Annotated in this window: 107 protein-coding genes, 2 other RNA genes and 2 pseudogenes (2 of these 111 only partly in view); 67 read left to right on the forward strand and 44 right to left on the reverse strand. The window is 59.8% G+C overall.

Translation table 11 applies throughout. The features are described from left to right. The 3 genes and pseudogenes from caiB to GGD50_RS09710 form a co-directional block, all read right to left on the reverse strand. Positions 1-152, reverse strand: partial view of a succinate--glutarate CoA-transferase gene (caiB, locus tag GGD50_RS09700; protein WP_107108496.1) — the 5' portion only. The gene continues 1,054 nt to the left of window position 1, outside the view; 152 of the gene's 1,206 nt are visible here — the first part of the coding sequence; its start codon is at positions 150-152; the stop codon falls past the left edge of the window. 102 nt (positions 153-254) lie between these two features. Then, positions 255-402 (reverse strand): annotated as a pseudogene (locus GGD50_RS32730) (EamA/RhaT family transporter); the annotation flags it as partial. Positions 403-421: 19 nt separating this feature from the next. Then, positions 422-1,354, reverse strand: coding sequence for an alpha/beta fold hydrolase (locus GGD50_RS09710; protein WP_107108495.1), 933 nt, complete (start codon positions 1,352-1,354; stop codon positions 422-424). Positions 1,355-1,522: 168 nt separating this feature from the next. Between GGD50_RS09710 and GGD50_RS09715 the strand changes: the two genes are divergently transcribed. The 4 genes from GGD50_RS09715 to metF all read left to right on the forward strand — a co-directional run bounded on the left by GGD50_RS09715 (position 1,523) and on the right by metF (position 6,171). Next, positions 1,523-2,272: a ribonuclease T2 family protein gene (locus tag GGD50_RS09715; RefSeq protein ID WP_107108494.1), complete on the forward strand. Its 750-nt coding sequence runs from the start codon at positions 1,523-1,525 to the stop codon at positions 2,270-2,272. A 126-nt stretch (positions 2,273-2,398) separates the two neighbouring features. Further along, positions 2,399-4,048 carry an energy-dependent translational throttle protein EttA gene (gene ettA, locus GGD50_RS09720; RefSeq protein WP_107108493.1) on the forward strand — a complete coding sequence of 550 codons (1,650 nt, stop codon included), beginning with the start codon at positions 2,399-2,401 and terminating at the stop codon, positions 4,046-4,048. A gap of 193 nt (positions 4,049-4,241) precedes the next feature. Next, the gene (locus tag GGD50_RS09725; protein ID WP_107108492.1) at positions 4,242-5,267 is read left to right on the forward strand and encodes an ArsR/SmtB family transcription factor; all 1,026 of its coding nucleotides are present in this window, start codon (positions 4,242-4,244) and stop codon (positions 5,265-5,267) included. 1 nt (position 5,268) lies between these two features. Further along, positions 5,269-6,171 (forward strand): methylenetetrahydrofolate reductase [NAD(P)H], encoded by a 903-nt coding sequence (gene metF, locus GGD50_RS09730; protein ID WP_107108491.1) that lies wholly within the window; start codon positions 5,269-5,271, stop codon positions 6,169-6,171. A gap of 445 nt (positions 6,172-6,616) precedes the next feature. On the opposite strand, the gene GGD50_RS09735 is transcribed toward metF, so the two are convergent. From GGD50_RS09735 to GGD50_RS09755, 5 genes are all read right to left on the reverse strand, one after another. Then, positions 6,617-7,561 carry a DMT family transporter gene (locus GGD50_RS09735; protein ID WP_107108490.1) on the reverse strand — a complete coding sequence of 315 codons (945 nt, stop codon included), beginning with the start codon at positions 7,559-7,561 and terminating at the stop codon, positions 6,617-6,619. Positions 7,562-7,687: 126 nt separating this feature from the next. After that, positions 7,688-8,932: a lytic murein transglycosylase gene (locus GGD50_RS09740; protein ID WP_107108489.1), complete on the reverse strand. Its 1,245-nt coding sequence runs from the start codon at positions 8,930-8,932 to the stop codon at positions 7,688-7,690. Between the two features lie 79 nt (positions 8,933-9,011). Further along, the gene (locus tag GGD50_RS09745; protein WP_107108488.1) at positions 9,012-9,803 is read right to left on the reverse strand and encodes a glycoside hydrolase family 25 protein; all 792 of its coding nucleotides are present in this window, start codon (positions 9,801-9,803) and stop codon (positions 9,012-9,014) included. A gap of 219 nt (positions 9,804-10,022) precedes the next feature. Then, the gene (locus GGD50_RS09750) at positions 10,023-10,697 is read right to left on the reverse strand and encodes a class I SAM-dependent methyltransferase (protein ID WP_107108487.1); all 675 of its coding nucleotides are present in this window, start codon (positions 10,695-10,697) and stop codon (positions 10,023-10,025) included. Next, the gene (locus GGD50_RS09755; RefSeq protein ID WP_107108486.1) at positions 10,694-11,941 is read right to left on the reverse strand and encodes a BtaA family protein; all 1,248 of its coding nucleotides are present in this window, start codon (positions 11,939-11,941) and stop codon (positions 10,694-10,696) included. The genes GGD50_RS09750 and GGD50_RS09755 overlap by 4 nt, the downstream gene beginning before the upstream one ends. Positions 11,942-12,131: 190 nt before the next feature. Between GGD50_RS09755 and GGD50_RS09760 the strand changes: the two genes are divergently transcribed. After that, positions 12,132-13,544 (forward strand): serine hydrolase domain-containing protein, encoded by a 1,413-nt coding sequence (locus GGD50_RS09760; RefSeq protein ID WP_107108485.1) that lies wholly within the window; start codon positions 12,132-12,134, stop codon positions 13,542-13,544. 10 nt (positions 13,545-13,554) lie between these two features. Here the strand turns inward: GGD50_RS09760 and GGD50_RS09765 are convergent, their stop codons facing one another. The 3 genes from GGD50_RS09765 to GGD50_RS09775 form a co-directional block, all read right to left on the reverse strand. Then, positions 13,555-14,517, reverse strand: coding sequence for a transglycosylase SLT domain-containing protein (locus GGD50_RS09765; protein ID WP_414124058.1), 963 nt, complete (start codon positions 14,515-14,517; stop codon positions 13,555-13,557). A gap of 309 nt (positions 14,518-14,826) precedes the next feature. Beyond that, entirely contained in the window at positions 14,827-15,462 is a 636-nt protein-coding gene (locus GGD50_RS09770) for a LysE family translocator (protein WP_107108483.1), read from the reverse strand. A 59-nt stretch (positions 15,463-15,521) separates the two neighbouring features. Beyond that, the gene (locus GGD50_RS09775) at positions 15,522-16,733 is read right to left on the reverse strand and encodes a pyrophosphate--fructose-6-phosphate 1-phosphotransferase (RefSeq protein ID WP_107108482.1); all 1,212 of its coding nucleotides are present in this window, start codon (positions 16,731-16,733) and stop codon (positions 15,522-15,524) included. A 286-nt stretch (positions 16,734-17,019) separates the two neighbouring features. On the opposite strand from GGD50_RS09775, the gene GGD50_RS09780 reads away from it, so the two are divergent. The 17 genes from GGD50_RS09780 (at position 17,020) to murB (ending at position 35,627) form a co-directional block, all read left to right on the forward strand. Beyond that, positions 17,020-17,727 carry a J domain-containing protein gene (locus tag GGD50_RS09780; protein ID WP_107108481.1) on the forward strand — a complete coding sequence of 236 codons (708 nt, stop codon included), beginning with the start codon at positions 17,020-17,022 and terminating at the stop codon, positions 17,725-17,727. After that, the gene (locus tag GGD50_RS09785; protein WP_107108480.1) at positions 17,724-18,485 is read left to right on the forward strand and encodes an N-acetylmuramoyl-L-alanine amidase; all 762 of its coding nucleotides are present in this window, start codon (positions 17,724-17,726) and stop codon (positions 18,483-18,485) included. Before GGD50_RS09780 ends, GGD50_RS09785 begins: the two co-directional genes overlap by 4 nt. 267 nt (positions 18,486-18,752) lie before the next feature. Then, a complete protein-coding gene (locus GGD50_RS09790) occupies positions 18,753-19,310 on the forward strand; it encodes a lytic transglycosylase domain-containing protein (protein WP_107108479.1) in 558 nt (185 codons plus the stop codon). Between the two features lie 82 nt (positions 19,311-19,392). Beyond that, positions 19,393-20,586: an NAD(P)/FAD-dependent oxidoreductase gene (locus GGD50_RS09795; protein WP_107108478.1), complete on the forward strand. Its 1,194-nt coding sequence runs from the start codon at positions 19,393-19,395 to the stop codon at positions 20,584-20,586. A gap of 67 nt (positions 20,587-20,653) precedes the next feature. After that, positions 20,654-21,053, forward strand: an RNA gene (rnpB, locus tag GGD50_RS09800) — RNase P RNA component class A. 431 nt (positions 21,054-21,484) lie between these two features. Continuing rightward, entirely contained in the window at positions 21,485-21,925 is a 441-nt protein-coding gene (gene mraZ, locus GGD50_RS09805; protein ID WP_107108477.1) for a division/cell wall cluster transcriptional repressor MraZ, read from the forward strand. A gap of 14 nt (positions 21,926-21,939) precedes the next feature. Beyond that, the gene (gene rsmH / locus GGD50_RS09810) at positions 21,940-22,965 is read left to right on the forward strand and encodes a 16S rRNA (cytosine(1402)-N(4))-methyltransferase RsmH (RefSeq protein WP_107108476.1); all 1,026 of its coding nucleotides are present in this window, start codon (positions 21,940-21,942) and stop codon (positions 22,963-22,965) included. Between the two features lies 1 nt (position 22,966). Further along, positions 22,967-23,500, forward strand: a complete 534-nt coding sequence (gene ftsL, locus GGD50_RS09815; RefSeq protein WP_107108475.1) for a cell division protein FtsL — start codon at positions 22,967-22,969, stop codon at positions 23,498-23,500. Further along, positions 23,500-25,251 carry a peptidoglycan D,D-transpeptidase FtsI family protein gene (locus GGD50_RS09820; RefSeq protein WP_107108474.1) on the forward strand — a complete coding sequence of 584 codons (1,752 nt, stop codon included), beginning with the start codon at positions 23,500-23,502 and terminating at the stop codon, positions 25,249-25,251. Before ftsL ends, GGD50_RS09820 begins: the two co-directional genes overlap by 1 nt. A 64-nt stretch (positions 25,252-25,315) precedes the next feature. Beyond that, positions 25,316-26,779, forward strand: coding sequence for a UDP-N-acetylmuramoyl-L-alanyl-D-glutamate--2,6-diaminopimelate ligase (locus GGD50_RS09825; RefSeq protein WP_107108473.1), 1,464 nt, complete (start codon positions 25,316-25,318; stop codon positions 26,777-26,779). Then, positions 26,776-28,236: a UDP-N-acetylmuramoylalanyl-D-glutamyl-2,6-diaminopimelate--D-alanyl-D-alanine ligase gene (locus GGD50_RS09830; protein WP_107108472.1), complete on the forward strand. Its 1,461-nt coding sequence runs from the start codon at positions 26,776-26,778 to the stop codon at positions 28,234-28,236. The genes GGD50_RS09825 and GGD50_RS09830 overlap by 4 nt, the downstream gene beginning before the upstream one ends. 11 nt (positions 28,237-28,247) lie before the next feature. Beyond that, a complete protein-coding gene (gene mraY / locus GGD50_RS09835; protein ID WP_107108471.1) occupies positions 28,248-29,369 on the forward strand; it encodes a phospho-N-acetylmuramoyl-pentapeptide-transferase in 1,122 nt (373 codons plus the stop codon). A gap of 7 nt (positions 29,370-29,376) precedes the next feature. Then, positions 29,377-30,789 carry a UDP-N-acetylmuramoyl-L-alanine--D-glutamate ligase gene (gene murD, locus GGD50_RS09840; RefSeq protein WP_107108470.1) on the forward strand — a complete coding sequence of 471 codons (1,413 nt, stop codon included), beginning with the start codon at positions 29,377-29,379 and terminating at the stop codon, positions 30,787-30,789. Between the two features lies 1 nt (position 30,790). Beyond that, complete coding sequence (gene ftsW / locus GGD50_RS09845) at positions 30,791-31,945, forward strand: putative lipid II flippase FtsW (protein ID WP_107108469.1); 1,155 nt, start codon at positions 30,791-30,793, stop codon at positions 31,943-31,945. Between the two features lie 177 nt (positions 31,946-32,122). Further along, positions 32,123-33,244, forward strand: coding sequence for an undecaprenyldiphospho-muramoylpentapeptide beta-N-acetylglucosaminyltransferase (gene murG, locus GGD50_RS09850; RefSeq protein ID WP_107108468.1), 1,122 nt, complete (start codon positions 32,123-32,125; stop codon positions 33,242-33,244). Then, positions 33,241-34,656: a UDP-N-acetylmuramate--L-alanine ligase gene (gene murC, locus GGD50_RS09855; protein WP_107108467.1), complete on the forward strand. Its 1,416-nt coding sequence runs from the start codon at positions 33,241-33,243 to the stop codon at positions 34,654-34,656. The genes murG and murC overlap by 4 nt, the downstream gene beginning before the upstream one ends. After that, entirely contained in the window at positions 34,653-35,627 is a 975-nt protein-coding gene (murB, locus tag GGD50_RS09860; RefSeq protein ID WP_107108466.1) for a UDP-N-acetylmuramate dehydrogenase, read from the forward strand. The genes murC and murB overlap by 4 nt, the downstream gene beginning before the upstream one ends. 92 nt (positions 35,628-35,719) lie before the next feature. Here murB and GGD50_RS09865 read toward each other — a convergent pair whose 3' ends face one another. Continuing rightward, positions 35,720-37,051: an MFS transporter gene (locus GGD50_RS09865; RefSeq protein ID WP_107108465.1), complete on the reverse strand. Its 1,332-nt coding sequence runs from the start codon at positions 37,049-37,051 to the stop codon at positions 35,720-35,722. A 260-nt stretch (positions 37,052-37,311) separates the two neighbouring features. Here GGD50_RS09865 and aqpZ point away from each other — a divergent pair, with 260 nt between their 5' ends. The 8 genes from aqpZ to recN all read left to right on the forward strand — a co-directional run bounded on the left by aqpZ (position 37,312) and on the right by recN (position 47,465). Beyond that, the gene (gene aqpZ / locus GGD50_RS09870) at positions 37,312-37,998 is read left to right on the forward strand and encodes an aquaporin Z (RefSeq protein WP_107108464.1); all 687 of its coding nucleotides are present in this window, start codon (positions 37,312-37,314) and stop codon (positions 37,996-37,998) included. A 298-nt stretch (positions 37,999-38,296) separates the two neighbouring features. Further along, entirely contained in the window at positions 38,297-39,223 is a 927-nt protein-coding gene (locus GGD50_RS09875; RefSeq protein WP_107108463.1) for a D-alanine--D-alanine ligase, read from the forward strand. Beyond that, positions 39,211-40,143 carry a cell division protein FtsQ/DivIB gene (locus tag GGD50_RS09880; RefSeq protein ID WP_107108462.1) on the forward strand — a complete coding sequence of 311 codons (933 nt, stop codon included), beginning with the start codon at positions 39,211-39,213 and terminating at the stop codon, positions 40,141-40,143. The genes GGD50_RS09875 and GGD50_RS09880 overlap by 13 nt, the downstream gene beginning before the upstream one ends. Continuing rightward, positions 40,140-41,471 carry a cell division protein FtsA gene (gene ftsA, locus GGD50_RS09885; RefSeq protein ID WP_104823556.1) on the forward strand — a complete coding sequence of 444 codons (1,332 nt, stop codon included), beginning with the start codon at positions 40,140-40,142 and terminating at the stop codon, positions 41,469-41,471. The genes GGD50_RS09880 and ftsA overlap by 4 nt, the downstream gene beginning before the upstream one ends. Positions 41,472-41,581: 110 nt before the next feature. Beyond that, a complete protein-coding gene (gene ftsZ, locus GGD50_RS09890; RefSeq protein ID WP_107108461.1) occupies positions 41,582-43,333 on the forward strand; it encodes a cell division protein FtsZ in 1,752 nt (583 codons plus the stop codon). A 330-nt stretch (positions 43,334-43,663) separates the two neighbouring features. Continuing rightward, positions 43,664-44,620 carry a UDP-3-O-acyl-N-acetylglucosamine deacetylase gene (gene lpxC, locus GGD50_RS09895; protein ID WP_107108460.1) on the forward strand — a complete coding sequence of 319 codons (957 nt, stop codon included), beginning with the start codon at positions 43,664-43,666 and terminating at the stop codon, positions 44,618-44,620. Positions 44,621-44,909: 289 nt separating this feature from the next. Further along, positions 44,910-45,779 (forward strand): outer membrane protein assembly factor BamD, encoded by an 870-nt coding sequence (locus tag GGD50_RS09900; RefSeq protein ID WP_181316068.1) that lies wholly within the window; start codon positions 44,910-44,912, stop codon positions 45,777-45,779. Positions 45,780-45,791: 12 nt separating this feature from the next. Continuing rightward, positions 45,792-47,465 carry a DNA repair protein RecN gene (gene recN, locus GGD50_RS09905; RefSeq protein WP_107108458.1) on the forward strand — a complete coding sequence of 558 codons (1,674 nt, stop codon included), beginning with the start codon at positions 45,792-45,794 and terminating at the stop codon, positions 47,463-47,465. Between the two features lie 81 nt (positions 47,466-47,546). On the opposite strand, the gene GGD50_RS09910 is transcribed toward recN, so the two are convergent. Further along, positions 47,547-48,353, reverse strand: a complete 807-nt coding sequence (locus tag GGD50_RS09910) for a class I SAM-dependent methyltransferase (RefSeq protein WP_245407473.1) — start codon at positions 48,351-48,353, stop codon at positions 47,547-47,549. 223 nt (positions 48,354-48,576) lie between these two features. Between GGD50_RS09910 and ligA the strand changes: the two genes are divergently transcribed. The 3 genes from ligA to GGD50_RS09925 are packed head-to-tail and all read left to right on the forward strand — an operon-like array spanning position 48,577 to position 51,458. Beyond that, entirely contained in the window at positions 48,577-50,730 is a 2,154-nt protein-coding gene (gene ligA / locus GGD50_RS09915) for an NAD-dependent DNA ligase LigA (protein WP_107108456.1), read from the forward strand. 54 nt (positions 50,731-50,784) lie between these two features. Next, positions 50,785-51,081, forward strand: coding sequence for a type II toxin-antitoxin system HigB family toxin (locus GGD50_RS09920; protein WP_107108455.1), 297 nt, complete (start codon positions 50,785-50,787; stop codon positions 51,079-51,081). Continuing rightward, positions 51,081-51,458 carry a helix-turn-helix domain-containing protein gene (locus GGD50_RS09925; RefSeq protein WP_107108454.1) on the forward strand — a complete coding sequence of 126 codons (378 nt, stop codon included), beginning with the start codon at positions 51,081-51,083 and terminating at the stop codon, positions 51,456-51,458. Before GGD50_RS09920 ends, GGD50_RS09925 begins: the two co-directional genes overlap by 1 nt. Before the next feature lie 9 nt (positions 51,459-51,467). Here GGD50_RS09925 and GGD50_RS09930 read toward each other — a convergent pair whose 3' ends face one another. Continuing rightward, the gene (locus GGD50_RS09930) at positions 51,468-52,004 is read right to left on the reverse strand and encodes a GNAT family N-acetyltransferase (RefSeq protein WP_107108453.1); all 537 of its coding nucleotides are present in this window, start codon (positions 52,002-52,004) and stop codon (positions 51,468-51,470) included. 383 nt (positions 52,005-52,387) lie between these two features. Between GGD50_RS09930 and GGD50_RS09935 the strand changes: the two genes are divergently transcribed. The 5 genes from GGD50_RS09935 (at position 52,388) to GGD50_RS09955 (ending at position 56,149) form a co-directional block, all read left to right on the forward strand. Then, entirely contained in the window at positions 52,388-53,599 is a 1,212-nt protein-coding gene (locus tag GGD50_RS09935) for a glycosyltransferase family 4 protein (protein ID WP_107108452.1), read from the forward strand. A 15-nt stretch (positions 53,600-53,614) separates the two neighbouring features. Beyond that, the gene (locus GGD50_RS09940; protein WP_107108451.1) at positions 53,615-54,604 is read left to right on the forward strand and encodes an NAD-dependent epimerase/dehydratase family protein; all 990 of its coding nucleotides are present in this window, start codon (positions 53,615-53,617) and stop codon (positions 54,602-54,604) included. Between the two features lie 118 nt (positions 54,605-54,722). Next, complete coding sequence (locus GGD50_RS09945; protein ID WP_107108450.1) at positions 54,723-55,046, forward strand: ArsR/SmtB family transcription factor; 324 nt, start codon at positions 54,723-54,725, stop codon at positions 55,044-55,046. Positions 55,047-55,097: 51 nt separating this feature from the next. After that, the gene (locus GGD50_RS09950; protein WP_107108449.1) at positions 55,098-55,544 is read left to right on the forward strand and encodes an SRPBCC family protein; all 447 of its coding nucleotides are present in this window, start codon (positions 55,098-55,100) and stop codon (positions 55,542-55,544) included. Between the two features lie 110 nt (positions 55,545-55,654). Then, positions 55,655-56,149, forward strand: a complete 495-nt coding sequence (locus GGD50_RS09955; protein ID WP_107108448.1) for a CreA family protein — start codon at positions 55,655-55,657, stop codon at positions 56,147-56,149. 265 nt (positions 56,150-56,414) lie between these two features. Here the strand turns inward: GGD50_RS09955 and GGD50_RS09960 are convergent, their stop codons facing one another. After that, positions 56,415-56,879 (reverse strand): chemotaxis protein CheW, encoded by a 465-nt coding sequence (locus GGD50_RS09960; protein ID WP_028752375.1) that lies wholly within the window; start codon positions 56,877-56,879, stop codon positions 56,415-56,417. Between GGD50_RS09960 and GGD50_RS09965 the strand changes: the two genes are divergently transcribed. The 4 genes from GGD50_RS09965 (at position 56,859) to GGD50_RS09980 (ending at position 59,956) form a co-directional block, all read left to right on the forward strand. Continuing rightward, entirely contained in the window at positions 56,859-57,122 is a 264-nt protein-coding gene (locus GGD50_RS09965) for a hypothetical protein (RefSeq protein WP_146143995.1), read from the forward strand. The two genes, GGD50_RS09960 and GGD50_RS09965, sit on opposite strands and share 21 nt — an antisense overlap. 174 nt (positions 57,123-57,296) lie before the next feature. Next, positions 57,297-57,899: an SCO family protein gene (locus tag GGD50_RS09970; protein WP_107108447.1), complete on the forward strand. Its 603-nt coding sequence runs from the start codon at positions 57,297-57,299 to the stop codon at positions 57,897-57,899. A 9-nt stretch (positions 57,900-57,908) separates the two neighbouring features. Continuing rightward, positions 57,909-59,057 (forward strand): FAD-dependent oxidoreductase, encoded by a 1,149-nt coding sequence (locus tag GGD50_RS09975; protein WP_107108446.1) that lies wholly within the window; start codon positions 57,909-57,911, stop codon positions 59,055-59,057. A 20-nt stretch (positions 59,058-59,077) separates the two neighbouring features. Beyond that, entirely contained in the window at positions 59,078-59,956 is an 879-nt protein-coding gene (locus GGD50_RS09980; protein ID WP_107108445.1) for a 50S ribosomal protein L11 methyltransferase, read from the forward strand. Positions 59,957-60,195: 239 nt separating this feature from the next. Here GGD50_RS09980 and GGD50_RS09985 read toward each other — a convergent pair whose 3' ends face one another. Next, positions 60,196-60,336 (reverse strand): hypothetical protein, encoded by a 141-nt coding sequence (locus GGD50_RS09985; RefSeq protein ID WP_181316075.1) that lies wholly within the window; start codon positions 60,334-60,336, stop codon positions 60,196-60,198. A 338-nt stretch (positions 60,337-60,674) separates the two neighbouring features. On the opposite strand from GGD50_RS09985, the gene GGD50_RS09990 reads away from it, so the two are divergent. Beyond that, a complete protein-coding gene (locus GGD50_RS09990) occupies positions 60,675-62,510 on the forward strand; it encodes an aminopeptidase P family protein (RefSeq protein WP_107108444.1) in 1,836 nt (611 codons plus the stop codon). 53 nt (positions 62,511-62,563) lie between these two features. Here the strand turns inward: GGD50_RS09990 and GGD50_RS09995 are convergent, their stop codons facing one another. Next, positions 62,564-62,875, reverse strand: coding sequence for an AzlD family protein (locus tag GGD50_RS09995; RefSeq protein ID WP_107108443.1), 312 nt, complete (start codon positions 62,873-62,875; stop codon positions 62,564-62,566). A 2-nt stretch (positions 62,876-62,877) separates the two neighbouring features. Beyond that, on the reverse strand, positions 62,878-63,600 hold the full coding sequence (locus GGD50_RS10000; protein ID WP_107108442.1) for an AzlC family ABC transporter permease: 723 nt from the start codon (positions 63,598-63,600) through the stop codon (positions 62,878-62,880). Between the two features lie 140 nt (positions 63,601-63,740). Here GGD50_RS10000 and GGD50_RS10005 point away from each other — a divergent pair, with 140 nt between their 5' ends. Further along, entirely contained in the window at positions 63,741-64,010 is a 270-nt protein-coding gene (locus GGD50_RS10005; protein WP_107108441.1) for a DUF2164 domain-containing protein, read from the forward strand. Position 64,011: 1 nt separating this feature from the next. On the opposite strand, the gene GGD50_RS10010 is transcribed toward GGD50_RS10005, so the two are convergent. The 3 genes from GGD50_RS10010 to panC all read right to left on the reverse strand — a co-directional run bounded on the left by GGD50_RS10010 (position 64,012) and on the right by panC (position 66,549). After that, entirely contained in the window at positions 64,012-64,767 is a 756-nt protein-coding gene (locus GGD50_RS10010; protein WP_107108440.1) for an aminoglycoside phosphotransferase family protein, read from the reverse strand. An 83-nt stretch (positions 64,768-64,850) separates the two neighbouring features. Continuing rightward, entirely contained in the window at positions 64,851-65,672 is an 822-nt protein-coding gene (panB, locus tag GGD50_RS10015; protein ID WP_107108439.1) for a 3-methyl-2-oxobutanoate hydroxymethyltransferase, read from the reverse strand. A gap of 1 nt (position 65,673) precedes the next feature. Then, positions 65,674-66,549: a pantoate--beta-alanine ligase gene (gene panC / locus GGD50_RS10020; protein WP_107108438.1), complete on the reverse strand. Its 876-nt coding sequence runs from the start codon at positions 66,547-66,549 to the stop codon at positions 65,674-65,676. Between the two features lie 183 nt (positions 66,550-66,732). Here panC and GGD50_RS10025 point away from each other — a divergent pair, with 183 nt between their 5' ends. After that, the gene (locus tag GGD50_RS10025; protein WP_107108437.1) at positions 66,733-68,130 is read left to right on the forward strand and encodes a polysaccharide biosynthesis protein; all 1,398 of its coding nucleotides are present in this window, start codon (positions 66,733-66,735) and stop codon (positions 68,128-68,130) included. Here GGD50_RS10025 and GGD50_RS10030 read toward each other — a convergent pair whose 3' ends face one another. Together GGD50_RS10030 and pncA are read right to left on the reverse strand one after the other, a co-directional pair. After that, positions 68,131-69,216 carry a glycosyltransferase family 4 protein gene (locus GGD50_RS10030; RefSeq protein ID WP_107108436.1) on the reverse strand — a complete coding sequence of 362 codons (1,086 nt, stop codon included), beginning with the start codon at positions 69,214-69,216 and terminating at the stop codon, positions 68,131-68,133. Positions 69,217-69,297: 81 nt separating this feature from the next. Further along, positions 69,298-69,921 (reverse strand): bifunctional nicotinamidase/pyrazinamidase, encoded by a 624-nt coding sequence (gene pncA, locus GGD50_RS10035; RefSeq protein WP_107108435.1) that lies wholly within the window; start codon positions 69,919-69,921, stop codon positions 69,298-69,300. 376 nt (positions 69,922-70,297) lie between these two features. Between pncA and GGD50_RS10040 the strand changes: the two genes are divergently transcribed. Further along, positions 70,298-71,209: an amino acid ABC transporter substrate-binding protein gene (locus GGD50_RS10040; protein ID WP_245407472.1), complete on the forward strand. Its 912-nt coding sequence runs from the start codon at positions 70,298-70,300 to the stop codon at positions 71,207-71,209. 68 nt (positions 71,210-71,277) lie between these two features. On the opposite strand, the gene GGD50_RS10045 is transcribed toward GGD50_RS10040, so the two are convergent. Then, positions 71,278-73,740 carry an ATP-dependent helicase gene (locus tag GGD50_RS10045; RefSeq protein ID WP_107108434.1) on the reverse strand — a complete coding sequence of 821 codons (2,463 nt, stop codon included), beginning with the start codon at positions 73,738-73,740 and terminating at the stop codon, positions 71,278-71,280. Positions 73,741-74,196: 456 nt separating this feature from the next. Here GGD50_RS10045 and GGD50_RS10050 point away from each other — a divergent pair, with 456 nt between their 5' ends. After that, on the forward strand, positions 74,197-75,210 hold the full coding sequence (locus GGD50_RS10050) for a flagellin N-terminal helical domain-containing protein (protein ID WP_107108433.1): 1,014 nt from the start codon (positions 74,197-74,199) through the stop codon (positions 75,208-75,210). 203 nt (positions 75,211-75,413) lie between these two features. Then, positions 75,414-76,082, forward strand: a complete 669-nt coding sequence (locus GGD50_RS10055) for a YiaD family glycine zipper/OmpA-like lipoprotein (protein WP_107108432.1) — start codon at positions 75,414-75,416, stop codon at positions 76,080-76,082. 71 nt (positions 76,083-76,153) lie between these two features. Here the strand turns inward: GGD50_RS10055 and GGD50_RS10060 are convergent, their stop codons facing one another. Further along, on the reverse strand, positions 76,154-76,561 hold the full coding sequence (locus GGD50_RS10060; RefSeq protein WP_107108431.1) for a DUF2000 family protein: 408 nt from the start codon (positions 76,559-76,561) through the stop codon (positions 76,154-76,156). 14 nt (positions 76,562-76,575) lie between these two features. On the opposite strand from GGD50_RS10060, the gene GGD50_RS10065 reads away from it, so the two are divergent. Next, positions 76,576-77,478, forward strand: a complete 903-nt coding sequence (locus tag GGD50_RS10065; RefSeq protein WP_414124046.1) for an AraC family transcriptional regulator — start codon at positions 76,576-76,578, stop codon at positions 77,476-77,478. A gap of 20 nt (positions 77,479-77,498) precedes the next feature. Here GGD50_RS10065 and GGD50_RS10070 read toward each other — a convergent pair whose 3' ends face one another. From GGD50_RS10070 to GGD50_RS10085, 4 genes are all read right to left on the reverse strand, one after another. Then, the gene (locus tag GGD50_RS10070; protein WP_107108429.1) at positions 77,499-78,224 is read right to left on the reverse strand and encodes an amino acid ABC transporter ATP-binding protein; all 726 of its coding nucleotides are present in this window, start codon (positions 78,222-78,224) and stop codon (positions 77,499-77,501) included. After that, positions 78,202-78,861, reverse strand: a complete 660-nt coding sequence (locus GGD50_RS10075; protein ID WP_107108428.1) for an amino acid ABC transporter permease — start codon at positions 78,859-78,861, stop codon at positions 78,202-78,204. Before GGD50_RS10075 ends, GGD50_RS10070 begins: the two co-directional genes overlap by 23 nt. Further along, complete coding sequence (locus GGD50_RS10080) at positions 78,858-79,529, reverse strand: amino acid ABC transporter permease (protein WP_107108427.1); 672 nt, start codon at positions 79,527-79,529, stop codon at positions 78,858-78,860. The genes GGD50_RS10075 and GGD50_RS10080 overlap by 4 nt, the downstream gene beginning before the upstream one ends. A gap of 62 nt (positions 79,530-79,591) precedes the next feature. Continuing rightward, a complete protein-coding gene (locus tag GGD50_RS10085; protein WP_245407479.1) occupies positions 79,592-80,365 on the reverse strand; it encodes a transporter substrate-binding domain-containing protein in 774 nt (257 codons plus the stop codon). 306 nt (positions 80,366-80,671) lie between these two features. Here GGD50_RS10085 and GGD50_RS10090 point away from each other — a divergent pair, with 306 nt between their 5' ends. The 3 genes from GGD50_RS10090 to GGD50_RS10100 all read left to right on the forward strand — a co-directional run bounded on the left by GGD50_RS10090 (position 80,672) and on the right by GGD50_RS10100 (position 86,967). Continuing rightward, positions 80,672-81,451, forward strand: a complete 780-nt coding sequence (locus GGD50_RS10090) for a hypothetical protein (protein ID WP_107108425.1) — start codon at positions 80,672-80,674, stop codon at positions 81,449-81,451. 143 nt (positions 81,452-81,594) lie between these two features. Beyond that, positions 81,595-83,007, forward strand: a complete 1,413-nt coding sequence (locus GGD50_RS10095; RefSeq protein ID WP_107108424.1) for an FAD-binding oxidoreductase — start codon at positions 81,595-81,597, stop codon at positions 83,005-83,007. Between the two features lie 252 nt (positions 83,008-83,259). Beyond that, on the forward strand, positions 83,260-86,967 hold the full coding sequence (locus GGD50_RS10100; protein WP_107108423.1) for an AsmA family protein: 3,708 nt from the start codon (positions 83,260-83,262) through the stop codon (positions 86,965-86,967). Positions 86,968-87,075: 108 nt separating this feature from the next. Here the strand turns inward: GGD50_RS10100 and GGD50_RS10105 are convergent, their stop codons facing one another. The 4 genes from GGD50_RS10105 to ssrA all read right to left on the reverse strand — a co-directional run bounded on the left by GGD50_RS10105 (position 87,076) and on the right by ssrA (position 88,644). Then, complete coding sequence (locus GGD50_RS10105) at positions 87,076-87,288, reverse strand: ribbon-helix-helix domain-containing protein (protein ID WP_107108563.1); 213 nt, start codon at positions 87,286-87,288, stop codon at positions 87,076-87,078. Positions 87,289-87,398: 110 nt separating this feature from the next. Then, a complete protein-coding gene (locus GGD50_RS10110) occupies positions 87,399-87,593 on the reverse strand; it encodes a DUF4169 family protein (RefSeq protein WP_107108422.1) in 195 nt (64 codons plus the stop codon). 52 nt (positions 87,594-87,645) lie between these two features. Next, positions 87,646-88,152 (reverse strand): SspB family protein, encoded by a 507-nt coding sequence (locus tag GGD50_RS10115; protein WP_107108421.1) that lies wholly within the window; start codon positions 88,150-88,152, stop codon positions 87,646-87,648. A 120-nt stretch (positions 88,153-88,272) separates the two neighbouring features. After that, positions 88,273-88,644: a transfer-messenger RNA gene (gene ssrA / locus GGD50_RS10120) on the reverse strand. 147 nt (positions 88,645-88,791) lie between these two features. On the opposite strand from ssrA, the gene GGD50_RS10125 reads away from it, so the two are divergent. The 5 genes from GGD50_RS10125 (at position 88,792) to GGD50_RS10145 (ending at position 94,489) form a co-directional block, all read left to right on the forward strand. Continuing rightward, the gene (locus GGD50_RS10125; protein ID WP_107108562.1) at positions 88,792-89,586 is read left to right on the forward strand and encodes a thymidylate synthase; all 795 of its coding nucleotides are present in this window, start codon (positions 88,792-88,794) and stop codon (positions 89,584-89,586) included. 14 nt (positions 89,587-89,600) lie between these two features. Beyond that, entirely contained in the window at positions 89,601-90,119 is a 519-nt protein-coding gene (locus GGD50_RS10130; RefSeq protein ID WP_107108420.1) for a dihydrofolate reductase, read from the forward strand. A 161-nt stretch (positions 90,120-90,280) separates the two neighbouring features. Next, a complete protein-coding gene (gene hflK, locus GGD50_RS10135; RefSeq protein WP_107108419.1) occupies positions 90,281-91,405 on the forward strand; it encodes an FtsH protease activity modulator HflK in 1,125 nt (374 codons plus the stop codon). Beyond that, positions 91,405-92,340, forward strand: coding sequence for a protease modulator HflC (gene hflC, locus GGD50_RS10140; protein ID WP_107108418.1), 936 nt, complete (start codon positions 91,405-91,407; stop codon positions 92,338-92,340). The genes hflK and hflC overlap by 1 nt, the downstream gene beginning before the upstream one ends. Positions 92,341-92,536: 196 nt before the next feature. Beyond that, entirely contained in the window at positions 92,537-94,489 is a 1,953-nt protein-coding gene (locus GGD50_RS10145) for a Do family serine endopeptidase (RefSeq protein WP_107108416.1), read from the forward strand. 6 nt (positions 94,490-94,495) lie between these two features. Here GGD50_RS10145 and GGD50_RS10150 read toward each other — a convergent pair whose 3' ends face one another. From GGD50_RS10150 to serB, 3 genes are read right to left on the reverse strand one after another with little or no spacing between them, the layout of a single operon-like run. After that, positions 94,496-95,074 (reverse strand): GNAT family N-acetyltransferase, encoded by a 579-nt coding sequence (locus tag GGD50_RS10150; RefSeq protein WP_107108415.1) that lies wholly within the window; start codon positions 95,072-95,074, stop codon positions 94,496-94,498. Further along, complete coding sequence (locus GGD50_RS10155) at positions 95,071-95,634, reverse strand: GNAT family N-acetyltransferase (protein ID WP_107108414.1); 564 nt, start codon at positions 95,632-95,634, stop codon at positions 95,071-95,073. The genes GGD50_RS10150 and GGD50_RS10155 overlap by 4 nt, the downstream gene beginning before the upstream one ends. A gap of 30 nt (positions 95,635-95,664) precedes the next feature. Further along, positions 95,665-96,555 carry a phosphoserine phosphatase SerB gene (serB, locus tag GGD50_RS10160; RefSeq protein WP_107108413.1) on the reverse strand — a complete coding sequence of 297 codons (891 nt, stop codon included), beginning with the start codon at positions 96,553-96,555 and terminating at the stop codon, positions 95,665-95,667. On the opposite strand from serB, the gene miaA reads away from it, so the two are divergent. Beyond that, positions 96,554-97,450, forward strand: a complete 897-nt coding sequence (gene miaA / locus GGD50_RS10165) for a tRNA (adenosine(37)-N6)-dimethylallyltransferase MiaA (protein ID WP_107108561.1) — start codon at positions 96,554-96,556, stop codon at positions 97,448-97,450. The two genes, serB and miaA, sit on opposite strands and share 2 nt — an antisense overlap. Before the next feature lie 6 nt (positions 97,451-97,456). Here miaA and GGD50_RS10170 read toward each other — a convergent pair whose 3' ends face one another. Then, the gene (locus GGD50_RS10170; protein WP_107108412.1) at positions 97,457-99,505 is read right to left on the reverse strand and encodes an ATP-binding protein; all 2,049 of its coding nucleotides are present in this window, start codon (positions 99,503-99,505) and stop codon (positions 97,457-97,459) included. A 327-nt stretch (positions 99,506-99,832) separates the two neighbouring features. On the opposite strand from GGD50_RS10170, the gene GGD50_RS10175 reads away from it, so the two are divergent. The 3 genes from GGD50_RS10175 to GGD50_RS10185 all read left to right on the forward strand — a co-directional run bounded on the left by GGD50_RS10175 (position 99,833) and on the right by GGD50_RS10185 (position 103,446). After that, positions 99,833-101,626: an acetolactate synthase 3 large subunit gene (locus GGD50_RS10175; protein WP_107108411.1), complete on the forward strand. Its 1,794-nt coding sequence runs from the start codon at positions 99,833-99,835 to the stop codon at positions 101,624-101,626. Positions 101,627-101,743: 117 nt separating this feature from the next. Then, a complete protein-coding gene (gene ilvN, locus GGD50_RS10180; RefSeq protein ID WP_107108410.1) occupies positions 101,744-102,316 on the forward strand; it encodes an acetolactate synthase small subunit in 573 nt (190 codons plus the stop codon). Positions 102,317-102,471: 155 nt separating this feature from the next. Beyond that, positions 102,472-103,446, forward strand: coding sequence for a capsular polysaccharide export protein, LipB/KpsS family (locus tag GGD50_RS10185; protein WP_107108560.1), 975 nt, complete (start codon positions 102,472-102,474; stop codon positions 103,444-103,446). On the opposite strand, the gene GGD50_RS10190 is transcribed toward GGD50_RS10185, so the two are convergent. After that, positions 103,443-104,288 (reverse strand): aldo/keto reductase, encoded by an 846-nt coding sequence (locus tag GGD50_RS10190; protein WP_107108409.1) that lies wholly within the window; start codon positions 104,286-104,288, stop codon positions 103,443-103,445. The two genes, GGD50_RS10185 and GGD50_RS10190, sit on opposite strands and share 4 nt — an antisense overlap. 204 nt (positions 104,289-104,492) lie before the next feature. On the opposite strand from GGD50_RS10190, the gene GGD50_RS10195 reads away from it, so the two are divergent. Continuing rightward, complete coding sequence (locus GGD50_RS10195) at positions 104,493-105,086, forward strand: LysE family translocator (protein ID WP_107108408.1); 594 nt, start codon at positions 104,493-104,495, stop codon at positions 105,084-105,086. On the opposite strand, the gene GGD50_RS10200 is transcribed toward GGD50_RS10195, so the two are convergent. Together GGD50_RS10200 and GGD50_RS10205 are read right to left on the reverse strand one after the other, a co-directional pair. Continuing rightward, the gene (locus tag GGD50_RS10200; protein WP_107108559.1) at positions 105,078-105,554 is read right to left on the reverse strand and encodes a DUF2269 family protein; all 477 of its coding nucleotides are present in this window, start codon (positions 105,552-105,554) and stop codon (positions 105,078-105,080) included. The two genes, GGD50_RS10195 and GGD50_RS10200, sit on opposite strands and share 9 nt — an antisense overlap. A gap of 2 nt (positions 105,555-105,556) precedes the next feature. Then, positions 105,557-106,846, reverse strand: coding sequence for an SDR family oxidoreductase (locus tag GGD50_RS10205; protein ID WP_107108407.1), 1,290 nt, complete (start codon positions 106,844-106,846; stop codon positions 105,557-105,559). Positions 106,847-106,983: 137 nt separating this feature from the next. On the opposite strand from GGD50_RS10205, the gene nthA reads away from it, so the two are divergent. Genes nthA through GGD50_RS10220 form a run of 3 tightly spaced genes read left to right on the forward strand, consistent with a single transcriptional unit; the run spans position 106,984 to position 108,627 of the window. Further along, positions 106,984-107,613 carry a nitrile hydratase subunit alpha gene (gene nthA / locus GGD50_RS10210; protein ID WP_107108406.1) on the forward strand — a complete coding sequence of 210 codons (630 nt, stop codon included), beginning with the start codon at positions 106,984-106,986 and terminating at the stop codon, positions 107,611-107,613. Beyond that, on the forward strand, positions 107,610-108,269 hold the full coding sequence (nthB, locus tag GGD50_RS10215; RefSeq protein WP_107108405.1) for a nitrile hydratase subunit beta: 660 nt from the start codon (positions 107,610-107,612) through the stop codon (positions 108,267-108,269). The genes nthA and nthB overlap by 4 nt, the downstream gene beginning before the upstream one ends. Further along, on the forward strand, positions 108,256-108,627 hold the full coding sequence (locus tag GGD50_RS10220) for a nitrile hydratase accessory protein (protein WP_107108404.1): 372 nt from the start codon (positions 108,256-108,258) through the stop codon (positions 108,625-108,627). The genes nthB and GGD50_RS10220 overlap by 14 nt, the downstream gene beginning before the upstream one ends. 106 nt (positions 108,628-108,733) lie before the next feature. On the opposite strand, the gene GGD50_RS10225 is transcribed toward GGD50_RS10220, so the two are convergent. The 3 genes from GGD50_RS10225 to GGD50_RS10235 are packed head-to-tail and all read right to left on the reverse strand — an operon-like array spanning position 108,734 to position 110,446. Further along, positions 108,734-109,531, reverse strand: coding sequence for an anti-sigma factor family protein (locus GGD50_RS10225; RefSeq protein WP_107108403.1), 798 nt, complete (start codon positions 109,529-109,531; stop codon positions 108,734-108,736). Beyond that, the gene (locus GGD50_RS10230) at positions 109,528-110,082 is read right to left on the reverse strand and encodes an RNA polymerase sigma factor (protein ID WP_107108402.1); all 555 of its coding nucleotides are present in this window, start codon (positions 110,080-110,082) and stop codon (positions 109,528-109,530) included. Before GGD50_RS10230 ends, GGD50_RS10225 begins: the two co-directional genes overlap by 4 nt. Then, positions 110,066-110,446 (reverse strand): COG4315 family predicted lipoprotein, encoded by a 381-nt coding sequence (locus GGD50_RS10235; protein WP_104823502.1) that lies wholly within the window; start codon positions 110,444-110,446, stop codon positions 110,066-110,068. The genes GGD50_RS10230 and GGD50_RS10235 overlap by 17 nt, the downstream gene beginning before the upstream one ends. A 149-nt stretch (positions 110,447-110,595) precedes the next feature. Here GGD50_RS10235 and GGD50_RS10240 point away from each other — a divergent pair, with 149 nt between their 5' ends. Beyond that, a complete protein-coding gene (locus GGD50_RS10240) occupies positions 110,596-111,723 on the forward strand; it encodes an ATP-dependent DNA helicase (protein ID WP_107108401.1) in 1,128 nt (375 codons plus the stop codon). A gap of 87 nt (positions 111,724-111,810) precedes the next feature. On the opposite strand, the pseudogene GGD50_RS10245 reads toward GGD50_RS10240, so the two are convergent. Beyond that, positions 111,811-112,275: pseudogene (locus GGD50_RS10245) on the reverse strand (MerR family transcriptional regulator); the annotation flags it as partial. Positions 112,276-112,699: 424 nt separating this feature from the next. Between GGD50_RS10245 and GGD50_RS10250 the strand changes: the two are divergent. Beyond that, positions 112,700-113,263, forward strand: partial view of a pyridoxine 5'-phosphate synthase gene (locus tag GGD50_RS10250; protein ID WP_107108558.1) — the 5' portion only. It continues 189 nt past the right edge of the window; the window shows 564 of its 753 coding nt (coding positions 1-564); its start codon is at positions 112,700-112,702; its stop codon lies beyond the right edge, outside the window.

Here is a 113,263-nt window from a genome sequence, read left to right on the forward strand (position 1 = left end):
GTATCGTCGCCTCCCTCCGGGTTCTCGACCTTGATGACGTCGGCGCCGAGATCGGCCAGCATCTGCCCCGCCCAGGGGCCGGCGAGAACGCGGGCCAGCTCGATGACGCGAATGCCGGAAAGGGGCGGTTTCTTGGTCCTATGATCGGTCATGTCGGTCCAGATAGGCGGCTAGAGCGCGAAAGTGCTCTCAGATGTATCGGATACGGGCTTGGAATCAAAGCGCGCTCGCGCCAGAGAATATAAAAGCGGCGGGACCTCCGCTGGCGGAATGGTGATTGCGGCAAGCTTCGAGAAGATGTCGATGATCGGTGACAGGACGACCGACAGGAACATCATCAACAGGCCGAATGTCAGCTCCGATTGATGCAAACGGGGCAGGGGAACTGTCGGTGGCACTCATTCGAACATTCCTATGGGAATCAGGCTTTTGCGGTCACCTGTTGACACCAGTTCGCAAAATCCGAAATGGCGGCGGCTGCGCCGATTTCGTTCAGAGTCTCATGCCGCATGTCCTGATAGATAGTCGTGGTGATATGCGAGAATCCGGCTCTTTTCAAATGGTTTGACAGCCATGAAATCGCCTTTCCATTGTTCGTCGCGGGGTCATGCCCGCCGCCGATGAGATGGATCGGCATGTCGCGCCGAAGCCGATCGAGGTGGTCCTTTTGCGGTGCACGGAAGGTCAGTTCGAAAATATCCAGCCATAGCGAGACCGAGGCATCGAAGCCGCAGAGCGGGTCGGCAATGTACTTATCCACCTCTTCCGGAATACGTGACAGCCAGTCGAATTCGGTACGGCGATTGGCGACAGATTGGCCCCAGGCGCCGAAGGTCAACTTCGGCAACAGTCCACTAGGGACATCGGAACCTTTTAGCATGCGTTCCGCCTTCAGGATGACCTGGGCCGCGCGCCCGGCAAGCCCGGCATTGAAATTCGAGTTCCAAACGGTGACGGCGTCGAATTTATCGGGATGCGTCACCGCCGCGTTGAGGCTGATCAACCCACCCATGGAGTGGCCGAAGAGGATGACTGGCAGGCCGGGATGGGCGGCGGCGGCAAGCTCGCGCATCGCCAGCACATCGGCAATGACTGCATCGACGCCGTTGCGCCTTGCGAAGCGGCCGAGTGGCGCGTCGGCAGCCGTTGTCTCGCCGTGTCCGCGATGATCGTGAGCGTAGACGTGAAAGCGGTGCGCCGCCATTGCTCCAGCGAAGCGTTCATAGCGACGGGAATGTTCGGCAAGGCCGTGGCTGATGAGAAGCACGCCACGCGCGCTGCCCTCGGCCGGCACATGATGATAGGCGAGCGTCGCACTCGTCGGACTATTCAGACGCCTCTTTTCGGCAAACATGATGCGCGTTTCCTCCCCATGCGGACGAAAGGTCATAGCTACCACGATTGCAATGCGCGGCGAGTGAAGCTCACAGAAATAAATCTTCGTGGCTTTGCGATTCAGGGTTGCGTGCCGCCGATCAAACTGCTTATTTGTTCTCATATTGTTCTGTTTTGGAGGTATGAAATGAGGCCTTGGCTTCAAGGGTTTGCAGTTGCTGTTCTGACGGCGGTGGTGATGGCGACGAGTGCCGTGGCCGAGGAAAATAGCCATGGGCGGACGCGATTTATTCTGGCGGCAAGTTGGGAACCTGCGTTCTGTGCGACGAACCAAAAGAAGGCAGAATGCCGAAATCAATCATCGAATAATTTCGACGCCAAGAACTTTTCGCTCCACGGTCTCTGGCCGATGCGGCAGGAATATTGCGATGTTTCCGATGATCTGAAGCAGTCCGATCGCAGCAGCGATTGGAAAGACCTGCCGGCTGTTCAACTTTCGGCAGAAACCAAGGCATCGCTGGATAAAGTCATGCCCGGCACGCAATCCGGTCTGGAGCGGCATGAGTGGATCAAGCACGGCAGTTGCACCAAGCTCAGCGCCGATGATTATTTCGGGACTGCGGTGGGCCTAATCAACGAACTCAATGCTTCCGCCGTGCGCGATCTTTTCGCGCAGAATATCGGCAAGACGCTCAGTGCAGACGCCATCAAGGCGGCTTTCGACAAGAGCTTTGGCGCGGGTGCCAGCGATCGTGTGAAGATGAGCTGCCGCCAGGTCGGCAAGGTGCGCGTGATCTCGGAACTGACGATCGGCCTCTCGGAAGACGCCATCCAGCCATCGCCAGACGGCGAGCCGCGGCTTGAGCAACTGATCCAGAGCGCCGGCAGAACATCGTTCGGCTGCGATCAAGGCGTGGTGGACGCGGCAGGTTTCTGACATCCAGCAAGTGGCTCGACGCGGATAAATGCCCTCGGACAAGGTTTCGCCGTTGCCCGAGGGCGGGGTTTCGCCTACATAGCGGCACAATTCGCAATGTTATCCGCCCGTGGAGTAACCCAAGCTATGGCACGTCAGTTCATCTATCATATGGCCGGTCTGAATAAGGCCTATGGCGCCAAGAAGATTCTCGAAAATATTCATCTCTCTTTTTATCCCGACGCCAAGATCGGTATTCTCGGCCCGAACGGTGCCGGTAAGTCGACCGTGCTGCGCATCATGGCCGGCCTCGACAAGGAATATACCGGCGAAGCCTGGTTGGCCGAAGGCGCCACCATCGGCTACCTGGCGCAGGAGCCTCAGCTCGATCCCAACAAGACGGTGTTCGAAAACGTCATGGAAGGCGTTGCCAAGAAAACCGAAATCCTCAATCGCTACAACGAATTGATGATGAACTATTCCGACGAGACGGCGGACGAGGGCGCCAGGCTCCAGGACATCATCGACAGCCAGAATCTCTGGGATCTGGAAAGCCAGGTCGAGATGGCGATGGAAGCATTGTGCTGCCCGCCGCGCGATGCCGAAGTCACCAGCCTTTCCGGCGGTGAGCGCCGCCGTATCGCGCTTTGCCGCCTGCTTCTCTCGCAGCCGGACCTGCTGCTGCTCGACGAACCGACCAACCATCTCGACGCCGAGACCATCGCCTGGCTGGAAAAGCACCTGCGCGACTATCCGGGTGCCGTGATGATGATCACCCACGACCGCTACTTCCTCGACAATGTTACCGGCTGGATTCTCGAACTCGACCGCGGCCGTGGCATTCCTTACGAAGGCAACTACTCCGCCTATCTGCAGGCCAAGGCCAAGCGCATGCTGCAGGAAGCCCGCGAAGAAGCCGGCCGCCAGAAGGCGATCAGCCGCGAACAGGAATGGATTGCCTCCAGCCCCAAGGCCCGTCAGGCCAAGTCCAAGGCGCGTATCAACGCTTACGAACAACTGGTCGATGCTGCTGAAAATCAGCGTCCCGGTGATGCGCAGATCATCATTCCGGTCAGCGAGCGTCTTGGCCAGGTGGTGATCGAGATGGAGGGCATCACCAAGGGCTTCGAAGGCCGCACGCTGGTCAACGATCTGTCGATCAAGCTGCCGCCGGGCGGCATCGTCGGCATCATCGGCCCGAACGGCGCCGGCAAGACCACCCTGTTCAAGATGATCACCGGGCGGGAAAAGCCGGATTCCGGCTCGATCCGCATCGGCGAGACGGTGCATCTCAGCTATGTCGACCAGAGCCGCGACGCGCTTGACGGCAACAAGACCGTATGGGAGGAAATCTCCGGCGGCGCCGAAATCATCAAGCTCGGCAAGTTCGACATGAACTCGCGCGCCTATTGCGGCGCCTTCAACTTCAAGGGCGGCGACCAGCAGCAGAAGGTCGGCAATCTCTCCGGCGGTCAGCGCAACCGCGTTCACCTGGCCAAGATGCTGAAGGCTGGCGGCAACGTGCTTCTGCTCGACGAACCGACCAACGACCTCGATACGGAAACGCTGGGGGCGCTGGAAAGCGCGCTCGAAAACTTCGCCGGCTGCGCCATCATCATCAGCCATGATCGCATGTTCCTCGACCGTCTGGCCACGCATATCCTGGCCTTTGAAGGCGAAGGCCATGTCGAATGGTTCGAAGGCAATTTCGAAGATTACGAGCAGGACAAGATCCGCCGCCTCGGCCCCGATGCTCTCAATCCGGGCAGCCAGGCGCACAAGCGCCTGACACGATAAGTTTGCTGTCTTTCCGTCATGGAAAACCCCGGCATGTCCGGGGTTTTTCTTTGCCGTAGGGCAGGAGGCACATATTCCCTAGCCGACAAAAACTAACAGATTTCCGACGTCGAGTTCGCTTAATCCGCAATTGGGTCTTGCGGAGCGCATCCAAATCACATAAAGATATCTTTATATCTTGATTGGGTGTCGAATGACGGATTTCGTAAAATTCGGTTTGGATGATCTGGTGGACGTGCTGAAGGCGGCAGGCGAGCCGACGCGGTTGCGTCTGCTGGCGCTTCTTGCTGCTGGCGATCTCACCGTCACCGATCTTACCGAAATTCTCGGCCAATCGCAGCCGCGTATTTCGCGCCACCTGAAGTTGCTCGGCGAGGCCGGCCTCATCGACCGCTATCAGGAGGGCGCCTGGGCCTATTTCCGCTTGAAGCAGGAGGGCAAGGCGGTCGTTCTCGTGCGCACGCTTCTCCGGCATGCGGCTGAAAGCGATCCGGTGTTGCTGCGTGATGGCGAGCGGCTTTCTGCCGTCAAGCGTATCCGCGCGGAACGGGCACAGGCCTATTTCAGCCGCAATGCCGCGGAGTGGGATGAACTGCGCCGCCTGCATGTGGCCGATGAGGATGTCGACAAGGCCTTGATGGAGTTGATCGGTCCGCAGCAGATCGACTCTTTCCTGGATCTCGGCACTGGTACGGGCCGGATGCTGCAATTGCTGGCGGGTCACTATCGCCGCGCGGTCGGCATCGATGCGAGCCGCGACATGCTGGCCGTCGCGCGCGCCAATCTCGATCGATCGAACATTACTGCCGCTTCGGTGCGGCATGGCGACATTTTCAACCTGCCGCTCGAAGCGCAGGATTTCGATCTGATCACCATCCATCAGGTACTGCATTTTCTGGATCAGCCGGAGATTGCCATCAACGAGGCGGCGCGAATGCTGAGGCCCGGCGGCAGGCTGGTGATCATCGATCTCGCCCCGCACGGGCTGGAATATCTACGCGACGAACATGCGCATCTGAGACTCGGTTTCTCGCATCAGGCCATATCGGAATGGTTGAAATTGGCGGGACTTGATGTCGAGCAGGTGCTGGACCTTCATTCGGGGAGGGAAGGCGGTCAAGCGCTCACGGTCACGATCTGGCTGGCGCGCGACCCGCGGCTGCTGATCGCCGCCGGGCAGGATCGTCAATCCTCCCCCATTCTCGCCGGGAGAGCTTGATATGTCTTCAAAGACTGAAAACGGCCAGCGTGGCATCCGTATTTCCTTCGAATTCTTCCCGCCGAAATCGGAGGAAGCCGAGACGCAACTTTGGAATACGGTGGCCGACCTGAGCGAGTGGGAGCCGGATTTCGTCTCGGTCACCTATGGCGCCGGCGGTTCGACCAAAGCTCCGACATTGTCTGCCGTGCGCCGGATGATCCACGAGACGCCGTTCACGACCGCTTCGCATCTGACATGCGTAGGCGCAACGCGCGAGGATACGCACCGGGTTATCGACGATTTGCTCTCGACCGGCGTCCGCCGTTTCGTAGCGCTGCGCGGTGATCCGCCGGGCGGCGTCGGCGCCGCTTACCAGCCGCATCCCGGCGGCTATGCCAATGCGGCCGAACTGGTGTCGGCTTTGCGCGAGCGTGGCGATTTCGATATTTCCGTTTCCGCCTATCCGGAAAAACATCCGGAGAGCCGCGATACCGCAGCCGATATCGATATGCTGAAGCGCAAAGCGGACAATGGCGCTAACAGGGCGCTCACCCAGTTCTTCTTCGATAATGACGCCTTTGAACGCTATCATGACCGTGTGCGTGCTGCCGGCATCAAGATTCCGGTCGTCCCGGGTATCATGCCGATCCAGAATCTGACGCAGTTGAAGCGGTTTGCCGGCGCCTGCGGCACCCTCATCCCTTCCTGGTTGGACGAACGTTTCGACGGCCTCGACGAGGATGCCGATAAACGCGCCGATGTCGCTGCAGATGTCGCCGCGGAGCAGATCGAAGACCTGGTTCGTCGCGGCATCCATGAGTTTCATCTCTATACGATGAACCGCTCTCCGCTCGTCAGCGCCGTTCTCGACCGATTGGGCATTCCGCGCAAGACGGATGCGCGCGCCGGCGCCGCTGCCTGACGGGATTTGGCCGGGTGATATCTGGGAAGCGGGCATGAAAAAGCGCATGTCGGTCGCGACATGCGCTTTTTAAATGGACTAAGTGTTTTGTTAGCTTTCAGGAGTTCGGTTTCCTGCACTGTTCGCTATGTCGTCAGATGAAAAGCATCGTCACAACGAATAGGAATGCTGCACTGACCACTAGGACGTTGATGGATCGCGTCAATCCCATGTCTTCCTCCTTAGTCAACCGTTAGAGCCTATGTCAAAAATGTGTCGTTTGGAAAGCAAATTCGATGCTGCGACGCGGTAGGTTGTGCAGGTTTCGAATCGCAATCTCGCTGCAAGCTATTGTTTTTGATAATTAAAATGAAACGATGCGCCGTTCACGAAATTTAATGCATCGTTAATTTAGCTGTGAATAAGGTTAAGGCGGATGTCTTCTACCGAGCCATGAATCGGGTCGCTATAGACCGCTCGTTCCCGCACTCGGTCGCATGCGTGCGTAGAGACGTCCGTCCAAAATAAGCAGGCCTGTGCCGATCAGCAGCATGCCGGCAATTTCCGTAAATCCCAGTCGTTCACCGAGGAAGAGAAAGCCGAGCAGGATGGCGCTCGGCGGCACGAGCAGGGTGACCAGCGAGGCGTTGGTGGCGCCGGCGAGTGCCATGATGCGGAAATAGAGGATATAGGCGAAGGCGGTCGACACCAGCGCCATGCCGAGAATGGCGACGAGGGCGCTGATAGGCGGCGTTGCTAGGGTCCAGGGTTGATCAAGCAAAAGGGCGACCGGCAGTATGAGGGCCGCGGAGCAGGTCAATTGACCCGCTGCAATAACGGGCGACGCCATGCCTTTGAACCGTTTGGCATAGATTGCAGCGAAGCCATAGGAGACTGCAGCAAGGATCGGCAACAGCAGCGCCCAGAGCGGAACTTCAGCGCCGCTTGTCACGCTTGGGCCAAGCAGCACGATCGTGCCGACAAGGCCCGTCAGACAGCCGGCAAGTTTGGCGGATGTCAGCCGCTCGTCGGTGGTGAAGTGGTTGCCGATCAACACGGTCCAGATCGGAGTTGTTGCGTTCAGAATGGAGGCGAGCCCGGCACCCATCTGGGTTTGGCCGATGAAGATCAGCGCGTGCGGCACGGCGTTGTTGATCAGACCCAGCAACAGGAACTGCCGCCAATGTGCTCGCAGCACATCATAGATCCTGAAGCGACCGGCGATGTAGACATGCAGCGCTATCGCCGCCAGCGATAGGCGTAGGAAGACCAGCGTAAATGGTGGTACATAGTGCACGGCGATGCGCGCAAAGAAAAAGGAGCCGCCCCAGATCAACCCGAGCAACAGCAGCAGGCTCCAGGTGAGTGCGTTCATGCGATTGGTAGTGTTCACCGGGTGCGCCTCCGCCATTTGGGATCTATCTTGGCGAAAGGAGAGGCGCTTTCCACCCGTTTCTTGCCGAGCCTTGATCGGATGCCCGGAAGAACAGACGAAAAAGGCGGCCAACGGCCGCCTTTTATAGCAGGCAAGTAGCGCTTAAAGCGCGTTCAGCAATGATTGCGTCGCCCAACCGTCGGCAGGAAGGCCGAGGCGGAACTGTTCCTTTTGGACAGCGACGCGCGTGCCTGAGCCGAGAATGCCGTCGATCTTGCCGACATCGTAGCCGCGTGCCGTGAGCTTGGTCTGAAGCGCTTTCATATCGACATCGTTCAGGCCCGCTTCCGGCGTGCCCTTGTTATAGGTCGGGGCGCCAGCAAAACGGGTGGCGAAATACGCCGCGGACGTCGTGTAAATAAACGACTGGTTCCATTGGAGATAGGCGTTGTAGTTCGGATAGGTCAGGAAAGCCGGGCCTTTACGACCCTGCGGCAGGATGAGAGCGGCCGGCAGCGAACCGAAATTTGTATTACCGTCGCGCGGCTTGACGCCGAGCTGGAACCAGTCGGCGGCCGTGAGCGTGCCCCCAATGCCGGATTTCTCCCAGGGCAGATTATCCGGCAGTGTGACCTCCTGCAGCCAGGGCTGGCCTCGCTGGAAGCCCAGGCTTTGGATGTATCGTGCCGTCGTGAGAATGACATCTGGTGCGCTTGTCTTCAAATTGACGTGGCCGTCGCCATCGCCATCGACACCGTAAGAGATGATCGAGGGCGGCAGCATCTGCGTCTGGCCAATTTCGCCAGCCCAAGCGCCTGTCGTTGTATCTGGGTCGGCATCACCGTGCTGTACCATCTCAATGTATGAGATCAGGCGCGGGCGGAAAAACTCGGGGCGCCGGCAGTCGTGCGAGAGCGTCACAAGCGCATTGCGGGTGTTGAAATTGCCCTGGACGGCGCCGAAATCAGTTTCCATTGCCCAATAGGCAGTGATGACGCCGGGCGGCACGCCGTAGTCCTGCTCGGCCTTGGCGAAGACGTCCGCATATTGCTTGATCTTCTGGCGGCCAATGTCGAGGCGGGCCTGGCTGACGGTGCGCTGCGAGAATTCGAGGAAGGTCTGGCGGAAAACGCCCTGACCGCGGTCCATGGAGAGGACCTTTTGGTCGATCTGAGCACCGGCGAGCGTCTTGTCCGCGGCCGCAGCGTCGGCGCCAGCGGCGATCGCCTCGGCCTTGACGCCGGCTAGAAAGGACGAGAGGTCCCCGCCGCAAGGTGCCTGTGGAGCGCTGGTTCCACCTGCATTCGGCGCCGCGGCTGGAGTCGCGTTCTGCGCCATTGCCACACTTGCCATGGCTGAAGCGAAGACCAACGCGAGTGCGCTACGTCGAATGGTGTAGGGGTCCATAGGCGATCCTCTTTTTTGATAGAATAGGGTCGCTTTCACAGAAGATTGTGACAGAAGCAAGAGAGAAGTTCAGGCAATCTCAAGAATTTCCTTCCTTCTCTACTGCCGCCACCCAGTTGTGCCAATTCTGTTCGGAACCGGCAAAAACATTGATGTCCGTTGGACCCTTGATGCCCGGGATCAGACCCGTCGAGGTGTATTGCCAAAAGGCCCAGGGGCGGTCGGCATAGGTCACCATCGGATGCTTGGCGACCGAGCGGACCCAGAAGTGATAGTCCTTGAAATAACCGGCAAGATTATCGCGGTGGAAGTCGACCGACGTGTAGATGATCGGGCGCTTGCCGTAATAGGCTTCCAGACGGTCCATGAAGCGCTTGATCTCGGTGCGCACCGTCTGCGGATCGGGCCGTGTGCGGCAGGTCTTGGATTCGGCGTTCCATTCGACGTCGAGCACCGGCGGCAGCATCATCGCATTCTTCGGGACATTGTGAATGAACCAGTCGGCCTGGTCGTCCGCCGTCGAGCAGAAATAGTAGAAGTGATAGGGCGCGTAGGGAATGCCGGCCGTATTGGCTTCCCGCCAATATTCGTTGAAGCGGTCATCGATCCTATCCTTGCCTTCGGTCGCCTTGATGAAGACGAAGGCAATGCCTGAGCCCTTCACCGACTGCCAGTTGATATCGCCCTGCCATTTCGAGATGTCGATGCCATGGATGGGATGGCGCTCCGGATGGTCGCGGCCGAAATCCTGCGGCTTGGTATCCTTGAAACGTGTCTTCGGTATCGATGCGGTCTGAAAGCTGTCATAACCCATGGTGCAGCTATTCAGAAAAAGGGCGAGCGGCAGTAAGCATGACAGAAGCCTGCGCATGGATATCCTGTTATGGCGCGAGTAATCTTGCTGCCCCAAGACTTGGCTTCCGTGATATGTGGTCCCCAAAAATCCCAAAAGAGGCAAAGGACCAAGCTGTTGTCAGCCGGCCTTGCCACTTTTTAACCATATCAACGTAAAAAATGCGTTATCTTCAAGTAAATTCTTATACTTGGAATGCCGTATGAACGGATTTCATGTCGAATTCCGCTCTTTTGGCTAGGCGGCCGGCTTAATAACGACGGCTCTCCAGGCGTAACCCCGCCCGATTTCTTCGAATACCAGCTTCGCGCCACGCGCCTGAACCCGCTCTTCCATCGCTGTGCGGAGGTCGGCTCGCGGCGTGACGTGGAACTTTTTCAGCCAGCCCTTCAGCATGGTGCGGAACCAACCTGGCAGGCGCTCTTGCTGGCCAAAATCGACGATGTGCAGTTCGCCGCCGGGAATGACCGCATCCAGCGAGGCATCGATCGCGCTCTTCCAGTCCGGGATCATCGACAGCGCGTAGGAAATCATCACGCGGTCGAAACCGTCGGCACCGAAATCCGCAGCCGAGAAGGCGGTGGCATCGGCGACGCGGAAGTCCGGCACCTGTTTCAAGCCCCGAAAATTATTGCGAGCCGAGATCAGCATCTCCTGGGAGATGTCGAGGCCATAGAGCTTGGCCGACGGAAAGCGGCGATGGGCCAGCAACATGTTGCGGCCAGTGCCACAGCCGACTTCGAGAAGCGAGCCGCCAAAAGGCACGTTGAGGTGCATGATGGTGCGGTCGCGGCCGAAGAGATAATATTTGCGGGTCAGGTCGTAGATGTGCCGCTGGTAGCGGTACATGCCGTCCATCAGTCCGGCATGGTTCTTCGAGCTTGTCTGGAGACCTGTATCCGCCTGGCTCACGCTTTTTTCCCGTAGATGTGGAAGCCGCCGTAGATCGCCGAGCGGTCACGGACGTTAAGCTCGTGCGAGCGCTCTTCAAAGTAGACCCACTGCTCGCGAATGGCGGGGGAGAGGCGGCCTTCGATGATGCTCTTTTCTGCAGCGGTGCGGAAAATAACGCGAGCGCCTTCGCGAGCCGTGCGGGTGATTTCCGCCCAGAGGTCGTTGAGCTGTTCGTCGGTCATCCAATCCTGCGCATCGAGCAGGATATAGCGGTCACGCGAAGCGGCGGGCTTGGAGGCCAGAAGTTCGGTGAAGTTGGCATGATGCACGTCGACGCGGTCGGCATTGGCGCGAATGGCGGCGTAGTGCTCGGGGCGCAGATAGGTTGGCAGCGGACCCTGATGCGGGCCAGCATAACGCCGCGCGAAGGCCTGCCAGGCGAAATAGTTCTCGCGCATCGGGAAGTGGCATGCCAGCTTTTCCAGGCGATGCTTCAGGACGCCCGATATGGAATCGTCACCGGCGAGGCTTGCAAGCTCATCATATTGCTGCGGCGGAATGCCGAGGCCGAAAAGCGAGCTCTTGCGGCCGAGCAGCCAGCGCACCATCGGCTTGTCGAAGATCGGCGCAATCTCGTCGTCGAAAAACTGCCGCTGTTCGCGAACCGTGCGTGCTTCCGTCATCTTGGCGAGGCGGACGCCGTGCAGGCGGGCCAGCACATGGGCGGCGCCAATGAAGCGGCCGAGCAGGCCGGTCTTGTAGATGTTGCGATTGAAGACGGTCACGCGGCGGCGACCATACATGTCGCGGCCATCCCAGTAAGCGGCGGTCGCCGGATCCAGGCGCGGCGCGATGAACTGGTCGTATGCCTGGCTGTTGGCGCCGACGTTGGGCGTGCCGAAGAAGCGCACCAGATCGGTATGGCCTGGCAGCAGCCGGAAGGCGGCGAGCTTGAGCTTGTTCAGCGCGATGTGGTGACGATTGAGGTCGACGACATCGATGGAAGCCGGGTTCTGCGAAAGATAGGCGAGCATGTTGCAGCCGCCCGAGCCGATGGTGACGATGCGGTGGTGCGGCTGAAGCTCCATCGCCTCCATGTCGATATCCGGATCTTCCCAGATCTGCGGATAGACGAGGCCGGAAAACAGCATGCCGAACAGACGCTCGGAAAAGCCGGCTTTCGACAGAGCCTTGTGTTGCAGCAGAGCGTCTTTGAGTTTCCGATTCTTGTGGAGACCGGCCTCCGGGGCAAATTCCGTCATCTGAGTCTTGTCACCGATTTGTCAGGTTCAGCGCGTGTAACCCGGCAATGCTACAGTCTGATGACGTGGGCTGTTGGCAGATCAGGCCATAGAACCGTCACGCTGATATTTGCAAAGCTATGATGACGATAGGTCTTTCATATTGCTGCATTTCCTGATTGTCTCCGCAAACCTTCGGAGGGTGTGTGACATGCGTTTGATATCGAGCGTGATCGGGGCTCTTGTTCTTTTGCTGCTGATCATTGTCGCGGGCAGTGCCGCTTGGCTTTGGGTCTGGCCGCCGGAATTGCTTAGAGTCGGCGACGGTTACGCGGCCAAGATCGTCTGCTCGAATACCTTTATCGCCAAGCGCGATCCAGAACGCATAATGACGGATGACGTGCAGGCGCCCGGTAATCCGGCGCTGAAGCTTGTCCAGGTTTCGGTCAATCGTGAGGAAGGCGTGGTCACCGCCCGCTTCCTGGGCATGTTTGCGCCAAACTATGCGCTCTACCGTGGCGCGCTCGGTTGTACGACCGTGCCGGACGGTGATCTGCCGGCGGCGCGCAGCGCGGTATTCCTCAATAAGGTGAGGGCGCCCAAAAACGATTCTCTTTGGCCTGATGGCGATAAGGTCGCGCAGGGCCAGGATGAAGCCGGGCTCGCGCTTTCGAAGCTCCTTGCCAATCAGGATTTTGCCGGTCCCGCCATGCGCGCCATCGTCGTCGTCAAGAACGGTCGTATCGTTGCGGAGGCCTATGGCGACGGGTTCGACAAGGGCACGCCATTGGTCGGCTGGTCGATGACCAAAACGGTCAATGCGGCCATCATCGGCCGTCTGATGCTTTCAGGCCGCATGTCCTTCGACGATCAGAACCTTTTCCCGCAATGGAGCAATGATGCGCGCAAGAACATCAAGCTCAGCGATCTCCTCGGCATGGAGAGCGGCCTGGCCTTCAACGAAGGATATGGTGCCGTCTCCGACGTGACGCGCATGCTCTACCTCGAGCCTGACTCGACGAGGGTTGCCGCCAACGCACCTCAAGAGGCTCCAGTCGGCGAAAGATTCAACTATTCCAGCGGCACGGCGACGCTGCTCTCAAGGCTTTGGATGAACAAGCTTCCGAATGAGACCACCGCGATCTCCTATCCGCGTGAAGCGCTGTTCGGGCCGCTCGGCATGTCCAGCGCCGTATTGGAAGCCGATGAGCGTGGCACTTTTGTCGGCAGCTCTTATCTTTATGCGACGGCGCGCGACTGGGCGCGCTTCGGGCAATTCCTGCTACAGGATGGTGTCTGGAAGGGCCAGCGCCTGCTGCCGGAAGGTTTTGTCGGCGCAATGCGCACCCCGACGAAGTCATCGGAAGGCATCTATACGCAGGTTCAAGCCTGGCTTGCCGGTCCGGGTGGCTCGAATGCGCAGTTCGGCCTGCCGGCGGATACATTCTGGATGCTTGGACACGACGGCCAGAGCGTTGCCATCGTGCCCTCAGCCAATGTCGTGCTGGTGCGCATGGGGCTGACGCCAGGTTGGCTGGACTACAAGCCGCAAATTCTGCTGAAGAAGATTCTGGACATAACCAGCACCGGTCAGGAGATGGCCCAACCGGCGCTAGCGGACTGATCTGGGATAATCAGTAATTGCCTTGGGCGACGTCCGACAGGCCCTTGCGCTTGGCATCATAATAATAGCCGCGCGCATAGAGCTGAACGGCGTTGACTTCTTTGTTCTCGGCCTTGTTGTCAGCCACCATCCAGGCGCCGCGCAGATATTTTGCGGCATATTTGATGTTGGTCTCGGCATCGAGCAGGCCTGTCGGCGGGCCGTCGTAACCCATCGACTTGGCCGTGTTATATCTGATCTGCATCAGCCCGAAATAACCGGCCCGGTTATAGGCCTTCGGATTGTAACGGCTTTCGCGATGAACGACGCGATGGATCAGAGATTCCGGAATTTGGTAAAGCTTGGCATATTTCTCGATGAGCTTCGAAACGTAGCTCTTCTCGGCTGCCGGCACATCGGAATCGTAATTCTGAGGCGTCAGCACCGCCGAAACGACCGTCGGGCCGCTGGAATCGAAGTTGAAATCGTAATGCATGCGGTTGTCCGCATAAGTCATACCGGCGATCGGCATGGGCGCAGCATAAGCGACTTCGGCCGGCGCCATGATCGGCGCGTCTTCGCCGGGACGAGGTGTCGGAACGACGGACTGAATGGCCGCCACGTCCGATGTCATCGGAATGATCGCTTGACCCTGGGCCACGGAGCCTGACACCGGCAGTAGCGCGGTATCGCCCGGACGGGCCGGGTTCGGGATCGGGATGGCGACGACAGCGGGGACCACGGGTTCGTCGGAGGCTGCGTAGGCGGCGGCCGCAGTTGTGTTCGGCGCGGGCGCACCGGTCACGGCCGCAATGGCGACCGTACCCTGGTTCGCCGCGTTCGGCGCAGTCGCCACCGGAGCGCCCATACGGTTCTGGGCTGCCTGGATCTGATTCTGATCGACCGAACCGGCGACAACCCGGTCCGATTTCATCAGTACTGCCTGCTGCTGCGGCTGAGCCTGCTGGCCTGTTGCCGGTGTGGTGGAAGCCACAGCTACGCCGCCTGCGGACGACGCAACACCGACCGTAGCCGGGTTTGTATTCGGATGCGGCACGTTGGTTTGTGCCGACGGGAGTTCTGCCTGGGACGTTTGTTGCTGAGTGCTTGCGCACCCTGCAAGGACGCCGCACATCATTGCCGAAAAGGCAACGCTGCGCTTTAGGCTGGGAAATCCGATCGCTACCATTCTGTCACTTTCGAAAAAACCAAACCGCCCTGCGGCGCAAATCAGCCACAGGGTTGATAAATTTATGAATCCCCCATTAACCTATCCGTGATCGCCCCGCAACCCTGGACAGCATCAAGCGGCCATTCGGCGATACCCGGCGGTCACGGCGCCGGCGGCTATCAACAGGGTTCCGCCCGTCCGGTTGACAGCGCGTTGCACGCTTGCCTTGCGGATAAAGCCGCGCGCCATGTCGGCAATGAAAACGTAGAGCAGTGAGTTCAGCGCCGCCAGAGTGAGGAAAGTCGCCTCCAGAATAAGGGTTTGCTGAAGGAAGGGCTTCGACAGGTCGAGAAACTGCGGCACAAAGGCAATGAAGAAGACGATGCTTTTCGGGTTCAAGGCGGTAACAACGTAAGCGTGCAGCAAAATCTTCAGCGGTTTTTCCTCGGGAAGATTGTCATTATCGCCCATCGGACCGGTCACGATCGGAGCGCGCCAGAGTTTGATTCCCAGAAACATCAGGTAGGCTGCGCCGATCAGCTTCAGAATCGTGAATAGAGTCGCCGAGGCGGCGAGAAGAGCGCCGAGACCGGCGAGCGAGGCAGTCATCGCCGTGAAATCGCCAAGCGTTACGCCGGTTACCGTCGCCAGCGCCGTCTTACGACCATGTCCAAGTGCATATGAGATCACAAGGAGAATGGTCGGACCGGGGATTGCCAGCATGATGCAGGATGCGGCGGCGAAAGCGAGCCAGGTTTCGATGGACATGGAATCCTCCTCTATTCCTATTCGCCGCCAGCAAAGACATTGGATTTGCAATCCGTCAATTAGGATTGCGTGTATTTTTGCCCGATGTGATCCATGACCTCGGCGAACCACGGCAACGACATATCGAAGGGCTTGCCGCCCTTGATGCGCGGGAATTCGATGGTGCGCAGCTTGCCGCCCTGGCCTTCGTCGTGACCGGTGACACCGGAGACCTTATTCAAGGCGCTTTCGACCGCGAGATCGACCATGCCTTGGATGAGGCGCAGGTCATCGCCGTTGGCGGCGGCCGAACGGGCAAAGTAGCCCGACTTCTGCACCAGCGAGCGTTCAGCGCCGAGGAGGGTCGCGAATTGCTTCTGGAACCAGTTGCCGACATTGATAGTGTCGATCTTCACATGACCGAAGGCATCGCGCTTGATGGTTTCGCCGGCAGCTTCGCGCTCGGCGACGATGGCCTCGAGAGCAGCACCTTCCGAAACGAACAGCGTCACCTGGCCGGTCTTGTCCATGATGGCCTTCAGGCGGTCAGCTTCCGCTTCAATGTCGAACGCCATTTCCGGCAGATAGAGGCCGTCGATGCTCTTCATGGCGGCATTCATCATGAAGCCGTCGACATATTCATTGGCACTGGTCTTCTGAATATAGGCGCGGGCCGTCGCAGCCGTCAGCCAGCCGCAGCTTCTGCCCATGACTTCATGGATGACGAGGGTGCGCGGAGCGGCGGTCTGTTCGTTACTGACATTGTCGAAGAAATGTGCGCCGACTTCGGCGGCCGTCCAGGCGCCGAGAGACTGGCGGATCGGCACGACGTCATTGTCGACGGTCTTCGGCAGGCCGACCACGGTCAGGTTGTAGCCGTTGGCGCCGAGATAGGCGGCAAGATCGGCCGCTGTCGTGTTGGTGTCGTCGCCGCCGATCGTGTGGAGAATGGTGACGCCGTCCGAGGCGAGGCGCTCGGCGGCGACGCGCAGCGGATTTTCACCTTCCTTGACGAGGCCGCGCTTGACGCAGTCGGCGGCGTTGGTGAGTTTGACGCGGCTGTTGCCGATCGGTGAGCCGCCGTAGCGGTGCAATAGGTGCGCGCGCTCACGCATGTTGGGGGTCACCTCGATGCGGTCGGCCAATAGAACGCCCTGATAGCCGGAACGATAGGCTATAATGTCGAGATCGGGCGCCACGTCGCTGTAGCGCTGGATCAGGCCGCCGACAGCAGAAGAGAGACAGGGCGCCAATCCGCCGGCGGTGAGCATTGCGACTTTCTGTTTGGCCATGGGGATCCTCCTTGCAGCAGGGCTGCTTCATTTCGGTGATTGCCGTCGGAATGGATGCGACAGGCGGGCATGGCTGTAAAGTAAAGAATTTAAGAAATGCGCGCTTGTCTTTTCATCCGGGCAGCGAGCGGCGTGATTGTGCGGCATCGCAAATGGCGGTTTCAAACACGCCATCATTACCAAAATGTGAAAAGTGTTTTCGGCTGTGCGACCAATGGACTCCTTGCAATCGCAACCATTATTTGATCAACGTGTTTCCTATTCAGAAGGGGTAGTTGAGACCGTCATGTCGTTTTGGGAAAAATTGCTGAATGCTGTTGGTGGCACCGCTGGCAATGCCCTGTCGGCGGTGGTCGAAGCCATCCGGACGCTTTTCGAAGGCGATCCGGAGACCCGTCGCAAGGTGGCCTTTTCCGTCGCCATCATCGCGCTTTCCGCCAAGATGGCGAAGGCCGATGGCATCGTGACAGAGAACGAGGTCAATGCCTTCCGCGAGATCTTCGAATTTCCGCCGGATCAGGCAAAGAACGTTGCACGTCTTTATAATCTGGCACGCCAGGACGTTGCCGGCTACGAGGCCTATGCGGAGAAGCTGTCGTCGCTCTGTGTCACTTGTTCAAAGAATTGCCCGGTGCTGGAAGACGTGCTTGACGGTCTCTTCCATATCGCCAAGGCAGACGGCCTGATCCACGAGAAGGAAATGGCCTTCCTGCAGCACATTGCGCAGATATTCCATATGAGCGAGCAGCGGTTCGAGCAGATCATGGCTCGGCATGTCAGCGCCGGCCGTGATCCTTACAAGGTGCTCGGCGTCTCGCCTCAGGATGATTTCACGACCATCCGCCGGCGCTATCATGGCCTGGTCTATGAGAATCACCCCGACCGTCTCGTTTCGCGCGGCGTGCCGGAGGAATTCCATCTTATCGCCAATGAGCGCATGGCAGCGCTCAACGCGGCCTACGCCGAAATCGAGAAAGAACGCCGCGCCGCATGAGTTCCTTCGCGGCAGATTTTTCCGGCGCCATCGTGCAGCCGTCGCCGAACCATGGCGAGCGGCGGGATGGGCGCAAGCCGGACATGATCCTTCTGCACTATACTGGCATGGGCACGGCCGAAGGCGCGCTTGATTGGCTCTGTCGCGACGAGAGCCAGGTGTCGAGCCATTACTTCGTCTTTGAGGACGGGCGCGTGATGCAGCTCGTGCCGGAAGAACGTCGTGCCTGGCATGCCGGCAAGAGCGTCTGGCACAACGAGGCAGACATCAACTCGCAGTCGATCGGCATCGAAATCGCCAATGCCGGCCATCCCGGCGGATTGCCGGATTTTCCCGATGCACAGATCGAGGCGGTCATCGAACTGTGTCGTGATTGCGGCCAACGCTGGGCAGTTTCACCTGAGCGTGTGCTTGCACACTCCGATGTCGCCCCTGTTCGCAAGGTCGATCCAGGCGAGAAATTCCCATGGGCACGACTGGCCGCTGCGGGCGTCGGACACTGGGTCGAACCGGCACCGATCACCGGCGGGCGGTTCTTTCAAAGGGGCGATGTCGGTCAGCCGATCGAGGCTTTGCAATCCATGCTGTCGCTCTACGGTTATGGAACGGAAATTACAGGTGAATTCTCCACGAAACTGGAGGGAGACGTCGAGGCTTTCCAGCGTCATTTCCGTCAGGAGCGGGTGGACGGAATCGCCGATTTTTCGACCATCGACACGCTGCATCGTTTGCTCTCCGCACTGCCTCGCTTTTCCTAAGGGGAGGCGGACCTTCATTTTGCGGCCGCCGAGACACCGTTACGCGCAAAATGCGTAACGTGCTGCAACGCCACATCATTTCCCTATTATCTCCGCATTGCGCTGGTCTAACCACGCTCGCTGAACGGCGGTCGCGCAAATTAGTTTGTGTGTCGCGCGGCCGTAAAGACTAAACGGGGACCGTGCACTCCGGCGGCTCTTTTTGCCTCCCGCCGGACTGATGGCTTAGTGCTGTCCGCGATCCCGCGCCCGGAGACAAAAGACTACATGAAAAATCTGATTGTTGCGGCGGCAACATGCGCGAGCGTGTTGCTGACAGGATATGATTGCGCCTTTGCCGACCCGCATGGCGGGAAAACTCAGACCATTCCTCTACATACCATCACACGTACGACCGGCTATCCGCTGCCGGGTGTCCCTACCGCATTGCATGATGCGGAAAATTCTTCCACGACACAAAATCCCTATTCGGCCTTGATTGCAAAATATGCCAAGCAGAACGGCGTGCCGGTCGAGTTGGCGACTGCGGTCGTTCAGATCGAAAGCAATTTCAATCCAAAACGGCGCGGTAGCGCCGGCGAGATCGGCCTGATGCAGATCAAGCCCACGACAGCGAAGTTGATGGGCTATTCCGGCAGTGCCAAGGGCCTTTACGATCCCGAGACGAACATCAAGTTCGGCATGAAGTACCTCGCCATGGCGCAGCAGCTTGGCGGTGGGCCGACCTGCAACACCATCCTCAAATACAATGCCGGTCATGCGGCGACGCGCATGAATCCGGTATCGCAGCAATATTGCGGTAAGGTGCTGGCCCTGCTTGATTAATCGCCGCCTTCATAAGGATTGCGGGTAGGGCGGAGCCGCTTTCCATGTTATCGAGTTTGCGATCATTTGCGAGGGACATAACATGGCAGCGGATTTCCGGTTCATCGTCGTCGGTCGGGGAATGATGGGGGCGGCTGCCGCCCGTCATCTCGCCAAACAGGTGGACGGCATAGCCGTCATTGGCCCGGACGAGCCGGGGGATCGTGCGAAGCATCAGGGCGTTTTCGGCAGTCATTACGACGAAGGCCGGATCACCCGCACCATCGATCCCGATGCTGACTGGGCACGGCTCGCCAACCGCTCGATCGCCCGCTATGCCGAGATCGAGCGCGACAGCGGCATTCAGTTCTATGCTCCAGTCGGTTGCTTGGTGGTCGGGCCGAAACGGGGTGGCGCTGATGCCTATGTCGGCGATGTCGCCGATGCGGCAGCTCGGCTCGGTGTGCGGACCGAGCTTCTGGACGATGCTGGGTTGAAGGCGAAATTTCCCTTCTTCTCTTTCGCCGAAGGCAGCGAGGGCGTTTACGAGCCGCATGGGGCCGGACATATTAGCCCGCGGCGGCTGGTGAAGGCGCAGTCGTTGCTGGCGGAGAAAGCCGGGGCTCGGATCATCAAACAGACGGTTGTCTCGATCCGAGACGAGGGTGGTCTGGCGGTCGTCAAGACGGCGGAAGGCGAGACGTTCCGGGCGGAGAAAGTCCTGCTCGCCGCAGGCGGTTTCTCCATTGCCGAGAGTCTCTTGCCGCAGCCGGTTGAGATGAAGGTTTATGGTCGCACGGTGACTTTCTTCGAGGTGGGCGAGGCGGAAGCCGAGGTGCTTTCATCCATGCCGTCGCTGATATCCTCGAGGCCTGATCATACCGACAGCATCTATCTGCTGCCGCCGATCCGCTATCCGGACGGAAAATATTACATCAAGATCGGCGGCGATCCGGACGATCTCCAATTCGAAAGCGAGCCGGATCTGCGTCGGTGGTTTCAAACCGCCGGCCGCGACAAGGCACGCGATCATCTGACTCGGGTCTTCCACGAACTGGTTCCGGGCGTCACAGGATCGTCGGCCTTCACCAATTCCTGTGCTGTTTCCTACTCGCCGACCAAATATCCCATGATCGGCTACACGTCGTCGCCGCGCGTAGCGGTGCTGACTGGCGGCTGCGGCACGGCGGCGAAGAGTTCGGACGAGATCGGCAGGCTCGGCGCTGAGCTGCTGCTCGAAGGCCGAATCAAGGACGACGGCTACCGCACGGATTTCTCTGCACATTTCCGTGCTTAGGCCCGAACGGGAATAAAGCCGCATATTTCGATGGCAATTGCCGACGCTCTCGGCTAATGGAGCCCTGCCAGTTGGCCGGGCAGCCGCGCCTCACCAATGCCGAAAGGCGGTGGGGTGAGGAAAGTCCGGGCTCCACGGAAACACGGTGCCGGATAACGTCCGGCGGGGGTAACCTCAGGGAAAGTGCCACAGAAAGCAAACCGCCGGGTCTTCGGATCGGGTAAGGGTGAAAGGGTGGGGTAAGAGCCCACCGCGCCTCTGGCAACAGCGGCGGCACGGTAAACCCCACCGGGAGCAAAACCGAATAGGGATGACGCGGATCGCGAAAGCGGTCCAGCCCGTTTCCGGGCCTGTCATCCGGGTGGGTTGCACGAGGCGGCGCGCAAGCGTCGTCCCAGATGAATGGCTGCCACGTTCCGGCCTCGGCCGGAGCCATACAGAACCCGGCTTACAGGCCAACTGGCAAATTATCCCTCGCTAATCCCAGTGCTCCTCTTTCGGCCCTGTGGAAACAATTTATCGGGCGGTCAAAAGCCTTGGTTTCCAGCCTTCCAAGCGTGCCGGATAGAGGCGTTTTCGTCTGCGAAAACAATCCGCTTTGGCGCCTCGGTTCACGGTGATCATAACCTTTCGTTAAACTTAACGGGATATGAATATTCAGGCTGTGGCCACGTCTCGGTGGCCTCATCCCATTGACGCCCATATGGTCCCATGGTATCCCAAAAGCACACTGCACAAGGGCAAATCAGAGCCCGTTCATCGCAAAGCCATGATCTCTCCTTTTCTAGGGGTGTCGGAAGAGTATTCTCTCTTTCGGCTTGCGAAGCTGTGTCCGATTTTGGCTATGTCTGCGGGCGAATGATCGCCCGTATGTCATGGGAAACGGGTGTTTCGCGTCATGAACCGCTTCCTATCGAATGCGACCAACAGGATCGATGCCAAGGGCCGGGTATCCGTGCCGGCGGCGTTTCGTTCCGTGCTCGCGGAGCGCAATATCCAGGAGCTTTATTGTTTCCAGGATTTTGTGTTTCCGGCGATCAGCGTCGGCGGTCTCGATCTGCTCGATCGGTTCGAGCGGCAGATTGCGGCGGACGATCCTTTTTCGCCGGCGGCGAACCAGATGTCGCTCCTGATTCACGGGGGCGGGGTCTTCATGAAGCTCGATGCGGAAGGGCGGCTGATGGTCACGGATTTCATCCGCGGCTTCACCGGTATCGCCAACGAGGTGACCTTCGTCGGGCGAGCGGATCATTTTCAATTGTGGCAGCCGGAGGCTTTTCAAGCCTTGCAGGCGCGGGCACGAGAGGAGCGCAAGCTGGCGGGCCGGCGCTCGGAATAGAACGGGGAAACGGAATGGCGGCGAATCCTGGCGGAGGCTCGACTGATGCCGGTGGCGGACCGGTTCGTCACATTCCGGTTCTTCTTGCGGAGGTGCTCGAAGCATTGGCGCCGGCCCCCGGCAAACTCATTCTGGATGGCACGTTCGGTGCGGGCGGCTATACTTCGGCTATTCTGGCTGCTGGCGCGGATGTGATTGCGCTCGACCGCGATCCGACGGCGATCGCGGCAGGGCAAGCGATGGTTGCCGCTCATACGGGTCATCTTTCTCTTATTCATTCGCAGTTTTCGCAGCTTGCCGATCACGCGCCGCAAGGTGGGCTCGATGGTGTCGTGCTCGATATTGGCGTCTCGTCCATGCAGCTCGATGAGGCCGAGCGTGGCTTCTCGTTCAACAAGAACGGTCCGCTCGACATGCGCATGTCGGCAAGCGGCGTGTCTGCGGCCGATGTCGTCAATCGCGCCAAGCTGGCCGATCTCATTCGCATCTTCGCCTTCCTCGGTGAGGAGAAGCAGGCGCCGCGCATTGCGCATGCGATCGAAAAGCGCCGGGCGGAAACGCCATTCGTCACGACCCGCGATCTCGCCGGACTGATCGAAATCGTCACGCCGCGGAAGGCCAAGGACAAGATCCATCCGGCGACCCGTGTTTTCCAGGCGCTGCGCATCTTTGTCAACGACGAGCTCGGCGAGTTGGCGCAGGCGCTGTTTGCTGCCGAGCGGGCGCTGAAGCCGGGCGGGCGCCTGGTTGTCGTTACCTTTCATTCGCTGGAAGACCGGATCGTCAAGAAGTTCTTCGCCGATCGCTCCGGCCGCGCCGCCGGTTCCCGCCATATGCCGATGGTTCATGAGCGGCTGGCGACCTTCGATCCGATTGGTAAGTCGATGATTTCCGCTGGCGATGCGGAGGCGGAAGCCAATCCGCGGGCGCGTTCGGCCAAGCTGCGTGCGGGTCTTCGTACCGCAGTGCCGGCCGAGGCTGCCGATCTCTCGATCTTCGATCTGCCCAATCTCGCCAGTCTCGGAAAGCTCGGAGGTTGATATGCTGAAGACTTTTGACATCATTCTGATTGGCGTCATGACAGCGATGGCCACCGTCACCTACACGATCAAGCATCGGGCCGAGCTGAAGCTCGAGGAGGTTCGTCGCCTCGAATCGGAAATCAAGCTGGAAACGGACACGATCGAACTTCTGAAGGCGGACTGGGCGCTGGTGGTGCAGCCAAACCGCTTGGAGCGATTGGTCAACAACTACAGCAATGAACTCAAGCTGCAGCCGACGCTATCTACTGCGATCGTGCAGCCGAGCGAATTGCCGATGCTCCGCTCGCAGGTTCCGGAAACCGTCGCCGATGCCAAGGATGTCACCAAGCCCGGTAACGCAAAGACTGGCGGCGGGAAGTCTAGCGCCAGCGTGGCATCTAAGAGCGGCGACACGACGGACGCGCAAATCCGAAAGGCGATTGCCGATGTCGCCGCCGCTCCTGCGCCGCGTCCGGTCGCCAAGGCGCCGTCGCTGGTGAAGCACAAAAAACAAGAAGTCGACAATATCGCAACGGGATCGGTGGACGAGTGATGTCTTTTCTTTCGCGCATCATGGTCTTGAAAAGCAAGGCGCATTTCTCCACCGACGGCAATAACCGCCCGAACGACGGTTTCGGCGGCTCGACTTTCGAGGGTGCCCGCAAGCGCAAGTCCAATCAAGCCAAGAGCCGCGTTGTTCTGTTGGTCGCGAGCTTTACCGTCGTCTACTGCATCATCGGTGGCCGTCTTGCCCAGTTCGCCATGACGCCCCCGGATACGACGTCGAGCATCCTGCCGCCGGACCGGCTGATGGCATCGCGCCCCGATATCGTCGACCGCAACGGCGCCCTGCTGGCAACCGATATCCGCACCGTGTCGCTGTTCGCCGAGCCGAACAAGATCATCGATCCCGATGAAGCGGTCGAGCAATTGCGCACTGTGCTGCCCGATCTCGACACCAAGGGCACTTATAAGAAGCTTGCCGTCAAAACCTCGCATTTCGCCTGGCTTCGCCGCCAGTTGACGCCGAAACAGCAGAGCCAGATCCTGGCGCTCGGCATTCCCGGCATCGGTTTCCGTCCGGAAAAGCGCCGCTTCTATCCCGGCGGCTCGACCGCCGCCCATATTCTCGGCTACGTCAACATCGACAACCGCGGCGTCACCGGCATGGAGAAATACATCGACGACCAGGGGCTCGCCGATCTCGCGGCTGCCGGCATGACCACGGACCAGCCGCTGCAGCCGGTGAAGCTGTCGATCGATCTGCGCGTGCAGGACATCGTTCATGACGCGGTCGTCAATGCCGTCAATAATTTCCAGGCAAAGGGTGCAGGTGCCGCTGTGCTCGACGCCCGTACCGGCGAAGTGCTGGCCATGGCGTCGGCACCCGACTTCGATCCGAACTATCCGAACGAAGGCGCTGCGGAAGGCTGGCTCAACCGCATGACGAACGGCACGTTCGAAATGGGATCAACCTTCAAGACTTTCACGATGGCGATGGCGCTCGATGCTGGCAAGGTGACGCTGCGCGACGCCTTCGACGCCACCAATCCGATCCGCATCGGCGGCTTCACCATTCACGACTTCCACGGCCAGCATCGCGTGCTGACCGTTCCGGAAATCTTCCAATATTCGTCCAACATCGGCACGGCGAAGATCGCCGACATAGTCGGTATCGACGCGCACAAGGAATTCCTGACGCGGATGGGGCTGCTCAGCAAGTTGAACACCGAGCTGCCGGAAGTGAAGATGCCGACGCAGCCGCGTGTGTGGAAGAAGATCAATTCGATCACCATCTCCTTCGGCCACGGTGTCTCCACCACGCCGCTACAGACGGCAGTCGCCGGCGCGGCTCTCGTCAATGGCGGCAAGCTGATCGAGCCGACCTTCCTGCCGCGCACCCGCGAGCAGGCCGATGCGATCGCCAAGATTGTCGTCAAGAAGAGCACCAGCGACGATATCCGCTTCCTGCTCGATTTCAACGGCTCCAAGGGATCGGGCCGTGCCGCTCGCGTCCCCGGCTACGACGTCGGCAGTAAAACCGGCACGGCCGACAAGGTCGTCAATGGTCACTATTCGCACACGCTGAACTTCAACACCTTCCTGGCTGCCTTCCCGATCGACAATCCGCAATATGTCATCATGACCTTCTGCGACGAGCCGAAGACCGGTGAACATGGCGGTACGATCTCCGCATACACCGCGGCGCCGATCGCTCGCGATATCATCGCGCGGGCAGCGCCGATCCTTGGAATACAACCCAGTTTCGGAAACGGTAACTCCGCCTTGCTGGTGTCTTATTAAGCGTGAAAGAATACACGGGTCGATTCGCGAGGGGCGGACTGATCAAGAACGAAAAGTATATTCGATGAACTTGCGGGATATTGCCGGAAATGCGTTTCCGGAACTCAACGAACAAATCGGCGGGGCACTTGGCGATCTTAAGATAACAGGCCTTTCCGCTGATAGCCGTAAGGTTGCGCCCGGTATGGCTTTCGTAGCTGTTGCCGGCACCAAGGCTGACGGCGCAAGTTTCATTGCCGATGCCGTTTCGCGTGGTGCGTCTGTCGTTGTCGCAGGCCAAGGCGCTGTCGCAACCGGCGTGCCGCTGCTGACCGTAACGGCGCCGCGCCGTTTCCTCGCCGTCGCTGCTTCGCGCTTTTATGGCAAGCAGCCTCAGACGATGGTCGCCGTCACCGGCACCGCCGGCAAAACCTCGGTCGCTTCCTTTACCCGTCAGATTTGGGCGCATGCCGGCCATCCGGCGGCGATGATCGGAACGACCGGCGTCATGTCGCCGACGCGCAACGACTACGGTTCGCTGACGACGCCCGATCCGGTGTCGCTGCACCAGTTGCTTGCCGAGCTTGCGGACGAGGGCGTCACCCATGCGGCAATGGAAGCCTCCAGCCATGGCCTCGATCAATTCCGCCTCGATGGTGTCAGGCTTGCCGCTGCTGCCTTCACCAATCTTGGCCGCGACCATATGGACTATCATCCGACGGTCGAGGATTACATGGCCGCCAAGATGCGGCTGTTCAGGGACCTGCTGCCGAAAGGCTCGCCGGCGGTGATCTTTGCCGACGATCCTTGGTCGGAACAGGCGATCGCGGCTGCGCGCGACGCCGGTCATGACATACGCACCGTAGGCCGCAAGGGCGATTTCCTCGCGCTGAAGCGTGTCGAGCATTTCCGTCACAAGCAGATCGCGGAAGTGCATGTGGATGACGATATTTTCGAAATCCATATTCCGCTCGCCGGCGACTTTCAGGTCGCCAATGCGCTCGTTTCCGCAGGGCTTGCCATTTCTACCGGCGTTGCCGCGCCGGTTGCCATGGCGGCGTTAGAGAAGCTCGCTGGCGCTTCCGGGCGATTGGAGCTTGTCGGTCATACCCACGACGGCGCACTTGCCTATGTGGACTATGCGCATAAGCCGGATGCCTTGGAAAATGTGCTGAATTCGGTGCGGCCGTTCACCACTGGCCGCGTCATCGTCGTCTTCGGTTGCGGCGGCGACCGCGATCGCGGCAAGCGGCCGATCATGGGCGAAATCGCCTGCCGCCTGGCCGATGTTGTTGTCGTCACCGACGACAATCCGCGCTCCGAAGAACCGGCGGCGATCCGCGCCGAGATCATGGCCGCAGCACCCTGCGCCACCGAGATCGGCGATCGTGCCAAGGCGATCTGTGAGGCGGTCGGCATGCTGAAATCCGGCGATACGCTGATCGTCGCGGGCAAGGGGCATGAGGAAGGTCAGACGATCGGCAGCGTCACGCTGCCCTTCTCCGACCATGCTGAACTGCGCAAAGCACTGGAGGAGGTAAAGTCTTGAGCTGGCTATGGACAACTGAAGACATGATCGCCGCCATTGCGGGCCGCTCCTTCGGAGCGCTGCCTGAGGGCGTTACGGGGATTTCTATCGACAGCCGTTCGATCAAGCCGGGCGAAGCTTTCTTCGCCATCAAGGGCGATCGCGTCGACGGCCATGATTATGCCAACCTGGCGATGGCGAACGGTGCGGCGCTGATCGTGATCAGCGAGGCGCGGCTGCCGGCTATGGGCCGGCTGACCGTGCCGAAGATCGTCGTCGATGACGTTTTGGCCGGGCTCGCCAGGCTCGGCGTTGCCGCCCGCGAGCGCACGCAGGCGCGCATCATCGCCGTCACAGGTTCGGTTGGCAAAACCACCACAAAAGAGATGCTGCGCCGGACGCTTTCGCCGTCCGGTACGGTGCATGCTTCCGTCGCCTCGTTCAACAATCATTGGGGCGTGCCGCTGAGTTTGGCGCGCATGCCTCAGGATACGGATTTCGGCGTTTTCGAGATTGGCATGAACCATCCGGAGGAGATCCGTCCGCTGACCAAGATGGTGCAGCCGCATGTGGCGATCATCACCACGATTGCGCCCGCGCATCTCGGCAATTTCAAGAACATCACCGAGATCGCCGCTGCCAAGGCGGAGATTTTCGACGGCGTCGTGCCGGGCGGTCATGTCATCCTCAACCGCGACAACGATCAGTTCGATTTGCTGGAGCGCGCCGCACTGGCCGCCGGCGTCGAGCATGTGCATAGTTTCGGCCAGCATGCCAAGGCGGATGTACGGCTCGCGGAATTCAATGCGTCGGAAGAGAATTCGACGCTCTGGCTGACGATCGGCGGCGAGACGATGGAAGTGGCGATTGGTGCGCCCGGGCGGCATATCGCGGAAAACGCGCTGGCGGTCCTCGGTGCGGTGATGCTGGTCGAGGCCGATCTCGACAAGGCGGTCGATGCGCTGGCGACCCTGCAGGCGGAAAAGGGCAGGGGGCAGCGCCACAAGCGCGCGATCGCTAATGGCTACTTCACGCTGATCGACGAAAGTTACAACGCCAACCCCGCATCGATGCGCGCGGCCATTGCGCTGCTGGCGACATCTTCGCCGGATGCCAATGTCGGCGCGAGAGCGGGCAGGCGGGTCGCCATTCTCGGTGACATGTTGGAAATGGGGGATTATGCCCAGAGAGTGCATGCCAATCTTGCTGGTCCGCTACTGGCCGCCGGCATCGAGCATGTCTGGCTGGCAGGTCCGGAGATGGCGGCGTTGAGGGATGCGCTGCCGGAAAGTGTCCATGTCGAATACCGTGAGAATACGGAGGAGCTCTCGGAATTCGTGCTCAACTCGGTCGCCCCTGGCGACGTTTTGATGGTGAAATCGTCGTTGGGGATAGGATTCGGGAAGATCGTGGCAGCTTTGCTTGACAAGTTTCCAGCATTTTCCGACACGGAGCCCCACTCCCATCAGGGGCTTTAGAAAGGGCTCTTATGCTGATCTGGCTTGCCGAACTGTCGGACCACGTTCATTTTTTCAGTACTCATTTCAGATTTCTCAATCTGTTCAGATACATCACGTTCCGCACCGGCGGCGCTTTGTTCACTTCGGCGTTGATCGTCTTCCTCTTCGGGCCGCGAATCATCTCCTCCCTGCGTGTACGTCAGGGCAAGGGGCAGCCGATTCGTGCCGATGGTCCGCAGACCCATTTCAAGAAGGCAGGCACGCCGACCATGGGCGGCCTGATGATTTTGGCCGGCATCGTTGTGTCGTCAATGCTGTGGGCCGATCTTGCCAATGTCTACGTGGTCGCGACGCTGCTGGTTACATTGGGCTTCGGCGCCATCGGCTTCTATGATGACTATCTCAAGGTCACCAAGCAGAGCGACAAAGGCTTTTCCGGTCGCGCGCGCCTCGGTATCGAATTCGTCATCGCCGCCATTGCCGTCTACTTCATGATGAGCACGGCGCTCTCCTCGGGTACCGCCGGGTCGACCTTCGGTTCATCGATCGCGTTCCCTTTCTTCAAGAGTTTCATGCTCAATCTCGGCATGTTTTTCGTCCTCTTCGGCGCTTTCGTTATCGTCGCCGCGGGTAATGCCGTAAACCTGACCGACGGTCTTGATGGGCTTGCCATCGTGCCGGTCATGATTGCGGCCGCCTCTTTCGGCGTCATCGCCTATCTCGCCGGCAACTTTGTCTTCGCCGATTACCTGGCGATCAACTTCGTGCCCGGCACCGGTGAATTGGCTGTGGTGCTCGGTGCTGTCATCGGTGCCGGTCTCGGCTTCCTCTGGTTCAATGCACCTCCGGCGGCTATTTTCATGGGTGACACCGGCTCTCTGGCACTTGGCGGCATGATCGGTTCGGTGGCAGTTGCCACCAAGCATGAGATCGTCATGGCGATCATCGGCGGCCTGTTCGTGCTGGAGGCGCTTTCGGTCATCATCCAGGTCGGCTTCTTCAAGATGACCGGCCGCCGCGTCTTTCTGATGGCGCCGATTCACCATCACTTCGAGAAGAAGGGCTGGACGGAGAGCCAAGTCGTGGTCCGTTTCTGGATCGTTGCGGTCATCCTGGCGATGATCGGCCTCTCCACTCTCAAGCTCCGGTGAGGCGGCGATGATCCCTGTCACCACGCTCAAGGGGAAGAAGGTCGCATTGTTCGGCCTCGGCGGCTCGGGTTTTGCCACCGCGCGGGCGCTTGTCGCCGGTGGTGCCGAGGTGACCGCCTGGGACGACAATCCCGATAGCGTGGTGAAGGCTGCGGCCGAAGGTATCCCGGTCGCCGATCTCAGAACGATCGATTGGAATGGGCTCTCGGCATTCGTGCTGTCGCCCGGCGTACCACTGACGCATCCGAGGCCGCATTGGACCGTCGATCTCGCTCACGCAGCCGGCGTCGAAGTCATCGGCGACGTCGAGCTCTTCGTCCGAGAGCGGCGGGCACATGCACCGGATTGCCCTTTCATTGCCATCACCGGCACCAACGGCAAATCGACGACGACGGCATTGATTGCCCATATCCTGCAATCGAGCGGTCGCGATACGCAGCTTGGCGGCAATATTGGAACAGCCATCCTGACGCTGGAGCCGCCGAAGGCGGAGCGCTACTACGTCGTCGAATGCTCTTCCTACCAGATCGATCTTGCCCCGACCCTCAATCCTTCCGCCGGCATTCTGCTCAATCTGACGCCCGATCATCTCGATCGGCACGGTACGATGCAGCATTATGCCGATATCAAGGAACGGCTGGTGGCCGGCAGCGGCGTTGCCGTCATCGGCGTCGACGACAGCTATTCTTCGCTGATTGCCGATCGCGTCGAACGGGCGGGTGGCAAGGTTACCCGCATCTCGCGCCGGCATGTGCTGGCTGACGGGCTTTATGCCGAAGGCAGCCGCATCATCCAGGCATCGACCGGCGCGACCTCGGAGATCGCCGATCTCGACGGCATCCAGACGCTGCGCGGCGGCCACAATGCACAAAACGCAGCGGCCGCGATTGCCGCATGTCTGGCCGTCGGCATTTCCGCTGACGATATTCGCGCCGGGCTCAAATCCTTTCCCGGCCTCAAGCATCGCATGCAGCCGGTCGGCCGGCGCGGCCGTGTCGTGTTCGTCAACGATTCAAAGGCCACCAATGCGGATGCCGCCGCACCGGCGCTTTCGAGCTACGATCATATCTATTGGATCGCCGGCGGCTTGCCGAAAGAGGGCGGTATCACGACGCTGGCGCCGCTCTTCCCGCGCATCGCGAAGGCCTATCTCATCGGCGAAGCGGCACCCGCCTTCGCAGCGACGCTCGGCGAGCAGGTGCCCTACGAAATATCGGGCACTTTGGAGCGCGCGGTCGCACATGCGGCAGCCGATGCCGACAAGGGCGAACATGAGACGGCGGCGGTGATGTTGTCACCGGCTTGCGCAAGCTTCGATCAGTACAAGAATTTCGAGGTCAGGGGTGATGCCTTCGTCAGCCACGTGGCTGCGGTCGAAGGCGTCACCATGTTGGTCAGTTCAGCAACAGGAGGCGATTGATATGGTAAGCCGCGTTGAGCGTGGGGCCTTGGCCGAATGGTTCTGGACCATCGACCGTGTATTTCTCTCTCTTTTCATCCTGTTGATTGGCATTGGCTTCATGCTTTCTTTTGCGGCTTCGCCCGCAGTGGCGGAACGCATTGGGCTCGAGCCTTTCCACTTCGTCAAGCGCCACGCCCTTTTCCTTGTTCCGGCGATCGCAGCGATGATCGGCATTTCCTTTATGACACCGAGGCAGGTGCGGCGCACTGCGGTCATCCTGCTGATCGTTTCGCTGGCGATGATGCTGTTCGCATTGTTCTTCGGTGTCGAGGTCAAGGGGTCGCGGCGTTGGGTCAACATCGCAGCGCTCTCCATCCAGCCGTCGGAATTCATGAAGCCGGCCTTCGTCGTCGTCTGCGCCTGGCTGTTTGCCGAGCATGCGCGCCAGCCGGAAATTCCGGGCAATCTCTTCGCTATCATCCTCTTCGGCATCGTCGCCGCACTCCTCGTTGCTCAGCCCGACCTTGGGCAGACGATCCTTACCACCGCCGTCTGGGGTGGCATGTTCTTCATGGCCGGCATGCCCTGGCTGTGGATCGGGGTGCTCGGCGGCCTCGGCGTCGGCGGCTTCGTGACGGCCTATTACGTCTTTCCCCACGTAGCACTTCGCGTCGACAAGTTCTTGACCGGCGAAGGCGACACGTTCCAGGTCGATACCGCCAAGGAAGCGATCATTCACGGCAATTGGTTCGGTGTGGGGCCGGGTGAAGGCATCGTCAAGCGCATCATTCCGGACGCCCATACCGACTTCATCTTCTCGGTGGCAGCCGAGGAATTTGGTGTCGTCTTCTGCATGGTGCTCGTCTGCATCTTCGCCTTTCTGGTGCTGCGCGGCCTGTCGCATGCCTATAAGGAAAAGAACGATTTCAACCGTTTTGCCGTTGCCGGCCTGGTGCTGCAGATCGGTATTCAGTCGATCATCAATGTCGGCGTGAACCTGCAATTGCTGCCGGCCAAGGGCATGACCCTGCCGCTGATCTCCTATGGCGGCTCGTCGATGACCGCCATCTGTGTGACGGCGGGCTTTATTCTGGCCCTGACGCGTCATCGGCCGGAAAAGAGAGCGCAGGACCGCAGCCTCTTTCGCGTGACGCATGGATTGCCGGCGGAGTGATCGTTTTGGACCTATCTGCGCTTCGTTCCCATCTCCCGGATTACGCTTATTCTTCGTTCGCTTTCGCGAAGACGGGGGTCTATGAAGGAAGCTTGACGCGCTTCAGTGACGCGGGCATGGCGGCTTCCTATATTAGGGAGATGCCCCGCGCAGGGGCTGTTCGCGGGAGCGAAGATCATGAGTAAAGGTATTATTCTGCTTGCCGCCGGCGGAACCGGCGGCCACGTATTTCCGGCCGAAGCGCTGGCCTATAAGCTCAGGGAGCGCGGTTATTCCGTGCACCTCGTCACCGACAGCCGCGCGGAACGTTATGCCGGCAAGTTTCCGGCGGATGAGATTCATGTGGTGCCGTCGGCAACGATCGGTTCGAAGAATCCGATCAAGGTCGCAAAGTCGCTTTGGACGCTGTGGATGGGCATGCGCGCCGCTCGCAAGCTGATCCGCAATATCAAGCCGCTTTGCGTCGTTGGCTTCGGTGGTTATCCGACCGTGCCGCCGCTGCTTGCCGCCACTCGTATGGGCGTGCCGGCGATGCTCCATGAGCAGAACGCCGTGATGGGACGCGCGAACAAGGCGCTTGCCGCCCGCGTTCAGGCGATCGCCGGTGGTTTTCTGGAGAAGGGTGGCGCGTTTCCGGAGAAGACGGTGACGACCGGCAACCCCGTGCGTCCGGCCGTGATCGAAGCGGCCAAGCGGCCCTATGTGCCATCTGGCCCGGATGATCCTTTCAATCTGGTCGTCTTCGGCGGCAGCCAGGGTGCTCAATATTTCTCCAAGGCAGTGCCGACAGCGATCAGCCTGTTGGAGGAGCCGCTGCGCAAGCGCCTGCGGATTACGCAACAGGTGCGCCCCGAGGATATGGAGACGGTCAATAGCTGCGCCAGGAGGCTGGAGATGGGCGCCGATGTCGCGCCGTTCTTCACCGACATGGCCGAGCGCATAGGTGCCGCTCATCTCGTCCTCTGCCGCTCCGGCGCGTCAACTGTATCGGAACTCGCCGTCATCGGTCGCCCGGCGATCCTGGTGCCCTATCCCTATGCCCTGGACCACGACCAGGCTGCCAATGCGGCGGCCCTTGCGGCAACGGGTGGCGTCAAGGTCATCGCGCAAGCCGAACTTACGCCGGAAAAGCTCTCGACGATCCTGCGCGGCGCGATGACGATGCCGGAGAAACTGGCGAAGATGGCGGCTGCGGCCAAACAGGCCGGCAAACCGGATGCCGCGAGCTTGCTCGCCGATATGGTTGAGGCTATTGCCGCGAAACGTTCAATTCAGGAATTCAAGGGGGCGGGCGTATGAAGCTGCCGAAGGCTATCGGCCTCGTACATTTTATCGGTATCGGCGGTATCGGGATGAGCGGCATCGCTGAAGTGCTGCACAATCTCGGCCATCGCGTGCAGGGGTCGGACCAGTCGGAGAGCGCCAACGTGCAGCGGCTGCGCGAAAAGGGCATCGCGGTCCATATCGGTCACAAGGCAGAGAATCTCGGCGACGCGGAAGTCGTAGTGGTTTCCACCGCCATCAAGAAGAGCAATCCGGAACTCGCCGCCGCCCGCGAAAAGCTGCTGCCGGTTGTGCGTCGCGCCGAAATGCTGGCCGAGCTGATGCGCTTCCGCAATGCTATCGCTATTGGCGGCACGCATGGCAAGACGACGACCACCTCGCTGGTCGCAACCCTGCTCGAAGCCGGCGGACTTGACCCGACCGTCATCAACGGCGGCATCATCAACGCCTACGGCACGAATGCCCGCATGGGCGAGGGCGAGTGGATGGTGGTGGAGGCCGATGAATCGGATGGCACCTTCCTGAAGCTGCCCGCCGACGTTGCCGTCGTTACCAATATCGATCCGGAGCATCTGGATCACTACGGCAATTTCGACGCGGTACGTGCCGCCTTCCGGCAGTTCGTCGAGAATGTGCCGTTCTACGGTTTCGGTGTCATGTGCCTCGATCATCCGGAAGTGCAGTCGCTGGTCGGCCGCATCGAAGACCGCAAGGTCATCACCTACGGCGAAAATCCGCAGGCGGATGTGCGCTTCATGAATGTGCGCATCGACGGTACGCGCTCGCTGTTCGATATCCAAATTCGCAGGCGCCGAACGGGGAAGGTTTTCGAGATCAAGGATCTCGTCATGCCGATGCCCGGCCGGCACAATATTTCCAATGCGACTGCGGCGATCGCCGTCGCCAACCGGCTTGGCATCTCCAATGAGGCGATCGCCAGGGGGCTCGCCTCCTTCGGTGGCGTCAAGCGTCGCTTCACGCTCACGGGCGAATGGAACGGCGTGAAGGTCTTCGACGATTACGGCCATCATCCGGTGGAGATCAAGGCCGTGCTTAGGGCGGCGCGCGAGGCCTGCCAGGGCCGCATCATCGCCGTTCACCAGCCACATCGTTACACGCGTCTGTCGAGTCTGTTTGAGGAATTCGCTGCCTGCTTCAACGATGCCGACAGCATTTTCCTGGCGCCGGTCTATGCAGCCGGTGAGGACCCGATCGAAGGCGCGGATTCGCAGGCTCTGGTGTCGCGCATCAAGGCGGGCGGCCATCGCGATGCGCGCTATCTGCCGTCGCAAGAGGAGCTTGCGCAAATGGTCGCGGAGATTGCGCGGCCAGGTGATTTTGTGGTTCTCTTGGGGGCTGGGAGCATCACGTATTGGGCAGCTTCATTGCCAAAGGAATTGGAAGGCCTCTCGGGTAAGTCCGCATGAAACAGGTGAATGGGGAAAAGCTTCTGGCGTCGCTCGGCGACAGCGTAAAGGATATTCGTGGCCGGTTAACGCCGGACGCGCCGATGGATCGCGTCACATGGTTTCGCGCCGGCGGGCTGGCGGAGCTGATGTTCCAGCCGCATGATACGGACGATCTGATCGCTTTCCTGAAGGTCCTGCCGGCCGAAGTGCCGTTGACGGTGGTGGGCGTCGGTTCGAACATCCTGGTGCGCGACGGCGGCATTCCCGGCGTCGTTCTGCGCCTGTCGGCGAAGGGCTTCGGCTCGGTCGAGCTTGCCGGTGAGAATCGCATCATGGCAGGCGCCATTTGCCCGGATAAGCATGTTGCCGCGATGGCTATGGACAACGGTATCGGCGGTTTTCATTTTTACTACGGCATTCCCGGCGGCATCGGTGGCGCGGCGCGTATGAATGCCGGCGCCAACGGCTCCGAGACGCGTGATCGCGTCGTCGAGGTGCATGCGGTCGACCGCAAGGGCAAGAAACATGTGCTGACCAATGCCGAGATGGGCTACACCTATCGCCATTCGACGGCATCGGACGACCTGATCTTCACGCATGTTCTTTTCGAGGGATATCCCGAGGATAAGGCTCAGATCCGGGCCGAGATGGATGCCGTGCGGGCGCATCGCGAGACTGTGCAGCCCATTCGCGAAAAGACCGGTGGTTCGACATTCAAGAACCCAGAAGGGCATTCCGCCTGGAAGCTGATCGATGAAGCCGGCTGCCGCGGCCTGGTTATCGGCGGCGCCCAGATGTCGTCGCTGCATTGCAATTTCATGATCAATATGGGGCAGGCGACCGGCTACGATCTTGAATATCTTGGCGAGCAGGTGCGCCGCGAGGTTTTCGAGAAGTCCGGCATCAAGCTGGAATGGGAAATCAAGCGCCTCGGTTGCTTCATGCCCGGCCGGGAAGTTCGCCCCTTCCAGGGTGTCACCACAGAGTAGGTTTACGCTGCAATCGGCTCAAACTTCATAAAATGATTCAACAAAAAGGCCGGTTTTTTGCCCGGCCTTTTCAATTGGTTATCGTGAAGTCTTCAGACTTCGTCATTGCCCGAAAGCAAGATGCCGATCAGCGAGAGCAGTGCTGCGCCCGCCAGATAGTAGCCGACATAAACCAGGCCGTAGGTCGTCGCGAGCGATGTGGCGATGTAGGGAGCCAGGGACGCACCGACAATGCCAGCAAGATTGAAGGTCATCGATGCGCCGGTGTAGCGCACGGTGGTCGGGAAAGGTGCTGCCAGCGCGGCACCGATCGGGCCGTAGGTGAAGCCCATCAGGGCGAGACCAATGATCGAGCAGGCGAAGGCACCGGCAAGGCCGGCCGTCAGCAGCGATGCATAGAACAGGCCGAAAATGAAAATGCCGATCGTCGTCAGTATCAGAACCAGCTTGCGCGAATAACGATCCGACAACAGGCCGGAGACCGGTATCATCAGGCCGAAGAACACGACGCCGACGAGCTGGACGACGAGGAACTGGCCCTGCGAGTAGCCGAGACCTGCCGGCAGCGGTCCGGTACCCGGAGGCCTGGTGCCCCAGCTCAGGGTGAAGGCCGTCATCAGATAGAACAGCACGAAAGTCGCAACAGCGATAATGGTGCCGAGAATCAGGCTGCGGAGATGCGAGCGGAAGATGACCGCGATCGGAACCGAAACGCGTTCCTCCTTCTCGATTGCGCGCTGGAATTCCGGGGTTTCCGTGATCTTCAGGCGGACATAGAGGCCGACGGCAACGAGCACGATGCTGATCAGGAAGGGAACGCGCCAACCATAGTTTAGGAAGTCCGCATCAGCCATGCTTTCGCGCAGAATCAGGAAAAGGCCGGCGGAGAAGATAAAGCCGATCGGAGCGCCGAGTTGCGGGAACATCGCATACCAGCTTCGCTTGCCTTCTGGAGCGTTTTCCGTCGCCAGCAATACCGCGCCACCCCATTCGCCGCCGAGACCAAGACCCTGACCGAGGCGGCAAAGCGCCAGCAGTATCGGCGCGAGAACGCCGATCGACTCATAGGTCGGCAACATGCCGATCACGACCGTCGAGAGACCCATGGTCATCAGAGCCGCAACAAGCGTTGCCTTGCGGCCGACCCGGTCTCCGAAGTGACCGAAGATCATTGCGCCGATCGGGCGTGCGAAGAAGGCGATCGAGAAGGTTGCAAAGGACTGCAGCGTTGCCGAGGTCGGATCGCTGGCAGGGAAAAACAGCTTCGGGAAGACGATAACAGCCGCCGTCGCATAAACGTAAAAGTCGAAAAACTCGATCGTTGTACCGATAAGGCTCGCGATCAGAACGCGTGCCGGGGAATTCGCAACAACGCTGTTTGATGACGAGGGTGTCGGCGATAAAGGAGATATCGCGTCAGTCATGGTCCCACCAATTTTGATGATGTTAAAGTTGTCTTAACAGACAATCTCTGTCCTTAGCGCAATTTTCGTTCGGCGCAAGCGTTTAAGAAGCAAGAAACCGACACCTATACGCCAATCCTTTGCTGCAATCGCCGCTTTGAGAACGGAATGACAGCACGTTTCCCGTTCTGATAGATGTTTACCCGGCAAAGTCTTGACCAGAATCTCTTTCTCGTAAATGTCCTACTTTCGCTCTGGTTGAGAGCGGTGGAGATAAATTTATGCAGAAAAAATTGATTGCGGAATTTTTGGGAACGTTTTGGCTAGTATTTGGCGGCTGCGGAAGTGCAATCTTTGCGGCAGCTTTCCCGAGCCTCGGTATTGGCTTTCTAGGTGTTGCTTTCGCGTTTGGGTTGACCGTACTCACCATGGCCTTTGCGGTTAGCGGTGTGTCGGGTGGCCATTTCAATCCGGCAGTTTCGGTCGGGCTCACGGTTGCCGGTCGCTTCCCCGGCTCGCAACTCATTCCTTACATCATCGCTCAGGTCGTCGGCGCGATCGTCGCTGCTGCCGTTCTTTACCTGATCGCAAGCGGCAAGGCTGATTTCCAGCTCGGCGGCTTTGCGGCCAATGGTTATGGCGAGCATTCACCGGGCGGCTATTCGCTGGTATCGGCGCTCATTGCTGAAAGCGTGTTGACCCTGTTCTTCCTGATCGTGATTCTCGGTTCGACCAGCAGCCGGGTGCCGGCCGGGTTCGCGCCGATCGCCATTGGTCTCGCACTGACGCTGATCCACCTGATCTCGATCCCGATCACCAATACCTCGGTCAATCCGGCCCGTTCCACCGGCCAGGCTTTGTTCGTCGGCGGCTGGGCGCTGCAGCAGCTTTGGCTGTTCTGGGTGGCCCCGATCGTTGGTGGCGCGCTTGGTGGTATCGTCTGGAAACTGCTCGGCGATCGCGACTGATTCAGGGACCCAATAAGCCTTGCGATGGCCCGCGCCGGAGACCCCGGTGCGGGCCTATTTGTTTAAAATTTTCTAAAGGTGGATATTCAAATGTAGCAACTCTCTGATTCCAATGGCAGAATTCTTCAAGTCGATTTGATTCGTGAAAATTGACCGCCATGAGAGCGGTCGAAAGTTAACGAAAGTAAACGCTTCATTAACCTTAATGTTGTTCTAATGGAGCCTACAAGATGTGGCGAGAATCGCTGCTCAGCGTATCGAGCAAATGTCGATTGCAGATGGTGAATTGGGGGTATTGATGGGTGGCAAGCATGTGGCTGTCCTTTTGGGCGGATTTTCCTCGGAGAGGCCGGTTAGCCTGTCTTCGGGGAAGGCATGCGCTGACGCCCTCGAAGCCGAAGGCTTCCAAGTCACACGTATCGATGTGGAGCGCGATGTGTCTGCGCGCCTTGCCGATTTGAAGCCCGATGTCGTTTTCAATGCGCTGCATGGTCCGTTCGGCGAAGACGGCACCATTCAGGGCATTCTTGAATATCTGCAGATCCCTTATACGCATTCCGGCGTGCTGGCCTCGGCGCTTGCTATGGATAAGTCACGCGCCAAGAAGGTGGCTGATGGCGCCGGCATTCCGGTGGCTGATTCGCGTGTGATGAACCGCTTCGCCATTACTGGCGAGCATCCGATGCGGCCGCCTTATGTCGTGAAGCCGGTGCGTGAAGGTTCGAGCTTCGGTGTCGTGATCGTCAAGGAAGATCAAACGCATCCGCCGCAGGTCATTACCTCTTCCGAGTGGCGCTACGGCGATGAGGTGATGGTCGAGCGTTACATCTACGGTCGGGAGCTGACGTGTGGCGTCATGGGCGATACGGCGCTCGGCGTAACCGAGATTGTCCCGCAGGGGCATAGCTTCTACGACTACGATTCCAAATACGCGGATGGTGGATCAAAACACGTCATCCCTGCCAGAATTTCACCGAATCTTTACCAAAAGATACAAACATTAGCGCTAAGGGCGCATCAAGCTATCGGCTGCCGTGGCGTCAGTCGATCTGACTTCCGTTATGACGATCGCTTTTCCGAAGAGGGTGAGCTTGTCTGGTTGGAAATCAATACCCAACCGGGCATGACGCCTACCTCGCTGGTGCCCGAAATGGCCGCTCACGCCGGCTACTCTTTTGGCGAATTTCTCCGGTGGATGGTGGAGGACGCGTCTTGTTTGCGCTGACGGTCAAAAATATGAGGCGGTCCCGCCACCGCGTTCCGCTCGCGATCGACGATGTCGAAGATGCGTTCGTGCTGCCGCGTCCGCTGCGCCGCGTTGTGCGTTTCCTCGTGAGCCTCAGCTCCGGGCGTGTCAATATTCCGGCCCATACGGGTACGGTTTCCGCTCTCGCTCTTTTTGCTGCGACAGGCCTTTACGGCATGTCGATTGGTGGTCACACGCAGGATGTCGCCCAGGCGACGACATCGGCTGCCGGCTTCGCCATCGAAGATGTGAAGGTCTCCGGCAACGATCAGACTTCGGAAATCGAGATCCTGCAGCTTCTTGGTCTCGACGGCACGACGTCGCTGGTGGCGCTCGACGCCGACGCGGCTCGCCAGAAGATCGCAAGCCTGCCTTGGGTGCAGAGCGTCGAAGTCCGCAAGGTCTATCCGAAGGCGATCGAAGTGAAGCTCACGGAGCGCAAGGCTTATGCCATCTGGCAGCACGGCTCCGAACTTTCGCTGATCCAGAAGGACGGCAGCGTGATTGCGCCGCTGCGCGACAACAAATTCGCCAAGCTGCCGCTTTTCGTCGGTCGTGATGCGGAAACGGCCGCAGCGTCCATCGATGACGAGTTTGCCAACTGGCCTGACGTTCGTGGTCATGTGAAGGCATTCGTGCGCGTCGCCGGTCGTCGTTGGGATCTCTACCTCGACAATGGCGTGATCATCAAATTGCCGGAAGACAATATCGATGGTGCGCTCGCGCGGCTCACCAAGCTCGACAAGGACCAGAACCTTCTGCAGCGCGATATTGCTGCCGTCGACCTTCGTCTTGACGATCGTACCGCCATTGAATTGACCCCGGACGCAGCGCTTCGCCGCCAGGCGGCGTTGGATGCCAGAACCAAGGCTTTGAAGAAAGCAGGGCAGGATACATGAGCTTATTCAGTTCGTCCCATTTCGGTCTGCCGCGCCTGAAGCCGCTGTCCTCCAAGCGGTCGCACATCGTATCCGTCCTCGATATCGGCTCGACGAAGGTCGTCTGCATGATCGGCCGGCTGACGCCGCGCGAGGAAAGCCAGGTTCTCCCGAACCGCACGCATAATATCGAGATCATCGGCATCGGCCATCAGCGTTCGCGCGGCATCAAGACCGGTGTGATCGCCGATCTCGACGCACTGGAAAATGTCGTCCGTCTCTCCGTCGACGCCGCCGAACGCATGGCCGGCCTTACCGTCGACAGCCTGATCGTCAATGTTTCCGCCGGTCGTCTCGGCAGCGACATCTACACGGCCACCATCGATTTGGGCGGCCAGGAAGTCGAAGCAAACGATCTGAAGAAAGTGCTTGCCGCCGCTTGCCAGCAGTCGCTCCGTCAGGAACGCGCCGTGCTGCATTCGCTGGCTACGGGCTACTCGCTGGACGGCGAACGCGGCATCCGCGATCCTCTGGCGATGTTCGGCGATGCACTGGGCGTCGATATGCATGTGGTCACGGCGGAACGCGCGGCCCTTCGCAACCTCGAACTCTGCATCAACCGCGCGCATCTTTCGGTCGAGGGCATGGTGGCAACGCCTTATGCCAGCGGTCTCGCCGCTCTCGTCGACGACGAAGTCGAACTCGGCTGCGCCGCAATCGATATGGGTGGCGGCACGACGACGATCTCGGTCTTTGCCGAAGGCAAGCTGGTGCACACCGACGCCGTCAGTCTCGGCGGCCATCATGTCACCACCGACCTTGCACGCGGTCTTTCGACCCGCATCGAGGATGCCGAGCGGCTGAAGGTGGTTCATGCTTCGGCGCTCGCGAATTCTTCGGAAGAGCGCGAACTGATTTCCATCCCGCCGATCGGCGAGGATGAACGCGACCAGCCGACGCAGGTGCCGAAGGCGCTGGTGTCGCGCATCGTCAAGGCACGCATCGAAGAGACGCTGGAGCTGATCCGCGATCGCATTCAGCGCTCCGGCTTCAGCCCGATCGTCGGCAAGCGTGTCGTACTCACCGGCGGAGCCAGCCAGTTGACCGGTCTGCCGGATGTGGCGCGGCGCATTCTTGCCCGCAACGTCCGCATCGGCCGCCCGATGGGCGTATCCGGCTTGCCGACCGCGGCCAAGGGGCCCGCCTTTTCGACGGCGGTGGGACTGATGATCTATCCGCAGGTTGCGGACATGGAGACACATGCGGCGGGCAGCGGTCTGCTCTCGTCGCTTGGGGGTAACAACAGCCGTATCGGCCGCGTTGGCCAATGGCTGAAGGAGAGTTTTTGAGTGCCTGATCCCGGATCGCGGCAAGCGCTTTCCGGGCAGGGGTCAGGCAAGTGAAATATAGTGAATTGGCCGGCGTGGCGATGCGGCCATAAAGAGAAGGAACGGGTACCATGACTATCAAGCTGCATAAGCCAGATATCACCGAGCTGAAGCCGCGGATTACCGTGTTCGGTGTCGGTGGTGGTGGCGGCAATGCCGTCAACAACATGATCACGGCAGGCTTGCAGGGCGTCGATTTCGTCGTCGCCAATACGGATGCACAGGCTTTGACGATGACGAAGGCAGAGCGGATCATCCAGCTCGGCGTTAACGTGACCGAAGGCCTCGGCGCAGGTTCGCAGCCGGAAGTCGGCCGCGCGGCTGCTGAAGAGTGCATTGACGAGATCATCGATCACCTGAACGGTACCCACATGTGCTTCGTCACCGCCGGCATGGGCGGCGGCACCGGCACGGGTGCTGCGCCGGTCGTTGCACAGGCCGCCCGCAACAAGGGCATCCTGACCGTCGGCGTCGTCACCAAGCCGTTCCATTTCGAAGGCGGCCGCCGCATGCGGCTTGCCGAAATGGGCATCCAGGAACTGCAGAAGTCGGTCGACACGCTGATCGTCATTCCGAACCAGAACCTGTTCCGTATCGCCAACGACAAGACGACCTTTGCGGACGCGTTCTCGATGGCCGACCAGGTTCTCTATTCGGGCGTTGCCTGCATCACCGATCTGATGGTGAAGGAAGGTCTCATCAACCTCGACTTCGCCGACGTCCGTTCGGTCATGCGCGAAATGGGCCGCGCCATGATGGGCACCGGCGAGGCTTCGGGTCAGGGCCGCGCAATGCAGGCTGCTGAGGCCGCCATTGCCAACCCGCTGCTCGACGAAACCTCGATGAAGGGCGCGCAGGGCCTGCTGATCTCGATCACCGGCGGTCGTGACCTCACCCTGTTCGAAGTCGACGAAGCTGCGACCCGCATCCGCGAAGAAGTCGATCCGGACGCCAACATCATCTTGGGCGCCACCTTCGACGAATCGCTCGAAGGCATCATCCGCGTTTCCGTCGTCGCAACAGGCATCGATCGTGCGATGAACGAAGCGGCCGACAAGGCCATGGAATTCCGTCCGGTCGCAAAGCCGGCTGTCCGTCCCTCCGCGGCCGTTGCTCCGGCAGCGGCCGCAGCTCAGCCTGCCCATGTCGCGCAGGCACCTAAGGCCGTTGTCGATCCAATCGCGCAGACCATCCGTATGGCGGAAGCCGAAATGGAGCGCGAATTGGAAATCCATTCTGTCCGCCAGCAGCAGCCGGTCATGCAACAGCAGCCGGTCGCTCAGGAGGAAAGCTTCCGTCCCCAGAGCCGCATCTTCGCAGCACCTGAGGCACAGCCGGTACGTCAGGCTCCGGTTCAGCAGCAGCCGGCCCCGGTCATGCATCAGCAGCCTGTGATGCAGCAGCCGGCTCCCATGCAGATGCAGCAGCCGGTGCGCCAGGAGCCCATCATCCGTCAGGCTCCGGAGCAGGTCCGTATGCCGAAGGTCGAGGATTTCCCTCCGGTCGTTAAGGCCGAGATGGAACATCGTGCTCAGCCGGTCGCCGCTCAGGCTACTGAAGAGCGCGGTCCGATGGGCTTGCTGAAGCGAATCACCAACTCGCTCGGCCGCCGCGAAGAGGACGCAGCTTTCAACGACATGACGGCTTCGGCTCCGAATGCCGCTTCGCAGCAGCGCCGGCCGCTGTCGCCGGAAGCAAGCCTCTACGCACCGCGTCGTGGCCAGCTCGACGATCAGGGCCGTCAGGTTCCGCAGGCGCGCATGGCAAGCCAGGAAGACGACCAGCTTGAAATTCCGGCTTTCCTACGCCGGCAATCGAACTGATCCGGTATTAGGCATCCTTTTAATAGGATACTAACCATGTTTATCGAATCCGGGGCTTAACGGTCCCGGATTTCTTTATTTTCGGCCTCTCTTTAATTCTAAAATTACCTAGCAAATTCAATCGTCTGGTTTCGTAACAAAGCGAAAGAAACAGTGATTTGGAATGCGGTGCCCGCGCGCGTATTTAGGTAGCAAGCGAGTCAGCGGAATCGCATCCAGCAATCATTGCATGTGGATTTCGCAGAGTAGGTAACAGACTGAACCAGCGATGAGGGCAGGATCCAAAGATGACCGCCCGGTCTGGAACAGATAGACGAAGGCAGATTTTATATGGCAATCGGATTGCTAGGTTTTCAGACCACCATTGCAAGCCCTGTGACACTCTCGGGTATCGGCGTTCATTCTGGCGCCAATGTGTCGATTACGCTTTATCCAGCCGAGGCTGATACGGGTGTCATCTTCCAGCGCATGCATGACAATGGCGATGTGACGGAGCTGCGTGCCGTTTCTTCGCAGGTTGGCAATACCGATCTTTGCACAGTTCTCGGTTTCTCTCCGGCGCGTTCCGTCGCGACGGTCGAGCATGTCATGGCAGCGATCTATGCGATCGGCCTGGACAATGTCATCGTCGAAGCCTCCGGTGCGGAAATGCCGATCATGGACGGCAGCGCCTATCCTTTCATCGAAGCGATCGAGCAGGTCGGTATCGTCTCGCTCGGCGTCAAGCGCCGCTATATCCGCGTCACCAAGCCGGTGCGAATCGAGGCAGGCGGTTCCTGGTGCGAGTTCCGGCCCTATGACGGCACGCGCTTCGAAGTCGAGATCGATTTCGAATGCCCGCTGATCGGCCGACAGAAGTGGGAAGGCGATCTGACTGCCAAGACCTTCAAGTCCGAACTGTCGCGGGCGCGCACCTTCGGCTTCATGCGTGATGTCGAGCGTCTCTGGGCTTCGGGTCATGCTCTCGGCTCTTCTCTCGAAAATTCCGTCGTCATCTCCGACGACAACACGGTGATCAACGTCGAAGGCCTGCGCTACGCCAAGGACGAATTCGTCCGTCACAAGGCGTTGGATGCCGTTGGCGATCTGGCGCTGGCCGGTGCTCAGTTCATCGGCTGCTACCGCTCCTATCGCGGCGGCCATCGCATGAACGCCAATGCATTGAAGGCGCTGCTGAGCGATCCTTCGGCCTACGATGTCGTAGAGACTTCCGCACCGCGTCAGCGCGCACATAGCCGCGAATTCGTTGCCGTGAATGCTCCCGAATTCGCCCCCTGGTCTGCGTGACCTCCAGAAACCCAGGTGGCATAGTCGCCGCTCCCGAAAGGGGGCGGCTCTTTTTTTGACGGGAGATTCGTCAGTGGCGCTTTCAAAGCCGGCCAGAGGGTCGCGTTCGGGTAGCCAGGAAGCGAAATCTCTTGTCAATACAGCGGTTAAAGCCTGCCGTTGCGCAGTCTTTGCCACAAAAATGCGTTAATGCATCATCATTGCGTTGCCCTCATGGTGCTTTTGCGGCTAGAAACGCCAGCGAGAGAACGCCGTTTCCGCAACGACGGCTATTGGGACAAGTCATCCGATGGGTTTTGCAGGGTCTGAAAGCATGAAGATTACAGCACGGGCTTTGCTCGTATCGCTTCTCCTGGCCGGTACCGGTGCGGTGGTAACGGGTTGTAATACCGACAAGGATATCGACATCACCAAGCTTGGTGTCGAGAGCGATCCTCCGGAAACCCTCTACAATCAGGGTCTGGCCAATATCAAGGCCGGCAATATGACGGAAGCCGGCAAGAAGTTCGATGCCATCAACAAGCAGCAGCCCTTCTCCGAATGGGCGCGCAAAGCACTGGTGATGAGCACCTTCGTCAAATATCGCACCGGCCAATATGACGACGCCGTCCAGACGGGCAATAGCTACCTCAAGCAGTATCCCGGCTCCGAAGATGCTGACTACGTTCAGTATCTCGTCGGTTCGTCCTATGCCAAGCAGATCGTCGACGTGACGCAGGATCAGCGCGCCGCGCAGCAGACGATCGAAGCGATGAACAAGCTCGTCAGCAACTATCCGAACTCGCAATATGTCAGCGACGGGCAGGCGAAGATCCGCTTTGCCCGCGACCAGCTCGCCGGCAAGGAAATGCAGGTCGGCCGCTATTATCTTGAGCGCAAGGATTACCTTGCAGCCATCGCCCGCTTCCGTATCGTCGTTGAGCAATATCCGACGACGAACCAGATTGAAGAGGCGCTGGCACGCTTGGTCGAAGCCTATTACGCCATGGGCATCGTTCAGGAAGCGCAGACGGCAGCCGCCGTTCTCGGCCACAACTATCCGGACAGCCGCTGGTACGCAGATTCCTATAAGCTTCTGAGGACCAGTGGTGTCGAGCCCCGTGAAAACGAAGGCTCCTGGATTTCGAGAGCGGGTAAGAAACTTCTTCTTGGGACGTGAGATTGAGCGCACATGCTGGTCCAGCTTTCGATCCGCGATATCGTTCTGATCGAGCGGCTGGATCTTGCCTTCGAAACTGGGCTTTCGGTGCTAACCGGCGAGACGGGTGCGGGCAAATCCATTCTGCTTGACAGTCTCTCGCTGGCCCTCGGTGGGCGCGGCGATGGCGATCTCGTGCGTCATGGAGAGGATCGCGGTCAGGTGACGGCGGTCTTCGACGTCGGCATGCAGCATGCCGCCCGCAAGCTTTTACGCGAAAATGGCATCGACGATGACGGCGACCTGATTTTCCGCCGTATTCAGTCCGCGGACGGCCGTACCAAGGCTTTCGTCAACGACCAGCCACTCAGCGTCCAGTTGATGCGCCAGGCGGGGCAGCTTCTTGTTGAAATCCATGGACAGCACGACGACCGCGCCCTGGTCGATACCGACGCGCACCGCATGCTTCTCGACGCCTTCGCGGGCATTGCAGAGGAAACACAGGCTGTCGGGCGGCTCTATAAGATCTGGCGCGATACCGAGCGGACGCTGAAGAAGCAGCGGGAGCAGGTGGAAAAAGCTGCGCGCGAGGCCGATTATCTCCGGGCTTCGGTCGAGGAGCTGGAAAAGCTGTCGCCGCAGGACGGCGAAGAGGACGAGCTGGCGGATCGCCGCTCGCGGATGATGAAGGCGGAGCGCATCGCCGGCGACATCTCTGAAGCGTCCGAGTTCCTCAATGGCAATGCTTCGCCGGTGCCACACATCGCCTCGCTGGTACGGCGGTTGGAGCGCAAGAGCCATGAGGCGCCGGGCCTATTAGAAGACACCGTGGCGCTGCTCGACGCGGCGCTGGATCAGCTCTCCAATGCGCAGATGGAAGTGGAGGCGGCGCTCCGCAAGACTGAATATGATCCGAGGGAGCTGGAGCGCGTCGAGGAGCGGCTGTTTGCGCTGCGCGCTGCCTCGCGCAAATATTCCGTGCCGGTGACCGGCCTGCCGGCGCTGGCCGAAAAGATGGTCGCCGAACTCGCCGATCTGGATGCTGGCGAAGAGAGGCTGACACGGCTGGATGCCGAGCTGGCCGTTGCCAAGGCGGACTATGATGCTGCCGCGCGCAGCCTTTCCGACAAGCGTCATAACGCCGGCGAGGCGCTTGCCGACGCTGTCATGGCCGAGCTGCCGGCGCTCAAGCTGGAGCGGGCGCGCTTCATGGTGGAGATCACCACTAATGCCGACGAGGCGACAGCCGAAGGTATCGATGTCATTGAATTCCATGTGCAGACCAATCCGGGCACGCGGCCGGGACCGATCATGAAGGTGGCCTCGGGTGGCGAGCTTTCTCGTTTTCTGCTGGCGCTGAAGGTGGCGCTTGCCGATCGCGGTTCGGCGCCGACCTTGGTTTTCGACGAAATCGACACCGGTGTCGGCGGCGCGGTCGCCGATGCCATCGGTCAGCGGCTGAAGCGCCTTTCCGAGCGTGTGCAGGTGCTTTCCGTCACCCATGCTCCGCAGGTCGCGGCGCGCGCCGCAACGCATCTGCTGATCTCCAAGGGCCCGGTCTCGGACGGTTCCGAGAAGATCTCCACCCGCGTCGCCACCATGGCCCACAAAGACCGCACCGAGGAAATCGCCCGCATGCTCGCCGGCGCTTCGGTCACGGAGGAGGCGAGGGCGGCCGCCAAGCGGCTGTTGGCGGGCAATGGCTGATTGCTGCACAGATACCAGCGATGGCTATTTTCGGCCCGAAGCGGCCATCGTGAGATAGTCGGCTGGAGATTCCTTAGCCGATTAGGCCACCGCCGACACTATCCATACCGAGGCGACCAACGCTACGCTCGTCCCATTGCCAAGGCTACGGAGTCCTTCTCGTAACTTTGGCTCGGCCGCCGACTTTACGGCGGGATTTTCGCGGGCGATCTTTCCCAGCGGGCCAACGCTTAGAAGGACGCGCGTCATTGCATCCACGTCACCGCTTGTCACCGCTTCGTCGTAGGATGCGATCTCGATATTCTTGAATCCGGCAGAAGCAAGGACGTTGCGGACGTACGCAGCGTCGGAAAAACTGAACGGCGTTTCATCCGATGGCGATCGAAATCCCGCTGCAAGTAATGGAAACCTATCCAATTCGTTATCGCAGAAAGCGCGCCAACAGCAGAATGCGATCCTTCCATTGGGTTTCAGTAAGCGATGAAAATTCGAGAAGGCAAGGATTGGATCATCAAATGCCATCACGCCGAAACGAGAGAAAATCGCATCCGCACTGTTGGAGGGAAGCTCTAAAGCTTGGGCATCAGCGTTGATAAGCTGAACACACTTGAGGTGGCTCGTGCGTTGATTGGCGACACTCAGAAGCTCTTCCGCAATATCAACGCCGTAGATCAATCCTTCGTCACCGACCCGGTCCGCCAACTGTAAGATCGTCTGCCCTGTCCCGCAGCCAACATCGATCACCGTACTGGCTGGAGCGAGATGCAACTCTTTCATGGCTCTTAAACCGAGCGGAGAGAGCTGCCGATCAATAAGTTCGTATTCGCCAGCCCAGGCCTTGGCATGTAATTGCCGTGGGCTCAAACTATCGATGCTTGCCTCTGCCATGGACTGGTCCACCCAGTAATTCCGTTCGCGCCGAACCATAGACCAATCGATACGATGACAGCAATTGCCGCAAAGTTGCCTTAGACGCCACCGTCACGGTTGTTCACCTCTGCCGCCGAATTCCGGATTTTTCTCTTTGTATTTACGCGCCGCGGATGGAAAAACCGCTTCGCACTTTTCTTGGAAGTGCTCTAAAACATCTCCGAAATCGGGGAGTAGATTCATGAGCACCGAACAGACGCCCGTCGAGGATTTGACCGAAGAAGAAGCGGCCGCGGCGCTCGCCTATCTGGCAGCGGAGATTGCGCGCAATGACGCGCTCTATCATGGCCAGGACGCGCCTCGGATTTCAGATGCGGAATATGATGCGCTGAAGCGGCGCAATGATGCCATCGAGGCACGCTTCCCAGCGTTGGTTCGCGCCGACAGCCCGTCACGGCGGGTGGGTGCCGCGCCGTCGGAAACCTTTGCGCCTGTCGTGCATGCAAGGCCGATGCTCTCGCTCGACAACACCTTCTCGCAGGAAGACGTGCAGGATTTCGTCGCCGGCGTCTATCGTTTCCTTGGCCGGCTGCCCGATCAATCGATTGCCTTTACTGCCGAGCCGAAGATCGACGGGCTTTCCATGTCGATCCGCTATGAGAACGGCCGGATGGTGAGCGCGGCAACCCGCGGCGACGGCACGACCGGCGAAAACGTCACCGCCAATATCCGCACCATCAAGGAAATCCCGCAGACCTTGCCCGCCGGCGCGCCTGCGGTCGTGGAAGTGCGCGGCGAGGTCTATATGGCCAAGAGCGATTTCCTGGCGCTGAACGCGCAAATGGAAGCGGAGGGCAAGCAGACATATGTCAACCCGCGCAATACGGCGGCCGGCTCGCTGCGCCAGCTCGATGCGAAGGTGACGGCCAGCCGCAAGCTGAAATTCTTCGCCTATGCTTGGGGCGAGATGTCAGACATGCCGGCCGACACGCAGTTCGGTATGGTGCAGACATTCGGGAAATGGGGTTTTCCGGTCAATCCGCTGATGAAGCGGCTGAATTCGGTCGCCGACATCCTCGCGCATTATGATGAGATCGGCCTTCAGCGTCCGGATCTCGATTATGATATCGACGGCGTCGTCTATAAGGTCGACAGTCTGGAGTTGCAGGCTCGACTCGGTTTCCGGTCGCGCTCGCCGCGCTGGGCGACGGCACATAAGTTTCCGGCGGAGCAGGCATTCACCCGGCTGATGGGCATCGACATACAGGTGGGCCGCACGGGGGCACTGACGCCGGTCGCGCGGCTGGAGCCGATCACAGTCGGCGGCGTCGTGGTGACCAATGCGACGCTGCACAATGCCGATTACATCAAGGGCATCGGCAACAAGGGTGAGCCGATCCGCGATAGCCGCGACATCCGGGTTGGCGACATGGTGATCGTGCAGCGCGCCGGCGATGTCATTCCGCAGATCGTCGATGTCGTGCTGGAGAAGCGGGAAACGTCAAGCCTTCCTTACGAATTTCCCAAGGTGTGCCCGGTCTGCGGCAGCCATGCGGTGCGTGACATCAACGAGAAGACCGGTAAGGTCGATGCAGTAACGCGCTGCACAGGCGGCTTCATTTGCCGGGCGCAGGCAACGGAGCATTTGAAGCATTTCGTGTCACGCAATGCTTTCGATATCGAGGGCCTGGGTTCGAAGCAGATCGATTTCTTCTTTGAGAACGAGGATGCGGCGCTGCAGGTGCGCACCGCGCCTGACATCTTCACGCTGGAAAAGCGTCAGCAGTCTTCGCTTGCCAAGCTGGAGAATATCGATGGCTTCGGTAAGGTCAGCGTTTCCAAGCTCTATGCGGCGATCAACGAGCGGCGCGATATCGCTCTGCACCGCTTCATCTTCGCGCTCGGTATCCGCCATGTCGGCGAGACGACGGCGAAGCTCCTGGCGCGCTCCTATGGCAGCTATGAAGCCTTCGAGGTGGCAATGAAGGAGGCGGCGCCTCTTTCGGGAGACGCATGGAACGACCTCAACAATATCGAGGGCATCGGTGAGGTCGTGGCGCGCGCTATCGTCGAATTCTACAAGGAGCCGCGCAACATCGCCGTGATCTCGAAGCTGCTCGAAGAGGTGCGGCCGCAAGAGGCGGAACAACCGACCACATCGGGCAGCCCTGTTGTCGGCAAGACGGTGGTTTTCACCGGTTCACTCGAGAAATTTACCCGCGATGAAGCCAAGGCCAAGGCCGAGAGCCTCGGTGCCAAGGTTTCCGGCTCAGTTTCGAAAAAGACCGACATTGTCGTCGCCGGACCCGGTGCGGGATCGAAGCTCGACAAGGCACGGGAATTCAATGTGCAGGTCATGACCGAGGATGAGTGGCTGGCGCTGATTGGGGGCTAACGTGGTTTTGATTGCGAGGTTGATTTGTTCCCGTTTTGGGAATAATTGTTGTCAATGAATATCGTTGCAAAAACGACGCTTCGTAGATTTTGGGAGCGCCACCCGCAAGCGAGAGTTCCCCTTGCAACATGGTATTCGGTCGTCAGCAAAACCGAATGGAGCGGGCCGGCTGACATCAAAAAGATGTTTGGTGCTAACGTGGATTTTATCGGTGACAACCGCGTGATCTTCGATATTGCCGGCAACAAATACCGATTGGTTGTTCATATCGTCTACAAGCATAGGCGCGTGCTGATCAAATTTGTCGGCACTCATGCGGACTATGACAGAATTGATCCGGAGACAGTGTGATGAGGGATATCAAACCGATCAAGACAGATGCGGATCTTGAATGGGCTCTTGCGGAGATCGCTCCTTATTTCGACAATCCACCGGAGGATGGAACAGCGGAAGCGGATCGTTTCGACGTGCTGACGGATTTAATCGAAGCCTATGAAAACCGGCATTTCACGGTCGAAGATCCAGAACCGGTTGAGCTTCTGCGGGCATTCATGGAAATGACGGGTCGGAGTCAGTCTGATCTAGCTGAGCTTCTGGGCTCCCGCTCCCGTGCCTCGGAAATCCTTGGCCGGAAGCGGGCATTGACGCTTGATATGATTTTCAAACTTAAGGAAGAGTGGGGCATTCCCGCCGATTGCCTCGTGCGGCCCTATGCCTTGGTTGCATGAGTGTGAGGGCTACATCCTCACGCGCGCCATCGTGAATGCATCCACATATTCACCGTTGCGAAACGCAAAGGCTTTGAGCCGTCCCTCGGTTTCGAAACCGAATTTCTCGTAAAGCCGGATCGCCCGTCCATTGTCGACATAGACCGTCAGTTCCAAGCGTTTGATCGCCAGCCAATTGTCGGCGGCGTCGATGAGGGCGGTGAGCAACGCCGAGCCGATGCCCCGGCCGGTGAAATCGTCGTGGACGCCCATGCCGAGGTGGCCGGTGTGGATCTGCCGGCCGGAATGGCGGCGCAGGCCGGCATTGCCGACGACTTGCCCGTCGAGCACGGCGACGAGATTGATCGAGCCGGGTAGGGTTTTTTCCATCCACTGCCGGGTTTCTTCGATGCTCTGGAAGGGTAGGCGTAGTGTGCCGGCGCGATATCCGGGCAGATTGGCAATAAAGGCTACCGCTTCGGCATCGGACAGCCGTGCGGCGCGGATTTCCACTGTGCCCGGTTTTCGGGATCGTCGTTCGTCTGAATCTTGTTGTTCGGAATTCATGTGCTCTCCTTAAGGTTCAAGAGGAGAGCAGAGCCTTCAAACCCTGCTCGCCTCGGCAGGGTTGAAAGGGACCGCAATCAGCTCAACGCGACGCCGCTCCCGCTCGCCCTGCAAGGGGTGAGGTGGTGAGAGTATGCATCACGGTGGTGCGGTTTGCGATCATGGCAACAACTTCCGGTGCTTTGCGCGGAAGTCAATGGGTTGCCTTTAACAACCGATTTGCATGGTATTTCCCGCATACCGTGTCGACCACTCGCCTTAATGCGAAAGGATGAATTGAATTGGCGTCGCGCAGGCCGCTGAATACCATCAGGGGCATGATGTAAAAGGCGAATCCCTTTCGTCCGGTCCCGCGCAATATGGGTTAGTGGGCGCCGGGTTCAATGCGTTTGATACTTGTCAACGACGTCTCAATCATTCGCGGCGGTGCGACAAAGGTGGCGTTGCAATGCATTGATGCGAGCAGGCAAGCAGGGCTGAATTGCGCCATCCTGGTCGGCGATGACGGCGAAGGACTGAAGCCGCGCTTTGCCGGCATCCGCACGGTCGCGCTCGGCGAACGACCCCTTCGCGACGGGCCTACTTTCACCGATGTCTTCGAGAAGAATTACAACAAGCGTGCCTACGAGGCGCTGGACGGTCTGCTGAAGGAAACGGACGAGGAGACTGTCGTGCATGTGCACGGCTGGTCGCAAATTCTCTCGCCGTCGATCTTCTACGCACTCGCCAAACACAAGGCCAAGGTCATCATCACGGCGCATGATTTCTTCCTGACTTGTCCGAACGGAGGGCTGATCAATTTCCAGAGCGGAACGGTCTGCGATGTCCGCCCGCTGTCGGCAGGATGTCTGACGACCAATTGCGACAAGCGAAATTATCTCCACAAACTCTGGCGCTTCCGCCGCACGCTGACCCAACGCGGCGTCGGCGAGGAGTTCTGGAGCCGCGTCGGCATCGTGTTGGCGCATGAGAGCATGGAACCCTATTTGAATTCCGGCCCGTTGCAGCATTTTCTGACCTTGCGCACACCGACGGAGCCATTGACGCCAACGCCCGTGGAGGCTTGGCGCAATCACCGCACCGTCTTCTTGGGGCGTATGTGCTGGGAAAAGGGTGTTCGCACGCTCGCCGACGCATTGAACAAGACCGGGCGAACGGCGACGCTGATCGGCCGTGGACCGCTGCTCGACGAGATGCAGCGGGCGTTGCCGCATTGTTGGGTGCCGGGTTGGCTGGCCGACGAGGAGGTGACGACGCTGGCCGGGGAAGCGCGCGTCTTCATCATGCCGTCCCGCATGCCCGAACCCTACGGACTGGTGGCCGCCGAGGCGCTGATGTCCGGCATTCCCGTCATCGTCAGCAGCAATGCGCTGATAGCCGCCGAAGTAGAGCGGCACGGCGCGGGACTGGTCTTTAAAAGCGGCGATGCCGGCTCGCTGGCGGAACGCCTCGCGAGCACGGATGACGACAGACTGATGCAGAAATTATGCGAAGGCGCGTTAGCACTTGGCCAGCGGATTGCACCCAGCAAAGCAGAATGGGGTCGGCGCATGGTCGATATCTATACAGGCAGGAGCGGCTTCTTCGCTCATTGAAAAGGGGGCAATGACATGGCGCGGGCGTTGGTAACGGGGGGCTGTGGTTTTGTGGGGAGGCATCTGATCAAGCGGCTTTTGACCGAGGGGTTGGATGTTGTGTGCGTCGATCAATTGGTGGAAGGGACGGGGGCACGGCATCCCGATCTCTGGCAGCGCTTTCCTGGATCGCGCTTTACGTTTTTCGAGGAGGATTGTCGCACTTTCTTTCTCCGCCCTGCGGAACGTTTCGACTATGTTTTCCACCTTGCCGCGCTGGTCGGAGGCCGCGTGACGCTGGAGGCGCGCACGCTGGACGTTGCCGAGGATCTGGCGGTGGATACGGAATTGTGGAAATGGGCGGCACGCGCCAAGCCTGGCTGCGTCGTGTTCTTCAGCTCCAGTGCGGCCTATCCCGTCTCGCTGCAGACGGTCGCTAACCACCGGCTGCTTTCGGAAGATATGATTTCTTTCGAGGCCGCCATTGGCGTGCCGGATCTCAGCTATGGCTGGGCGAAACTGACCGGCGAATATCTGATGAAGCTCTATGTCGAACGCTACGGCCATCGGGCGGTCGCATATCGGCCGTTCAGCGGCTATGGCGAAGATCAGGATCTGGCCTATCCATTCCCGGCCATTTGTCGCCGCTTGCTTAACGAAAGAGGCGCGCCGGAAGTTTTCGTCTGGGGGTCGGGCCGGCAATGCCGGGACTTCATCCATATTGATGATTGCGTCGATTTCATCTGGCAAACCAAGGAACTATTGCCGGATGGCGCAAGCCTCAACCTTTCGACCGGCCTGGCTACCTCCTTTATGGAGCTGGCGGAGACCATTGCTCGGCAAATTGGCTGGAATCCTGTCGTGAACGGCCTCTGCGATCGCCCTGAAGGCGTCTTCTATCGCTGCGGCGATACGGCTCTGCAGCGTTCCTATGGGCTCGCGCCGCGCGTCAGCCTGGAGGAGGGAATTGCGCGAATGCTCAATCATCTGCGTATGGAGCAGGAGCAGTACGACATCGCTATCTGACGCGCGACCTCTCCTCTCACGCAGGTTTTCGCCGCGACATCAGTTCATGTCACTTGACATGCAACCAAATAGTTGCCTATAAGATCACCAATAGGCAACTAAATGGTTCCGTGTTTGCATGAACGACGATGCGGTTTTTCGAGCTTTGGCGGATGCAAGCCGGCGGCAATTGCTGGACCGACTGTATGAGCAGAATGGCCAGACGCTCGGCGAACTCTGCCAGGGCTTGGAGATGACGCGCCAAGCCGTGGCGAAACATCTTGCCATATTGGCAGAGGCGAACCTGGTATCCGCGCAGCGGCAGGGCCGGGAGAAGCTGCATTTTATCAATCCCGTTCCGATCAACCACATCGCCGAACGCTGGATCAACAAATTCGAGCGCCGCCAATTAAGCGCTCTTTCCGCCCTCAAGAAAGCGCTGGAGGGTGATAGCGGCGAGTAGCGGCCGCCAGATACCGTCACTAGGAAATCACCTTACAAGAGGAGAAATATCATGACCGGTAGCAGCTTTGTTTATGTGACCTTCATCCGCACCACACCCGACAAGCTTTGGTCAGCGCTGACGACGCCGGAGTTCATCAAGAAATACTGGTTCAACATCCAGCATGAGACCGATTGGAAGGTCGGTTCGCCATGGAAGATGGTCTATCCGGACGGTCGTATCACGGACACCGGCGAGATCGCGGAGTTCGATCCGCCGAAGCGGCTCGCCATCAAATGGCGCAACGAATTCATGCCTGAACTGAAGGCGGAAGGCTGGTCGCGTTGCGTCATGGATATCGAGCAGGTGGAGGATGTGGTGAAGCTCACCGTCACCCACACGATGGAGCTGGAAAATGCGAAGTTCATCGGTGCCGTATCCGGCGGCTGGCCGAAAATCCTCTCCAACCTCAAATCGCTCCTGGAGACAGGCGAGGTCGTGTTGAAGGAAATCAGATGAGCGACAGCAGGGGCGCTTACGGAGCGCCCCGGCCTCCCTTGCATCCCCCGATCGCCACCTTACCTTAGCGGGGCCGCGGCTCGATCGGCGGCGATGTTGGAGGGTGCTCGATGACGTCACTGAAATTGCATGCCGCTATTGCCGCGTCGTTCCTGGCGCTGGCGCCTGTTTCCGCTTCGGCTGAGATTGTCGGCAAGGTTGGGGTGGATTGGACCGGCAACGACATTCTGGTCGATGCCGTACCGGATCCGGAAGTATCCGGCGTAACCTGCCACGTCACCTATTTCGACCGGAGCGTCATCGACCGGCTGAGGAACGGCAATTGGTTCGAAGACCCTTCCAACAACTCCATTGCCTGCCGTCAGACGGGGCCGATCGAGATCGGCAATATCAGCCTGTCGGAGGGTGGCGAAGAGGTGTTTCGCGCCGGCTTGTCGCTGATTTGGAAGAAGCTGGTGGTCGACCGAATCTACGACAAGAAGAACGACACGCTGGTCTATCTCATCCATTCACGCGAATTGACCGATGGTTCGGCGAAAATGGCAATTTCGACCATTCCGTTGTTCGGCCAGAATGTTACCTGGAAGAATGGCAAACCCAAATAAGATTACCGGGATACCGCATTGAGAACCGTCAAGGGGTTTGTACCAAAAAAAGTCCTGCTCTTTGGTTACTGAATGCCTCTCGGTCGCTTTCGGATTGCGCCATTTTGGTGCAGTTCTAGGGCGAACGTGGAAGTGCCACTTCCATCTGTTCACGGCCTGCGCGACCGGCGCACCGGCAACACCCCTGCCGACGACGGTCCTTCAAACACAATCGCCCTGGAGCGCTTGCTCCAGGGCGATTTTCGTTTGCGATGCTGTCTGGAAATCAAGCCGCTTGCGCGAGCTCGTCCGCAATCACCGTGTCGAGGTTCAGGAAGCAGACCATGGTCTTCTCCAGCGCGACGATGCCGCGGCAGAAGGCGCGCTGCGCTTCCGGAATGATTTCCGGCGGCGGCTGCAGATCTTCGCTCTTGATGCTCATCATATCGGAGACCTGTTCGACCAGCAGGCCGACGAGCTTGCCGGCGATATCGGTGACGATGATGGCGGAGCGTTCGGACGGCTCGGTCATCTTCATGCCGAGGCGGCAGGCCATATCGATGACCGGGATCACCGCGCCACGCAAATTGATGAGGCCAAGCACGTAGGGCGGCGTGTGCGGCATCGGCGTCACCGGCGCCCAGCCGCGGATTTCGCGGATGGCCATGATGTCAATGCAGAATTCCTGATCGCCGAGGTGGAAGGAGACGATCTCCAGATAGGCGCCCGATTGTTTGATAGCATTCGTCATGGTCAAGGACTTCCCGTTTGGCGCCGGCGGCAGGCGGCGGTAGCGATTGAAAAAGGATCGGCTGGAGCGGCTGATGGCTGCGACAGCATCCGGTGGCTTTGGCGCTTAAAACGCGCTTCGCTCTCCGGCGGGCGTCATGCCCTTCTGGAAGAAAATCGATTTGCCGCATATTCGGCGGCCGGCGAGTCGGACTTCGCCCCTTTGTATTTTGATGTTCGCGCGGAGTGGTTAGAATTGCTTTAACGCGACGATGGATTCCGCATCTTTGCGCCCGGACCGGGGCATTCACCTTACTCAGCAGCCCCCAAAAACATCTTCTTGAATTGCGTCCTCCACTTCAACCCGCTAAACCCTTGAAATAATCGCCTGCGCGGCCCGCTTATCGAGCCTCGGCCGGCGTGGTGAGGAAAAGCAGCGATGAAGAGCGTGCGGATTGTTGTCTGGATAGCCGTGGTGATCGTGGCCGGGCTGTTGGGTTGGTTGAGCTTCGGCGTTACCAAGTCGCCAGAAGCTGCCAGCGAGGGACCATACGGCGTGCCGTTCACGCTGGTTGCGCAGAATGGCCAGCCGGTCAGCGAGCAGGCGTTTCGTGGAAAGCCGACGGCGCTTTTCTTCGGCTATACGCATTGTCCCGATGTCTGCCCGACGACCTTGTTCGAGCTGAACGGCTGGATGCAGAAGGTCGATCCCGACGGGACGAAGCTCAACGCCTATTTCGTGACCGTCGATCCGGCACGCGATACGCCCGCGATCATAAAGGAATATGTCTCCAACGTTTCCAGCCGTATCACCGGCATTTCGGGTGACCCCGACAAGGTGATGGATATGGTCAAGGGCTTCAGGGTCTATGCCAAGAAGGTGCCGCTCGACGAAAAAGATCCGAACGGCGACTACACCATGGATCATACCGCCTCGGTCTTCCTGCTCGATTCCGCCGGCCGCTTTGCCGGCACAATCGCCTATCAGGAAGACCCGGATGTAGCGGTCAAGAAGTTGCAAAACCTGATCAAGAAGGGCTAGGGAGTACCGATGGCGGACGGAGCCGGAGGAGAGAGGAAATCCAGATCCGTCCTGATCGCGGGTGCCGGTCCGGCTGGCTTGACTGCAGCCCTGGAGCTTGCCCGCCGTGGTTTCATTCCGCGTATCGTCGATGACGGCCAAGGGCCTGCGCCTTTGGAAGAGAGCCGGGCTCTCGGCATCAATGCCCGCACATTGACGCTGCTCTCGCCTTCCGGCGTTACCGAGCGCATCCTTGCGGCCGCTCAACCCATTGCACATTTCCGTATCCGCTCTGGAACCAAGGTCCTTGCCGATGTCGACACGCGACGGATGCCGGGACGCTTCGGCGCGATTCATGGCCTGGCGCAAGGCGTGACCGAGCGGTTGCTGATCGAGGCGCTCGCGGCCCACGGCATTGCACCGGAGTGGCAGACCGCGATCCTGGTGGAAACCATCGCCGATGTTAACAGGCCGGAGGTGATGCTGCGGCGCGCGGACGGGGCCACGGAGACGGTTCGTCCCGATATACTGATCGGCGCCGATGGCGCCCACTCGGCCGTTCGCAAAGCGCTTGGCGCCGGTTTTCCCGGTGAGGCGCTGGAGGCTTATTTCTATCTCGCCGATTTTCGGTATGCGAGACCGGTGGACACGCATTTCGCCGAGATCACGCTTTGCGATCCCGGCATGGTCGGGCGTTTGCCCGTGTCCTCCGATGTACTGCGCTACATCTCGACATTGGAGGATTTCGAAAGCCGCATTGTTCATCCCGATGCGGTTGTCGAAAAGACCTGGGTCTCGCAGTTCCGTATCAATTTCCGCCATGTCGAGCCGATGGCCAGGGGTAACGTGTTTCTGGCGGGCGATGCGGCGCATATTCATTCCCCGGCTGGTGCGCGCGGCATGAATCTCGGCATAGAGGATGCCTGCTGGCTTGCCTGGCTCATTGCGGAAGGCCGCGAAGAGGAGTATTCGGCGCTCAGAATTCCAGCCGTGAAACGGGTGCTGAAGCAGACCTATGGCCTGACCCGCCTAATCACCATGAAAAATCCGCTGGCGATTGCTGCACGCAATCTGTTCGCGCCGCTGCTTCTGCGTTTCGGACCGGTGCGGCACGAGCTGCTTCACAATATCGCTGGCTATGGCACGCCGAAGCCGCCCTGGATCGACTGGGCCGAATAAGAGCAAGAGAGAACGAAGACTTGAGTGAAATCCGCCTGTACGTAACGACGACCGAGAAAAAGGCCGAACAGATTCTCGATCTGATGACGCCGATGTTCGAAGACGAAGAATTGCCGATCGCCACCACCGAGATCGATGAGAAGAAGGATATCTGGGAAGCTTCGATCTATCTCTATGCAGACGACGAAGAGGACGTGCACGCCCGATTTGCAGGCGTGTTGAAGCCAGCTTTTCCGGAACTCGTCATCCAAAGGGAAGTCATTCCCGATGTCGATTGGATCGCAAAGTCGCTGGAGGGGCTTAAGCCGGTTCGGGCAGGGCGCTTCCTGGTGCATGGCTCGCATGATCGCGACAAGGTGAAGCCCAGCGATATCGCCATCGAGATCGATGCCGGCCAAGCCTTCGGCACGGGCCATCACGGTACGACGGCGGGTTGCCTGGAGACGATCGAAAAAGTGCTCGCCAGCCGCCGGGTGCGCAACGCGCTCGATCTCGGCACGGGTAGCGGCGTCCTGGCGATCGGCGTGCGCAAGTTGCGCAATATTCCGGTTCTCGCCACCGATATCGATCCGGTTGCGGTTCGTGTTGCCCGTGAAAATGTTCGCGGCAACGGCATAGCCTCCGGTATCGCGCTGGAGACGGCGCCCGGCTTTCATTCCACGGCCTTTTCCCGCCACGGGCCTTTCGACCTGATCATCGCCAATATTCTTGCTCGGCCGCTGATCAAAATGGCGCCGCAACTGGTTGCCCATCTCGCGCCCGGCGGTTCGGTGATTCTTTCCGGCATCCTCGCCCAGCAGCGTTGGAAGGTGCTGGCCGCCTATAACGGTGTAAGGATGCGCCATGTGCGCACCATCTGGCGCAATGGCTGGGTCACCATCCATCTCGACCGGCCTTAAAATCCTTCGCCGCTTACCCTAACCCTCTCCCCGCACGCGGGGAGAGCAGACCTTATTGTGGGAGACCTAAAACGCAAAAGGCGGTGCCGAAGCACCGCCCTGCAGACCGGTATCTGACCGATCCTGCCCGCGAGCGTGTGGAGGAGTGCTCAAGCGGGCTCTACCGTTCAGGTCGCAATCCGGGGAGGGAGGAGGAGTTCCGGACCGCGATCCAATACGAACGCGTAGTCTTGTAACTGTTAGTGGCGACCGCCACGGTTTGCGCCGATTGCCTTCGACGTTTCGACTTCGAGCTGACGAAGCGCGCCGATGGAGTGACGTACGGTGCGACGCTCGCCTGCCAGCGCCGGGCTAACATATACGGAGCGAGAGATAGGCATTTTCATAGTCCTTTTTGAGTGGGTTCGTCGTGAACCCCGTTTGATGCGCTCCATATAGCGACTCGCCTTTTTGCGTGGCAGGGGGCATGCTTCATGGGAGCTATGCAGTTGATGCATAATTCGCGTCGTGATGATGTCACAATTCAACCTGCCTGCTCACGAAATGGGCGAATTCGTTAACGTCCGATTCTCTTACCTTGAGGGCGTCGGTCGGAGTTCTCTTCGGATCAATAGTGCGCAATCGGGCCTGAAAATCGTTTCACACTTCTCGGGCTCATGCTCTAACATGCTGTCGCCGCTCAGTTTCGCGGATTCTCGGGTCATATTCGGATTAAGCCATGTTCCAGTCTTTCGACGTCACTTCCACCCCGCAATTCGGCCGCGAGCGCGTCACCGGTCTGCGGGCCGCCTTCAGCGATCTCGGCATTGACGGCTTCCTCGTACCCCGTGCCGATGAGTATCAGGGCGAGTATGTGCCCAAGTGCTCGGAGCGTCTGGCCTGGTTGACCGGATTCACTGGCTCTGCGGGTGTTGCGCTTGTGACACAGTCGCAGGCCGTGGTTTTCGTCGATGGCCGCTATGTGACGCAGCTTGCCGAGCAGGTGGACGGATCGGTCTTTACCGGTGGCGATCTGGTCGACGAGCCGCCGCATGTCTGGCTGCCGCGCCATGCGCCCAAGGGCTTCAGGCTCGGCATCGATCCGTGGCTGCACACCGGCGCGGAGGTGCGGCGGCTGGAAAAGGCACTGGCGGAAATCGGAGGCAAGCTTGTCTTCCTGCCGCATAATCCGCTCGACAAGCTCTGGAGCGACCGGCCGGCCGAACCGCTGGGCGCCGTCATCATTCAGGATATTGCGCAGGCTGGTGTTCTCGCCAAGGACAAGCTGGCAGCCATCGCGGCCGATCTGAAGGCCAAGAAGCTCAAGGCCGCGCTGATCACCGATCCGTCTTCGGTCGCCTGGATCTTCAATATTCGCGGCAACGATGTGCCGCACACGCCGCATCCTCTGGCCCGCGCCATCATCTATGCCGAGGGCGAAGCGGAGCTCGTCCTTGACAAGCGCAAGACCAAGGTCGAGGCGGAGGCCTATCTAGCGCAGATCTGCAGACAATTGCCGCCTTCCGATCTCGCCAAGCAACTGGCTACCGCCTCCGCAAATGGCGGGCGCATTCTCGTCGATCCCGATCTCGCTTCCTATGCGCTGACCGACCTCATCCGTCGCGAGGGCGGAGAGGTGGTGGAGGGCACCGATCCGGCCCGGCTGCCGCGGGCGCGCAAGAATGCCGCCGAAATCAACGGCTCGGCCGCTGCCCATCTGCAGGACGGCGCAGCTATGGTCGAATTCCTCTATTGGCTGGAGACCAGTAAGCCAGGCACGATCACGGAAATCGCCGCTGCCGAACGGCTGGAGGCAAGCCGCGTGCGCGTCGGTCAGAGCATGCAGAACCCGCTCAAGGATATCTCCTTCGATACCATCGCTGGCGCAGGTGAACATGCGGCGATCATGCACTATCGCGTCACGACGGCGAGCGATCGGCTGATCCAGGCCGGCGAGCTGTTTTTGATCGATTCCGGTGCTCAATATATCAACGGCACGACCGACATTACCCGCACCGTGGGCATCGGTGCTGTTTCCGAGGAGCAGAAGCGCCTGTTCACGCTGGTGTTGAAGGGCATGATCGCCATCAGCACGGCGCGCTTCCCCAAGGGCTCGCGCGGTTGCGATCTCGATCCGCTGGCACGTATCGCGCTCTGGAAATCCGGTGTGGATTTTGCCCATGGCACCGGCCATGGCGTCGGCTCGTATCTTTCGGTACATGAGGGCCCGCAGCGCATCTCGCGGCTATCGACGCAGGAGCTGCTGCCCGGCATGATCCTGTCGAACGAGCCGGGCTATTACCGCCCAGGCCATTTCGGCATCCGCATCGAGAATCTGATCTACATTCGCGATGCGGAGGAGATTGAAGGTGGCGACATGCCGATGCTCGGCTTTGAAACGCTGACTTTCTGCCCGATCGACCGTAGCCTCGTCCTGCCGGAACTGCTGACCCGCGACGAATTACAATGGCTGAACGATTATCACGTCAGAACCCGCGAAGCGCTGATGCCGCTGATCCACGACAAGGAGATCCGTGCTTGGCTGGAAAATGCGACCCTGGAACTCAGTCGCTGAGGAGTGGCCTATTCTGCCCGTAAAGGGCAGGATAGGCATCGCTTTCCTTCGGGCTAGATGCCGAGGAAATGTCTCCAGACCATCACGACCACCCAGCCGGCGATGAGCATGAATGTCGGCGAGAAGCGCAAGCCCACCAATAGCGCCACGGCCATCGCCACCTTCGTATCCCAGCCGCCGATGAAAAAGGCGGGTGCGACGAGCGTGGTGAGGACGGCGGCCGGTACCGCGTTCAGCGCGGCCTCGACGCGGGGAGGGATGCGGGTCATCTTGGTAATGAGGATGTAGCCGCCGATGCGCGTGAGGAAGGTGACGACAGCGGCAGCGAAAATCAGCAGGACCATGTGCGGATTGAAATCGGTCATGGTCAGACCTCGTGATTTTCGGTGGCGAGGTCGGGCTTGCGGTTCGATCTGAGCGGCGGCAGCATGGCGGCGAGGGCAACGCCTGCAAAGGCGCCGATGCTGACATGCCAGGGCGAACCGACATAGCGATAGGCAATGGCCGAGGCGGCGGTGCTGGCGATAACCACGGGCAGGAAATTGTCGCGTTTGCGGAAGCCGATGACGATGCCGAGGAAATAGATTGGCAGTAAAATATCGAGGCCGATCGTCTTGGGATCGCCGACCAGGCTGCCAAGCATGCCGCCGACGAGGCTGATCACCACCCAGGGAACGTAGATCATCGCTGCGAAACCGAAGTACCAGGCAAAGGTGACCGGCTTGCCGCTTTCGGCGCGCTTGATGGTTTCGGCAAATTGCGGATCGACCAGCAGGAAGAAAGTGAAGAATTTTTCGACGGGCGAGAAGCGCCTGATGTAACGGGCGATCGCGGCCGAATAGAGCACATGACGGAAATTGACCGCCAGGATCGACAGAACGATCAGCCACGCCTGGACATTATGGCCGAATAGCTCAATGCCCACCATCTGGCTGGCGCCGGCATAGACGGTGCCGCTCATCAGGGTGAGTTCGCCGAGCGACATGCCCTGGTCGCTCGCCAGAGCACCGAACAATGCGCCGAAGGGCGCCGCCGCGAGGCCGATGGGGATGCCCGCTTTCAAGCCTTCAAAAAAATCCCCGCGACTCATGGCCCGCTCTGTCCTTTATGGAAAACTGATGGAGCTGTAAGCTGCGGGCGGAGTGTCGGCAATTCAATTTCCTTGATAGGACAATTGATTTCGTTGATCTAGCCGATTGGATTTGCTCGTAAAACACCGGGGTATCATAGATGAAAGAGATTGCCTTTCCGAAAGAGGAAAAAGCCGCGATCGTCGCCCGCCTTCAGCAATATTTCTCCGATGAACTCGACCAGACGCTCGGCGCGCTGCCGGCGGAATTCCTGCTCGATTTCTTCACGACCGAAATCGGGCCGCATTTCTACAATCAGGGCCTGCGCGACGCCCATGCGGCGCTGATGACGAAGATGGAGGATTTTGGCGAGGCGATCTATTTGCTGGAAAGAGAAGCAGTAAGCCATTCGCAACCGGGGAGGCGGTGACTTAGCGCAGTGCGCTGCCCTCGACCATCCTCATCAAACTCTCGACCTCATCGGGAACGCCCTCGGACAATCGGGCTGCTGCAACATAAGGAAGCCAGATGAGAATGGCCGCACGGCTCCCGCCGCTTATACCCGCATAGGCATCGACATAAGCTGCGGCCAGGTCGCGATCATAGTGATGTATGAGAACGTAGCTTCGGCAGACATCTGCAAATGGGTCTCCGCTGCAGGCGTCAAGCCAATCGACCGTACCTGCGCGCTCAAGAGATCCAAGCACATTCCAAGGGTGAAAGTCTCCGTGACAAAGCCTGTCGCCATCTGGCATGCGACGAAGCCCGGACAAGAGATGCTGCCGTTGGATCTCCTGCAACTGCGCCGCTCGCTCAATATTGTGAGACAAGCGCGATTTCAGACTTGGAAGTCTGACGCCGCTATGCTCGTGGATTTTGCAATGTATGGCCGCCAGAGCATCCAGATAGGCTGGCGTCTTCAGCGGCCGCAGGGTGATTGCTTCGCCGAATGTCCCGCCTTCGGCTCGTGTCATGGTCAGGCCCCAGCGGCCTTCAATTTCGCCGACTTCCTGCACCCTCGGAGCGTTGACGCCCAGATCTTCGAGGATTGCGAGGATTGCCGCCTCTCGAAATGCTGACGCCTTGGATGAGGGCGTCTTGTATAGCTTTAGAACCAGCGTGCCGCTCTCATAGACTTCCGCCTCTTTGCCAGCACCAAGGAGGTTTCCACGTTCCACACCGATCATTGAACTGGCCTCGTTTCGATTGTCGCCTCGTAGGCGTTCTATCGGAAGAGCTGGGAACAATGGACGACAAGTAGCGTGTCCCGCTACTTTTTCACCTGGAACGTATGTTCCGGACCCGGAAACGTCCTTGCCTTCACTTCCTCTGCATAGGCTTCTGCCGCCTTGGAAATGGTCGGCGCCAGCTCGGCAAAATGCTTCACGAAGCGCGGCTTGAAATCGCTGAAAAGGCCGAACATATCGTCCGATACTAGAATCTGGCCATCGCAGGCCGGCGACGCGCCGATGCCGACGGTCGGGATATCGATCGAGGCGGTGATTTCACGGGCGAGGGGCTCCACAGTGCCCTCGACGAGAAGCGCAAAGGCGCCGGCTTGCGCAATCACCTTGGCATCGCGCCGGATTTTGTCAGCTTCTTCGTCGGAGCGGCCGAGCGAGCGATAGCCGCCGCTCGTATTGACCTTTTGCGGCATTAGGCCGACATGGCCGAAGACCGGAACGCCGCGGCTGGTCAGGAATGCGACCGTCTCGGCCATCTCCTCGCCACCCTCCAGCTTGACGCCGTTGCAGCCTGTTTCTTTCAAAATGCGTGCCGAATTGCGAAAAGCCTGTTCCTTCGATTCCTGATAAGAGCCGAAAGGCAGGTCGACGATAACACAGGCCTTTTGAGCGCCGCGCATGACGCCTTGGCCATGGGCGATCATCATCTCCAGCGTAACCCCGACCGTCGTTTCCATGCCGTAAAGGACCATGCCGAGGGAATCGCCGACCAGAAGCAGGTCGCAATGCGGGTCGAGAAGCCGGGCGATCGGTGTCGTGTAGGCCGTGAGGCTGACGATCGGGCGCGTGCCCTTCATCGCCTCGATCTGGGTGGGTGTGGTACGCTTTGTCTGTCCGATCGTGCTCATCTCAGGCGGCCTTGTCGCTGACGGCCTGCTTGAGGCCAATGACGCGGTTGTCGAGCAGGCGGGTAGCGCCGATGCGGACGAAGAGGGCAACGAGGATAGGCTGTCCCTGCAGTCTCGTCAGCGGCTCCAGGGTTTCGGGATGGCAAACAGCAGCGACTTCGGGTGTCGCCAGCGGCTCGTTGGCGATGAAGGCGCGCAGTGCCGCCTCGAAAGCGGCTGGATCGTCGGCACCTTCTGCGTAGAGCCGCTCGGCCTCGGCCAATGCTTTCGGCACGATGACCGCGGCGGCGCGTTCTTTCTTCGAGAGATAGACGTTGCGCGAAGACAGCGCCAAGCCATCGGCATCGCGCACGGTCGGTACCGGCACGACGCGGACCGGCTGGGCCAGATCGTCCACCATGCGGCGGATGATCACCACCTGCTGATAGTCTTTCTCGCCGAAGTAAGCGCTATCGGGTTGGACGATGTTGAAAAGCTTGGTGACGACCGTGGCAACGCCGGAGAAATGGCCCGGGCGAACCGCGCCCTCCAATTCCATCCCGAGCTTCGGCACATCGACCAGCGTTTCCATCCGTCGCGGATACATATCAGCCACGGTTGGAGCGAAGAGGAAATGGACCTTGCCATCGCGCAGCATGGTGCTGTCGCGCTCAAGATCGCGCGGATATTTTGTAAGATCCTCGTTGGCGCCGAATTGCAGCGGATTGACGAAGATCGACACGACAACAATGTCGTTTTCGGCCCTGGCGCGGGCAACCAGTTCCATGTGGCCGGCGTGCAGATAGCCCATGGTCGGCACCAGGCCGATGCTTTTTCCGGCTTTGCGATAAGCGGAAAGGCGCTCGCGCAATGCGGCTATTGTGCTGATGGTTTCCATGCTGACACTCCTCCACGGACCGGCGCCGCCCAACGCCCTTCCGTCTCCCCTTTGATTTCGCGGGTTCTTCTAACGTGTGCGGTGCAAAAAGGCAATTCACGGGAGGCCCCTGCGGCCCAAGTCCATTATATGTTGCGCATATAGCTTAGCGCTTTTCTCAGCTTTTTGCTGTTAGCTGCCGGCATGGCAAAGATCATAGCATTGGCGGCATATTTTTATCAGGCGGCGGTGGCTTTCGGGCTGCTGATCGCGGTCGCGCATTTGCTGTCGCCGGCGGATTATGCCGCCTATTCGTTGTTCATTTCCATCAGCCAGTTCGCGGCGATCTTCTGTTTCGAATGGGTGCGTTTCGCCTGCAGCCGTTTCTATCCGGGCCAGGCGCCGGGTAGCGAGGCAGCGGAGCGTACGGCTTTAACCGTCGAATTTGCCGCTTGCTCCGTGATCTGCATCCTGGCTGCCCTTGCATCGACCTTCTTCGCAGTACCGAAGGAGATCGCGGTGCTTGGCGGTCTGGTGGCGATCTTTCAGGGTGGCAGCGACCTGCATCTGACTATGCTGCGTTTCCGCCAGGAGTTTCGCGCTTTTTCGCGGCTGCAGGGTTCGCGGGCCACCATTCTGGCGGTTGGCACGCTGGCTGGCGCGGCGATCATGCCGAGTTTTGCCTATGCGGTCGCCGGCCTGCTCGCAGGTTACGTCGCCTATAGCGGACTAGCAATGTTCCTGACCCGCAACAGCCTGAGAGAGGCAGCGGATCTCCAACTGCCGCTGATGCGAAAGCATTTTGTCTATGGCAGCGTTGCGGCCGGTGCCTCGGTTATCGGGCTTTTGGCGCCGCTTGGGTTGAAATCGATCCTGACGGCGGCTTTGGGCGCGGGCGGTGCGGCGGGGGCGCTGCTGGCGCTTGACTTGCTGCAGCGGCCTTTCGTGCTCATCGTCTCGGCTCTGCAGGCCATCCAATATCCCGATGTGGTCGCAACCTACGACCGCGAGGGCGCAACAGTGGCGTTCCGGCGGCAGCTCGGCGGCTACTATTCGCTGCTCACGGGTTTCACCTTGATGACGGCGGCGGGGATCTTTGCCCTGCTGCAGCCGGTCGGTCATTTCGTCATCGCTCTGAGCCTGCGCGATGGCTTTCTTCACGCGGCGCCATTGGTCACCGGCCTGTCAGTCTGCCGGGCTTTGACGCTCAACATGCTGCCAACGCCGGCGCATCTGCGCCATCGGCTGCTGGCGATCTTTCTGCTGGCCGTGGTGGATTGCGTGTTGCTCAACGTCGGCGCACTCGCGGGCGGTTATCTCGTTTCCTTCAGTGACGGCGCGCTGATGGCCGGAGCGATGATCGGGGCTCTGATCGCGATGGTGATCGGCGTGAAAGTGCTGATGGCGCTGCCCTTCGATTTTGTTTGGCAGCCGGTCGTGCTTTCAGCAGTCGGGCTCGCCGTGCCGGTGCTGGCAACAGCCGGCTTCGACTATTCGCTGTGGATTTCAGTCGGCGCCGGAATGGCCGGCGGGGCGGCCTTTTGTCTGCTTGGCCTTTACAGCTATTTCGTCAAGATGTTCCGCCGGCAGGCCGTGTCGTAACTAAAGATCTTCCAGCATGGACAGCACGCGGTCGGCGCTGCGGTCCCAGGAGAAACGGGCGACATTCTCGCGGCCCCTTTGCCGCAGGTCTTCACGCAATGCTTCGTCGCCAGCGATCCGGCGCATGGCCGCAACCAGCTCATCCTGTTGCGTTGGATCGAAATAGAGTGCGGCGGTGCCGGAGGCTTCGCGTACTGCGGGGATATCGGCGGCGAGCACCGGGCAGCCCTGCGTCATCGCCTCCAGTGGCGGAATGCCGAAACCTTCATAGAGGCTTGGGAAGACGAAAGCGGTGGCATGGCGTTCGAGAGCGGCGACTTCCGCATCGCTCAGGCGGCCGGGAAAGAGCATGTGATCGTTCGATTCGGGGCCATCCGATTTGAACACGGTCGGCGCGGTGCCGCCGACGACCACCAGCTTCTGATCGGGATCGCGCAGAGCTTCGAAGGCGCGGATGGCGAAATCGAGGTTCTTGTTCGGCTTCATCGTCCCGACCAGCAGGAAGAAGCCGTTCGTTTTAAGGCCCAGGCGCCGGATGATCGACTCGTCCGGCTCGATGGCGGCGAAATGATCGACGGCATTGTAGACGACATCGATGCCGTCGGTAGGAACATGGAAGACGGAGGCCAATTCCTTGCGCGAGAATTCCGACACGGTGCCGATCTTTGCGGTGCGGGTTAGAACCGAGCCGAGCGCGCCGTGCAGCAGGCGATAGCTGCGCTTGAAGGATTGGGGATGACGGAAGATCGTGACGTCATGGATGACCACGGCCTGGCGGCGATGCAACAGCGGGCCGCTGCCGCCGAAGCCGATCAGCCGGCCGCCGCGGGAACGGGCGAGCAGCGCCGTCTGCTCCCAGACATGGCCGGGACCGGAGCTGAAGGCGTCGACCGAGATGGCCGAGAGCCCGATATCGACGGGCGTATCGCGCGGCACGGCGAGCCGCCAGTTGATGCCCTTCAGCGCCGCCGGAACGGCGCCGGAGGCGATCTTGCGATCCAGCGCCAGTGTCAGCTCGCGGGCGAAACGTTGCACGCCCGACAAAGGCTGGCTGAGGAAACGACCGTTGATGGTGATCGACTGCACGCGAAATGTCCCAATATCTTCAATACCGGGAATAGTTTGCGCTATTTTCTTTAGGGAAGGTTTAGCTCGATAGGAGGAATTTTAGGCAAGCGCTTCTTTGCTGTCGATGATGGCAACGCCGCGTGTCCGCATTTCGTCGATCGCAGCCTCAACGCCGGCAGGATCGATGCCACGGCTAGCATCCTCGATGAAGCGGACCTTTACACCCGGCAGCATTTCAACGGCGTCCAGAGCCGAGAATTTCACGCAGTAATCGGTCGCGAGCCCGCAGAGGTCGAGCTGGGTAACGCCCTCGGCGAGCAGATGCGTGGCAAGACCGGTGAAAGCCGTGTGATCATTGTCGCGGAAGGCGGAATAGCTATCGACAGCAGGATTCTGACCCTTCTGTTGGATGAAGTCGATTCCGTCGGCATTCAGTTCGGGATGAAGCATGGCGTCTTCGGTATTTTGGACGCAATGATCCGGCCACATCATTTGCCGCTTGCCGGAGAGTATGCCCATTTCGAAGGGCTTCTTGCCGGGATGGGCGGAGGCAAAGCTGCCGTGGCCGGCGGGATGCCAGTCTTGCGAAGCGAGGACCATATCGTATTTGTCGCTGTCGATCAGCCTGTTGGCGACGGGCACCACCCGATTCCCATCGGGCACCGGCAGATTGCCGCCGGGGCAGAAACCGTTCTGGATGTCGATCAGCAGCAGTGCTTTCATGGCCAGTCTTTCCATCTTTGTTGCATTGCAACGATGCCAAGCGTTGCGCTGGGGATCAAGCTTTTTATGCTCACACTGAATATAAGGTGGGGCGCGATGGTTTTCGAGGGGCTATGCGGGCTTGTGGCTTGGGCGGTCCCCGGGAATGCTTGAAGTGCGCCGGACAATCGGGGCGGTATGTGGCGACGCGCCAGATGTCGAGGCTGCTGACGGTCCGCGGCGACATGCCGGACATCGAAGACATCTGGTGAATCTCGGGAAACAGAGGTGTTTTTCCCACCAACGTCGCTGAGGTGTCCGCGATTGACAAATGAACGCGAAGCCATAATCTGCTTTTTCAGCTCTTGCGATCATCCGTTTTTCGGAGACGAGGATAATGCTGGTGCCGTTGCCCCCGCATACAGGTCTGGCCAAGCGCATGAGAAGGTTGCTGCTGACGGGCCTTGCCGTTTTCTTTTCGGTCTGCGGAGCCAGCGCCGGGACGCTCGACACGCTTCACCAGCATACAACCCTGCGCATCGGCTACATCGCCGACGAGGCACCGTTTTCCTCCAGCAAGCCGAATGAAAAGCCGACGGGATATGCCATCGACCTCTGCGGCAAGGTCGCCGACGAAATCGAGCATGCGGTTCCGCAGTTAAAGCGCGAATATGTAGAAATGACGCTGGCCAATGGTTTCGACGCTGTCAAGAACGGTCAGATCGACCTGCTTTGTGGGGCTATCACCGTCAATCTGGAGAGGCGGAAACTCGTTGATTTCTCACAGCCAATCTTCCTGACCGGGGCGAGCGCCCTGTTGCGCAAGGACTCGCCCGACTATCTGCACGCGCTATTTCTCGACACGCCCGCCGTTCGTTCCGTCAGCCAGCGTGCCGCATCCACCAGCGTCATTGGTGTGCGCGCAAACACCACGACGGATGCAATATTGCGCGAGGCGCGCAGCATCGAGACGTCGAAAACTCGGATCGCCGATTTCGACACGCACGAAGACGGACTTAAGGCGCTGGAGGAACATAAGATCGACGCCTATTTTGCCGATCGGGTGCTGTTGATGAGCTTGGCCCAGCGCGCGCACGATCCGTCCTTGCTCGAAGTCGGCGATCGCCTGTTCACGCACGAACCATATGCAATCGCTCTGAGGCGCGACGATGCCGACTTCCGCCTAGTGGTCGACCGTGCGCTCACGGATTTTTATCTATCAGACGATTTTCTGCCGCTACTGAAGACTTACTTTGGAAGCGAAGCGCCGATGTTGCACACGCAAATCATGATGGAGCATGTACCCTAGGTCGGCGGGGCAAAGTGTATTGCGTTGACGAAGCAGATGATTGATGCGGCAGATGCCTGCAACAACCCTCAAACCCGCTCCACAAAACCATCCAACACTCGTTTCTGCCCGGCGCGATCGAAATCGATCGTCAGCTTGTTGCCTTCGATCTCCGAGACATTGCCGTTGCCGAACTTGATGTGGAAGACGCGGTCGCCGATGGAAAAACGGGAGGGTTCGGCGGAGGTGGATTTGGCGACGAGTTCGCCGTCGATGGTGCGGGTTTTGGGGCCGCTTTCGCCGTAGCCGATGCGTTCGACGGCGTGGCCGGAGCGGGAGCCCCAGTTGTCGCGGGTGGCGTCGGTCTTGTTGGCCTGGGCGCGTTTCCAGCCGGGGGTAGAATAGGAGTTGGCGAAGGGATCGGCCTTGTCGAAACGGGACTGGCCGTAGCCGCCGCGGCCGTAACCGCCATAGGATTGCTCCACTTCCGCGACTTCGACATGGGTTTCCGGCAGTTCGTCGAGAAAGCGCGAAGGGATGGTCGATTGCCAGAGGCCGTGGATGCGGCGGTTGGAGACGAACCATATGTGGCAGCGGCGCTTGGCGCGGGTGAGGCCGACATAGGCGAGGCGGCGTTCTTCCTCCAGACCGGCGCGGCCGCTTTCGTCAAGCGAGCGCTGGTGCGGGAAAAGGCCTTCCTCCCAGCCGGGCAGGAAAACGGTGTCGAATTCCAGACCCTTGGCGGAGTGCAGCGTCATGATCGAGACTGCGTCTAGATTCTCGTTCTGTTCAGTGTCCATGACGAGGGCGACGTGTTCGAGGAAGCCGCGCATGGATTCGAAACTATCCATCGAGCGGATGAGTTCCTTCAGGTTTTCCAACCGTCCGGGTGCTTCCGCCGATTTGTCGTTCTTCCACATGTCGGTGTAGCCGGATTCTTCGAGAATCTGCTCGGCAAGCTCCGTATGCGGTGTGTTTTCAAGCAGGCCCTGCCAGCGACGGAAGGACTGCACGACGTCGAACAGCGCCTTGCGCGCCTTCGGCTTCATCTCGTCCGTCTCGATGATATCGGCCGCTGCCGCCAGCATCGGAATGTCGCGCTCACGGGCATAATCGTGCAAAGCACGAACGGTGGTGTCGCCGAGGCCGCGCTTGGGCGTATTGATGATGCGCTCGAAGGCAAGATCGTCGGCCGGCTGGCAGACGAGGCGGAAATAGGCCATGGCGTCGCGGATTTCGAGGCGCTCGTAGAAGCGAGGGCCGCCGACGACACGATAGTTCAGGCCCAGCGTGACGAAACGATCTTCGAATTCGCGCATCTGGAAAGAGGCGCGCACGAGGATCGCCATATCATTGAGATTATGCTTGTTGCGCTGAAGCTGCTCGATCTCTTCACCGATCGCACGCGCTTCTTCCTCCGAATCCCAGGAGGCGTGCACTTGCACTTTGATATCGTCGGGGTCGGAGCGGTCGGTGAACAGCGTCTTGCCGAGGCGACCCTCGTTATGGGCGATGAGATGCGCGGCAGCCCCGAGAATATGTTCGGTGGAGCGATAGTTGCGCTCAAGCTTGATCACCTTGGCGCCGGGAAAATCCTTTTCGAAGCGCAGGATATTGTCCACCTCAGCGCCGCGCCAGCCGTAGATCGACTGGTCGTCGTCGCCGACGCAGCAGACGTTTTGCAGTTCGCCCTTCGGCCGCTGCGCCAGCAGACGCAGCCACATATATTGCGCCGTGTTGGTGTCCTGATATTCGTCGACGAGGATGTAGCGGAAGCGCTGGTGATAATCCTTCAATATATCAGGATTCTGCCGGAACATGTTGATCGGATGCAGCAAAAGGTCGCCGAAGTCGCAGGCGTTCAGCGTCTTCAGGCGGGCCTGATAGGCGGCATAGAGTTCGCGGCCCTTGCCGTTGGCAAAGGCGCGTGCATCGCCTTCCGGAATGTCGGCCGGGCTGAGGCCCTTGTTCTTCCAAGTGTCGATCATCCCCGCAAATTGCTTAGCCGGCCAACGTTTGTCGTCTAGGCCCTCGGCTTGGATCAATTGCTTGAGCAAACGCACGACATCGTCGGTGTCGAGAATGGTGAAGCTCGAGGAGAGGCCGACCAGCTCGGAGTGACGGCGCAGCAGCTTGACGCCGATCGAATGGAACGTGCCGAGCCACGGCATGCCCTCGACAGCGCCGCCGACGAGCAGGGCGATACGCTCCTTCATCTCGCGGGCGGCCTTGTTGGTGAAGGTGACGGCGAGGATCTGCGAGGGGAAGGCGCGGTTGGTGGACAGGATATGAGCGATGCGGGTCGTCAGCACCCGCGTTTTGCCAGTGCCGGCGCCCGCGAGCACCAGCACAGGCCCATCCAGCGTCTCGACCGCTTCCGCCTGCTCCGGGTTGAGGCCAGCGAGATAGTCGGGCCGGCGGCCGCTATCGCGCGCAGCCATGGCGCGGGCCGCAATACCGCCACCGGCGCTGGGGGCAGGGGCAGGCCGACGCGGGGCCAGGTGCTCCGGCTCCTCGTCAAAGAAGGGAATGTCGTCATGTCCGATAGTCATGCGGCTCAATGTAATGATTCTGCCCTGAAAGGCAAAAGAAACGGCCGGTAAATAGAACAAAAAGTGCACATTTCTGAGTGTTCCGGCCGTTCAATAACCGTTTGGCAGCCCGAAATCGCCGTCGCAGGAGGGGCGGCGGTTGCGCGAAGAGATGTTGGCCTCCGCATTGCGCGCGAAGGGCGGCCAAGCTCAGGGCGGTGGAATGATCGCAACCTGAACGAGATAACCATTTTCGGGTCGAGGGGCGATTTATGGTAAATTGTCTGTTTCAATTATCGCTTTATTAAGCGTGATTGCTAATCATAGGCACCTGTAACCGCTCGAGTTTCAGGCGCTGTTTTTTGCCGGGCTCAACCTTCGCCGACCTTGGTCGGCCCGCGCGCATGAGCGCCCGCGGCATGGTTCCAATGTCTCCTTGTACTTGTTGCGTATCGTTGCGTCCGGAGTTCATGTGTCGTGAGTATTTTTTCGACCTTCATAAGGGTGAGTTCCCCTGTCAATACAGCCCTTGAAGTCCTTCGAAACACACAGGCGAATCTGAATGTCGCACAGCGCCAGATGTCGTCCGGTCTGCGTGTGCAGACTGCTAAGGACAACGCCACCTATTGGACGATCTCGACACTGACGCGCACAGATATCGGCGCCGTCTCAGCCGTGCAGGACGCACTTGGGCTTGCCACGGCCACTGTCAGTACCGCTTCCACGGGCGTCAACAGCGCCATCGACATCGTCACTCAGATCAGGTCGAAATTGGTGACGGCCTACGAGGGCAGCGTCGATAAGACCAAACTCAACGACGAGATCAGCGAACTCAAGGACCAGCTTCGCAGCGTCGGCCAGTCCACGAGCTTCAACGGAGTCAACTGGGTCGTGCTCCAGGACGGTGAGGATCCGACCGAGCCGCATGAGATCCCGGGCTCCCTCATCCATCATACCGATGGCACGGTTTCGATCGGCATGCTGAATTATGAGGGTGTCAGCTCCACCAGCGGCACCATCGTATCGGCGGATGCACGATACTTGATCGACGATCAGTCAAGTGGCACCGGCGGCTATGGCGTGCTTACCTCCACCGCTTTTGCGACGGAAGCGGGAGCGGCCCAAAACTATGTGCTGATCAGCAGCCAAAACGGCGACACTAGCGGGCAGGTGCAAATCTCGCTCGACGCCAATACGACGCAGGGCGCTTTGACCGACATGGTCAACACGGTCACCGCCATGCTGAATCAACTGAACACTATTGGATCGGCTTTCGGCTCGTTGGAATCGCGTGTCAGTCTGCAAAGCCAATTTGCCAGCAATCTCAGTGATTCGCTCACCAGCGGCGTCGGCAAGCTGGTCGATGCCGATATGGAGAAGCAATCAAGCAGGGTATTGGCGCTGCAGACGCAGCAGCAATTGGGGCTGCAATCGTTGTCGATTGCCAATGCGAGCTTCGATACGTTGAGACAGCTCTTCCAGAACCTCTAATCACGTAACGCTTTGGATTTCAACGGGAATAGAGAGGGATCGGCGAAGCGAATCCTGTTCCCTGCAAGCCATAAATTGGGGAGAAAACGCTCCGGAACAAGGTGCCGGCAGATCGGCAGTGGGTAGGCGAAGATTCCGCTTCATCATATTGCCGCAATGCTTCATATCTCCTGCGGACCATCGAACCGGAGAGCGACGATTCTATGATCAAGAAATTTGCCATCCTTGCCGTCTCGGCAGCCTTTCTCAATGCATGTACGACAACTGACCCCTATACGGGCGAGCAGAAAGTATCCAACACGGCGGGCGGTGCCGCGATCGGCGCTGGCGTCGGTGCGGTTGCCGGCCTCCTCATCGGCCACTCGCCGGCATCGCGCCGCAATGCGGCGCTGATCGGCGCCGGCGTAGGCGCGCTCGCAGGTGCCGGCATCGGCAACTATATGGACCAGCAGGAATCTGAGCTGCGTGCGCAGTTGCAGGGCACGGGCGTCTCGGTGACGCGCGTCGGCGACCGCATCATCCTCAACATGCCGTCGGCCATTACCTTCGACATCGACCAGGATGCGATCAAGCCGGAATTCTTCTCGACGCTGAATTCGGTCGCGATCGTGCTTCGCAAGTTCAACCGGACGCTGATCGACGTCAACGGCCATACGGATTCGACCGGCAGCCTGCAGCATAACCAGGATCTGTCCGAACGCCGCGCCGATTCGGTTGCGAGCTACCTCGGCAGCCAGGGCATCGACCAGCGCCGCATGTCCGCCGTCGGCTTCGGCCCGAGCCAGCCGGTCGCCACCAACGCCAGCGAGGCCGGTCGTTCGCAGAACCGCCGCGTCGAAATCCAGATCGCGCCGATCACCCAGAACGGCTGATCTGACATTGGCTATTCCAACAAAACGGCCGGGTTTTGCGACCCGGCCGTTTTGTTTTCACTGCAACCCATTCACGAATGCATCGTCGCGCCCTTGGTGATCTTGTCGACGATCTTCTTGTCCGCGCGCAATGCTATGCCGACCACTTTGGCGTCCTCGGGCGCAAATTCGGAGAAGACGGCGCGATTGGCGACATCATGACCGGTCGAAAACATTTCCTCGATGAAGATCGAGGAGGTGACATTTCGCTCCAGCGACCGGCGATGAATCGTGCTCATCATCTCTTCGTCGGCGGATAGGACGATCATCGGCTGGATCGATAGCGCGTTGTAGAGGTTGCCGGCGCGGTCTCGATAGGGCTCGCCGATGACGTCAGGAAACTGACCGACAATGCCGCTCGATAGGAAGGCGGTCACGTTCAGTTTTTGCCAGGATGCAAGATTGCTTCGCAGAATGATCGCGATTTTGGTATTGAACATTGGTGATCTCTCTTATGCAGTCTGGGAATGAGCTTTTGCGCGAGGATGTTGCCGGCCATATCTTCGAAGGTCTTGAACGTTCGTGCACGATGCCGGAAGCAAACCGCATCGTATCCGCACCCGCTTATCCCGGTATCGAGCGCATTCAGGCGCAATTTCGTGGCGACGCGTTCGAGCCGCACCGGCACGATACCTATGCGCTCGGCGTCACCATCCGCGGCGTGCAGGCCTTCAGCTATCGCGGCGAGCGGCGCTACAGCCTGCCGGGCCGGGTGATCGTCCTGCATCCGGACGAGCTGCATGATGGCGGTGCCGCGACCGACGACGGATTGCTCTACCGCATGCTCTATCTCGAACCGTCGATGCTGATGCAATGTCTCGAAGCGGCGCGCATCGGCCTGCCCTTTGTCGATGATCCCGTGGTCGAGGATGATCGTCTCGCCGGCCTGCTGCTGGCAGCACTTGGCGAACTCGACCGCGAGCTGGATGAACTCTTCGTCGATGATTTCGTCTCACGGGTTGCTGCAGGGCTCGCCTCACATGCGCGCCTGCCGCAAAAGCCGTTGGGAAGCGTTGCCTGGAGCCAAGTGAAGACAGCGCGCGATTATCTGGAAGCGCATGCCATGCGTGGCGTCCGCTCGGAGGAACTGGAGCGCATCACCGGCCTCGACCGCTTTGCGCTCTCACGTCATTTCCGTGCTGCTTTCGCCACCAGCCCGCATCGCTTCCTGCTGATGCGGCGGCTGCAGCGGGCCAAGGCGATGATCGCCGATGGCGAACCGATCGCCGAAGTCGCAGCCGCCACCGGGTTCGCGGACCAAAGCCATCTGACCCGGCATTTCAAGAAGGCATTCGGCATGGCGCCGGGCGCTTGGGTTGGCATGCTGGAGACCGCAGGGGTGCCGCCGCGAGGCTAGCCGGAACCCTCCGGCAATTCTCAATGCATGCCGAGGAATTGTTTGAGCTCCGGTGTTTGCGGATTGGCGAAGACATCGCCCGGCGGGCCGATTTCATGGACGCGGCCCTGGTGCATGAAGACGACGCGCGAGCAGACGTCGCGAGCGAACTTCATTTCGTGTGTCACCATCAACAGCGTCATCCCTTCACCGGCAAGTTCGCGGACAACCGCGAGAACTTCAGCCACCAGTTCGGGATCGAGCGCCGAGGTGATCTCATCGCAAAGGAGCGCGATCGGCTGCATGGCGAGCGCCCTGGCAATGGCGACGCGTTGCTGCTGACCGCCCGAGAGTTCGTCGGGATAGGCGTCGAACTTGTGTCCGAGTCCGACACGATCGAGCATGCGCCGGGCCATCGCCTCGGCATCGTTCTTGGTGGCCTTCTTCACGACCATTTGCGACAGCATGACGTTGCGACCGGCACTCAGATGCGGAAAGAGATTGAACTGTTGGAAGATCATGCCGACCTTCAGCCGCAATGCCTTCAGATGCACATCATCGGGCAGGAGCTGCGCGCCGGCCACCGAGATTGCGCCGTCGTCGATCGTTTCCAGCCCATTGATGCAGCGCAGCAGCGTCGATTTGCCCGAGCCGCTTTTGCCGATGATGGCGATCACTTCGCCGGGCTCGACATCGAGGTTGATGCCTTTCAGTACCTCGTTCGCCCCAAAGCTCTTGCGGACTTCAGTGACCTCGATGAGCGACATTGAGTTTCCTTTCCAGGATTTGGCTGCTCTTCGACAGCGGCCAGCATAGGGCGAAATAGATGAGGGCGACGAAGCCGTAGACGGTAAACGGCTGGAACGTCGCGTTGGTGATGACCGTGCCGGCCTTCGAAAGTTCGACGAAGCCGATGATCGAGGTCAGAGCGGTGCCTTTGACCACCTGCACGGAGAAACCGACCGTCGGCGGCACGGCAATGCGAAGCGCTTGCGGCAGGATGACGTAGCGCATCTGCTGGATGTAGCCCATGCCGAGGCTGGCGGAGGCTTCCCATTGGCCTTTCGCCACGGCCTCGACGCAGCCACGCCATATCTCGGTGAGAAAGGCTGCAGACCAGAGGATCAGGGCAACGCCGGCGGCCAGCCACGCCGGCACATCGATGCCGAAGAGGCCGAGGCCGAAGAAGGCCAGAAAGAGCTGCATCAGCAGGGGCGTGCCTTGAAAGAGTTCGACGAAATACTTGACCGCGATACGCGCTGCTCGGTTTTTGCCGATGCGCAGGAATAGCAGGATTGCGCCGACGGCACCGCCGCCGATGAAGGAAACGAGCGAGAGCAGAATGGTCCAGCGTGTGGCGAGAAGCAGGCCGCGCAGAACGTCCCAGGTGGTGAATTGGATCATTGGCGAACCCTGCGCGGGAAGATCAGCCTGCCGGCGGCAGCAAGCAACTGCCGTAGGATGACTGCGAGAACCAGATAGATTGCCGTGGAAACGAAATAGGCTTCGAAGGCGCGGAAGGAGCGCGACTGGATGAAATTTGCGGCAAACGTCAGGTCTTCGGCGGCAATCTGCGAGACGACGGAGGAGCCGAGCATGACGATGACGACCTGTGACGACAGCGCCGGCCAGATGCGCTGGAGCGAGGGGACGAGGATAACGTGACGGAAGGTCTCGAATGGCGTCATAGCGAGGCTGGCTCCCGCCTCGAACTGACCGCGTGGCGTCGCCTGAATGCCGGCACGAATGATCTCGCAACTATAGGCGCCGAGATTGACGACCATCGCGAGGTTGGCGGCGGCGATCTCGTTCATGTGAATGCCGGCGGCGGGCAGGCCGAAGAAGATGAAAAAAAGCTGGATCAGGAACGGCGTATTGCGGATCAGCTCGACATAGGCCGCGACGAAGGGCTTGAGCCAGCGCGGACCCAGCGCACGCGCCCAGGCACAAGCGATGCCAACGGCGATACCAACGACCGCACCGACGATAGTCAGCTCTATGGTGATGAGAATTCCCTTGATCAGAACGGGATAGTATTCGGCAAGCCAGCCGAAATCGAAGTGATAGCGCATAAGAGAGTGCCTCGCTCGGCCGGCCTTGCCATATGGAGATGGCAAGGCCGGTACTTCGTGGATCAGAAGCCGGCGGGGAGGTCGGCGCCCAGCCACTTCTGCGATATCTTGGTCAATGTTCCATCGGCCTTGGCGGCGGCGATAATGTCGTTGACCTTTTTCTGCAGGGCGGGCTCGTTTTTGTTCAAGCCGATGAAGCAGGGCGAGTTCGTGATGAGGAATTTCATCTCCGGCTTCTTTGGCGGGTTCTTGGCGAGAATGGCCGCGGCGACAACATTGCCGGTAGCGATCAGGTCAACCTGGCCCGAGAGGAAGGCGGAGATGGTGCCGTTGTTGTCTTCGTAGCGCTTGATCGTCGCGTCCTGCGGCGCGACTTTCGTCAGCGCCAGATCCTCGATGGCGCCACGAGTAACTCCGATCGTCTTGCCGGAAAGATCTTCCGGCTTGGCAGCCGTCACGTCGGCGGGACCGAAGACGCCGTTGAAGAAGGGTGCGTAGGCATCGGTGAAGTCGATCACGGCCTGGCGCTCGGCATTCTTGCCGAGGCTCGAAATGACGAGGTCGACCTTGTTCGTCTGAAGGTAGGGGATGCGATTGGCGCTGGTGACCGGCACAAGTTCGATTTTCACGCCGAGCTTTTCGCCGATCAGGTTTGCCATGTCGATATCGTAGCCCATGGGCGCCATATCCGCCCCGACGCTGCCGAAAGGAGGAAAATCCTGAGGAACGGCGACACGGAGCGTGCCCCGCGAAGTAATGTCGCTCAAGGCGTCTGCCCGGGCTGCGTGCGGGCTCGAAAGTGACCCCATCGTCAGCATCGCCATACCGAGTGCCATGAGCAATTGTCTGCGCTTCATCGAATGTCCTTCCAATCGTGGCTATGTCAAAGCTGCCGGGCAAAACGCAAGTCATGTGCCAGTCGCGGGAGAGCATAATTTCTCGTCAAGCGCGCAGTTTTTGCGGGCGCTTTGTGCTGCGTAAATCGAATTATGCTCAAAAAAATTGCAGATCTTACACTTCGCCTAATCTGCCATCGCCTATCGATGACAACGCCTGGCCGTATTTCGTTTCCTTCGATATCCCTCGCTGGACAGGCCGGCTGTTGCCCCATACAACCCATGCAGGCGAGGGAGATCGATGCGATGGCTTTGATGGGCATGATGGCGGGCAGGGGTCGCGAGGCCGGTATCGCACTGGCGAATTTTCGTGCTGGTTTTAGGCCGCGCCATGCGCTCGCCGTCGCTGCATCGTCAGCCGCTCTTCTTGCAAGCAGTCCCGCCTTTTCCCTGCAAGTCGAAGGACATGAAGCCTTTATCGTCGACCGCTGTGGGGGCGATTATGACTGCAAGGATGTGAAGCTGGTGGTGCTCAACGATAAGCACGACAAGGCGGATATCTATAGCGGCAATGAGGTCAACGGCCATGAGGCGGACGGTTCGCCGAGCCATGTTTCCGGCTATGCGTTCAAATACAATGGCGGCAATCTCAGCATATCCCAGGACGGCACTCCGTCGCAGCTCAACGGCAAGGCCAGCGACGTGAAGTTCAACAATGGCGTCGCGTTCGAATCGGACAAAAACTACGTCTATATCTACAGCGCCTGCAATGCAGACGGCGCGAGCAGTGTTGCGGGCATCACGACTTCTTGCGACCTGAACTATATCGGCGTCGACAAGAAGACATCGAACGCCATCCAGATCGGCGGCCACTATGCGCCCTTGGCTGCAGCGCCGGCGGGAGGTGCCGATCTCTGCAAGGCCGGCGTGATGGCCGGACAGTTTTCGTTTCTCAACAACGGCTACGAATATCGTCTTGCGAGCGACCTCTGCCAGCAGGGAAAAAGCACGCTCGCGATCGTTTCCAACAATGTGGTGAAGTCGAGTTTCGATCTACAGATGCGGCCGCTCGCTGGGAGCAATTGAAGCGGATCGATTTGACGTCGCTGATATAGCCGCTTTGCGGAAACGCGGGTTGTTTTCGTGACTGGACAGCGCCGCCCTGATGTCCCATAGAACCGCGAAAAGGGTTAACATCCCTTTAGGACTTGCGAAGGGAGATCGGAAAGATGGCTCTGGCTGATGCGAAGGCGGGGATACGCAACGAGGCGGGCATTGCTGCCGTGCTCGGCATCCTGAAGCAGGCCTTCGGCGAGCGTTTCCAGACCGGCGAGAGCTTTCGAGCCCAGCATGCCCACACGACCACCTATATCCCGGCCCAGCTACCCGACGCCGTGGTTTTCGCTGAGACGAGTGAGGATGTGCAAGCGGTCGTCAAGGCTTGCGCCGCACACAAGGTGCCGGTGATCGCCTTCGGCACGGGGTCTTCGCTGGAGGGGCAGGTGAACGCGCCGCAGGGCGGAATTTCGATCGATTTCAGCCGGATGAATCGTGTGCTTGAAGTGAATGCCGAAGATCTCGATTGCACGGTCGAGCCTGGCGTGACCCGCGAGCAGCTCAACAATTATCTGCGCGATACCGGCCTGTTTTTCCCGATCGATCCCGGCGCCAATGCCTCGATCGGCGGCATGGCCTCGACGCGTGCCTCGGGCACGAATGCGGTGCGCTACGGGACAATGAAGGACAATGTGCTTGCCGTAACCGCGGTCACCGCCAATGGCGAGGAGATCCGCACCGCCCGCCGCGCCAGAAAATCCTCCGCCGGCTATGACCTGACCAGACTCTTCGTCGGTGCCGAGGGAACGCTGGGGGTCCTGACCTCGGTGACGTTGCGCCTGCAAGGCATTCCGCAGAAGATCGCCGGCGGTGCCTGCGCCTTTCCGAGCGTGAAGGCAGCATGCGATGCGGTCATCATGACCATCCAGATGGGCGTTCCTGTCGCTCGCATCGAACTCCTGGACGCTGTCCAGATGCGGGCCTGCAATCGTTATTCCGGCTTGACCTATGACGAGCAGCCGACCTTGTTCCTGGAGTTTCACGGTACGGACGAGACGGTCGCGCTGCAGTCAGCGCAATTCGCCGAGATCGCAGCCGAATGCGGTGGCGGTGAATTCGCCTGGACCAGCAATCTCGAAGAGCGCAACAAGCTATGGAAAGCGCGTCATGACGCCTATTGGGCGTCGCGGGCTCTGGCGCCGGAACTGGCGGCATTGTCGACGGATGTCTGCGTGCCGATCTCGAAACTTGCCGAATGCGTGGCGGCAACTCAGGCTGATATCGAGGAGCATGGGTTGCTGGCGCCGATCGTCGGTCATGCCGGCGATGGCAATTTCCACGTCCTGGTGCTCTTCGATGACAAGACGCCGGAAGGTATCGCTGTCGTCGAGGCCTTCGTTGCGCGCCTGAACGCACGGGCGCTTGCGATGGAGGGCACCTGCACCGGCGAGCATGGGGTCGGGCAGGGCAAGATGTCGTTTCTCGAGCAGGAGCTTGGCGGCGCCGTCGATCTGATGCGCCAGGTCAAACAGGCGCTCGATCCCGACGCGATTTTCAACCCCGGCAAGATATTCCATGTTCATTGAAAAATGGAATATTGCCAAGATCTTGGCTTGCCCCCGGCGTGAATGGCGTTAGGCTAGACCATCCCGTTTTCATATGGCGTCATGGAAAGCGGTGAAGATGCCCTAGATTTGCAGCATGGTCCAAAAATTGCGAAGCAGTTTTCGGATAAGGAAGCAGGCTTAGGCTGAAGATCTGGAATGTCTTTTGCGTGTCCGCCTCGCTATGTGGCGCCTTGATATCGTAATTGGAATGCTGAATGGAGACGGTGTGCATTGTTAGGTAGGGTCCTGGTTTTTCTGGGGGGAGTGCTCGTAGTAGTGCTGTTCGTGGCGCTGCTTGCTCCGCTCTTCATAGACTGGACCGATTTTCGCAAGAATTTCGAGGATCAGGCGAGTCGGATCATCGGCAAGAAGGTGACCGTTCATGGCACCGTCGACGCTCGCCTTCTGCCTTTTCCTTCCGTGACATTGCATGATGTCCGCGTCGGCCAGGAAGCCGACGGAACACCGCTGGTGCAGATCGCCCAATTCTCCATGGATGCCGAGCTGGCGCCATTTCTCTCCGGCGAAGCTCTGATTTTCGATATGCGCATTTCCGAGCCGAAAGTGCGTCTGCGACTGCTGAAGGATGGGACGCTCGACTGGATGCGTGGCAGCCAGCCGGAAATCCCCGCCAAGTCGGTGGTGCTCGAAGGCGTGCATGTCGATGGTGGCGATATCCAGTTCATCGATGAGCAATCCGGCCGCACCCGGCACATTACCGGCCTCAACGCGCAAATGTCCGCCCGGTCGCTAGCAGGCCCCTGGCGAATCGATGGCGATGCGGCGCTCGACGGCGAGCATGGCAATTTCAGCATCTCCAGCAGCCAGCCTGACGATTACGGCGTCTTGCGCGTCCGCACCAGATTGCTGCCGGACCGCCATCCCATCAACGTCGATCTCGACGGCGAGTTGAAGCTGGTCCGCAGCAAGCCGGACTATATCGGCATGTTCACGGCGGGGATTGAGGACAAGCAGACACATAAGCCCGCCGACGAGCAGGTTCAGCCTCGCGTCAAGGGTCGCTTCGAGCTTACCAATGAGCGCATACGGATTCCGGAATATCGCCTCGAGGTGGGGGCGGCGGACGATCCCTATGTGGTGACCGGGGAGGCGACGCTGGACACCGGCACCAAGCCGGAGTTCCTGCTGACGGCCGACGGCCAGCAGATCGATGTCAACCGCCTCGGCAATACTCAAGGCACCAACGGCAAGACCAACCGCAATCCCACCATTTCGGCGCGCCAGCGATTGAACAGCCTGATTGCCATTGCCGCCGAAATCCCTGTGCCGCAGGTGCCTGGCAAGGCGACTTTCCGCCTGCCGGCAATTGTTGCCGGCGACACGACCATCCGCGACGTGCAGCTTGACCTGGAGCCGGCCGGAACCGGCTGGAAGATCGATCATGCGATCGGCATGCTGCCGGGTCGCACCCAGGTCGAGGCCAGGGGCAATTTGATGCTGCAGGGCGATCCAAATTTCAGCGGCAATATCGTCGTCGCTTCCAACCAGCCATCCGGCCTGGCATCCTGGCTGGTGGGTTCGGTCGATCCGGCGATCCGGCAGTTGCGTCAGGCCGGTTTTTCCGCCGATGTCAGCCTGCGCCACGAGGAGCAGCGTTTCGAAAATCTTGAAATCGCCGTCGGCTCTGCAACGCTTAAGGGCCAGCTCGACCGGCAGGCGCCGACCGATAATCAAGCGCCGAGGCTCGCCGTCGATCTTAGTGGCGATGCGCTTGATCTCGATGCGCTAAGGGCACTCACAAGCCTGTTTACCGGCCAGGATGCCGGCGAAACATTGCTCGATCACCGGATTACGGCGCATCTGAAAGCGGATCAATTTGCGGCTTTCGGCGTGCAGGCCGATAATGTCGAGACGTCGTTTTCGATCGCCGATGGCGCGCTGACGCTCGACAAGCTTGCCGTGCGCAATGTCGCCGGGGCCGAGATTACCGCAACCGGCCGTGCCAACGGTTCGCTACTGGACTACAAGGGTTCTGGCGAAATCACCTTCAAGGCGGCCGATCCCGGTCCCTTCTTCGATATGCTGAGCCAGCATCTGCCGCATCATCCGGCGATGGACCGGCTTGTGCGAAACGCTGCCTGGTATGGGAATACGGCCCTTCGCGGCGCGCTGACGCTTGGCGGGGACCAGGCCGATGGACTGGCGGTAACGCTTGCCGGCGTCTCCAACGGCAGCCGCGTCAATCTCGACTACCGCATGTCCGACCTGTTGGCGCTGACCGGAAAAGGGACGACGACGCTGGAGGCGACGCTCGAGAATTCCGTGACCTCGATTCTGTTCGGACAGGCGGGCCTCGATCCGTTGCCCGTCGAAGCCGATGCCAATGGCCGCCTGACGCTGAAGGTGACGGCAAACGGCGCCGATCCGGCGGATGCGGCGCTGACCTTTGCCACCGACAAGACGTCGTTTACCGCGAATGGCAAGGTCGACGTGCGTCCAGCCACCTTCCTTAACGGCAAGATCGCGCTATCGCTCGAGAGTGCGGATATCGATCCCTATTTCGTCATGAACGGCATCGGCATACCGCAAATGGGCACGGGCTTGCCGGTCAAATTCCAGGCAAACGCTGCGCTCGATGCCGACAAGGTCGTTTTTTCCGATATGAAGGGCCAGCTTGCCGACAACAATGTTTCGGGCGCGCTCACCTTCGACCGCAAGGCACCGAATATCAAGGCGACCGGCGAGCTGACGCTCGACAAGGCCGATCTTGGCTGGCTCGGCGAGGCGATCTATGGGCCGATCACGGATGCGACGACAGGCAACCTCACCAAAGCCAAGCTTGGGCTGCCGATGTTCAGCGGGCTTGATCTCAACGTCAAGCTTTCGGCCAAGCAGTTGTGGCCGGGTATCTTCGGCCCGATCTCGGGTTTCAGCACGAATGCCGCCTATAAGGGCGAGGAGCTGCGGCTGAACGACATTGCCGGTGCCTGGAACGGCGGCACGCTTGGCGGCAATTTGATGTTTGCGAATTCCGACGGTACGGGGCTGATGCAGACGAAGCTCAACCTGACCAACGCCGACCTTGCCGCCGTCGCCTGGCAACGCGATGGCGCGCCGCTTGCCAATGGCCGCTTTGGCTTGGGGCTGAGCATGGAAGCCAGCGGCAAGAGCCTGGGGGAACTGGCCGCCAACGCCAGCGGCTCGGGTGAGATCAAGCTTGGCGATACGCATGTCCGCGGGCTCAATCTCTCCGTCTTACCGCCGTTGTTGTCGGCGACGGACCAGATCCAGGGTGATATCACGGCCGACAAAGTGCTGCCGATCGTGCAGACATTGCTCAACAATGGCGAGGCGGCGCTGCCGGCCATGAGCATACCGTTCAATATTTCGACTGGTGTCATTCGCGCTGCCAATATCAGCACCGGCAATGAGCTGGCGAAGCTTTCGGGTAATGCCGAGATCAGCCTGGCGGACGAACGCATCCGCGGCTCGCTCGGCATTGATTTCAATGCCGGCAACGAGGCGCTGAGCGGCGCCGAACCGGCACTGCGTCTCAATTTCGCCGGTCCGTTGGCGACGCCGGGGCGGACGATGGATGTGACGGATATCACCAGCTTCTTGTCGCTGCGCGCATTCGAGCGCGAGCGTCAGCGTGTCGAGCGGCTTCAGGCAAGCGTGTTGGAAAAGCAGCGGTTGCGGCGTGAGGTGGCGCTTTACAAATATACTGCCACTGCGCGCGAAGCCCAGCGTCAGCGCGATGCGGCAATCGATCAGCAGCGTCGCGCCGAAGAGCAGCGTTTGAGGGGGCTGGCGCGTCAGGCGGCCGCGGAAAAGCAGGCTGAAGATGCAGCCAAGGCGAAGGCCAATGCGGAAGCCCGCGCGAAGGCGGAAGCGCAGCAAGTGCCCGTTCTCAATGGACAGGTGCCGCAGACTGGTGGGCCGCTGAACTTCAACAATCTTCCCGGCATCGCCCGGTAGCATCCGTCGCCATCGACCATACGAAATCCGCTTGCCTTCGTCGTAGGGAGCGGGGAGGCTGTCGAGTGGAGAATGAGGTGATTAAGCGCCTCGTTTAACGCACGCGCTTCAGCGGCGATCCTTCAGCCATTTCAAAACATAGAGCCGAAGCGCCGAAGAAAGGTTGCTCTCGGGATCGCGCCCATCGTCGATTTCGGAGATCAGCGCTGCAAGAGACGTTTCGCGCGCATTGGCGATCGCCTTCAGCTCGGTCCAGAAGGCGTCTTCAAGGGAAAAGCTGGTGCGATGGCCATGCAGGGTGGCGGAATGTTTGCGGATCATCGGCGGATCGATCAAAAAGTTCGGAAACGGAAGAGGTAATTCTAAAAATGATTCAAAATGCTGGGGTAAGCGAATGATTTCGGAAGGAATTCGACTTTCAGCTCGGCACTTCAATCATCTGTCTTGGACGGCTCGATATGGCCGGCCTCATGCGCTTTTGCCGCTTTGTCGTTGAGAGCCTTGGTCAGGTTCTTCTCCGCCTTGGTGCGGCCGAAGGTAACGCGATTTTGCTCCGCCTGCTTTTCTTTCTCGAAGCGTGTCTGCTTCTTGCGGAACTGACGTAGATTGACGATTTCGGCACTCATCGATGTCCCCCACGGTCGATGCAAAAAGGGGAAGCGCCTGCTTCCCCGGATGCTATTGCTTCTTGCGGAACGCGTCGAGGGAGACGACCGATCCTGGCTTCTTCTCCTCGCCGTCCTTGGCGGCCGCAGGCTCCTCGCTGCCCTCGGCCGGTACCGGATAGGCGGTGATCTCGCCGGAAGTCACTTCCTCGTCTTCGGCGAGCGGCACGTCGAATTCCAGCTCGAAATTCACGGATGGATCGTAGAAGCCCCGGATCGCGTTGAACGGGATGACCAGCTTTTCCGGAACGTCGGAGAAGGAGAGGCCGATCTCGAACTGGCTCTCGGTAACCTTCAGGTCCCAGAACTGGTGCTGGATGACGATGGTCATCTGCTCCGGATATTTCGACTTCAGGTGCTGCGAAATGCGCACGCCGGCCGCGCCGGTCAGAAAGGTGATAAAGAAATGATGGTCACCGGGCAGACGGCCGGTGGTGCCGACCTCGGTCAACACCTTGCGGATGACTCCACGCAGGGCGTCCTGTGCCAAAATGTCGTAGCGGATATGATCCTGCCCCATACTTTCCTGTCTTTCGTTGGCCATGTTTTTTCTAAGGCTTATGCCACGCCCAGCGCTGACGGGAAACCCCCGTGCGCGAGTCATCAGCCTGATCATACATAATATCGAAGAGAGGGAGAAGGTGAAGGCTTCTGTTGCCAGGTGCCTTCGAACCCCGCCTAAGAGTGCGACCCCTTAGGACTTTATTTGAAGTGTCACACCGCGATTAAGCAGCGAGACGAGCTTCCGCATAGTTGTCGTTTGCAACTACAATTTTAGCCCGATAACGGTGGTACAATGCCGAGCGAAAAGTCGATCTTTACACCCTTGTCGATCCTGTTTCGCCCCCATCAAAAGCCGGTCTGAAGCCAATTTGGCCTGGCCGGTTTTTGGTGGAGGCGCCGGGTACCGCCCCCGGGTCCAATAGGTTTATTACACCGCTCATTTATCGCCATAGCCGGCCCGAAGACCGGCACGGCTGATATAGTGTTTTCCTTGGGCGAAGGGAAGGGGATTTGTCATAAATGCGTCGCCGAAACACAGGTTTGCCGCGATAAACGTCCGCCAGACACGAGAAATGCAGGGATTAAGTCGGCCCGCAGTTGGTTTCGCGCCGACTTGCCATTAAATTCAAGAGAAATGGAATCGGCGGCGGGTGCGATGAAGCAATATCTCGATCTCTTGAAGCATGTGATAGACACCGGCATCGACCGTGGCGACCGCACCGGCAAGGGCACGCGCTCGGTCTTCGGCTACCAGATGCGCTTTGACCTTTCCGAGGGTTTTCCGGTGCTCACCACCAAGAAGCTGCATCTGCGCTCGATCATCTATGAGCTGCTGTGGTTCCTGAAGGGCGAGACGAATATCCGTTATCTCAAGGAGAACGGCGTTTCGATCTGGGATGAGTGGGCCGACGAAAACGGCGATCTCGGACCGGTTTATGGCCATCAATGGCGTTCCTGGCCGGCTCCAGACGGAGGCCACATCGACCAGATCGCCAACCTGATCGAAGGGCTGAAGACCAACCCGAACTCCCGCCGCCATATTGTTTCGGCCTGGAACCCGGCCGAGGTGGACGAAATGGCGCTGCCGCCGTGCCATTGCCTCTTCCAGTTCTACGTCGCCGACGGCAAGCTGTCCTGCCAGCTTTACCAGCGCTCGGGCGACACCTTCCTCGGCGTGCCTTTCAACATCGCCTCCTATGCGCTGCTGACGTTGATGGTGGCGCAGGTGACGGGGCTGAAGCCTGGCGACTTCGTGCATACGCTCGGTGATACGCACATCTATTCCGACCATTTCGAGCAAGCCAGGCTGCAACTGACCCGCACCCCGAAAAAACTGCCGACCATGCGCCTTAATCCGGCGGTGAAGAATATCTTCGATTTCAATTTCGAGGATTTCACGTTGGAAGGCTATGAGGCCGACGCCAATATCAAGGCGCCGATTGCCGTCTGACTGGGGAGGGAAGGATGGCTGAACCGGTAAAAACCATTCTTGTTGCCGTATCACGCAACGGCATCATCGGCCGTGACGGGGACATGCCGTGGCGGCTGTCGTCCGATCTTAAGCGGTTCAAGGCGATGACGCTTGGTAAACCGGTCATCATGGGGCGCAAGACGTTCCAGTCGATCGGCAAGCCGCTGCCCGGCCGGCCGAACGTGGTGATCAGCCGCGATCCCGGCTTTGCTGTGGAGGATGTGACGGTGGTGCATTCGCTTGGCGAGGCCATCGATGTCGCGAGCCGCCTCGCTGCGGAGATGGGTGTCGGTGAGATCTGCATCCTTGGCGGTGGTGAAATCTATCGACAGGCGATTGGTTTGGCCGACCGCCTGCTGATCACCCATGTGGAGGCCGAGGTGGACGGCGACACATCCTTTCCGGCGGTCGATCCGGCTCTCTGGCAGGTTGAAAGCGAGCTTGCCGTACCGGCCGGCGAGAAGGACAATTATCCGACGCGCTTTGTCAGCTATTTCAGGCGCAAAGCATAAAAGCTGTCCACAAAAATCAACTATTTTCCAATAAATCCGACGAACTTCCTGAAGTTGCGTTGAAAGCAGATGCGCCGATACCTATAACGGGAGACAATCGCCGCTGCCTGCGAATTTCAAAGTCTGCGCGATACTGGGAGTCCATAAACAAAGAGGTTTTGATGCCCTGGAGCAATCAGAATGGCGGCGGCGGCCCGTGGGGCGGCGGTGGCGGCGGTGGAAATAATCAGGGGCCTTGGGGGCAGGGACCGAACCGGCCGCGGGGAAGCGGCAGCGGTGGACCGCCCGATCTTGAAGACATCATTCGCCGTGGTCAGGATCGCTTGAAGGGGCTTGTTCCCGGCGGCTTCAATGGCGGCGCCTTTGTCATCGTCGCGGCGATCATCGTCATTTTCTGGCTCATCCAGTGCGTCTATACGGTTCAGCCGGATGAGCGCGGCGTCGAGCTGCGCTTCGGCCAGCCGCGCGCCGAAGTATCCATGCCGGGCCTGCATTTCCATTTCTGGCCGATGGATCGCGTTGAGATCGTCAAGGTTACCGAACAGCAGCGCAATATCGGTGGCCGTTCGAGCTCGGGTTCGAACGCCGGCCTGATGCTGACGGGCGATCAGAATATCGTTAACGTGCAGTTCTCGGTGCTCTACACCGTCACCAATCCGCAAGCCTATCTCTTCAACCTCGAAACTCCTGACGAGACGCTGCAGCAAGTTGCGGAAAGCGCCATGCGTGAGGTTGTCGGCCGCCGTCCGGCCCAGGATATCTATCGCGACAACCGCCAGGAAATCGCGATCGAGGTGAGAAACATCATTCAAGACACGATGGACCGTTACGGCTCGGGTATTTCCATCAATGCCGTGCCGATCGAAGATGCATCGCCGCCGCGTGAAGTGGCCGACGCGTTCGACGAGGTGCAGCGCGCCGAGCAGAACGAAGACCAGCAGGTGCAAGAGGCCAATCAATACGCCAACCAGCAGCTTGGCGCGGCGCGCGGCCGTGCGGCCCAGATTCGTGAAGAGGCGGCTGCCTATAAGAGCCGTGTCGTCAAAGAAGCTCAGGGTGAGGCGCAGCGCTTCATCTCCATCTACGACGAATACGTCAAGGCGCCGGAAGTGACCCGCAAGCGGCTGTTCCTCGAAACCATGGAGTCCGTTATCGGCAATTCGAACAGCATTATCATCGACGACAAGCAGGGCGTCGTGCCCTACCTGCCGCTGAACGACCTCGGCAAGCAGTCCACGACCCAGTCGGCCAAGCCCGCGGCCGCACCTCAGCCGGAGGCCAAATAATGACGTCCAGCCGTTTGCCAACCATTCTCATCGCGCTCGCGGTGGTGCTGCTGATCGTTTATTCCTCCATTTTCGTGGTCAATGCCCGCGAACAGGCGATCGTTCTGCGCTTCGGCCAGATCCGTGCCGTGAAGACAGAGCCGGGTCTCTATTTCAAGCTGCCCTTTGCCTTCATGGATGCCGATCGGGTGCAATATATCCAGGATCAGGAGCTGCGTTTCGATCTGGACAATATCCGTGTCCAGGTTTCGGGCGGCAAGTTCTATGAGGTCGATGCTTTTGTCGTCTACCGGATCACCGATGCGCGAAAATTCCGCGAGACGGTGTCGGGCGATCGCGATGCAGCGGAATCGCGTCTCAGGACCCGCCTCGACGCGTCGCTGCGTCGTGTCTACGGTCTGCGTGGTTTCGAAGCTGCTCTGTCCAACGAGCGTGCTTCGATGATGACGGAAGTGCGTGACGACCTGCACCGCGATGCCGAGTCCCTCGGCCTGAACATCGAAGATGTTCGTATCCGCCGCACCGACCTGACCCAGGAAGTGTCGCAGCAGACCTACGACCGCATGAAGGCTGAACGTCTGGCGGAAGCCGAGCTGATCCGTGCCCGGGGTAATGAAGAAGGTCAGCGCCGTCGAGCCATCGCCGATCGTCAGGTCGTCGAGATCGTGGCGGATGCACAGAAGGATTCTGAAGTCCTACGCGGTCAGGGCGAGGCCGAGCGTAACGGCATCTTCGCTGATGCCTCCTCGCGCGATCCGAGCTTCTACGAATTCTATCGCTCGTTGGCTGCCTATCGCACGGCGCTCGCTTCGGGCGGCAAGACGCTGGTCCTGCCGCCGAACCAGTCGGAATTCTTCAAGTATTTCGACAGCTCGGTCGGTTCTGCTCCTGCGGCAGGTGCGCCGGCGCTGGCTGCGCCGTCACCCGCGAAATAGTGCGCGACAACTCGCTGAAATCCGAGGGGCTGCCTTCTGGCGGCCCCTTGTCTTATGTCGGATGGCATCAATTTTACCATGAATCGCAAGGCCGGATGGACGCGCGGGGATATCGCAAAAAGGTGATTTCACGCTTCATCATTCCGCCTTATGTTGATGCTTATACAAGACTTCCCTTTCTCGATGAGGATGCCTGATGGCCTCGACCAATCGCCTGCCTTTCAGACGTTCGTTCGCGCTCTTGGCCAGTGTGGCGCTGATTGCCGGTCCCACCCTAGCAGGCGTCGAGCGGGCGTATGCGCAGACGACGCAGACGCCTTCAACCGATACGATGACGCCCAATAGCGGCGCTGCTGCAGGCGCACTGGCTCCGGGCAATTCCGCGACAACCGCACCGGCACCCACCGGAGAAACGGGCCAGGCTCCCGCCACGGGCTCCGCCGGCGCAACCACCGGCAACACCGCGTCGGGCACGCAGGCGCCCGCGACCTCCAATAGTCAGACCCCGGCTACGGCGACCAACCCGGCGCAGGCTCCCTTGAGCGGCTCGACTGTAACGACGACCGAGAACCCGACCGTGACGCCTAACAGCGCGACGTTGCCGGTCACGGGCAATCCGGCAATGAATGCCGGCCCCGCCTCGGTTGCCGATCTGGCATCCGGTCTGCTGGATGCGGTGGTCAACATTTCGACCTCCCAAAAGGTCAAGGATGAGGGCGATGGCCCGGCGACCCCCAAGGTGCCGGACAATTCGCCGTTCCAGGAGTTCTTCAACGACTTCTTCAAGAACCGGAACAACGAAAACAGCAACCGCAAGGTCAGCTCGCTCGGTTCCGGTTTCGTCATCGATCCATCCGGCTACATCGTCACCAACAATCACGTCATCGAAGGTGCCGACGATATCGAGGCGATCTTCCCGAACGGCACCAAGCTGAAGGCGCGGCTGATCGGCACCGACACGAAGACCGATCTTTCCGTGCTCAAGGTGGAACCGAAGCATCCGCTGATCGCGGTCAAATTCGGCGATTCCGGCAAGATGCGGATCGGCGACTGGGTGATGGCGATCGGCAATCCTTTCGGTCTGGGCGGCTCTGTGACTGTGGGTATCGTCTCTGCCCGTGGCCGCAATATCAATGCCGGTCCCTATGACAATTTCATCCAGACGGATGCGGCGATCAACAAGGGCAATTCCGGCGGCCCGCTCTTCAACATGAAGGGCGAAGTGATCGGCATCAACACGGCGATCATCTCGCCGAGCGGCGGCTCCATCGGTATTGGCTTCGCCGTGCCCTCCGAACTGGCCGAGGGTGTCGTCAAGCAGCTCATGGATTTCGGCGAGACCCGTCGCGGCTGGCTCGGCGTGCGCATCCAGCCGGTCACCGACGATGTTGCCAACAGCCTCGGCCTCGAAAGCGCCAAGGGCGCGCTGGTGGCAGGCGTCATCAAGGGCGGGCCGGTCGATAACGGTTCGATCAAGGCCGGCGATGTCATCCTGAAATTCGATGGCAAGGACGTTGACGAGATGCGCGATCTGCCGCGTGTGGTCGCTGAAAGCCCCGTCGGCAAGGAAGTCGACGTTGTCATCATGCGCGACGGCAAACAGCAGACTGTGAAGGTCACGCTCGGCCGGCTCGAAGACAGCGACCAGGCGGCCGCAGCTAGCAGCGGCGACAGCAATCAGGGCGATAAGGGCGGCGGCGACAAGGCGCCCCGGCTTGCGCCCAACGACAAGGGCGGCGGCAACGACGGCGTCATCAATCCCGACGAGGGAGATGAAGGCGATGACGACGGAGCGGATGGGCAGGACCAGGACAACGGTCAGCAGCAGCAAGCGCCGCAGCCGCAGGCTACCCAGGAGGTGCTCGGCATGAAACTCGCGACGCTGAACGCCGAAAACCGCAAGAGCTTTGGCATTGCCGACAGTGTCGACGGCGTGGTGATCACGGAGGTTGCACCGGGTTCGGCCGCAGCGGAGAAGGGGCTGAAGCCGGGAGAAGTTGTCGTCGAAGTGGCTCAGGAATTCGTGCAGACGCCGACCGCTGCTTCGGAAAAGGTTGCATCGCTGAAGCGGGAAGGTCGCCGCAATGCGCAGATGATGATCGCCTCTCCGAATGGCGATCTGCGCTTCATTGCTGTGGCGCTGGAGTAGGCCGCATCAATTCGGGGCGGCCTGCTCCTGTTGGCGGCGCCATTCCATAGCGCTCAAGCGATAGAGCACATGCTGCTTTAGCTGCGGATGAGTGGCGGGAATATCCGGATGATCGAAATCTCCGGCCGGATCGCGATGCATGCCGATCCGTTGCATCACCGCCAACGCGCGATGATTGTTGTGCACGGCAATGGACACGATTTCGTCGAGTTTGAGCGTCTCGAAACCGTAGCGCAACAAGGCGGTTCCGGCCTCGCTGGCATAGCCCTGACGCCAGTGCTGGGCTGAAAGTCGCCAGCCGATCTCGACGGCATTTTCAGGTAAGAATGGTTCAAGCTTTGGCTTCGACAATCCGGAGAAGCCGATCGGCTCGCCGCTCTGTTTCAATGTCAGTACGAGAAGATCGAAACCGGCTTCCGGTATCAGTGTGCCGATGATGTCGAAGACGGCATCGGCGTCTTCCCGGCTGCGGCGGAAGGGAAAGAATTCGAGGACATCGGGATCGGAACTCAGTTCATAAAAGAGGTCGCGATCACTCTCCTGGCATGGGCGCAGGATGAGCCGCGGCGTCTCGATGATCGTCATTGCCGGGCGCGCCACTCGGCTGCGGTTAAGCGATAGAGCACATGACGCTGCAGGTGAGGGTAGGCATCAGAAACGCCAGGGTGCTCGAAATCCCCGCCTTCGACCCGATGCATGCCGATCCTCTCCATGACCGATGTCGAGCGGATATTGTTATGAACTGCGAAGGAAACGATCTGATCGAGGCCGTGGGTTTCGAAACCGTAGGCGAGCAGTGCCCGCGCCGCTTCGCTGACCAGCCCCTTGCCCCAATACCGCGCAGCCAGCCGCCAGCCGATCTCGACGGTACCCGCCGGCACGAACGGCTCCAGATGGTTCGTTTGTGCCAGTCCACAAAAGCCGATCGCCTCGCCGCTTGCCTTGAGTTCCAGGGCATAGAAGCCAAACCCTGTGTCGGCGATCATGGATTGGACCCGCTCCAAAAATGCATCCGCTTCCGCCCGATTGCGGCGAAACGGAAAGAACTCCATGACCGTCTCATCGGAGTTGATCTCGAAGGCAAGATCGCGATCGCCGTCGCGCCAGTTGCGGATGATAAGACGCTCAGTTTCGGCAATGATCATGGATCGCCTCCAATCGTCAGCGTTTTGATGCTACGCCTTGACGAAATCAGTTTTCCGGTAGCCCTGAATGTAGAGCAGGGCGGTCAGGTCGCCGTGGTCGATGCGCATCTTGGCCTGGGCAGCCACCGTTGGCTTAGCGTGCAGGGCGACGCCGGAGCCAGCGAGTTGCAGCATGCCGAGATCATTGGCGCCATCGCCGACGGCAATGGCGTCGGCGGTGGAGATACCAAGCTTTTTGGCAATGGTGTTGAGCGCGTCGACCTTGGCTTGCATGCCGAGAATGGGTTCGGCGACAAGGCCGGTCAGCACGCCGTTGTTTTCCAGCAGGACGTTGGCGTGGTTCTCATCGAAATCCAGGGTGGCCGCGATGCGGCTCGTAAAGAGGGTGAAGCCACCGGAGACGAGGGCGGCGTAGTAGCCCTTGGCTTTCATGGTGGCGATCAGCTCCGCGCCGCCGGGGGTGAGGGTGATGTGTTTGGCGATGACGTCGTCAACGACAGAGATCGGCAGACCTTTCAGCAGGGCCACCCGCTCTCGCAGGGCCGGCTCGAAGGCGATCTCGCCGTTCATCGCGCGGGCGGTGATGTCTGCGACCTTCTCCTTCAATCCGACTTCAGCGGCCAGTTCGTCGATGCATTCCTGGCCGATCATGGTGGAATCCATGTCGGCGATCAGCAACTTCTTTCGGCGCGTCTCGGCTTCCTGGATGACCAGATCGATCGGCGCGCCGGCGATGACTGCGAGAATATTGGCTTCCGCCGCCTGCAGATCGGTGCCGTCGCGCAGCGCAATGTCGCAGGCGATACCGTCGGCCAGCCAATAGAGTCCCGCTGCCTGGACGGCGTCCGCCGCCTGCTCGGCGATTGCCGGGACGAGAACGGGGTTTGACGGATTGGCAATAAGCGTGGCAACGAAGGCCATGATCAGAAACCTTATAAGCGATATCGACGCGATCCTGATAACCGGGCCGACCGCCAGCGGCAAGTCCGCGCTTGCGGTGGAATTGGCCCGCGAGCACGATGGTGTGGTCGTTAATGCCGACAGCATGCAGGTCTATGACACATTGCGCGTGCTGACGGCCCGGCCATCTGAGGAGGATATGCAGGGCATTCCTCACCATCTCTATGGCCATGTACCGGCGGGGCAAGCCTATTCCACGGGCGCCTGGCTGCGCGAGGCTACAGCCCTGGTGGCGCAATTACGCGATGAGAAACGGATGCCCGTTTTTGTCGGTGGCACCGGGCTCTATTTCAAGGCTCTGACCGGCGGGCTTTCCAATATGCCCGATATCCCCGCCGATATTCGCAGCCGCCTACGGGAACGGCTGTTGACGCAGGGACCTGAGGCGCTGCATGAGGCGCTCGTTGTTCGCGATCCAGCCGTAGCGGCAAGCTTCAATCCCCAGGATGGCCAGCGTATTGTTCGCGCTCTGGAAGTCATGGAGGCGACGGGACAATCCATCACAACGTTTCAGGGCAAGAGCGGTCCTGTCATCGTCGATGCCGATCGTGCGCGAAAGATCGTCGTGCTGCCGGATCGCGCGGTATTGCATCAGCGCATCAACGGCCGTTTCGAGAAGATGCTCGCCATGGGCGCCGAAGATGAAGTGCGGGCTCTGTTGGCGTTGAAGCTGCCGGAAGAGATGCCCATCATGAAGGCGATCGGCGTGTCGCAGATCGCTGCGATGCTGCGAGGCGAGATGACGCGCGAGGAGGTTCTTGAGACCGGTGCCGCCGCGACGCGGCAATATGCAAAACGGCAGATGACCTGGTTTCGCAATCAGATGGACGAAAGCTGGGAGCGCATTAGTCCGTAGTCCGCATCAGTCCTTGTTGTAGAGGCTGCTCAGTGGCTTTCTCAGAATACTGTCGCGCAGGGACAGGCCGCCTTCGCGCCGCGCAGGCTGCGGGGGCTCGTTCGCCGATGCGGGCTGACCGCTTGCATTGTCGCCGCCTCGGAACTCGCGGCGCAGCTCGGCAAGTCTGCTATCGATCGATGTCTGAGGAGCCGAGCCAAAAGTTGAAGCCGCCGGCGTGCGCGGCAGCATGTCGGGCCGATAAGGCTCTATCGACGGCGCCGCAATTCGCACCGGCTGCGGCTCGGATGCTGGGGTAGGCTGATCAGCATCGTCATCGCCAATATCCTCGTCGAAATCTTTCGCCGCATCGCTCAGGGTTGTGTAGCTCTGCTGAAAGGCGGAGATATCGGGACCGGAGATCGATCGCATGCGGCTGATGATGGTGCGCAGGTCGACCGTATCGGGTGATTCCTCGCTCGTTCTTGCGATGCTGCCACTGGCCTTCGGCAGCAAGCTTTCTTCGACGCGGGAAAAGCGCATGCGCATGGGGACCGCGATGGCTTCGCCGAAGGCGATGGCTTCGCCGTTGCCGATCGAAGACAGGAAGCTCGTCGTCGAAATCGAAGAGTTGGGGATTGCCGAACGTATGATGTCCTGGTCGCGGTCGTTTGCAAGGCGCATGGCGAACAGCGTCGAGCACTGCGACAGGATCGTCTGGTCGAGTTCGCCCGGACGCTGCGTGATGATGCCGAGCGACACGCCGTATTTGCGGCCCTCCTTGGCGATGCGGGCAATTGCCTGCCGCGTCGGAAAGAAGCCGAGATTCGGGTCGGCGGGGATATAGCGATGCGCCTCTTCGCAGACGACCAACATATGGATCGCGCCCTCGCTCCAAAGCGCGAGCTCGAAGGCCATGCGGCAAAGGACGGAGGCGACGGAGTTGACGACTTCGGATGGAATCCCTGCGAGCTGGAAGGTGCAGATCGGCCTGTCGTCGCCAGGAATACGAAAGATCTGCGCGATCGTCTCCATGATCGTGTCGCTGATCGTGTTGTTGGAGAACATGAAATGATAACGCGGATCGTTGATCGCCGAGATGACGCGCATCTTCAGAGAGCGCAGATGCGGCTTTTCTTGCCGGCCTTCGAGCCGGCCGATGCGCTCATCGATCAAGGCCAACAGATCGGCCATGCGGTAGGGAACCGGCGTATCTGCCGTCACCGAGCTCTTTTCCGTCTGACGGCGCATCAGCGGCGAGTCGCTGCCGCGAAAGGCGCGCTTTGCCTCCGGAATAATATCGCGCAGCATGTCGAGTTCGTCGGGGATCGGCGGCCGGCCGCGGAAAACGACCTCGGCGAATTCATCGAGCCGCATCAGCCAGAAGGGCAGGTCGAGCGTATCGGTATCGACGACGACGGAATGCTTGGGAAAGGCGGCGGCGAATTCATTATGCGGATCAAGGATCAGCACGCGCAGTTTGGGATCGGAAGTGATCGCCTTATGCAGCAGCAACGAGACGGCGGTCGATTTGCCGACACCAGTGGAGCCGACCACGGCGAAATGCTTGGCCAGCATCGAAGGAATATGGATGGCGGCGTCGATGCTCTCATCCTGCGTCAGCTTGCCGATGACACAACTGCTGTCCTTACCGGCATCGAAAATGCGCATGAGATCGCTGGCGCGGATGCGGTGAGCAACAGCGCCGAGATAGGGATAGGCGGAGATGCCACTGGAAAATTCCTCGCGGCCGCTTGGCCCGACGCGGACTTCGCCCAGCAATTCCACTTCGATGCGGAAAAGATTGTCTTGTCCTTCGCCCCAGCCTGTATTGCCGGTGTTCATGGCGTAGACGAGGGCAGCGACACGATTGGCACCTACGCTGATCGAGATCAGTTTGCCGACGGACCAAAGCTCGGTCAGATCGGTGCCGCCATCTTCGGCGATCGCAGCGATGGTCGCCCTGGAACCACTGCACGCGACAACACGGCCGAGGAAGCGATTCCCTGGCTTCATACTATCGCGACGATCAAGGTCCCCAGCCTTGCCGGACGTCTGCAAATCATTGTTGAGCAAACGGTTACTCCCAGCGTTAAGCCGTGAAGCATAGGGAGGGTGGCTTAACAAAACCCTTTCGCGCTCCCCCAGATTTTAAGAGGATTGGGAAAGGCCGCGATTTTTTATTGCGGAATGCGTTGACGCTTAGAAATTTTCTGTCTATCACTTCCGCCCATGAAAAACTTGACGGTTCTTATCGTGGTGGGACAGCGCATGGGCAGGATGGTGTAACCATCCGGCGATAGCCACCCATGCGCTAGACAGCAGGCTCCCGAAGGAGCCTTTTTTTATGCCCGAAATCGAGTTTTCATTTTTCCAAACCTCAGCAGATAGCGGAACAAACGTATGACCGGCACAGATAATCAGGCGAGCAGCAATCAGATGACAGGCGCGGAGATCGTGCTGCAGGCGCTCAGGGACAACGGCGTCAAGCACGTATTCGGTTATCCGGGCGGCGCTGTTCTGCCGATCTACGACGAAATTTTTCAGCAGGACGATATCCAGCACATCCTCGTGCGCCACGAGCAGGGCGCAGGCCACGCAGCGGAAGGCTATGCCCGCTCGACCGGTAAGGTCGGCGTCATGCTGGTCACTTCGGGTCCGGGCGCGACGAATGCCGTCACGCCGCTGCAGGACGCACTGATGGATTCGATCCCGCTGGTTTGCCTGAGCGGCCAGGTTCCCACGTCCCTGATCGGTTCTGACGCCTTCCAGGAATGCGATACGGTCGGCATCACGCGGCCCTGCACCAAGCACAATTGGCTGGTCAAGGATGTCAACAAGCTCGCTGCGGTCATCCACGAAGCGTTCCGCATTGCCCAGTCCGGCCGTCCGGGTCCCGTCGTCGTCGACATTCCGAAGGATGTTCAGTTCGCCACCGGCACCTATACGCCGCCGGAAGCGCATGATGTCCAGAAGAGCTATCAGCCGAAGGTTCAGGGCGATCTCAACCGGATCAAGCAGGCTATCGAACTGATGGCAAATGCGAAGCGGCCGATCATCTATTCCGGTGGCGGCGTCGTAAACTCCGGTCCGGAGGCTTCGAAACTGCTGCGTGAGCTGGTCGAGCTGACGGGCTTCCCGATCACCTCGACGCTGATGGGCCTCGGCGCCTATCCGGCATCCGGTAAAAGCTGGCTCGGCATGCTCGGCATGCATGGTTCTTACGAAGCCAATATGGCGATGCATGATTGCGACGTGATGGTCTGCATCGGCGCGCGCTTCGACGACCGCATTACCGGCCGCCTGAATGCCTTTTCGCCGAATTCGAAGAAAATCCACATCGACATCGATCCGTCCTCGATCAACAAGAACGTTCACGTCGATATCGGCATCCTCGGCGATGTCGGCAATGTTCTGGAAGATATGGTTCGCCTGTGGCGGGCGCTGCCTCACAAGCCGGCGGCGGATCGTCTTAACGATTGGTGGACGAATATCACACATTGGCGTGCGCGCAATTCCTTCGCCTACAAGCCGCATGACGATGTCATCATGCCGCAATATGCGATCCAGCGTCTCTACGCGCTGACCAAGGACCGCGATACCTACATCACCACGGAAGTCGGTCAGCATCAGATGTGGGCGGCGCAGTTTTACGGCTTCGAGCAACCGAACCGCTGGATGACATCGGGCGGCCTCGGCACCATGGGTTACGGCCTGCCGGCCGCTCTCGGCGTACAGATCGCCCATCCGGAAAGCCTCGTCATCGACATTGCCGGCGATGCCTCGATCCAGATGTGCATTCAGGAAATGTCGGCGGCGATCCAGCACAATGCGCCGATCAAGATCTTTATCTTGAACAACCAATATATGGGCATGGTGCGCCAATGGCAGCAGTTGCTGCACGGCAACCGCCTGTCGCACTCCTACACCGAGGCCATGCCCGATTTCGTGAAGCTCGCTGAAGCCTATGGTGCCGTCGGCCTGCGCTGTGAAAAGCCCGGCGATCTCGACGCGGCGATCCAGGAAATGATCGACGTCAAGAAGCCGGTCATTTTCGATTGCCGCGTTGCCAATCTCGCCAACTGCTTCCCGATGATTCCGTCGGGCAAGGCACATAACGAGATGCTGCTGCCGGATGAAGCGACCGACGAAGTCGTCGCCAACGCCATCGACGCCAAGGGTCGGCAGCTCGTTTGATCGGAAAGCCGGGACACGGTAGGTTTGCCGTGTCCCCCGGCCGCTGGACCAATCACCATTCAGTCAGGATCGCGCTGGCATCCTGACCATAAGAACCGAGGAAACGGAACAAGGACAATGACCGCACACCTTCAACCCACGGGCTCCGCCTATTTCATTTCGCCGGAAACCGCGGCGGCCGAGAGCCATACGCTTTCGGTGCTGGTCGACAACGAGCCCGGCGTTCTCGCCCGCGTCATCGGCCTCTTCTCCGGTCGCGGCTATAACATCGAAAGCCTGACCGTTTCGGAGACCGAGCATCAGGCCCATCTGTCGCGCATTACCATCGTCACGCGCGGCACGCCGCAGGTGCTGGAACAGATCAAGGCGCAGCTTGAACGCATCGTGCCGGTTCATCGCGTCGTCGACCTGACGGTGCGCGCCCGCGAACTCGGCCAGGAGCGGCCGATCGAGCGCGAAGTGGCGCTGCTGAAGGTTGTCGGAAGCGGCGAGACCCGCGCCGAAACGCTGCGGCTGGCCGATGCCTTCCATGCCAAAGTGGTGGATGCGACGGTCGAGCATTTCATTCTCGAGATCACCGGCAAGTCATCGAAGATCGATCAGTTCATCGCCATTATCAAGCCGCTCGGCCTGATCGAAGTTTGCCGCACCGGCATTGCCGCCATGAACCGCGGCTCCCAGGGAATGTAAGGAAGCCTGCCGTTCACCGGTCTATCAGCGTCGCGTAGCTTGCGCGGCGCTCGGGGCGGATAGGTTGCGTCATCAATGAGGTCATGTCGGTGACGTTTTCTGCCGCGGAGAGTCCGCCTGATATCGGCGAGAAGAGCTGGCATCCTCCGGCAGGGATGAGTCTCGGCGCCACCTTTTATGTCCGCAATGCTTTTCCTTGGCTTGGCCAATATTTCGGGTCGCAGAAGATCGCGTCTACGCTATCGCCCGGCATCGGCGGCGTGCTTTCCTGGGGCGGCCGCGCACCCGCAAAGACGGCGGCAGCGATCTCGCGGTTGCGGGGATTGCCACACTGGAATCTCGAAGACGGTTTTCTGCGCTCGGTAGGCCTCGGCAAGGCCGGTGCAATCCCTCTTTCGATCGTGGTCGACGATCTCGGTCTCCCCGTAGACGCAAGCCGGCCCTCGCGCCTTGAACGCCTGATCGCCGGCGCGGAAGATGCCGGAGAACTGGGCAGGGCCATCCGCGAACAGATCGTCCGCAATCGGCTCTCCAAATACAATCATCTGCCGCACAGGTCGCCCGCGATCGAGCGGACGACGAAGCGTCGCATCCTGCTTGTCGATCAGGTCGTCGGCGATATCTCGGTCGGCAAGGCGCTCGGCTCGCGCGCCTCGTTCGAGCGGATGCTTGCCGACGCTTTGGCAAGCGATGCGCAATGTCTGATCCGGACGCATCCGGATGTCATGGCCGGCCACCGCAAGGGATATCTGACCACGGAAGCCGCCGGCAAAGGTGGTGCGGTATTTCTTGATGATGCTGTATCGGTCGCATCGATTCTTGATGTCGTGGACGAGGTCTGGACCGTCTCCAGCCAGTTCGGTTTCGATGCGCTTCTGCGCGGCATCCCGGTTCGCTGCTATGCGGCGCCGTTTTATGCCGGATGGGGTGTGACGGAAGATCAATTCGGCGTCTACACGAAAGCCGTTCTCGCCGACAGACGAACCAGGCGGCGGACCGTCGATCAAATCGCCGCTGCCGCCTTTTCGCTTTATCCGACCTATCGCAATCCCGCGGACTGGCGGGTGATCGATGTTTTCCAGGCGATCGAGCTGATCGTCGCGCAGCAGCGCGCAGAGGTCGGTAGTTAAAGCATCTCCAGCGGCTTCTTTCGCGCCGGTGGCGGGAAGGCGGCGTCGAGGGTGGCCCAATCCTCATCGGTGATGTCGAGCGAGACGGCGTCGCGGTTTTCTGCAACGCGTTGCGGATTGGAGGTTTTGGGAATGGCGATCACGCCGTCGCGCTCCAGCAGAAAGGCGAGCGCAACCTGCGCCGGCGTTGCCTGATAGGTCTTGGCGATGTGGATCAGATTCGGATGATGCGCCAGCCGGCCCTGTTCGATCGGTGAATAGGCCATAATCGGGATGTTGCGCTCCTGGCACCACGGTAGCAGATCGTATTCGACGCCGCGTCGGCCGAGATTGTAGAGCACCTGATTGGCGGCGACATTGCCGCCATCGGGAACCGCGAGCAGTTCCTCCATGTCGTCGACGTCGAAATTCGATACGCCCCAGGCGCCGATCTTGCCTGCGGCTTTCAGGGCTTCGAAGGCAGCCACCGTTTCGGCCAGCGGATACTCTCCGCGCCAATGCAGCAGATAAAGGTCGATGCGGTCGATTTTCATTCGCTTCAGGCTGCGGTCGCAGGCTTGAATAGTCCCCTTGCTACTTGCGTTGTGAGGATAGACCTTGCTGACGACGAACACCTCGTCGCGCCGTCCCGCGATCGCCTCGCCGACGATTTCCTCCGCGCCGCCTTCGCCATACATTTCGGCGGTGTCGATCAGCGTCATGCCAAGATCGAGCCCGGCCTTCAGGCTGGCGATCTCGTCACTGGTCCGGGCGGCTTTTTCGCCCATGTTCCATGTGCCTTGGCCGAGTGCGGGAACCGTGATGCCGGAGGGGAGAGTGACGGTAGGAATGGGGTCGCGCATGGCCTGTCCTCGCTGCTTGAGAGGCGAAGGATAAGGGCATTCATCGGGAATTCAATCAGGCCATTCATGTCACCGTGACAATCCTGTCATGGCATTCGATTCCAGGGCGAATTAGGGTCGCGCAGCATAGGCGCCGCTATGAGTGATGCGCATCGCGAGATGGACGCTTCCTGCTGACCAAAGAGCGGCGTTCGGAGGGACTTCATGCCGCTGAATACATTCCTGGCTCTTCTGTTGTTTGCTTTCACGACGTCGATCACGCCTGGGCCGAACAATATGATGCTGTTCGCATCGGGCGTGAACTTCGGTTTCCGCCGCACGATCCCGCATATGCTCGGCATCGGCGTCGGTTTTCTGTCGCTGCTGCTGGGCGTCGGGCTGGGGCTCGGGGCAGTGCTGCATACCGTTCCGGTGCTCTATACCGGCCTGAAATTCGCCGGCGGAGCCTATCTCGTCTGGATCGCCTGGAAGATCGCGACGTCGCGCAGCCTCAGCGAGAAGGAAAGCGGTGTCGAGCCGATGAGCTTCCTGAGTGCCGCCGCCTTTCAATGGGTCAATGCCAAGGCCTGGGTGATGGCGGTCACGGCCATGGCGACCTACACCAATCCGCAGCTCTACCTGATCAGCGTGCTGCTTGTCGGCTTTGCCTTTGCGGCGGTCAACATTCCCAGCGTTTCGACCTGGGCAGGTTTCGGCTCGGCCCTGCGCGACTGGCTTTCCGACCCCGTTCGCCTCAAGTGGTTCAACATCACCATGGCTGTCCTGCTGGTGCTCAGCCTCTGGCCGATGTTAAAATAGCGATATGGATGGCTTGTTGAGCATCAGCCAGAGGATGCCGATGACAGCGAAAAAGGCGGGGAAGCCGCAAGCAAACCAGATGTGATAGAGGCGGTGGTAGGCTGCCGGCAGCGGCGTTTCGGTCGCGGATGCCGTCCGGGCGAGATCGCGCAGGCGGAGCTGTATCCAGACGACCGGCAGCCAGAAAACTCCGGTCAGCACATAGAGCAGCAGGGACAGAGCGATCCATCCTTCTTCGAGTGACCAGCCGATCGATTGTGCAAGCAGATAGCCGGTGACCGGCTGTAGGATGACGGCCGTTGCCGTAAAGATCGTGTCGGCGATGACGACTGTGCCGGCAACATGTGCGATCACCTTGGGGTCGCCCGTGCGATGCGCCATCACCATGAAGAATGCGATGCCGGCGCCGGTGCCGAAAAGCACGGTAGCGCCGATGACATGCACGAGGCGAAGAAGCTCCTCTCCCAGCATCAGCGCTCCTCCAACACCGCAAGCGTGGCAAATGTCAGCAGGATCGACGGCAGCGCTTTGACGAGTGGCCCGAGAGGATCGAGCCAAAGCGATGGTTCGAGCAAGGTGCCGCCGGCAAGATAGCCGAGCGTAACGGCAAGCATTCCGAACAATGCCGACCGCGCGAAAGGCCGCACGAGAACAAATGCGCCGAGGGCTATATCGAGAAAACAGGTGATCAGGGTCAACGCCATTGCCAAGCCATCCGGCATAAAGGGCAGGAGGTGCCGGCTTGCGCCTGTCGGGGCCAGTATCGGGATGATGCCCGACAGCATCCAGAAGAGCGCCAGGCCAGAGATCATCAGCGGCTTTAACAAATAGAGGCGGGCAAACCACAAATCCTGAACGCCGGAAGGATTGGCCTCCAGCGTTTCGGCTGCTGTCGCCAGGCGTCGGCTTGGGAGGTGTTGCCCATCTCTTCGACTGAGAACGCCTTCTGACATCACGGCCATCGCAGTCGATCGGAGCGGCGAGCGCCATCCGAGCTTGCCGGCGATGTCGGCCATCCACGTCACCGGCTTTGCGAAGCTGGCCGGTATCGGCACGACCTGCGCTGGCGGCAGGCCGAGCCAGTTTCGATGAAGGATGACGAGTTGGCGGAGTGTCAGTGCTTCACTGGCGGCAAGATCGATGTCGGTGCCGGATTGGAGTTCGCCGGCAATTGCAGCCGAAACGATCGCTGCGACATCGTCGACCGAGACGGTTTCGACAGGGCTTTGTGCATGAATGAGAGGCAGGAGATAGGGTATGGCGGCAAGCGCGCGTAGCAATGCCGTGCCGCCATGCGCATTGCGGCCGAGGACGAGCGCCGGCCGCAGGATAATATGGTTGAGACCGTTTGCCGCCAGCGCCTTGTCAGCATTGCGCTTTGTCGCCAGGAATGGTTGGTCCCGACCACCGCCTTCCGTGCGCGCGGAAATCTGCACGACGAGCTCGATTGCCGACTGTGCGGCTGCGGCATAGAGCGCCAGCATCGCTTTTTCCTGCGTGGCGGCGAGATCGTCGGAAAGCCCGTCTTGAAGGGCTCCGGCGCAGTTGATGACGATCCGGTGGCTGCTTAGCGCTGCACGCCAGTCCGATGGATCGGTCATTTCAGCCAGATCGGCTTTGATCCAGTCAATCGAAGGGTGTTTTATGCGCGCCCGGTCAGGATTGCGAGCAAGACCTGTGACCATATGCCCGTCTTTGCGCAATCGCGCCGCGATCACAGAGCCGATGAAACCAGTTGCGCCAAGAATCAAAATCTTCATGCTGGGCAGACTAGCTAAACGCGCTAACAATGCGAGAGGGTTGCGGCATCTGATCGCGGTTGCAACCGTGGAGAAGGCGCTTGGCGCCTCGATAGCAAAGGCTTAGATTTCTGGCCTATTCGACGGGGAGATACATCATGCACGATCATGACGACCACCATCACCATGATCATGACAACCACTATTCCGACATGCAGGCGCGCGTGAAGGCGCTGGAGACGCTGCTCACGGAAAAGGGGCTGATCGATCCGGCAGCGATCGATGTCATCGTCGAGACCTATGAGACCAAGGTGGGGCCGCGCAATGGGGCGCAGGTGGTGGCGAAAGCCTGGAGCGATCCGGAATTTGCCGAATGGTTGAAGCGTGACGCGACGGCGGCGATTGCCAGCCTGGGTTTCACAGGGCGGCAGGGCGAGCATATGCGGGCGGTGTTCAATACGCCTGAAACGCATAATCTCATCGTTTGCACGCTCTGCTCCTGCTATCCCTGGTCGGTGCTCGGGCTGCCGCTGGTCTGGTACAAGGCGCCGGCGTATCGCTCCCGCGCCGTCATCGATCCACGCGGTGTGTTGGCCGAATTCGGTCTGACGCTGCCTGAGGGGAAGACGATTCGCGTCTGGGATTCGACGGCGGAGCTGCGCTATCTCGTCATCCCGGAACGTCCTGATGGCACCGAGGGCATGAATGAGGCTGATCTTGCCGACCTCGTTAGCCGTGACGCGATGATCGGTACCGCGATCGCCAAGGCTCCGGAGGTGACGCTATGAACGGGCCGCACGATCTCGGCGGGCAGATGGGTTTCGGGCCGGTCGCGCCGGAACCGAACGAACCGGTCTTCCACACGGAATGGGAAAAGCGGGCGCTTGGCGTCACGCTCTCCTGCGGTGCCTTCGGCGCCTGGAGCATCGATGAAAGCCGGCATGCGCGCGAAAACATCCCTCCGGCCGAATATCTTGCCGCCAGCTATTATGAGATCTGGACGCGCGGGCTCGAGACGCTGCTGAAACGGCATGGTTTTGTAACGCAGGAGGAGCTGCGAACCGGCCATTCGTCGGGGCAGGGAGTTGTTCCGAAACGCATCCTGAAGGCCGATATGGTTGCCGGTGCGCTCGCCAAGGGCGGCCCTTGCGATCGGCCGGTCGATGCAGCGCCGCTTTTTGCGGTCGGCGATCGCGTGCGGACGAAGAATATCAATCCGACAGGACATACGCGTTTGCCACGCTATGCGCGCGCCAAATCGGGCGTAGTCGAGGCCGTGCAGGGCTCGTTCGTCTTCCCCGACGACAACGCCCACGGCAAGGGCGAAAATCCGCAATGGATCTACACGGTCGTTTTCGACGCCCCGGAAATTTGGGGCGAGGGCGCCGATCCAACGCTTACCGTCTCCATCGATGCCTGGGAGAGTTACCTTGAGTGCGTGTGAAATCGCCTCGCCCCTGGCGCAATCGCCGCAACTGCCAAAATCCACCGATGGTGAGCCGGTCTTCCCCGAACCCTGGGCGGCGGAGGCCTTCGCCATGACCGTGCATCTGTATGAGAAGGGCTTGTTCAGTTGGGGCGAATGGGCGGAGCAGCTTTCCGCCGAATTGCACAGGCCGGGCAGGGCCGAAGACGGCAGCGACTATTTCGACTGCTGGGTGGCGGCATTGTCCGGCCTGCTGGTCAGCCGCGGCATCGCCGACGCCGGCGCGATCCTCGACCTGCAAAGAAGCTGGCAGCGCGCGGCGGAAGCGACGCCGCACGGCAAGCCGATCTTGCTTGAGAACGATCCGGAACGCTGAGGGGCCTAAAGCTCGTCGCGATCTTTCAGATACGCTCCCACGCTTTAGCTCTTTGTTTGTGCATGTCGTTTTCGCAAAACCGCCGCACACTTTTGCGCGACATGCACTAAGACGAAAACTGCTTGTAGCATTCGTCCGCCACCTGCCTCAGCATGTCGCGCGAAATTTCGCCGGTGACGGCATAGCCGAGCTTGCCGTCTATCCAATAGAAGGTCTCGACCGTGCCGACGCTGGTAAAGCGGAAACTGGTTGTGGTGTTTTCCTTGTTGCTGCCGATGAGCACGGTCAGGCGCTGGCCGGTGGCGTTCTCATACATGAAGAGTGCACCGGGCGTGCCGTTGATAGGCAGCAGCCGGCCGCCGACAAGCTGGAAACCGAGCGTCTGCAGGCTCGGCACCTTGAGACCGGCGATATTCATGCGCTTACCGAGCCAGGTGGCGAGATGCGCTTCCTGATCCGCGCCGACCTCGACCGGATGGCGGACATCGCTTGCGTAGACGACGAAGGCCGATTGCGCCTGTCGTGGCAGGGCTTCGATAGCCGTCACGCGAAGGTCCGGCTGTGTCAGAAGCGGCGGGCCGAAATGGCCGGCGGCAGCGCCAACCAGGAAGATCGCCAGAGAGGCCGCAGCCATCGGCAGCCAGCGAAGCCGTGGTGATGTTGCAGGCACAGACGCCGTGATGGGCGGTGATACCAGCTCGCGGTCGCCTTCCTTCGAGATTGCATATGGCGCAAACAATGCCTTGATGTCGGCATTCTGCGCCTGCCAGGCGGAAATCAGGTCCGCTTCCTCCGGATTTTCGGTAAGCCAGGCTTCCAGCCGGGCGTGATCGTCCGCCGGCAGCAATCCGTCGGCAAAGGCGTGGAGATCCGCTTCGGTCACGGTCGGGTTACGTTCGCTCATTTCGGTCTCCGAAGCGTAATGACATTCTCGGCATTCATCAGACTGCTCATTTTCCGGCGCGCTCGAGACAGGCGCGACATCACGGTGCCGATCGGAATATCCAGTGTGGTGGCGACGTCCTGATAGCTGTAGCCTTCGACGACGACCAGCATCAGTACGGCGCGATAATCCTCCCCGAGGCTGTTCAGCGCCGCTTCCAATCGCGAGCGCTCCAAAGGATCGCTGCTGGTCTCGGCGGCCGGCAGATCGGTGCTGTCGTCAAGATCGACGAAATTGCGACGACCTTGCTGGCGCAGGCCGTTGCGGTAGAGATTGGTCATGATGGTGAGCACCCAGCCGCGCAGGTTCAGCCCGCGCCACTGGCTGCGCCGCGCCAGCACCTTTTCCACGCAGTCCTGAAGAAGGTCTTCGCCATCGGCGTCGGATCGGGTGAGGCTGCGCGAATAGCGCCTTAACGAGGGGAGGAGCGCCAGCACCTCCGCCTCGAAGCTGTCGGGCGCGGGGAGAGCTCCCCCCGCATCCCTGTCGGTCCGATCAGGGCCGTGCGGCATCCCACACACCCTTGAAGCCATCGCCGGCAACTTCACCGGCCTTGGTATCCTTCATAAAGAAATAGAGCGGCATGCCGTCCTTCGCCCATTGCTTCTTCCCGTCTTTGCGGGTGATGATCGAATATGCGCCTTCTGCCTTGGCTTTGCTATCGGCCATCAGCGGCGGCCATGCCTTGGCGCAGTCGTCGTTGCAATTGGAGACACCCTTCTTGTCATTCTTGAAGGTGTAGAGCGTCATGCCGTTTTCGCCTGTGAGAACCTTGCCCTTGGCGCTCTCGCCGGTTTTTACCGGGGCTGCGGCAAAGGCCGACGTCGCTACGGCCGATGCCATGACCAGGATCGGCAAGAATTTCGCGGCTTTCATGATGTTTCTCCTCGGAATGGTAGACCTATGGTCTAGGCCCCACGTTTTGCGTTGCCGAACATGAGACGCGAATTGCCACGATTTTATTCCCAACAATTCTGGGTTTTTTACTGCTTGCTTCTGCCGGCCGAATCCTGCCAAGTCGGCCCATGCAATTCGCGCCACAACAAGACGAAGCGCTCAAGGCCGTTGCCAAATGGCTGAAGGAACGGCGCTCGCCGCTGTTTCGCCTGTTCGGCTATGCCGGTACGGGTAAGACGACGCTTGCGCGGCATTTTGCCGAGCATGTCGATGGCGAGGTGCTGTTTGCTGCCTTCACCGGCAAGGCGGCGCAGGTGCTGCGCTCGCGCGGCGCCAGCAACGCCAAGACCATCCATTCGCTGATCTATCGCCCGCGCGGCGAAGAGGCTGTCGAGGACGAAGAGACCGGCAAGACGTCGATCGCTCCAATGTTCACCATCAACCGGCAGAGCCCTGTCGCCAAGGCAGCGCTGATCATCGTCGACGAATGTTCGATGGTGGACGAAGCGCTCGGCAAGGACCTGATGAGTTTCGGCACGCCGATTCTCGTGCTTGGCGATCCCGGTCAGTTGCCGCCGGTCTCAGGCGGTGGTTTCTTCACCAACGAAGAGCCGGACTATCTGCTGACGGACATTCACCGCCAGGCCCGTGACAATCCGATCATCCAACTCGCCATGCATGTGCGTGAGGGCAAGGAGATCATGCACGGCGACTACGGCACGGCGAAGGTGATTTCGAAGAATGAGGTGACGCAGCCACTGGTACTCGAGGCGGATCAGGTGTTGGTCGGCACCAACCGTACCCGCCGACGTTACAATCAGCGACTGCGCGAGCTCAAGGGTTTTACGGCCGAATATCCGCAATCCGGCGACAAGCTGGTCTGCCTGCGCAACGACCCCGCCAAGGGCCTGCTCAATGGTTCGCTCTGGCAGGTGATGACGTCGTCCAGGGAAACCACGAAGCCGGGCATCAATCTGCTGGTGCGGCCGGAAGATGACGACATGGATCGGGGTGCGGCGAAGATCAAGCTGCTGAAGCAAGCCTTCGAGGATGTCGAAGGCGAAATCCCCTGGTCGACCCGCAAGCGCTATGATGAATTCGATTACGGCTATGCGCTTACCGTGCATAAGGCGCAGGGTTCGCAGTGGAATAACGTCGTGTTGTTCGACGAAAGCTGGGCGTTTCGCGATACGCGCGAGCGCTGGCTCTATACGGCGATCACGCGCGCCGCCGAGACGCTGACGATTGTCCGGTGAAGCTTACTTGCTCACTTCGTGATTAGGTGGGGTAACCTCTGCGCCAGACGCTAGAGGTCAGATGTCTTCGCCATGAGAATAGCGGAGTTCTGGGGTGCTGTCATAGTCAAGGAGATCGGTGACTTTCTGCATCTGCCGGTTCAATTGGGACATCTCAACGATCAGTTCGCGTTTGCGGTGGTTGAGGGCCGTGCGGAAGATAGCCTCGGCACCATCAGATGTTTCCGCCTCGTCAAGCTTTTCCATGATCTCCTGAATGACGGCGATCGACATGCCGGCTTCGCGGCAAACCGTGATGACGGCCATGCGCAGCACATCGTCGATGCCGTAGATGCGCATCAGCCCGTGGCGATCGGCCGAGATCAGCCGCTTTTCCTCGTAGAAGTGCAGCGTCCTGTGCGTCACGCCGAAAGCGCTGGCCATATCCGCAATGGCAACCGACCCCTCCGGCAGGTCAGACGGAATTGCCGTCTCAGGCAGGAACCGGTACTTGGCGCGCGCCCGAGAAACAAGATTGGCGGCAGCAAACGGACGTTTGGAACCGTCAGACATGAGTCCCTCCATATTTCCATCCCCTTTTGATCGCGGCGCCCCACGCCACGATTGAGTGCCTATTTTTTTGTCTGACGGAGGAGGCCGAAGCTACGCCCAACTCGCTTTCACAATGACGCGACCAACAAACGCAGATGTCGCCGATGAAAATTCTTAGGTTTCATAAGGACAAATTTACCGTGGGCGAACTTTTGGCCCCCTCATTCCCGGACGAATCAAATCAGGCGCCCGATACAATGACGCTATCGGGTTTCGGGGAAATTATAAGTTGCCCGAAGGGGGTATCGTCGGACGGGTGAGACGGCAAAAGAGGGGAGGACCATCAATCTTTTGCATGAATCGATATTCGAATCTCGTTGGTCTTGCGGCGTGCAATCGCATAAAACGGATGTATTATCCTCTTTATAAATCATGGATTTCGATCATGCCCGCCAAGCTCTCCGTGAACCTCAATGCTATTGCCATGTTGCGTAACCGGCGCGACCTTCCCTGGCCGAGTGTCACCGGCTTGGGACGGATCGCTCTTGCCGCCGGTGCCAGCGGCCTGACGGTGCATCCGCGGCCCGATCAGCGGCACATCCGCTTCTCCGACCTGCCCGATATCCGGGCATTGATCGACGACGAATTTCCGGAGGCGGAGTTCAATATCGAAGGCTATCCGACCGACGAGTTCTTCGATCTCTGCGCATCCGTGGAGCCGGAGCAGGTGACGCTGGTGCCCGACGATCCCTCACAGGCGACGTCCGACCACGGCTGGGATTTCCGTAAAAATCGCGATCTGTTGGCCGAGGTCGTTGCCAAATACAAGAAGATCGGCTGCCGCGTTTCCTTGTTTGCGGATGGGGACGGCGATGCCGAGGCCGTAAAGATTGCCAAGGAGGTTGGTGCTGACCGCATCGAGCTTTACACCGGTCCCTATGGCGGCTGCTATGACGCACCGGAGCGGGCTGCCGTCATTCTCGATGGTCTCGGCAAGACTGCGGACGCG

This window comes from Martinezella paranaensis (genome assembly GCF_014200235.1).
GTDB classification, from domain to species: Bacteria; Pseudomonadota; Alphaproteobacteria; order Rhizobiales; family Rhizobiaceae; genus Rhizobium; species Rhizobium paranaense.

Bases quoted from the DNA above. Each gene is read 5' to 3' on its own strand.
- GGD50_RS10070 (WP_107108429.1), bottom strand. From the start codon at position 78,224: ATGTCGCTCATCGAGGTCACTGAAGTCCGCAAGAGCTTTGGGGCGAAC.
- GGD50_RS10075 (WP_107108428.1), bottom strand. From the start codon at position 78,861: ATGATCCAATTCACCACCTGGGACGTTCTGCGCGGCCTGCTTCTCGCC.
- GGD50_RS10240 (WP_107108401.1), top strand. From the start codon at position 110,596: ATGCAATTCGCGCCACAACAAGACGAAGCGCTCAAGGCCGTTGCCAAA.
- GGD50_RS10145 (WP_107108416.1), top strand. From the start codon at position 92,537: ATGGCCTCGACCAATCGCCTGCCTTTCAGACGTTCGTTCGCGCTCTTG.
- GGD50_RS09725 (WP_107108492.1), top strand. From the start codon at position 4,242: ATGACGGATTTCGTAAAATTCGGTTTGGATGATCTGGTGGACGTGCTG.
- ftsA (WP_104823556.1), top strand. From the start codon at position 40,140: ATGAGCTTATTCAGTTCGTCCCATTTCGGTCTGCCGCGCCTGAAGCCG.
- GGD50_RS09945 (WP_107108450.1), top strand. From the start codon at position 54,723: ATGAACGACGATGCGGTTTTTCGAGCTTTGGCGGATGCAAGCCGGCGG.
- GGD50_RS09930 (WP_107108453.1), bottom strand. From the start codon at position 52,004: ATGAATTCCGAACAACAAGATTCAGACGAACGACGATCCCGAAAACCG.
- GGD50_RS09875 (WP_107108463.1), top strand. From the start codon at position 38,297: ATGGGTGGCAAGCATGTGGCTGTCCTTTTGGGCGGATTTTCCTCGGAG.
- GGD50_RS10205 (WP_107108407.1), bottom strand. From the start codon at position 106,846: ATGAAGATTTTGATTCTTGGCGCAACTGGTTTCATCGGCTCTGTGATC.
- nthB (WP_107108405.1), top strand. From the start codon at position 107,610: ATGAACGGGCCGCACGATCTCGGCGGGCAGATGGGTTTCGGGCCGGTC.
- GGD50_RS10055 (WP_107108432.1), top strand. From the start codon at position 75,414: ATGATCAAGAAATTTGCCATCCTTGCCGTCTCGGCAGCCTTTCTCAAT.
- GGD50_RS10230 (WP_107108402.1), bottom strand. From the start codon at position 110,082: ATGCCGCACGGCCCTGATCGGACCGACAGGGATGCGGGGGGAGCTCTC.
- panB (WP_107108439.1), bottom strand. From the start codon at position 65,672: ATGAGCACGATCGGACAGACAAAGCGTACCACACCCACCCAGATCGAG.
- GGD50_RS10105 (WP_107108563.1), bottom strand. From the start codon at position 87,288: ATGATCCGCAAACATTCCGCCACCCTGCATGGCCATCGCACCAGCTTT.
- GGD50_RS10235 (WP_104823502.1), bottom strand. From the start codon at position 110,446: ATGAAAGCCGCGAAATTCTTGCCGATCCTGGTCATGGCATCGGCCGTA.
- GGD50_RS10040 (WP_245407472.1), top strand. From the start codon at position 70,298: ATGCTGGTGCCGTTGCCCCCGCATACAGGTCTGGCCAAGCGCATGAGA.
- GGD50_RS09960 (WP_028752375.1), bottom strand. From the start codon at position 56,879: ATGACGAATGCTATCAAACAATCGGGCGCCTATCTGGAGATCGTCTCC.
- GGD50_RS09970 (WP_107108447.1), top strand. From the start codon at position 57,297: ATGAAGAGCGTGCGGATTGTTGTCTGGATAGCCGTGGTGATCGTGGCC.
- GGD50_RS10000 (WP_107108442.1), bottom strand. From the start codon at position 63,600: ATGAGTCGCGGGGATTTTTTTGAAGGCTTGAAAGCGGGCATCCCCATC.
- GGD50_RS10010 (WP_107108440.1), bottom strand. From the start codon at position 64,767: ATGATCGGTGTGGAACGTGGAAACCTCCTTGGTGCTGGCAAAGAGGCG.
- GGD50_RS09710 (WP_107108495.1), bottom strand. From the start codon at position 1,354: ATGTTTGCCGAAAAGAGGCGTCTGAATAGTCCGACGAGTGCGACGCTC.
- murG (WP_107108468.1), top strand. From the start codon at position 32,123: ATGAGTAAAGGTATTATTCTGCTTGCCGCCGGCGGAACCGGCGGCCAC.
- mraY (WP_107108471.1), top strand. From the start codon at position 28,248: ATGCTGATCTGGCTTGCCGAACTGTCGGACCACGTTCATTTTTTCAGT.
- rsmH (WP_107108476.1), top strand. From the start codon at position 21,940: ATGGCGGCGAATCCTGGCGGAGGCTCGACTGATGCCGGTGGCGGACCG.
- GGD50_RS09820 (WP_107108474.1), top strand. From the start codon at position 23,500: ATGTCTTTTCTTTCGCGCATCATGGTCTTGAAAAGCAAGGCGCATTTC.
- GGD50_RS09985 (WP_181316075.1), bottom strand. From the start codon at position 60,336: ATGCCTATCTCTCGCTCCGTATATGTTAGCCCGGCGCTGGCAGGCGAG.
- GGD50_RS09990 (WP_107108444.1), top strand. From the start codon at position 60,675: ATGTTCCAGTCTTTCGACGTCACTTCCACCCCGCAATTCGGCCGCGAG.
- metF (WP_107108491.1), top strand. From the start codon at position 5,269: ATGTCTTCAAAGACTGAAAACGGCCAGCGTGGCATCCGTATTTCCTTC.
- murC (WP_107108467.1), top strand. From the start codon at position 33,241: ATGAAGCTGCCGAAGGCTATCGGCCTCGTACATTTTATCGGTATCGGC.
- GGD50_RS10080 (WP_107108427.1), bottom strand. From the start codon at position 79,529: ATGCGCTATCACTTCGATTTCGGCTGGCTTGCCGAATACTATCCCGTT.
- GGD50_RS09865 (WP_107108465.1), bottom strand. From the start codon at position 37,051: ATGACTGACGCGATATCTCCTTTATCGCCGACACCCTCGTCATCAAAC.
- murB (WP_107108466.1), top strand. From the start codon at position 34,653: ATGAAACAGGTGAATGGGGAAAAGCTTCTGGCGTCGCTCGGCGACAGC.
- panC (WP_107108438.1), bottom strand. From the start codon at position 66,549: ATGGAAACCATCAGCACAATAGCCGCATTGCGCGAGCGCCTTTCCGCT.
- GGD50_RS09780 (WP_107108481.1), top strand. From the start codon at position 17,020: ATGTCGTTTTGGGAAAAATTGCTGAATGCTGTTGGTGGCACCGCTGGC.
- GGD50_RS09715 (WP_107108494.1), top strand. From the start codon at position 1,523: ATGAGGCCTTGGCTTCAAGGGTTTGCAGTTGCTGTTCTGACGGCGGTG.
- GGD50_RS09735 (WP_107108490.1), bottom strand. From the start codon at position 7,561: ATGGCGGAGGCGCACCCGGTGAACACTACCAATCGCATGAACGCACTC.
- GGD50_RS09940 (WP_107108451.1), top strand. From the start codon at position 53,615: ATGGCGCGGGCGTTGGTAACGGGGGGCTGTGGTTTTGTGGGGAGGCAT.
- GGD50_RS09825 (WP_107108473.1), top strand. From the start codon at position 25,316: ATGAACTTGCGGGATATTGCCGGAAATGCGTTTCCGGAACTCAACGAA.
- ligA (WP_107108456.1), top strand. From the start codon at position 48,577: ATGAGCACCGAACAGACGCCCGTCGAGGATTTGACCGAAGAAGAAGCG.
- GGD50_RS10225 (WP_107108403.1), bottom strand. From the start codon at position 109,531: ATGAGCGAACGTAACCCGACCGTGACCGAAGCGGATCTCCACGCCTTT.
- pncA (WP_107108435.1), bottom strand. From the start codon at position 69,921: ATGAAAGCACTGCTGCTGATCGACATCCAGAACGGTTTCTGCCCCGGC.
- GGD50_RS09925 (WP_107108454.1), top strand. From the start codon at position 51,081: ATGAGGGATATCAAACCGATCAAGACAGATGCGGATCTTGAATGGGCT.
- ilvN (WP_107108410.1), top strand. From the start codon at position 101,744: ATGACCGCACACCTTCAACCCACGGGCTCCGCCTATTTCATTTCGCCG.
- ettA (WP_107108493.1), top strand. From the start codon at position 2,399: ATGGCACGTCAGTTCATCTATCATATGGCCGGTCTGAATAAGGCCTAT.
- GGD50_RS10025 (WP_107108437.1), top strand. From the start codon at position 66,733: ATGGCAAAGATCATAGCATTGGCGGCATATTTTTATCAGGCGGCGGTG.
- GGD50_RS10190 (WP_107108409.1), bottom strand. From the start codon at position 104,288: ATGCGCGACCCCATTCCTACCGTCACTCTCCCCTCCGGCATCACGGTT.
- GGD50_RS10045 (WP_107108434.1), bottom strand. From the start codon at position 73,740: ATGACTATCGGACATGACGACATTCCCTTCTTTGACGAGGAGCCGGAG.
- GGD50_RS09955 (WP_107108448.1), top strand. From the start codon at position 55,655: ATGACGTCACTGAAATTGCATGCCGCTATTGCCGCGTCGTTCCTGGCG.
- GGD50_RS09760 (WP_107108485.1), top strand. From the start codon at position 12,132: ATGCGTTTGATATCGAGCGTGATCGGGGCTCTTGTTCTTTTGCTGCTG.
- hflK (WP_107108419.1), top strand. From the start codon at position 90,281: ATGCCCTGGAGCAATCAGAATGGCGGCGGCGGCCCGTGGGGCGGCGGT.
- GGD50_RS10125 (WP_107108562.1), top strand. From the start codon at position 88,792: ATGAAGCAATATCTCGATCTCTTGAAGCATGTGATAGACACCGGCATC.
- ftsW (WP_107108469.1), top strand. From the start codon at position 30,791: ATGGTAAGCCGCGTTGAGCGTGGGGCCTTGGCCGAATGGTTCTGGACC.
- GGD50_RS09920 (WP_107108455.1), top strand. From the start codon at position 50,785: ATGAATATCGTTGCAAAAACGACGCTTCGTAGATTTTGGGAGCGCCAC.
- GGD50_RS10060 (WP_107108431.1), bottom strand. From the start codon at position 76,561: ATGTTCAATACCAAAATCGCGATCATTCTGCGAAGCAATCTTGCATCC.
- ftsZ (WP_107108461.1), top strand. From the start codon at position 41,582: ATGACTATCAAGCTGCATAAGCCAGATATCACCGAGCTGAAGCCGCGG.
- GGD50_RS10005 (WP_107108441.1), top strand. From the start codon at position 63,741: ATGAAAGAGATTGCCTTTCCGAAAGAGGAAAAAGCCGCGATCGTCGCC.
- GGD50_RS09770 (WP_107108483.1), bottom strand. From the start codon at position 15,462: ATGTCCATCGAAACCTGGCTCGCTTTCGCCGCCGCATCCTGCATCATG.
- GGD50_RS10065 (WP_414124046.1), top strand. From the start codon at position 76,576: ATGCAGTCTGGGAATGAGCTTTTGCGCGAGGATGTTGCCGGCCATATC.
- GGD50_RS10150 (WP_107108415.1), bottom strand. From the start codon at position 95,074: ATGACGATCATCGAGACGCCGCGGCTCATCCTGCGCCCATGCCAGGAG.
- miaA (WP_107108561.1), top strand. From the start codon at position 96,554: ATGATCAGAAACCTTATAAGCGATATCGACGCGATCCTGATAACCGGG.
- recN (WP_107108458.1), top strand. From the start codon at position 45,792: ATGCTGGTCCAGCTTTCGATCCGCGATATCGTTCTGATCGAGCGGCTG.
- GGD50_RS09950 (WP_107108449.1), top strand. From the start codon at position 55,098: ATGACCGGTAGCAGCTTTGTTTATGTGACCTTCATCCGCACCACACCC.
- GGD50_RS09755 (WP_107108486.1), bottom strand. From the start codon at position 11,941: ATGACGGAATTTGCCCCGGAGGCCGGTCTCCACAAGAATCGGAAACTC.
- GGD50_RS10095 (WP_107108424.1), top strand. From the start codon at position 81,595: ATGGCTCTGGCTGATGCGAAGGCGGGGATACGCAACGAGGCGGGCATT.
- ftsL (WP_107108475.1), top strand. From the start codon at position 22,967: ATGCTGAAGACTTTTGACATCATTCTGATTGGCGTCATGACAGCGATG.
- GGD50_RS09900 (WP_181316068.1), top strand. From the start codon at position 44,910: ATGGGTTTTGCAGGGTCTGAAAGCATGAAGATTACAGCACGGGCTTTG.
- GGD50_RS09910 (WP_245407473.1), bottom strand. From the start codon at position 48,353: ATGGCAGAGGCAAGCATCGATAGTTTGAGCCCACGGCAATTACATGCC.
- GGD50_RS09745 (WP_107108488.1), bottom strand. From the start codon at position 9,803: ATGCGCAGGCTTCTGTCATGCTTACTGCCGCTCGCCCTTTTTCTGAAT.
- GGD50_RS09995 (WP_107108443.1), bottom strand. From the start codon at position 62,875: ATGACCGATTTCAATCCGCACATGGTCCTGCTGATTTTCGCTGCCGCT.
- GGD50_RS09740 (WP_107108489.1), bottom strand. From the start codon at position 8,932: ATGGACCCCTACACCATTCGACGTAGCGCACTCGCGTTGGTCTTCGCT.
- GGD50_RS09975 (WP_107108446.1), top strand. From the start codon at position 57,909: ATGGCGGACGGAGCCGGAGGAGAGAGGAAATCCAGATCCGTCCTGATC.
- GGD50_RS09785 (WP_107108480.1), top strand. From the start codon at position 17,724: ATGAGTTCCTTCGCGGCAGATTTTTCCGGCGCCATCGTGCAGCCGTCG.
- aqpZ (WP_107108464.1), top strand. From the start codon at position 37,312: ATGCAGAAAAAATTGATTGCGGAATTTTTGGGAACGTTTTGGCTAGTA.
- GGD50_RS10115 (WP_107108421.1), bottom strand. From the start codon at position 88,152: ATGGGGCAGGATCATATCCGCTACGACATTTTGGCACAGGACGCCCTG.
- GGD50_RS10085 (WP_245407479.1), bottom strand. From the start codon at position 80,365: ATGGCACTCGGTATGGCGATGCTGACGATGGGGTCACTTTCGAGCCCG.
- serB (WP_107108413.1), bottom strand. From the start codon at position 96,555: ATGGCCTTCGTTGCCACGCTTATTGCCAATCCGTCAAACCCCGTTCTC.
- GGD50_RS10110 (WP_107108422.1), bottom strand. From the start codon at position 87,593: ATGAGTGCCGAAATCGTCAATCTACGTCAGTTCCGCAAGAAGCAGACA.
- GGD50_RS10175 (WP_107108411.1), top strand. From the start codon at position 99,833: ATGACCGGCACAGATAATCAGGCGAGCAGCAATCAGATGACAGGCGCG.
- GGD50_RS09935 (WP_107108452.1), top strand. From the start codon at position 52,388: ATGCGTTTGATACTTGTCAACGACGTCTCAATCATTCGCGGCGGTGCG.
- nthA (WP_107108406.1), top strand. From the start codon at position 106,984: ATGCACGATCATGACGACCACCATCACCATGATCATGACAACCACTAT.
- GGD50_RS10130 (WP_107108420.1), top strand. From the start codon at position 89,601: ATGGCTGAACCGGTAAAAACCATTCTTGTTGCCGTATCACGCAACGGC.
- GGD50_RS09775 (WP_107108482.1), bottom strand. From the start codon at position 16,733: ATGGCCAAACAGAAAGTCGCAATGCTCACCGCCGGCGGATTGGCGCCC.
- GGD50_RS10185 (WP_107108560.1), top strand. From the start codon at position 102,472: ATGAGTCTCGGCGCCACCTTTTATGTCCGCAATGCTTTTCCTTGGCTT.
- GGD50_RS10155 (WP_107108414.1), bottom strand. From the start codon at position 95,634: ATGATCATTGCCGAAACTGAGCGTCTTATCATCCGCAACTGGCGCGAC.
- murD (WP_107108470.1), top strand. From the start codon at position 29,377: ATGATCCCTGTCACCACGCTCAAGGGGAAGAAGGTCGCATTGTTCGGC.
- GGD50_RS10090 (WP_107108425.1), top strand. From the start codon at position 80,672: ATGGCTTTGATGGGCATGATGGCGGGCAGGGGTCGCGAGGCCGGTATC.
- GGD50_RS10195 (WP_107108408.1), top strand. From the start codon at position 104,493: ATGCCGCTGAATACATTCCTGGCTCTTCTGTTGTTTGCTTTCACGACG.
- GGD50_RS09790 (WP_107108479.1), top strand. From the start codon at position 18,753: ATGAAAAATCTGATTGTTGCGGCGGCAACATGCGCGAGCGTGTTGCTG.
- mraZ (WP_107108477.1), top strand. From the start codon at position 21,485: ATGAACCGCTTCCTATCGAATGCGACCAACAGGATCGATGCCAAGGGC.
- lpxC (WP_107108460.1), top strand. From the start codon at position 43,664: ATGGCAATCGGATTGCTAGGTTTTCAGACCACCATTGCAAGCCCTGTG.
- GGD50_RS09795 (WP_107108478.1), top strand. From the start codon at position 19,393: ATGGCAGCGGATTTCCGGTTCATCGTCGTCGGTCGGGGAATGATGGGG.
- hflC (WP_107108418.1), top strand. From the start codon at position 91,405: ATGACGTCCAGCCGTTTGCCAACCATTCTCATCGCGCTCGCGGTGGTG.